Annotated in this window: 107 protein-coding genes and 1 pseudogene (1 of these 108 cut by a window edge); 56 read left to right on the top strand and 52 right to left on the bottom strand. The window is 59.5% G+C overall.

Features of this window, described 5'->3' with window-relative positions; genetic code table 11:
* Window positions 1-764, top strand: partial view of an APC family permease gene (locus NA647_RS10810; protein ID WP_256057685.1) — the 3' portion only. Its footprint begins 562 nt before the window's first position; 764 of the gene's 1,326 nt are visible here — the last part of the coding sequence; the start codon falls outside the window, past its left edge; it ends in the stop codon at window positions 762-764.
* Here the strand turns inward: NA647_RS10810 and NA647_RS10805 are convergent.
* Entirely contained in the window at window positions 751-1,791 is a 1,041-nt protein-coding gene (locus NA647_RS10805; protein ID WP_256057684.1) for a metal-dependent hydrolase, read from the bottom strand. The two genes, NA647_RS10810 and NA647_RS10805, sit on opposite strands and share 14 nt — an antisense overlap.
* Window positions 1,792-1,927: 136 nt before the next feature.
* On the opposite strand from NA647_RS10805, the gene arfB reads away from it, so the two are divergent.
* Entirely contained in the window at window positions 1,928-2,341 is a 414-nt protein-coding gene (arfB, locus tag NA647_RS10800; protein WP_256057683.1) for an alternative ribosome rescue aminoacyl-tRNA hydrolase ArfB, read from the top strand.
* Window positions 2,342-2,504: 163 nt separating this feature from the next.
* Here the strand turns inward: arfB and NA647_RS10795 are convergent, their stop codons facing one another.
* Window positions 2,505-3,815 (bottom strand): MFS transporter, encoded by a 1,311-nt coding sequence (locus tag NA647_RS10795; protein WP_256057682.1) that lies wholly within the window; start codon window positions 3,813-3,815, stop codon window positions 2,505-2,507.
* 254 nt (window positions 3,816-4,069) lie between these two features.
* A complete protein-coding gene (locus NA647_RS10790; protein WP_256057681.1) occupies window positions 4,070-4,978 on the bottom strand; it encodes a LysR substrate-binding domain-containing protein in 909 nt (302 codons plus the stop codon).
* A 122-nt stretch (window positions 4,979-5,100) separates the two neighbouring features.
* Here NA647_RS10790 and NA647_RS10785 point away from each other — a divergent pair, with 122 nt between their 5' ends.
* The 7 genes from NA647_RS10785 (at window position 5,101) to NA647_RS10755 (ending at window position 12,489) form a co-directional block, all read left to right on the top strand.
* On the top strand, window positions 5,101-5,922 hold the full coding sequence (locus tag NA647_RS10785) for an FAS1-like dehydratase domain-containing protein (protein WP_256057680.1): 822 nt from the start codon (window positions 5,101-5,103) through the stop codon (window positions 5,920-5,922).
* Between the two features lie 233 nt (window positions 5,923-6,155).
* Window positions 6,156-7,319: an acyl-CoA dehydrogenase family protein gene (locus NA647_RS10780; protein ID WP_256057679.1), complete on the top strand. Its 1,164-nt coding sequence runs from the start codon at window positions 6,156-6,158 to the stop codon at window positions 7,317-7,319.
* A gap of 73 nt (window positions 7,320-7,392) precedes the next feature.
* The gene (locus NA647_RS10775) at window positions 7,393-7,785 is read left to right on the top strand and encodes a VOC family protein (RefSeq protein ID WP_256050300.1); all 393 of its coding nucleotides are present in this window, start codon (window positions 7,393-7,395) and stop codon (window positions 7,783-7,785) included.
* Window positions 7,782-9,134: an MmgE/PrpD family protein gene (locus NA647_RS10770; protein ID WP_256057678.1), complete on the top strand. Its 1,353-nt coding sequence runs from the start codon at window positions 7,782-7,784 to the stop codon at window positions 9,132-9,134. Before NA647_RS10775 ends, NA647_RS10770 begins: the two co-directional genes overlap by 4 nt.
* A gap of 245 nt (window positions 9,135-9,379) precedes the next feature.
* Window positions 9,380-10,585, top strand: a complete 1,206-nt coding sequence (locus NA647_RS10765; RefSeq protein ID WP_256057677.1) for a CaiB/BaiF CoA transferase family protein — start codon at window positions 9,380-9,382, stop codon at window positions 10,583-10,585.
* Between the two features lie 34 nt (window positions 10,586-10,619).
* Window positions 10,620-11,447: an HpcH/HpaI aldolase/citrate lyase family protein gene (locus NA647_RS10760; protein ID WP_256057676.1), complete on the top strand. Its 828-nt coding sequence runs from the start codon at window positions 10,620-10,622 to the stop codon at window positions 11,445-11,447.
* A gap of 55 nt (window positions 11,448-11,502) precedes the next feature.
* Window positions 11,503-12,489: a TRAP transporter substrate-binding protein gene (locus NA647_RS10755; RefSeq protein WP_256050296.1), complete on the top strand. Its 987-nt coding sequence runs from the start codon at window positions 11,503-11,505 to the stop codon at window positions 12,487-12,489.
* A gap of 240 nt (window positions 12,490-12,729) precedes the next feature.
* Here NA647_RS10755 and NA647_RS10750 read toward each other — a convergent pair whose 3' ends face one another.
* From NA647_RS10750 to NA647_RS10735, 4 genes are all read right to left on the bottom strand, one after another.
* Window positions 12,730-12,861, bottom strand: coding sequence for a putative transporter small subunit (locus NA647_RS10750; RefSeq protein ID WP_256050019.1), 132 nt, complete (start codon window positions 12,859-12,861; stop codon window positions 12,730-12,732).
* On the bottom strand, window positions 12,843-14,516 hold the full coding sequence (locus NA647_RS10745; protein ID WP_256057675.1) for a sodium:solute symporter family protein: 1,674 nt from the start codon (window positions 14,514-14,516) through the stop codon (window positions 12,843-12,845). The genes NA647_RS10750 and NA647_RS10745 overlap by 19 nt, the downstream gene beginning before the upstream one ends.
* A gap of 713 nt (window positions 14,517-15,229) precedes the next feature.
* Entirely contained in the window at window positions 15,230-15,637 is a 408-nt protein-coding gene (locus NA647_RS10740) for a PA2817 family protein (RefSeq protein WP_256050021.1), read from the bottom strand.
* 168 nt (window positions 15,638-15,805) lie between these two features.
* Window positions 15,806-18,253, bottom strand: a complete 2,448-nt coding sequence (locus NA647_RS10735) for an acyl-CoA dehydrogenase (protein WP_256057674.1) — start codon at window positions 18,251-18,253, stop codon at window positions 15,806-15,808.
* Window positions 18,254-18,509: 256 nt separating this feature from the next.
* On the opposite strand from NA647_RS10735, the gene NA647_RS10730 reads away from it, so the two are divergent.
* From NA647_RS10730 to queF, 3 genes are all read left to right on the top strand, one after another.
* A complete protein-coding gene (locus tag NA647_RS10730; RefSeq protein WP_256057673.1) occupies window positions 18,510-19,442 on the top strand; it encodes an ABC transporter ATP-binding protein in 933 nt (310 codons plus the stop codon).
* Window positions 19,439-20,218 (top strand): ABC transporter permease, encoded by a 780-nt coding sequence (locus tag NA647_RS10725; protein ID WP_256057672.1) that lies wholly within the window; start codon window positions 19,439-19,441, stop codon window positions 20,216-20,218. The genes NA647_RS10730 and NA647_RS10725 overlap by 4 nt, the downstream gene beginning before the upstream one ends.
* A gap of 104 nt (window positions 20,219-20,322) precedes the next feature.
* Complete coding sequence (queF, locus tag NA647_RS10720; RefSeq protein WP_256057671.1) at window positions 20,323-21,153, top strand: NADPH-dependent 7-cyano-7-deazaguanine reductase QueF; 831 nt, start codon at window positions 20,323-20,325, stop codon at window positions 21,151-21,153.
* Between the two features lie 63 nt (window positions 21,154-21,216).
* Here queF and NA647_RS10715 read toward each other — a convergent pair whose 3' ends face one another.
* A complete protein-coding gene (locus tag NA647_RS10715) occupies window positions 21,217-21,483 on the bottom strand; it encodes a DUF4404 family protein (protein WP_256057670.1) in 267 nt (88 codons plus the stop codon).
* 210 nt (window positions 21,484-21,693) lie between these two features.
* Between NA647_RS10715 and NA647_RS10710 the strand changes: the two genes are divergently transcribed.
* A complete protein-coding gene (locus NA647_RS10710) occupies window positions 21,694-22,395 on the top strand; it encodes an MlaA family lipoprotein (RefSeq protein ID WP_256057669.1) in 702 nt (233 codons plus the stop codon).
* 72 nt (window positions 22,396-22,467) lie between these two features.
* Here NA647_RS10710 and NA647_RS10705 read toward each other — a convergent pair whose 3' ends face one another.
* Window positions 22,468-22,767, bottom strand: a complete 300-nt coding sequence (locus NA647_RS10705) for a PilZ domain-containing protein (RefSeq protein WP_256057668.1) — start codon at window positions 22,765-22,767, stop codon at window positions 22,468-22,470.
* 203 nt (window positions 22,768-22,970) lie between these two features.
* On the opposite strand from NA647_RS10705, the gene rssB reads away from it, so the two are divergent.
* Window positions 22,971-24,158, top strand: coding sequence for a two-component system response regulator RssB (rssB, locus tag NA647_RS10700; protein WP_256057667.1), 1,188 nt, complete (start codon window positions 22,971-22,973; stop codon window positions 24,156-24,158).
* Window positions 24,155-24,637, top strand: coding sequence for an anti-sigma factor antagonist RssC (gene rssC, locus NA647_RS10695; protein WP_256057666.1), 483 nt, complete (start codon window positions 24,155-24,157; stop codon window positions 24,635-24,637). Before rssB ends, rssC begins: the two co-directional genes overlap by 4 nt.
* Window position 24,638: 1 nt before the next feature.
* Here the strand turns inward: rssC and tal are convergent, their stop codons facing one another.
* Window positions 24,639-25,565, bottom strand: coding sequence for a transaldolase (gene tal / locus NA647_RS10690; protein WP_256057665.1), 927 nt, complete (start codon window positions 25,563-25,565; stop codon window positions 24,639-24,641).
* 124 nt (window positions 25,566-25,689) lie between these two features.
* Window positions 25,690-26,715, bottom strand: a complete 1,026-nt coding sequence (gene dusA, locus NA647_RS10685; RefSeq protein ID WP_256057664.1) for a tRNA dihydrouridine(20/20a) synthase DusA — start codon at window positions 26,713-26,715, stop codon at window positions 25,690-25,692.
* Window positions 26,716-27,737: 1,022 nt separating this feature from the next.
* Between dusA and NA647_RS10675 the strand changes: the two genes are divergently transcribed.
* On the top strand, window positions 27,738-29,603 hold the full coding sequence (locus NA647_RS10675; RefSeq protein WP_272889642.1) for a TonB-dependent receptor: 1,866 nt from the start codon (window positions 27,738-27,740) through the stop codon (window positions 29,601-29,603).
* 263 nt (window positions 29,604-29,866) lie between these two features.
* On the opposite strand, the gene NA647_RS10670 is transcribed toward NA647_RS10675, so the two are convergent.
* From NA647_RS10670 to NA647_RS10620, 11 genes are all read right to left on the bottom strand, one after another.
* Window positions 29,867-30,910, bottom strand: a complete 1,044-nt coding sequence (locus tag NA647_RS10670; protein ID WP_336604952.1) for a hypothetical protein — start codon at window positions 30,908-30,910, stop codon at window positions 29,867-29,869.
* Window positions 30,911-31,607: 697 nt separating this feature from the next.
* On the bottom strand, window positions 31,608-32,696 hold the full coding sequence (locus NA647_RS10665; RefSeq protein WP_256057662.1) for a polysaccharide biosynthesis/export family protein: 1,089 nt from the start codon (window positions 32,694-32,696) through the stop codon (window positions 31,608-31,610).
* Window positions 32,697-33,224: 528 nt separating this feature from the next.
* The gene (locus NA647_RS10660; RefSeq protein WP_256057733.1) at window positions 33,225-34,145 is read right to left on the bottom strand and encodes a GDP-mannose 4,6-dehydratase; all 921 of its coding nucleotides are present in this window, start codon (window positions 34,143-34,145) and stop codon (window positions 33,225-33,227) included.
* Window positions 34,146-34,445: 300 nt separating this feature from the next.
* On the bottom strand, window positions 34,446-35,477 hold the full coding sequence (gene gmd, locus NA647_RS10655; RefSeq protein WP_256057661.1) for a GDP-mannose 4,6-dehydratase: 1,032 nt from the start codon (window positions 35,475-35,477) through the stop codon (window positions 34,446-34,448).
* A gap of 149 nt (window positions 35,478-35,626) precedes the next feature.
* The gene (locus NA647_RS10650; RefSeq protein WP_256057660.1) at window positions 35,627-36,388 is read right to left on the bottom strand and encodes a WecB/TagA/CpsF family glycosyltransferase; all 762 of its coding nucleotides are present in this window, start codon (window positions 36,386-36,388) and stop codon (window positions 35,627-35,629) included.
* Window positions 36,378-37,262: a glycosyltransferase family 2 protein gene (locus NA647_RS10645; RefSeq protein WP_256057659.1), complete on the bottom strand. Its 885-nt coding sequence runs from the start codon at window positions 37,260-37,262 to the stop codon at window positions 36,378-36,380. The genes NA647_RS10650 and NA647_RS10645 overlap by 11 nt, the downstream gene beginning before the upstream one ends.
* On the bottom strand, window positions 37,222-38,478 hold the full coding sequence (locus NA647_RS10640; RefSeq protein ID WP_256057658.1) for a hypothetical protein: 1,257 nt from the start codon (window positions 38,476-38,478) through the stop codon (window positions 37,222-37,224). Before NA647_RS10640 ends, NA647_RS10645 begins: the two co-directional genes overlap by 41 nt.
* Window positions 38,479-38,742: 264 nt before the next feature.
* A complete protein-coding gene (locus NA647_RS10635) occupies window positions 38,743-39,792 on the bottom strand; it encodes a glycoside hydrolase family 5 protein (protein WP_423836467.1) in 1,050 nt (349 codons plus the stop codon).
* Window positions 39,793-39,957: 165 nt separating this feature from the next.
* Entirely contained in the window at window positions 39,958-42,171 is a 2,214-nt protein-coding gene (locus tag NA647_RS10630) for a polysaccharide biosynthesis tyrosine autokinase (RefSeq protein ID WP_256057655.1), read from the bottom strand.
* Between the two features lie 15 nt (window positions 42,172-42,186).
* Window positions 42,187-42,624 carry a low molecular weight protein-tyrosine-phosphatase gene (locus NA647_RS10625; RefSeq protein WP_256057654.1) on the bottom strand — a complete coding sequence of 146 codons (438 nt, stop codon included), beginning with the start codon at window positions 42,622-42,624 and terminating at the stop codon, window positions 42,187-42,189.
* 157 nt (window positions 42,625-42,781) lie between these two features.
* On the bottom strand, window positions 42,782-44,218 hold the full coding sequence (locus NA647_RS10620) for an undecaprenyl-phosphate glucose phosphotransferase (protein ID WP_256050044.1): 1,437 nt from the start codon (window positions 44,216-44,218) through the stop codon (window positions 42,782-42,784).
* Between the two features lie 373 nt (window positions 44,219-44,591).
* Between NA647_RS10620 and yegS the strand changes: the two genes are divergently transcribed.
* The 3 genes from yegS to NA647_RS10605 all read left to right on the top strand — a co-directional run bounded on the left by yegS (window position 44,592) and on the right by NA647_RS10605 (window position 47,381).
* On the top strand, window positions 44,592-45,521 hold the full coding sequence (yegS, locus tag NA647_RS10615) for a lipid kinase YegS (protein WP_256057653.1): 930 nt from the start codon (window positions 44,592-44,594) through the stop codon (window positions 45,519-45,521).
* A gap of 112 nt (window positions 45,522-45,633) precedes the next feature.
* Complete coding sequence (locus tag NA647_RS10610) at window positions 45,634-46,566, top strand: chemotaxis protein CheV (protein ID WP_256057652.1); 933 nt, start codon at window positions 45,634-45,636, stop codon at window positions 46,564-46,566.
* Between the two features lie 26 nt (window positions 46,567-46,592).
* Window positions 46,593-47,381 carry an MOSC domain-containing protein gene (locus tag NA647_RS10605; RefSeq protein WP_256057651.1) on the top strand — a complete coding sequence of 263 codons (789 nt, stop codon included), beginning with the start codon at window positions 46,593-46,595 and terminating at the stop codon, window positions 47,379-47,381.
* Window positions 47,382-47,468: 87 nt separating this feature from the next.
* Here NA647_RS10605 and NA647_RS10600 read toward each other — a convergent pair whose 3' ends face one another.
* Entirely contained in the window at window positions 47,469-49,397 is a 1,929-nt protein-coding gene (locus NA647_RS10600) for a transglycosylase SLT domain-containing protein (RefSeq protein WP_256057650.1), read from the bottom strand.
* A 281-nt stretch (window positions 49,398-49,678) separates the two neighbouring features.
* On the opposite strand from NA647_RS10600, the gene NA647_RS10595 reads away from it, so the two are divergent.
* Window positions 49,679-51,583: an ATP-binding cassette domain-containing protein gene (locus tag NA647_RS10595; protein WP_256057649.1), complete on the top strand. Its 1,905-nt coding sequence runs from the start codon at window positions 49,679-49,681 to the stop codon at window positions 51,581-51,583.
* Between the two features lie 86 nt (window positions 51,584-51,669).
* On the top strand, window positions 51,670-52,362 hold the full coding sequence (locus NA647_RS10590; protein WP_256057648.1) for a DUF6901 family protein: 693 nt from the start codon (window positions 51,670-51,672) through the stop codon (window positions 52,360-52,362).
* Window positions 52,363-52,396: 34 nt separating this feature from the next.
* Here the strand turns inward: NA647_RS10590 and NA647_RS10585 are convergent, their stop codons facing one another.
* Window positions 52,397-52,837, bottom strand: a complete 441-nt coding sequence (locus NA647_RS10585) for a universal stress protein (protein ID WP_256057647.1) — start codon at window positions 52,835-52,837, stop codon at window positions 52,397-52,399.
* Between the two features lie 213 nt (window positions 52,838-53,050).
* Between NA647_RS10585 and NA647_RS10580 the strand changes: the two genes are divergently transcribed.
* The 3 genes from NA647_RS10580 to NA647_RS10570 are packed head-to-tail and all read left to right on the top strand — an operon-like array spanning window position 53,051 to window position 54,852.
* Window positions 53,051-53,515 (top strand): MFS transporter, encoded by a 465-nt coding sequence (locus tag NA647_RS10580; RefSeq protein WP_256057646.1) that lies wholly within the window; start codon window positions 53,051-53,053, stop codon window positions 53,513-53,515.
* Between the two features lie 42 nt (window positions 53,516-53,557).
* Window positions 53,558-54,340, top strand: a complete 783-nt coding sequence (locus tag NA647_RS10575) for a class II glutamine amidotransferase (protein WP_256057645.1) — start codon at window positions 53,558-53,560, stop codon at window positions 54,338-54,340.
* Entirely contained in the window at window positions 54,334-54,852 is a 519-nt protein-coding gene (locus NA647_RS10570; protein ID WP_256057644.1) for a DUF2937 family protein, read from the top strand. Before NA647_RS10575 ends, NA647_RS10570 begins: the two co-directional genes overlap by 7 nt.
* On the opposite strand, the gene NA647_RS10565 is transcribed toward NA647_RS10570, so the two are convergent.
* From NA647_RS10565 to NA647_RS10545, 5 genes are all read right to left on the bottom strand, one after another.
* Window positions 54,834-55,376 (bottom strand): hypothetical protein, encoded by a 543-nt coding sequence (locus NA647_RS10565; RefSeq protein WP_256057643.1) that lies wholly within the window; start codon window positions 55,374-55,376, stop codon window positions 54,834-54,836. The two genes, NA647_RS10570 and NA647_RS10565, sit on opposite strands and share 19 nt — an antisense overlap.
* Before the next feature lie 29 nt (window positions 55,377-55,405).
* Window positions 55,406-56,584, bottom strand: coding sequence for a vWA domain-containing protein (locus NA647_RS10560; protein ID WP_256057642.1), 1,179 nt, complete (start codon window positions 56,582-56,584; stop codon window positions 55,406-55,408).
* Between the two features lie 50 nt (window positions 56,585-56,634).
* Window positions 56,635-57,033, bottom strand: coding sequence for a GFA family protein (locus tag NA647_RS10555; protein WP_256057641.1), 399 nt, complete (start codon window positions 57,031-57,033; stop codon window positions 56,635-56,637).
* Window positions 57,034-57,084: 51 nt separating this feature from the next.
* The gene (locus tag NA647_RS10550) at window positions 57,085-57,930 is read right to left on the bottom strand and encodes an AAA family ATPase (protein WP_021208613.1); all 846 of its coding nucleotides are present in this window, start codon (window positions 57,928-57,930) and stop codon (window positions 57,085-57,087) included.
* 142 nt (window positions 57,931-58,072) lie between these two features.
* Entirely contained in the window at window positions 58,073-59,149 is a 1,077-nt protein-coding gene (locus tag NA647_RS10545) for a DUF748 domain-containing protein (RefSeq protein WP_256057640.1), read from the bottom strand.
* 141 nt (window positions 59,150-59,290) lie between these two features.
* Here NA647_RS10545 and cysK point away from each other — a divergent pair, with 141 nt between their 5' ends.
* The 3 genes from cysK to NA647_RS19650 all read left to right on the top strand — a co-directional run bounded on the left by cysK (window position 59,291) and on the right by NA647_RS19650 (window position 62,405).
* Window positions 59,291-60,265 (top strand): cysteine synthase A, encoded by a 975-nt coding sequence (cysK, locus tag NA647_RS10540; protein ID WP_256057639.1) that lies wholly within the window; start codon window positions 59,291-59,293, stop codon window positions 60,263-60,265.
* 111 nt (window positions 60,266-60,376) lie between these two features.
* Complete coding sequence (aceK, locus tag NA647_RS10535; protein ID WP_256057638.1) at window positions 60,377-62,101, top strand: bifunctional isocitrate dehydrogenase kinase/phosphatase; 1,725 nt, start codon at window positions 60,377-60,379, stop codon at window positions 62,099-62,101.
* 178 nt (window positions 62,102-62,279) lie between these two features.
* Window positions 62,280-62,405 (top strand): PA1414 family protein, encoded by a 126-nt coding sequence (locus tag NA647_RS19650; RefSeq protein ID WP_305955868.1) that lies wholly within the window; start codon window positions 62,280-62,282, stop codon window positions 62,403-62,405.
* A 21-nt stretch (window positions 62,406-62,426) separates the two neighbouring features.
* On the opposite strand, the gene NA647_RS10530 is transcribed toward NA647_RS19650, so the two are convergent.
* Entirely contained in the window at window positions 62,427-63,098 is a 672-nt protein-coding gene (locus NA647_RS10530) for a glutathione S-transferase (RefSeq protein ID WP_256057637.1), read from the bottom strand.
* 97 nt (window positions 63,099-63,195) lie between these two features.
* Here NA647_RS10530 and NA647_RS10525 point away from each other — a divergent pair, with 97 nt between their 5' ends.
* A complete protein-coding gene (locus tag NA647_RS10525) occupies window positions 63,196-63,786 on the top strand; it encodes a tRNA-uridine aminocarboxypropyltransferase (protein ID WP_256057636.1) in 591 nt (196 codons plus the stop codon).
* Between the two features lie 24 nt (window positions 63,787-63,810).
* Here the strand turns inward: NA647_RS10525 and NA647_RS10520 are convergent, their stop codons facing one another.
* Window positions 63,811-64,212, bottom strand: a complete 402-nt coding sequence (locus NA647_RS10520; RefSeq protein WP_256057635.1) for a YbaN family protein — start codon at window positions 64,210-64,212, stop codon at window positions 63,811-63,813.
* Window positions 64,213-64,227: 15 nt separating this feature from the next.
* Window positions 64,228-64,815, bottom strand: coding sequence for a YecA family protein (locus tag NA647_RS10515; RefSeq protein ID WP_256057634.1), 588 nt, complete (start codon window positions 64,813-64,815; stop codon window positions 64,228-64,230).
* A gap of 241 nt (window positions 64,816-65,056) precedes the next feature.
* Between NA647_RS10515 and recQ the strand changes: the two genes are divergently transcribed.
* From recQ to NA647_RS10500, 3 genes are all read left to right on the top strand, one after another.
* Entirely contained in the window at window positions 65,057-67,180 is a 2,124-nt protein-coding gene (gene recQ / locus NA647_RS10510; RefSeq protein ID WP_256057633.1) for a DNA helicase RecQ, read from the top strand.
* Window positions 67,181-67,334: 154 nt separating this feature from the next.
* A complete protein-coding gene (locus NA647_RS10505; RefSeq protein ID WP_256057632.1) occupies window positions 67,335-67,772 on the top strand; it encodes a MarR family transcriptional regulator in 438 nt (145 codons plus the stop codon).
* Between the two features lie 299 nt (window positions 67,773-68,071).
* Entirely contained in the window at window positions 68,072-70,009 is a 1,938-nt protein-coding gene (locus NA647_RS10500; RefSeq protein ID WP_256057631.1) for a FimV/HubP family polar landmark protein, read from the top strand.
* A 22-nt stretch (window positions 70,010-70,031) separates the two neighbouring features.
* Here the strand turns inward: NA647_RS10500 and NA647_RS10495 are convergent, their stop codons facing one another.
* Window positions 70,032-72,212, bottom strand: a complete 2,181-nt coding sequence (locus NA647_RS10495) for a patatin-like phospholipase family protein (RefSeq protein WP_256057630.1) — start codon at window positions 72,210-72,212, stop codon at window positions 70,032-70,034.
* A gap of 73 nt (window positions 72,213-72,285) precedes the next feature.
* Between NA647_RS10495 and NA647_RS10490 the strand changes: the two genes are divergently transcribed.
* The gene (locus NA647_RS10490; protein WP_256057629.1) at window positions 72,286-72,570 is read left to right on the top strand and encodes a SelT/SelW/SelH family protein; all 285 of its coding nucleotides are present in this window, start codon (window positions 72,286-72,288) and stop codon (window positions 72,568-72,570) included.
* A gap of 19 nt (window positions 72,571-72,589) precedes the next feature.
* On the opposite strand, the gene NA647_RS10485 is transcribed toward NA647_RS10490, so the two are convergent.
* The 4 genes from NA647_RS10485 to NA647_RS10470 form a co-directional block, all read right to left on the bottom strand.
* Complete coding sequence (locus tag NA647_RS10485) at window positions 72,590-73,483, bottom strand: DMT family transporter (RefSeq protein WP_256057628.1); 894 nt, start codon at window positions 73,481-73,483, stop codon at window positions 72,590-72,592.
* Window positions 73,484-73,621: 138 nt separating this feature from the next.
* Window positions 73,622-74,383, bottom strand: coding sequence for a helix-turn-helix domain-containing protein (locus NA647_RS10480; protein WP_256057627.1), 762 nt, complete (start codon window positions 74,381-74,383; stop codon window positions 73,622-73,624).
* A gap of 72 nt (window positions 74,384-74,455) precedes the next feature.
* Entirely contained in the window at window positions 74,456-75,841 is a 1,386-nt protein-coding gene (locus NA647_RS10475) for an adenylate/guanylate cyclase domain-containing protein (RefSeq protein WP_256057626.1), read from the bottom strand.
* A gap of 223 nt (window positions 75,842-76,064) precedes the next feature.
* The gene (locus NA647_RS10470) at window positions 76,065-76,382 is read right to left on the bottom strand and encodes an Mpo1-like protein (RefSeq protein ID WP_131650471.1); all 318 of its coding nucleotides are present in this window, start codon (window positions 76,380-76,382) and stop codon (window positions 76,065-76,067) included.
* Between the two features lie 170 nt (window positions 76,383-76,552).
* On the opposite strand from NA647_RS10470, the gene NA647_RS10465 reads away from it, so the two are divergent.
* From NA647_RS10465 to NA647_RS10455, 3 genes are all read left to right on the top strand, one after another.
* Window positions 76,553-77,554, top strand: a complete 1,002-nt coding sequence (locus NA647_RS10465) for an AraC family transcriptional regulator (protein ID WP_256057732.1) — start codon at window positions 76,553-76,555, stop codon at window positions 77,552-77,554.
* 89 nt (window positions 77,555-77,643) lie between these two features.
* Window positions 77,644-78,570, top strand: coding sequence for a DUF808 domain-containing protein (locus NA647_RS10460; RefSeq protein ID WP_256057625.1), 927 nt, complete (start codon window positions 77,644-77,646; stop codon window positions 78,568-78,570).
* A 64-nt stretch (window positions 78,571-78,634) separates the two neighbouring features.
* Window positions 78,635-79,075, top strand: coding sequence for a nucleoside deaminase (locus NA647_RS10455; protein ID WP_131650473.1), 441 nt, complete (start codon window positions 78,635-78,637; stop codon window positions 79,073-79,075).
* 6 nt (window positions 79,076-79,081) lie between these two features.
* Here the strand turns inward: NA647_RS10455 and NA647_RS10450 are convergent, their stop codons facing one another.
* Window positions 79,082-80,536, bottom strand: a complete 1,455-nt coding sequence (locus NA647_RS10450) for a TrkH family potassium uptake protein (protein WP_256057624.1) — start codon at window positions 80,534-80,536, stop codon at window positions 79,082-79,084.
* A gap of 189 nt (window positions 80,537-80,725) precedes the next feature.
* Here NA647_RS10450 and NA647_RS10445 point away from each other — a divergent pair, with 189 nt between their 5' ends.
* Together NA647_RS10445 and NA647_RS10440 are read left to right on the top strand one after the other, a co-directional pair.
* Window positions 80,726-81,097, top strand: coding sequence for a YkgJ family cysteine cluster protein (locus NA647_RS10445; RefSeq protein WP_256057623.1), 372 nt, complete (start codon window positions 80,726-80,728; stop codon window positions 81,095-81,097).
* Between the two features lie 127 nt (window positions 81,098-81,224).
* Window positions 81,225-81,791: a nitroreductase family protein gene (locus NA647_RS10440; RefSeq protein ID WP_256057621.1), complete on the top strand. Its 567-nt coding sequence runs from the start codon at window positions 81,225-81,227 to the stop codon at window positions 81,789-81,791.
* A gap of 2 nt (window positions 81,792-81,793) precedes the next feature.
* On the opposite strand, the gene NA647_RS10435 is transcribed toward NA647_RS10440, so the two are convergent.
* From NA647_RS10435 to NA647_RS10415, 5 genes are all read right to left on the bottom strand, one after another.
* Window positions 81,794-83,143: a sensor histidine kinase gene (locus NA647_RS10435; RefSeq protein ID WP_256057620.1), complete on the bottom strand. Its 1,350-nt coding sequence runs from the start codon at window positions 83,141-83,143 to the stop codon at window positions 81,794-81,796.
* Between the two features lie 72 nt (window positions 83,144-83,215).
* Complete coding sequence (locus tag NA647_RS10430) at window positions 83,216-83,620, bottom strand: Spy/CpxP family protein refolding chaperone (protein WP_256057731.1); 405 nt, start codon at window positions 83,618-83,620, stop codon at window positions 83,216-83,218.
* A 133-nt stretch (window positions 83,621-83,753) separates the two neighbouring features.
* Window positions 83,754-84,431 carry a response regulator transcription factor gene (locus NA647_RS10425; protein WP_256057619.1) on the bottom strand — a complete coding sequence of 226 codons (678 nt, stop codon included), beginning with the start codon at window positions 84,429-84,431 and terminating at the stop codon, window positions 83,754-83,756.
* 18 nt (window positions 84,432-84,449) lie between these two features.
* Entirely contained in the window at window positions 84,450-84,830 is a 381-nt protein-coding gene (locus tag NA647_RS10420; protein ID WP_256057618.1) for a hypothetical protein, read from the bottom strand.
* A 64-nt stretch (window positions 84,831-84,894) separates the two neighbouring features.
* Window positions 84,895-85,194: a YciI family protein gene (locus NA647_RS10415; RefSeq protein ID WP_256057617.1), complete on the bottom strand. Its 300-nt coding sequence runs from the start codon at window positions 85,192-85,194 to the stop codon at window positions 84,895-84,897.
* A gap of 303 nt (window positions 85,195-85,497) precedes the next feature.
* On the opposite strand from NA647_RS10415, the gene NA647_RS10410 reads away from it, so the two are divergent.
* The 5 genes from NA647_RS10410 (at window position 85,498) to scpB (ending at window position 89,965) form a co-directional block, all read left to right on the top strand.
* Window positions 85,498-86,364: a PHP domain-containing protein gene (locus NA647_RS10410; RefSeq protein ID WP_256057616.1), complete on the top strand. Its 867-nt coding sequence runs from the start codon at window positions 85,498-85,500 to the stop codon at window positions 86,362-86,364.
* A 13-nt stretch (window positions 86,365-86,377) separates the two neighbouring features.
* Window positions 86,378-87,001, top strand: coding sequence for an L-threonylcarbamoyladenylate synthase (locus tag NA647_RS10405; RefSeq protein ID WP_256057615.1), 624 nt, complete (start codon window positions 86,378-86,380; stop codon window positions 86,999-87,001).
* A gap of 72 nt (window positions 87,002-87,073) precedes the next feature.
* Window positions 87,074-88,249, top strand: a complete 1,176-nt coding sequence (locus tag NA647_RS10400; RefSeq protein ID WP_256057730.1) for a tryptophan--tRNA ligase — start codon at window positions 87,074-87,076, stop codon at window positions 88,247-88,249.
* 102 nt (window positions 88,250-88,351) lie between these two features.
* Window positions 88,352-89,170, top strand: coding sequence for a segregation and condensation protein A (locus tag NA647_RS10395; protein WP_272889639.1), 819 nt, complete (start codon window positions 88,352-88,354; stop codon window positions 89,168-89,170).
* A gap of 33 nt (window positions 89,171-89,203) precedes the next feature.
* Window positions 89,204-89,965 carry an SMC-Scp complex subunit ScpB gene (gene scpB, locus NA647_RS10390; protein WP_256057614.1) on the top strand — a complete coding sequence of 254 codons (762 nt, stop codon included), beginning with the start codon at window positions 89,204-89,206 and terminating at the stop codon, window positions 89,963-89,965.
* 11 nt (window positions 89,966-89,976) lie between these two features.
* Here scpB and NA647_RS10385 read toward each other — a convergent pair whose 3' ends face one another.
* The gene (locus NA647_RS10385) at window positions 89,977-90,444 is read right to left on the bottom strand and encodes a methylglyoxal synthase (protein ID WP_181101418.1); all 468 of its coding nucleotides are present in this window, start codon (window positions 90,442-90,444) and stop codon (window positions 89,977-89,979) included.
* A 45-nt stretch (window positions 90,445-90,489) separates the two neighbouring features.
* Window positions 90,490-91,491, bottom strand: coding sequence for a type I glyceraldehyde-3-phosphate dehydrogenase (gap, locus tag NA647_RS10380; RefSeq protein WP_256057613.1), 1,002 nt, complete (start codon window positions 91,489-91,491; stop codon window positions 90,490-90,492).
* Between the two features lie 123 nt (window positions 91,492-91,614).
* Here gap and edd point away from each other — a divergent pair, with 123 nt between their 5' ends.
* The 10 genes from edd (at window position 91,615) to NA647_RS10330 (ending at window position 102,840) form a co-directional block, all read left to right on the top strand.
* The gene (edd, locus tag NA647_RS10375) at window positions 91,615-93,444 is read left to right on the top strand and encodes a phosphogluconate dehydratase (RefSeq protein ID WP_256057612.1); all 1,830 of its coding nucleotides are present in this window, start codon (window positions 91,615-91,617) and stop codon (window positions 93,442-93,444) included.
* Window positions 93,441-94,412 (top strand): glucokinase, encoded by a 972-nt coding sequence (locus tag NA647_RS10370; protein WP_256057611.1) that lies wholly within the window; start codon window positions 93,441-93,443, stop codon window positions 94,410-94,412. Before edd ends, NA647_RS10370 begins: the two co-directional genes overlap by 4 nt.
* A 29-nt stretch (window positions 94,413-94,441) precedes the next feature.
* On the top strand, window positions 94,442-95,182 hold the full coding sequence (locus NA647_RS10365; protein WP_272889638.1) for a response regulator: 741 nt from the start codon (window positions 94,442-94,444) through the stop codon (window positions 95,180-95,182).
* On the top strand, window positions 95,166-96,626 hold the full coding sequence (locus NA647_RS10360; RefSeq protein WP_272889637.1) for an ATP-binding protein: 1,461 nt from the start codon (window positions 95,166-95,168) through the stop codon (window positions 96,624-96,626). Before NA647_RS10365 ends, NA647_RS10360 begins: the two co-directional genes overlap by 17 nt.
* Before the next feature lie 170 nt (window positions 96,627-96,796).
* The gene (locus NA647_RS10355) at window positions 96,797-98,047 is read left to right on the top strand and encodes an ABC transporter substrate-binding protein (RefSeq protein WP_256057610.1); all 1,251 of its coding nucleotides are present in this window, start codon (window positions 96,797-96,799) and stop codon (window positions 98,045-98,047) included.
* Window positions 98,048-98,189: 142 nt separating this feature from the next.
* A complete protein-coding gene (locus NA647_RS10350) occupies window positions 98,190-99,098 on the top strand; it encodes a carbohydrate ABC transporter permease (RefSeq protein WP_131650493.1) in 909 nt (302 codons plus the stop codon).
* Window positions 99,091-99,936 (top strand): carbohydrate ABC transporter permease, encoded by an 846-nt coding sequence (locus NA647_RS10345; RefSeq protein WP_256050088.1) that lies wholly within the window; start codon window positions 99,091-99,093, stop codon window positions 99,934-99,936. The genes NA647_RS10350 and NA647_RS10345 overlap by 8 nt, the downstream gene beginning before the upstream one ends.
* 13 nt (window positions 99,937-99,949) lie before the next feature.
* On the top strand, window positions 99,950-101,107 hold the full coding sequence (locus NA647_RS10340) for an ABC transporter ATP-binding protein (protein WP_256057609.1): 1,158 nt from the start codon (window positions 99,950-99,952) through the stop codon (window positions 101,105-101,107).
* Between the two features lie 227 nt (window positions 101,108-101,334).
* A complete protein-coding gene (locus NA647_RS10335) occupies window positions 101,335-102,558 on the top strand; it encodes a maltoporin (protein WP_256057608.1) in 1,224 nt (407 codons plus the stop codon).
* An 87-nt stretch (window positions 102,559-102,645) separates the two neighbouring features.
* On the top strand, window positions 102,646-102,840 hold the full coding sequence (locus NA647_RS10330; RefSeq protein WP_336604951.1) for a DUF1289 domain-containing protein: 195 nt from the start codon (window positions 102,646-102,648) through the stop codon (window positions 102,838-102,840).
* Here NA647_RS10330 and NA647_RS10325 read toward each other — a convergent pair whose 3' ends face one another.
* Window positions 102,841-103,704: a MurR/RpiR family transcriptional regulator gene (locus tag NA647_RS10325; RefSeq protein ID WP_272889636.1), complete on the bottom strand. Its 864-nt coding sequence runs from the start codon at window positions 103,702-103,704 to the stop codon at window positions 102,841-102,843.
* Window positions 103,705-103,858: 154 nt separating this feature from the next.
* Between NA647_RS10325 and zwf the strand changes: the two genes are divergently transcribed.
* From zwf to rluB, 4 genes are all read left to right on the top strand, one after another.
* Window positions 103,859-105,328: a glucose-6-phosphate dehydrogenase gene (gene zwf / locus NA647_RS10320; RefSeq protein WP_256057606.1), complete on the top strand. Its 1,470-nt coding sequence runs from the start codon at window positions 103,859-103,861 to the stop codon at window positions 105,326-105,328.
* Complete coding sequence (pgl, locus tag NA647_RS10315; protein WP_256057605.1) at window positions 105,315-106,028, top strand: 6-phosphogluconolactonase; 714 nt, start codon at window positions 105,315-105,317, stop codon at window positions 106,026-106,028. The genes zwf and pgl overlap by 14 nt, the downstream gene beginning before the upstream one ends.
* Window positions 106,029-106,044: 16 nt before the next feature.
* A complete protein-coding gene (locus NA647_RS10310) occupies window positions 106,045-106,695 on the top strand; it encodes a bifunctional 4-hydroxy-2-oxoglutarate aldolase/2-dehydro-3-deoxy-phosphogluconate aldolase (protein ID WP_256057604.1) in 651 nt (216 codons plus the stop codon).
* Window positions 106,696-106,830: 135 nt separating this feature from the next.
* Complete coding sequence (rluB, locus tag NA647_RS10305) at window positions 106,831-107,964, top strand: 23S rRNA pseudouridine(2605) synthase RluB (protein ID WP_256057603.1); 1,134 nt, start codon at window positions 106,831-106,833, stop codon at window positions 107,962-107,964.
* 76 nt (window positions 107,965-108,040) lie between these two features.
* Here rluB and NA647_RS10300 read toward each other — a convergent pair whose 3' ends face one another.
* The 6 genes and pseudogenes from NA647_RS10300 to NA647_RS10275 form a co-directional block, all read right to left on the bottom strand.
* Window positions 108,041-108,970, bottom strand: coding sequence for a GGDEF domain-containing protein (locus NA647_RS10300; RefSeq protein WP_256057602.1), 930 nt, complete (start codon window positions 108,968-108,970; stop codon window positions 108,041-108,043).
* 202 nt (window positions 108,971-109,172) lie between these two features.
* Window positions 109,173-109,913: a YciK family oxidoreductase gene (locus tag NA647_RS10295; RefSeq protein ID WP_256057601.1), complete on the bottom strand. Its 741-nt coding sequence runs from the start codon at window positions 109,911-109,913 to the stop codon at window positions 109,173-109,175.
* Between the two features lie 74 nt (window positions 109,914-109,987).
* Complete coding sequence (gene mupP, locus NA647_RS10290) at window positions 109,988-110,659, bottom strand: N-acetylmuramic acid 6-phosphate phosphatase MupP (RefSeq protein ID WP_256057725.1); 672 nt, start codon at window positions 110,657-110,659, stop codon at window positions 109,988-109,990.
* A complete protein-coding gene (gene ubiG, locus NA647_RS10285) occupies window positions 110,659-111,357 on the bottom strand; it encodes a bifunctional 2-polyprenyl-6-hydroxyphenol methylase/3-demethylubiquinol 3-O-methyltransferase UbiG (protein WP_256050099.1) in 699 nt (232 codons plus the stop codon). The genes mupP and ubiG overlap by 1 nt, the downstream gene beginning before the upstream one ends.
* 136 nt (window positions 111,358-111,493) lie before the next feature.
* The gene (locus tag NA647_RS10280; RefSeq protein ID WP_423836466.1) at window positions 111,494-112,834 is read right to left on the bottom strand and encodes a TRZ/ATZ family hydrolase; all 1,341 of its coding nucleotides are present in this window, start codon (window positions 112,832-112,834) and stop codon (window positions 111,494-111,496) included.
* Window positions 112,835-113,211: 377 nt separating this feature from the next.
* Window positions 113,212-113,512, bottom strand: a pseudogene (locus tag NA647_RS10275) (hypothetical protein); the annotation flags it as partial.

Genomic DNA, 113,512 nt, shown 5'->3' with positions numbered 1-113,512 from the left:
TGATGGAATTCACGCCGGGCGTGTCGCCGGCCATCGCCGTGCTGGGAGCGGCGCTGATTGCCTTCTATTCCTTCGTCGGCTTCGAGGTTTCGGCCAACGTCGCCGAGGAGGTCAAGGATGTCCGGCGCAACTACCCGCGCGCCTTGTTCGGTGCGCTGCTGGTGGCCGGGCTGGTCTATATGGGCGTCGGCGTCGCGGCAACAGCCATCCTTTCCCCAGCGACGCTGGCCGAATCTTCCGCGCCCTTGCTGGAAGTCGTACGCGCGACCGGCTATGCCATACCGGATTGGCTGTTCGCTGCCGTGGCGCTGGTGGCGGTGGCCAATGGCGCACTGCTGACCATGATCATGTCTAGCCGCCTGGCCTACGGCATGGCCGACGAGGGGCTGTTGCCGTCAGTGTTGACTCGCGTGCTGCCCGAGCGGCGTACGCCCTGGCTGGCGATCATCGTCACCACCTTGCTGGCGATGATTCTCACCGTGACCGGTACGCTGTCGGCGCTGGCCGAAACCGTGGTGCTGTTGCTGTTGTTCGTGTTCATGAGCACCAACGTGGCGGTCCTGGTGCTGCGCAAGGATCATGTGGCCGCGCCGCACTTCCGTACGCCGACTCTCCTGCCGATACTGGCGATCGGCTCCTGTCTGGTACTGCTTTCGCAGCAGGACGCGGGCACCTGGCTGCGAGCAGGATTGTTGATGGCGCTTGGCGCCTTGCTCTACGGTTTTGGCCGTTGGCACAAGAATCGTCGGGCTAGCGCGCGTTGAGATCAGCCGCCCACTCGGCGAGTGGCAGTCCCGGCTCCTGTTGCCAGATACGCTGCCAGATCTGCTTCAGACGATCCATGTCACCACGCTCGGCGGGCAGCCGCTCGACATGCGTGATCAGCTGCCAGTCATCGCCGTTGTGCTCGGCCAGGGCAAAACGGAAGGGGTGGAAACCGGTCATGCCAAGGCGCAGGTCGGTAACCAGAATCTGGCCGTCGATCTCGTCATAACGCAGCACGCCTCCGGTAAACCACTGCAAGCGGGTGTGTTGCGGCGAGTTCGTGAGATGCGCGGCGAGGCGTTCTCCGCGCTGGATGCGCACCAGTTGCGGCGGCGTCTCGTCGAACCAACTGACCAGCGTCTCGTAGTAGACGTCGCCGTCCACCAGAATGACCCGCCACAGGAGGCTGTTGAAGGGCGTGGGCGTGGTGAATACCCGTGCGTTTTCGATGCCGTTGCTGGCCATCGCAGCCTCGACTTGTCGCTCGGCCATCTGCTTGCCCGCCAGGGTGAACCCCAGATACAGCGATGACACGATCAGTGCGAGCGCCGGCCCGCGGACGTTGCGCCCCTGCAAGCCGAATATGGCTCCGGCAAGCACAGCAAGCAGCAAAGGCACGCTGTACAAAGGGTCAATGATGAAGACGCTGGACCAGGCCGCCGGTGGCGGAGTTAGGGGCCAGAACAGCTGAGTGCCGTAGCTGGTGAACGCATCCAGCAGGACGTGGGTTATCAGCACCAGCCAGATCGCAAAAAACAGCCGTATGCCGGTGTAATTCGGATTCGGCCGTATTCGTCGAGCCAGCCAGGCCAGCGCTACGGCAAGCAGGCTGAGCACGAACAGCGAATGGCTGAAGCCGCGGTGATAGGTCATGTCGGCGACTGCGTCACCGTAGTCGATTACCACGTCGAGGTCGGGTAGCGTGCCGAGTACCGCGCCGTACAGCAGGGCTTTACGTCCTTGCCAGCGACCGAGCAGGGATGCGTGAACGGTAGCGCCGAGAAGGGCCTGGGTAATCGAGTCCATGCAGAAATCCATCTGTTGCGAGCGGGCTACAGTAGCCGAACCGACTCGCCTGTAGCGGCTCGAAATCATATAAAAACGTGTCCACGTCGCCCGGCTCGTGGACAATGCTTGTTCATTTTTGATTTATGAAGGGCCGATGCTCGACATATCCAATAGCGTGCAGCTACCTGACAGCGAGATCGAGCTGACCGCTATTCGCGCTCAAGGTGCTGGCGGCCAGAACGTCAACAAGGTTTCCAGCGCGCTGCATCTGCGCTTCGACATCAACGCGTCTTCCTTGCCGTCGTTCTATAAGGAGCGCCTGCTGGCGCTGCGTGACAGCCGCATCACCAGCGACGGCGTGATCGTGATCAAGGCCCAGCAATACCGCACTCAGGAACAGAACCGCGCCGATGCGCTCGAGCGGTTGGCCGAGCTGATTCGCAGCGTGGCGAAAGTCGAAAAGACGCGGCGCCCGACACGACCGACACTGGGATCGAAAAAGCGCCGTCTCGAAGGCAAGAGCAAACGCGCGGCGATCAAGGCTGGGCGTGGCAAGGTGGATTTCTAGCAGGCTGTTGAAAACTACCTGCGTTGGCAAAACTGCTCGCTGCGCTCCCCCTTCGGGCCAGCCTACGGCTGTTACTCCCGTTGGTCGTTGCGCCTTGTCTTGCCTGCCTCGCCTACGTTTTTCAACGGCCTGCTAGGCGGCGATCAGACGCCGCTCAAGCGTGTCAGTGCGTGCCCGTGCGCTGCTCGTCGATCGTATCGTTGGGCACGCCGTCGTCGGCTTCCTGCTCGGTGGCGGGTGTCTCCGTACTATCGCCTTCAGGCGTATCGGGCATCAACTCCAGCACCGTATGGCTGGTACGCAGCATCGGCGTGAAGTGGCCATGCGGCTCGGTGACCAGATCGATTACCCGGCGAGAGCGGAAGTAGGAATAGATGGCGAGAAACGCCAGCGTGACGGCGAAGAACACCGGCAGAGCTTTGGGGCCGAGAAAACTCATCAGGCCGCCTGCGACTACCGGACCGAAGGCGGCGCCGAAGCCGTTGGCCAACAGCAGGCCGCTGGAGCCGGACAGAATTTCGTCCGGGTGCAACTGGTCGACCATCTGCGCGACGGCGATGGAGTAGATCGAGAAGGCCAGACCGCCCCAGAGAAACATCATGCCCAACAACAACGGGCCGGATGTCAGCGGTGTAATCAGGCCGCCAAGGACCGCCGCGATTGCGACGACCCAGAGCATCACCAGACGACGGTCGTGCTTGTCGGAAAACAGCCCGATGGGCCACTGCAGAACGGCGCCGCCGAGAATGGTGATGCTCATCAGCAGACCCACGCCGGACGCATCGAAGCCGCTCTGCGAGGCGTAGACAGGCGCCAGCCCCCAGAAGCCGCCAAGGGTCAGGCCCGAAATCCCCGCAGCCATCAAGGGGAGCGGGGCGATTCGAGCCAGTTGCAGCAAGTCGGTCGCCGGCATGTCGGGCTGTGCGGGCTGCGCCTGGCGGGTCAGCGTGATCGGCATCAGTGCGGCGCAGATCAGAATGGCGGCCAGCGCGAACAGGGTGAAATTCATCGGGCTATCGAGGCTCAGCAATTGCTGAGCAGCCGCCAGCGAGCCGAGGTTCACAGCCATGTATAGGGCGAATACCTGGCCGCGTTTTTCACCGCTGACCTGGGCGTTGAGCCAGCTCTCGATGACCATGTAAAGCGTGACCAGCGCGACGCCATAAAGCACACGCAACACCAGCCACACCCAGGGGTTGACGATCATCACGTGCAGCAACACGGCGATCGCTGCCAGTGCGGCGTAAAAAGCGAAGGTGCGGATATGGCCGACACGCCGGATCAATGACGGAGCGAGCCAGGTGCCGACGAGAAAGCCAGCGAAGTAACCCGACATCAGCAGGCCGATCATTCCGGTGGAATAGCCCTCGGCGATGCCGCGAAGCGTTAGCAGCGTATTCAGCAAGCCGTGGCCGAGCAGTAGTAATGCGACGCCACCCAGCAGTGAGCTGATGGGGGCTAATAACGACGTCATGGCGAACAACCTTATGCAAATGATCTGGGGTGACGAGCCGATCGACTAGAAGCGGCTAACCGTTAAAGCATCCAGAACGGGTGACAACCTGCCTCACCGTTGCGTTCAGCGTATGCGGTTTGGGCAGCAGTTTGCGCCGAGGATTCAAAACGCCCGGCAATCTCAGTGAAGCGTATCAGCGCGGCTCGCTGCCTTAACGTGCCGACCAGACCAGAAAAGCCGTCACGGCTGAGCGGCTCCGTCCACACAAGCGTTCAGCTTGGCTCAAGCTTTCCGTTTTGTCCCGGTAGGAGTGTTGCGATCAGGGCGCGAACGCTACCCGGCAACGCCTCCAGATCGCGCACCAGAATGCTGCGTTCGCGCACCGCCCAGGGCTCGTCCAGCTCTACAGTCGCCAGCTGCATCGTCCGACTGTGCCGGATCGCGGCGGACTCGGGAATTATGCCGATGCCGACGTCGGCCTCGATCATCCGGCACACCGCCTCGAAGCTGGACACCTGGATGCGCAGCGACAGGCTGGCGCCGAGCTTTTCCACCTGATCGCGCAGAAAGGTCAGCAGGGTGCTGCCCTCGTGCAGACCGATGTGCTGGTAGGCCAGCGTCTGGCGCAGGCTGACGCGCTTTTCGGTCGCCAGCGGATGGCCGACTGGCACTGCCAACAGTAGGCGGTCGGTGCTGAAGTGCAGCACCTGCAGGCCTTGTGCACGCACCGGGCCGGCGATGATACCCATGTCCGTGCTGCCATCGAGCACGCCACGGACGATGTCACGACTGAGGCGTTCCTGCAGATCGACGGTGACGCCGGGGCGCTGGGCCAGAAAGCCCGCCAGCACCTCGGGCAGGAATTCGGTTACCGCCGTGGTGTTGGCGAAGATGCGGATGTGCCCGGCATTGTCCGCGCCGTATTCGGTGAATTCACTTTTCAGGTAATCGACCTGGCGCATGATCAGCCGCGCGTGTTGCAGCAACCGGTTGCCTGCCGGTGTCAGCTCCACGCCGCGGCTGTCACGGTACAGCAGGCGGCTGTCGAGCTGGCTTTCCAGGGCCTTGATCCGTGCGCTGGCGGCCGCTGGCGAGAGATGCGCACGGCGTGCACCCTGGGTCAGGCTGGGGGATTCGGCGATATGAATGAACAGGCGCAGATCGGCCAGATCGAAGTGCATGAGGGCGCTCGCTGGGAGAAACGGCGTTCAGGATAGCCGAACGCCGGTGTCGGTAAATACAAATTCTCGGAACGCCGGCTTCGGAGCATGCTGCGGCAAAACAACACAGCCGGAAGCTCGCGATGACCGACCTATCAGCCTGGATTGGCCGCACCGAAGAAACCCATGACCAGCTCAGCCGCAATATGCTCAAGCGCATCGCGGCGACGCTCGGCGAACCGACGCCGGCCCATGGCGAGCCGCTGCCGCCGCTCTGGCAGTGGTGCTTCTTTCAGGATGCGGTCGCCGAAAGCGGGCTGGGTGAAGACGGCCATCCGGCGCGCGGAGGCTTCCTGCCGCCGGCTGACAATCGCAACCGCATGTGGGCCGGTGGCCGCGTGGAATTCTTCGAGCCTTTGCGGGCCGGCGGTGAGGCGACTCGCGTTTCGACCATCAAGCACATCGAGGAGAAGCACGGCCGCACCGGCGAGCTGCTGTTCGTCACCGTGCAGCACGATTACCTGCAGGACGACCGCCTGGCCATCCGCGAAGAACAGGACATCGTTTATCGCGAGCCCAGCCCGCCGAAAACCGTCAGCGGCGAACCGATGGTCGCCGGCGACTGGCGCGAAGCGGTAACGCCGACCCCGACGCTGCTGTTCCGTTATTCCGCCGTCACCTTCAACGGCCACCGCATCCACTACGACTGGCCTTACGTCACCGAAACCGAAGGCTATTCGGGGCTGGTGGTGCACGGCCCGCTGATCGCCACCCTCAATTTGCGCGCCTTCTGCCGCGCGAATCCCGATATGCGTCCCCGGCGCTTCGCCTATCGCGGCCTGCGCCCGCTGATCGCGCCGCAGCCATTCGAGGTTGGCGGTCGCACCGTCGCGCCGGGCAAGGCCGAACTCTGGGCCGGGGACCACAACGGACTGGCGCAGAAAGCCGAAGTGGAATTTGAGTGAGGCGGGTGGCGTCGGCCCCTCACCCTAGCGCTCTCCTGGGGAGAGGGAACAGATCGATGGGCTGCTACCGCCGCTGAGCCCTTTGACTACGCAGTTCGAGCCCTCCCTTGAAGAGAGTCGCCGGGCTGCGTAACCGAAGAGCAAGCACAGACCAACCCCCTCTCCCCTCAGGGGAGAGGGTAGGGGTGAGGGGAAAACCGCACCCGTACATGAAGATTCGAGGAACCAGAAACATGAACCCGTACCTGAACGACGAATACAACGCCATCCGCGAAGGCGTGCGCGCCCTCTGCGCCGAGTTCCCGGCCGAATACTGGCGCAAGATCGACGAAGAGAAAGGCTTCCCCGAAGCCTTCGTCACCGCGCTGACCGAAGCCGGCTGGCTGTCAGCGATGATCCCGGAAGAGTACGGCGGATCGGGTCTGGGCCTGGCCGAAGCCTCGATCATCCTTGAAGAAGTGAACCGTTGCGGCGGCAACTCCGGCACCGTGCATGGCCAGATGTACAACATGTTCACCTTGCTGCGTAACGGCAGTGAGGAGCAGAAGCGCTACTACCTGCCGAAGCTGGCCAGTGGCGAGCTGCGTTTGCAGTCCATGGGCGTGACCGAGCCGACCACCGGTACCGACACCACCAAGATCAAGACCACCGCGGTCAAAAAGGGCGACAAGTACGTCATCAATGGCCAGAAGGTGTGGATCTCGCGCATCCAGCATTCGGACCTGATGATCCTGCTGGCGCGCACCACGCCGCTGGCCGAAGTGCAGCGCAAGGCTGACGGCATGTCGATCTTCCTGGTCGATCTGCGCGAAGCCATCGGCAACGGCCTGACCGTGCAGCCGATTGCCAACATGGTCAACCACGAGACCAACGAGCTGTTCTTCGACAACCTGGAAATCCCGGCCAGCAGCCTGATCGGCGAAGAGGGCAAGGGCTTCCGCTACATCCTCGACGGCCTCAACGCCGAGCGCACGCTGATCGCCGCCGAGTGCATCGGCGACGGTCGCTGGTTCACCGAAAAATCCGCCCAGTACGCCCGCGACCGCGTGGTGTTCGGTCGGCCCATCGGGCAGAACCAGGGTGTGCAGTTTCCCATCGCCGAGTCACACATCGAGCTGGAAGCGGCGGATCTCATGCGCTGGCGCGCCTGCGAGGAATACGACGCCGGCCGCAACGCGGGTGCCGCGGCCAACATGGCCAAGTACCTGGCGGCCAAGGCGAGCTGGGAAGCGGCCAACGCCTGCCTGCAGACCCACGGCGGTTTCGGCTTCGCCAACGAATACGACGTCGAGCGCAAGTTCCGCGAGACCCGGCTGTATCAGGTGGCGCCGATCTCCACCAACCTGATCCTGTCGTACGTGGCCGAGCACTTGCTCGAGCTGCCGCGCTCTTTTTAACGCTCCCAGCCCACCCTACCGCTGGACTGTAGGGTGGGCTTCAGCCCACCAAAGGAGCGAAAGGAGAGACGCCATGCACATCGACCACCTTGACCACTTGGTGCTAACCGTTGCCGACCTCGACGTCACGACGGATTTCTACAGCCGCGTGCTCGGCATGCAGGCGGTGACCTTCGGCGAAGGACGCAAGGCGCTGGCGTTTGGTGGGCAGAAGATCAACCTGCACCAGGCCGGGCGTGAATTCGAGCCCAAGGCCGAGCGCCCGATGCCGGGTTCGGCGGACCTCTGCTTCATCGTCGCCACGCCGCTGGAGGAAGTCATCGCGCACCTCGGGCGGCAAGGCGTCGCCATTCTCGAAGGCCCGGTCCAGCGTACCGGCGCCACCGGGCCGATCCGCTCCGTCTATCTGCGCGACCCTGACCTGAACCTGATCGAACTATCCAATTCACTGGAGCCGACCGCATGAGCCAGCACACCCAAGCGCTGACCGAATTTCTCGCCGGGCTGCACTACGAGCAGATTCCCGATGCGGTGCTTGCCCGCACCGAAGACCTTTTCCTCGACTGGCTCGGCTCCGCTTTGGCCAGCGCCGGTTCGCACCCGATCCCTCTGTTCGAGCGCTATGCGCAGACAATGGGTCCGGCGTCCGGTACATCGCACATCTTCGTCAATCGCAGCAGCAGCTCCGCCTATTTTGCCGCGCTGGTGAACGGCGCCAGCTCGCACCTGGTGGAGCAGGACGACCTGCACAACAGCTCGGTACTGCACCCGGCCACCGTGGTGTTCCCGGCTGCACTCGCAGCGGCGCAGGACTTGGGCAAGTCTGGTCGCGACCTGCTGGTTGCCTCGGTCGCTGGCTACGAGGCGGGCATTCGCATCGGCGAATTCCTCGGCCGTTCGCACTACCGCATTTTCCACACCACCGCGACCGTCGGCACCCTCGCTGCCGCGGTGGCGGTGGGCAAGTTGATGGATTTCGACCAGAAGCAGTTCACCAATCTGCTGGGCAGTGCCGGCACTCAGGCCGCTGGCTTGTGGGAATTCCTCCGTGATGCCGCCGACTCCAAGCAGCTGCACACCGCCAAGGCTGCCGCCGATGGTCTGCTTGCGGCCTACCTGACCGCTGAAGGATTGACGGGCGCGCAGAACATTCTCGAAGGCGAGCAGGGCATGGCCGCCGGGATGTCGAAGGACGCCAATCCGAGTGCGCTCTCCGATCGCCTCGGCAGCCGTTGGGCGCTGGCGGAAACCTCGTTCAAGTTCCATGCCTCGTGCCGCCATACCCATCCGGCCGCCGATGCGCTACTGGACCTGATGCAGCGCGAAGGGCTCAGCGCCGATGACATCGCTAGCGTCACCACCCACGTGCATCAGGGCGCCATCGACGTGCTGGGCCGCGTGGTCGTTCCGCAGACCGTGCACCAGGCCAAGTTCTCCATGGGCACGGTGCTGGGCCTGATCGCTCTGTATGGCAAGGCCGGGCTGACCGAATTCCATACCCACGCCCTTACCGACCCGCGTGTCGGCCAGTTCCGCGAGAAGGTCTCGATGACGCTCGATTCTGAGGTGGATGGCGCCTATCCGGCGCGCTGGCTGGGCCGCGTCGAGGTGACCACCACCAACGGTCGCACCCTGCGCGGCGCCATTGACGAGCCCAAGGGCGATCCGGGCAATACCCTGAGCCGCGCGGAGCTGGAGGACAAGTTCCGCCGCCTGGTGGAGTTCTCCCGTGCGCGTAGCGCGGACGAGGCGGGTGCCTTGATCGAGCAGGTGTGGCGGCTGCGTGAGATCGACGATCTGAACGTTTTCCGCTGATTGCGATAGCTGGTGGGCTGAAGCCCACCCTACGGGCTGGATCAATGTGCTGAAGGCAACTCGTAGGGTGGGCCGGGTGGCGTTCCGCTTCAGCCCACCAGGACGGCGAAAGACGAAAAGGGAAACAACCCGTAGGAGCGACGTTGGTCGCGAATTATCGCCGAAGCGTTCGCGAGCAAGCTCGCTCCTACAAGCATGGCCCGCGAACGCACCGTCTGGCCTGAACCGAATTGCAGGAAAACGAAATGAACGACATAACCACCAAACCCCGGCCCCTCGACGGCATCACCGTGGTCAGCCTCGAACATGCCATCGCCGCGCCGTTCTGTACGCGCCAGCTGGCCGATCTCGGTGCCCGCGTGATCAAGGTCGAGCGGCCCGGCTCTGGCGATTTTGCCCGGGGCTATGACGAGCGCGTCGACGGTCTGGCTTCACATTTCGTCTGGACCAACCGTTCCAAGGAAAGCCTGACCCTGGACGTCAAACAGGACGCCGCCTCGCAGGTGCTGGACCAGTTACTGGCCAAGGCCGACGTGCTGGTGCAGAACCTCGCGCCCGGTGCCGCCGCGCGCATGGGGTTGTCCTTCGAGGCGCTGCACGAACGCTTCCCGCGCCTGATCGTCTGCGACATTTCCGGCTACGGCGAAGGAGGGCCCTACGAACAGAAGAAGGCCTACGACCTGCTGATCCAATCCGAGGGGGGCTTCCTCTCCGTCACCGGCGGGCCGGGTGAGACCGAGATGGCCAAGGCCGGTTGCTCCATCGCCGACATCGCCGCCGGTATGTATGCCTACACCGGCGTGCTCTCGGCGTTGATGCTGCGCGACAAGACCGGCGAGGGCAGCCGCGTGGACGTCTCCATGCTGGAAAGCCTCGTCGAGTGGATGGGCTACCCGCTGTACTACGCTTATCAGGGTGCCACACCGCCGCCGCGCGCTGGCGCCGCCCACGCCACCATTTACCCCTACGGACCGTTCCCCACCGGCGACGGCGGCACCGTGATGCTCGGCCTGCAGAACGAGCGCGAATGGCTGCTGTTCTGCGAGAAGGTCCTGCTGCAGCCGGAACTGGCCCAGGACGAGCGCTTCTCGGCGAATTTCAAACGCTCGGAAAACCGTGCCGAGCTGCGCGCCATCATCGTCGAGGCGTTCTCCAGGCTAACCGCCGAAGAGGTGATCGCTCGTCTGGACAACGCACCGATCGCCAACGCCCACGTCAACGACATGGCCGGCGTCTGGGCGCACCCGCAGCTTCAGGCCCGCCAGCGGTGGAGCGAGGTGGACAGCCCGTCCGGCAAGCTGCCCGCGTTGCTGCCCCCTGGTCGCAATACCGCCTTTGAGCCGCGCATGGATCCGATTCCCGCGCTGGGCCAGCACACCGACACGTTGCTCGCCGAGCTGGGCTATGCGGCCGGCGATATCCAGCGCCTGCATGAGCAGGGCGCGGTGTGACCGTCCTACGAAACCAATTCGAGAAGGAAGCAGCATGACATCTGCCATCATCCGCACCGCTCTGTTCGTCCCGGCGACCCGCCCCGAGCGCATTCCCAAGGCGCTGGCGACCGGTGCCGACACGGTGATCGTCGACCTCGAAGACGCGGTCGCCGAGAGCCAGAAAAGCGAGGCGCGCGCCAATCTCGACGAGTTTCTCCATACCCATCCGCAGGCCCGCGTGCTGGTTCGCATCAATGCGCCGACCCACGCCGAACAGGCCGCAGACCTAGCCCTCTGCGCGCGGCACGCCGGTGTGATCGGCGTCCTGCTGCCGAAGGTGGAAAGTGCGGTGCAAGTGGCGCTGGCGGTTGGCTGCGGCAAACCGGTGTGGCCGATCATCGAGAGCGCCCGCGGGCTTGCTCATCTAGCGGAAATCGCCCATGCAAAGGGTGTCGAGCGTCTGTCGTTCGGCGCCCTGGACCTGGGATTGGATCTGGGGCTCGCGAGCGGCACCGCAGGCGCCGAGCGCATCCTTGACCAGGCCCGCTATGCAGTGCTGTTGCAGTCCCGGCTGGCTGACCTGGCGCCGCCGCTGGACAGCGTTTTCCCCGACATTAAGGACCTGCACGGCCTCGCCCAGGCAGTTACCGATGCCCGCGACATGGGCTTCGGCGGGCTGCTGTGCATTCACCCCAGCCAAGTGGCTGTGGTGCACGAAACGCTGATGCCCAGTGTTGAAGAACTCGACTGGGCACAACGCATCCTCGCCGCCGGCGCGTCCGGCGATGGGGTCTTCGTAGTGGACGGACAGATGGTCGATGCGCCCGTCATCGGTCGCGCCCGTCGTCTGCTGCAGCGTGCCGGGCAAGGAGTGTCCTGACGGCAATCCACCCGGCACTCGTACCAAATCTGACAAAAACAACAGAGGTACCACCATGCTGAAAACCACCGTAAAAGCACTCGCTTGCGCGCTTTCCCTCACCGCCGGCCTGGCCTTCGCCGATCCGATCACCATCAAGTTCGCCCATGTGGTGGCGGACAACACGCCGAAAGGACAGGGCGCCCTGATGTTCAAGAAGCTTGCCGAGGAACGGCTGCCGGGCAAGGTGAAGGTCGAGGTCTATCCGAACTCTTCGCTGTTCGGCGACGGCAAGGAAATGGAAGCCCTGCTGCTGGGCGACGTTCACATGCTGGCGCCGTCGCTGGCCAAGTTCGAGCATTACGCCAAGCCCATCCAGATCTTCGATCTACCGTTCCTGTTCGACGATATCGCCGCGGTCGACCGCTTTCAGGCGAGCCCGCATGGCCAGGGGCTGCTGAGCAGCATGGAAGACAAGGGCATCACCGGGTTGGCTTACTGGCACAACGGCATGAAGCAGCTGTCATCCAACAAGGCGATGCACGAGCCCAGGGACGCGCGTGGCCTGAAGTTCCGTGTCCAAGCCTCCAACGTGCTAGACGAGCAGTTCAAGGCGCTACGCGCCAACCCGCGCAAGATGAGCTTCGCCGAGGTTTATCAAGGGCTGCAGACCGGTGTGGTCAACGGTACCGAGAACACTTGGTCCAACTACTTCAGCCAGAAGGTGCATGAAGTGCAGCCGTACTTCACCAACTCCGAGCACGGTGTGATCGACTACATGGTGATCACCAATACCAAGTTCTGGAAAGGGCTGCCGGAGGACGTTCGTAGCGAGCTGAAAGCGATCATGGATGAGGTCACCGTCGAAGTGAACCGCCAGGCCGACGACCTGAACCGCGAAGCGCGTGATGCCATCGCCAAGGCAGGTACCAGTGAAATCATCGAACTGACCCCCGAACAGCGCGCCAAGTGGCGCGAGGCGATGCAGCCGGTTTGGAAGAAGTTCGAGAATGAGATCGGCAAGGATCTGATTGAAGCCGCCATGGCAACCAACGAGTCCTGATAGTCGCTGACGCCCAATGAGAAAGGCCCGCGTAACCAGACTGTGTGAAAACTACTGCGCTCGGTTATGCCGCGTTAAAAACAGGCTCGGATGCGAGCCCAGTCCGCTTCCTCGCCTGTTTTTGTGGGGACGCCTAGTTCTTGCCTGGGCGGCCCCGCCTAACCTTCGCTCGCTACGTTTTCACACGGTCTGTAACTGCGGGCCTTTTCGTTGATGGTAGGGAGTCCCACCTGGGCGTGATCAGACCAGATCCGTTCCCTTGCGCTTGGCCTCGCGCATGTCGTGTAGGAGGCCGGCGCAGAGCAGGCCGAGGACAAGGGTGGCCAGGGCGGGCCAGATGAGGACATAGGCGGTCAGAGCGATACTGGACATGGGATGTTCTCCTTCTCGTTGGTCTTGGGTTCGGGTTGTACGGTCTGGAAAGCGATGACCTGCTCGCCGATCCGGTCGAAATCGAAGCGTTCCCGGTTGCGCAGGCTGATGGCCACGCAAACCACCATGCTGACCCCATAGGCGGTCAACGAGCTGAGCAAAACCGTGTAATCACGCAGGAAGCCCACGGCGAACGGCGCCAGCGCCAGCGTTGCAACTACGCCGAGCAGGATGCCGGCTCGGCGACCAAAGAAGCCGAAGGTCATGAGGCCGATCACCACGCCGCCGCCGACGGAGGCGCAGAGTTCAAAGAACACCGCCAATACGCCGTCCAGCGGCACCAGTTCGAAGCGGCAGACAATGAACATGGCGAAGGCCGCGATCACCGCGCTGGTGAAGGCCTTGTTGGTAACACGATCCCAGAACAGGCTGGCGATCACCGGAAAGACGATGGAGCCCCAGAGCGCACCGACGAAGATCAGCATGGTGAGGATGTCGAGCTTGAGGCTGGCGAAGGCGACGCCGACCATGGTCGCGACGATCATGGTCAGGCGTCCGACCCAGAGCATCACGGTCGGGTTGGGTTTGTTCTTGGCCAGCGTCTTGCCGTAAATGTCTGTCATGACGATGGACGACAGGGCGGAGAGGTCAGAGTCGGCTGTGGACGAGAGCGAGCCGATCACCATGATGAACAGCAGCCCGATCATGAACGGTGGCAGGTAGTTGGAGGCCATCTGCGGGATCAGGTTGTTCAGATCACCGTCGATGGGCTCGATGCCGGCCAGCAGCGCTAGCAGGCCGAGCATGCCGAGGCCGATGACAATGGCGCCGTAACCGACGGTCGCGGTGAGGAAGGTTGGCTTGATCAGGTCTTCGCGCACGGCGAATAGGCGCTGGGCGATGGTCTGATTGCCGATGGCATAGGCCAGCACCGCGACGAAGAAGGGTGCGCCCTGCTCGAGGATCGCCATAGGCGAGTAGAAACTCGCTTGTTCCGGCGCCAGACGCGGCATGCCTGCCTCGAACAGTTCCGGCCCGCCCAGTTGAAAGAAGATCATCGGAATGATGATGACCGCCGCGAGGATCATGGCCACCAGCTGGCCGAAGTCGGTCAGCACCGAAGAACGGAAGCCCGACCACAGCGTGTAGGACAGCACGCCAAGGCCGGCGAACAGGACGCCATGCACGAAACTCAGCGGCGAGAGCACTTCGACCAGCGCGCCAGCGGCGGTGAAGTTGACCGTCAGGCTGATGCAGCTACCGAGGATGTTGGAGCCTGCAAGGATCATCTGGCTGGAGCGACCGTGGCGCGCCTGCATGATCTCGCCGAGGGTGTGGGCCTTAGGCGCCAGCTGCCGGAAGCGCTTGCCGAAGGGGTAGATGAACAGAATCATCAGCGCGCCCCAGAATCCGTAATGCAGCGCACCGGAGAGGCCGTACTTGTAACCCGCGCTTGCTGCGGCGTAGAACGAGGCGGCCCAGATCCAGGTGGCGGTCATGCTGGCGGCAGACATGCCGAAACCCACCGAGTTGTTGGAAACCATGTAGCTGTCTACGTTCTCTTCCTTCTGGCCGATGCGGGTCGACAGAAAAAACGTCAATCCATAGAAGCCCAGCAACAGAAGCAGAACGGTGGGTAGGGCGAGTTGGTACACAACGTCTCCTTTTTATGAGCCTCAAGCATCGCTGGCACGACGCAGGGCCGTATTCACGGCATGGCGTTATGGCACCCGAATCACTGCGCGAGGCAGGCATGATCGAACCGGTGTTCGAGGGGTGCAGACTGGAAGCTGACAGGAGAGAGACCGACAAGCGCGATCCGAAAGCGTCACAAGCGGCACGCACATGGGCGGCGATCGCTGTGATCCTGCAGCGGCGGTGCCGGGTGCGTTCCCGGCAGAATGAGGTTGCGTCTTTGCTGAACGGCGACGCAACGGCGCGCAGTCTACCATCATCAGGCGGTTAGCGGGGGCTTCGCTTCTATTCTTGCGATAAATGCAATAGGTGACGACGAAAATAATTCGGCTTGCCGAACGCCTGAGCCGCCCGCTCAGAGAGCCGGAAAGAGATCGGTTTCGAGCGGATCGAGGCGGCAAAAGCGACTCGCCTGCTGACATCCGAACGAGTCATGACATGGCGCGCCGCGCCGATCTTGCAATGGCAAGCGGTCAGGTGCGCCTTGCCAACAGCTGTGTCGCAATCGTCCCGCTCAGCCGAGGCGCCAAGTCCGCTGCCGAGCAGAGACAAAAATTAGCAGTGCGTCAGCCGTTCAGATAAGCGCTAAAAGCTCTGTAGGAGCGCACCATGCGCGTGAATCGCAGGCGCGGCCCGCTCCTACAAAGCCCTGCATCAGCACTAAGGTGGTTAGTCAGTGCCGAGGGCTTTCTTCCGGCAGGGTCAGCAGCTGCCTTTCCATGTTCCAGTCGAAGGGCTCTTCGTTTTGCTCGGCTTCGTAGCGGCGCTCTTCCAGACGCTGGAAAATTTCGATCTCTTCGTCCGGCATGAAGTGCAGGCAGTCACCACCGAAGAACCACAGCAGATCCCGTGGGACCAGATGAGCGATCTGCGGATAGCGGTGGAAGACCTGACAGATCATGTCCTGACCTATATGCCGCTCTTCCGGCACGTCTTTGAGGTTCATGATCAGCTCATCGAAGCGCTCGAGAAACAGTGCATGACTTTCTTCCGATACCTGTCCAGTTTCACCCATGGCAAGCAGAATGCCACGCAGATGGGCCAGAAGAGCCAGGTTGTGATCGTGATAAGCGTTGGCCATTGGTTCACCTGTGTCGGATTGGGCGCGCGATTATAGGGCGGCGCGCAGTCATTGGGTCGTATCCAGTGGACTCATGACCCAAGCATGGGTTCGATTGAACCGCCAGAGGGCTAGATAGACGGCTCGCCTCGGCGTGAAGCGTTTGCGTTGCCGAGGCGGGCCGAGCTGCTATCGAATTCGTCCTGGCTCCAATGCAAGCGCCTCTTTGCTGAAGTCGTCCACGTCGATGACTTTACGTCTGGCGGCTTCGGCGCTGCGCAGTTGTGCCGCTTCGCCCTCGTCGAGCACGCCCGCTGCCACAGCCGCAGTGATGGGGTCTTGCGCCGCGGTCGGTTTGAACTCTCCATGCTTGAGAGCTTTATTCAGCTTCTTCTGCAGCGGCTGAGCAGCGGCCAGCGTGTCGAACGCATCGCGCAGCGCGCCAAAGGCTTCCTCGCTGCCGAGCGGGCGATAAACGCCATCAAGAATCTGCTCCAGCGCCGCGTCGCCTTCCGGCCGTCCGAGGATGGCGGCGACTTCCGCGTCGAGTTCATCTGACGGCCCCCGGTGACGCGCGCCGAAGGGGAACACCAGCACCTGCAGCACGCCGCCAAGGAGCCGGTTGGGGAAGTTGGCCAGTGTGCCGGCCAACGCTTGCTCGGCTTTGCATAGGCAATCCTCCAAAGCCCAGCGCAGCAGCGGCGCCTGCTCCACGGGATGACCCAGGTCGTGGTAGCGCTTGAGTGCGGCGGACGCCAGATACAGATGGCTGAGCACATCGCCGAGCCGGGCCGACAGGCGTTCGCGGCGCTTCAATTCACCACCAAGCAGCATCATGGACACATCGGCGAGCATGGCGAATGCCGCTGCGATACGGTTCAGTGCGCGGAAATAGGGGCGGGTGAGGTCATTGCCGGGGGCGCTGCCGAGCAGGCCGAAGGTCAGCCCGAGCACCAGCGTGCTGGCGGTGTTGCTAACAGCGAAGCCGATGTGCTGCATTAGCAGTTTGTCGAACTTCTTCACCGCGGCATCGCGGTCCGGCTCATGGACCAGTTCCATCTCGCGCAATACGAACGGATGGCAGCGAATCGCGCCTTGGCCGAAGATCATCAGGTTGCGCGACAGAATGTTCGCGCCTTCGACGGTGATGGATATCGGCGCCGACAGCCACAGGCGGCCCAGATAGTTGTTCGGACCCATGATGATGCCCTTGCCGCCGTGGATATCCATGGCGTCGGTGACGCATTCGCGGCCGCGTTCAGTCAGGTGATATTTGAGGATGGCCGAAAGCACCGAGGGCTTTTCGCCCAGATCGACCGCATTGGCCGTCAGGATTCGCGCGCTGTCCATCAACCAGGCGTTGCCACCGATGCGGGCGAGGGGCTCCTGGATGCCTTCGAAAGCGGCCAGCGGCACGTTGAATTGCTCACGAATCTGCGCGTAGCGGCCGGTGACATAGCTGCATGCCTTGGCGGCACTGACGCCAGTTGCCGGTAGCGAGATGGAACGACCGACGGACAGGCAGTTCATCAGCATCATCCAACCTTTGCCGATCATGTCGCGTCCGCCAATGATGGCTTCCAGCGGGACGAATACGTCCTTGCCCCAGTTCGGCCCGTTCATGAACGCGGCGCCCAGCGGCAGGTGGCGACGACCGATCTCGACGCCGGCAGTGTCGGTGGGAATCAAGGCCAGGCTGATACCGAGTTCTTCCTCGTCACCCAGCAGGTGATCGGGATCGTAGGTCTTGAAGGCGACACCCAGCAGCGTCGCGACCGGGCCGAGGGTGATATAGCGCTTCTCCCAATTCAGGCGTAGACCGATAACTTCTTCGCCTTGCCACTGGCCCTTGCAAATCACGCCGCTGTCGTTCATCGCACCGGCGTCGGAGCCGGCATAGGGCCCGGTCAGGGCGAAGCAGGGGATATCCGTACCGTTGGCCAGGCGCGGCAGGTAGTGGTTGCGTTGCTCATCCGTGCCGTAGTGCATCAGCAGCTCGGCCGGCCCGAGCGAGTTGGGCACCATGACAGTGCTGGCGAGGTCGCCGCTGCGAGTGGCCAGCTTCATCACGATCTGCGAGTGCGCATAGGCAGAGAAGCCTTTGCCGCCGTATTCCTTGGGAATGATCAGGGCGAAGAAGCCTTCGGCCTTGATGTAGTCCCAGGCTTCTTGCGGGAGGTCCAGACGCTGGCCGACGTCCCAATCGTTGACCATGGCGCACAGCGTTTCAGTGGGTCCATCGATGAATGCCTGTTCTTCGCCAGTGAGCGTGGCTTTGGGATAGCCGAGCAGGGTGTCCCAGTTCGGCCGTCCGCTGAACAGCTCGCCATCCCACCAGACGCTACCAGCGTCTATGGCATCGCGTTCGGTGTCGGAGATGGGCGGCAAGACCTTCTTGAACCAGTCGAACATCGGCCCGCTGAAATGCTTTATGCGCAAATCCTCGACCAGCAGGAAGACGGCAACGCCAACGAGCAGAAGCCAGAGGATGACCATCAACCAGGCCGGCGTTTCATCGGCGACTCCCATGAACACCAGGTACGCGGCCACGATGGCCAGCGCGGGCACGGGCGAAACCCGTAGATGGGCGATCACGGCGATGCCGAGCAGTAACACGAGCAGCCAGAGCAGGGTCATGAGGTTTCCTTGTTGAGCGAAGGGCGTCCTACTTGAGCATAGGTCCTGGATGTGCATCGAGATCAGAAACAGGCGATGCGTTTGGTTTCAAGTAATGACCGGGCCGGGGAGGATGAGTTCTGAAATGACCGTAGAGAGGCGCGGTGAAGCGCTTTAGCGCGGGTGAGCGTTGTGGGTGCGATCAGGCAGCGCGGTTGCAATCGCACGACGGCGCCCTTATCTAGTCTGAATCTCTCCGCGTTGTGTGCATGTTTATATGAGTACCGCTCTGTCCATTCGGCAGTTGACCAAGGTTTACGGAAACGGATTCGAGGCCCTCAAAGGGATCGATCTGGACGTGGCCGAAGGCGACTTCTTCGCGTTGCTGGGCCCCAACGGCGCTGGCAAATCCACCACCATCGGCATTCTCTCGACGCTGGTGAACAAAACAGACGGCGCGGTCAATGTGTTCGGCCATGATCTGGACCGCGACCCCGCCAGGCTCAAGCGTTGCCTGGGCGTGGTGCCTCAGGAGTTCAACTTCAACCAGTTCGAGAAGGCCTTCGATATTCTCGTCACGCAAGCCGGGTACTACGGCATCCCGGCCAAGGTGGCCAAGGAGCGCGCCGAGCAGTACTTGAACCAGTTGGGTTTGTGGGACAAGCGTGACGTGTCCTCGCGGATGCTCTCTGGCGGCATGAAGCGGCGACTGATGATTGCTCGCGCACTGATCCATCGCCCGCGCCTGCTGATTCTCGACGAGCCAACGGCTGGCGTGGACATCGAGCTTCGCCGCTCGATGTGGTCGTTCCTCACCGAACTCAACCGTGAGGGCATCACCATCATCCTTACCACGCATTATCTGGAAGAGGCCGAGCAGCTGTGTCGCAACATCGGCATCATCGACCACGGACGGATCGTCAAGAACACCAGCATGCGCGAACTGCTCAAGCAGCTGCATGTTGAAACCTTCCTGCTCGATCTGAAGGAATCGCAGCTGGTGCCGCCAGAGCTGGGCAACTACCCGGCGAGGCTGGTCGATCACCACACGCTCGAGGTGCAGGTGGAAAAGAGCCAGGGTATTACCGACCTGTTTCGTCTGCTGGCAGCGCAGGGCATCGAAGTGCTGAGCCTGCGCAACAAGACCAATCGACTGGAGGAGCTGTTCGTTTCGATGGTGGAGAACAATCTGCCCAAGGTGGCCAAATGAACGCGGAATTTCGGCCCAATCTGGTTGCGCTGCAAACCATCGTTCATCGCGAGATCCGCCGCTACACGCGCATTTGGCCGCAAACCCTGCTGCCACCAGCGATCACCATGGTGCTGTACTTCGTCATCTTCGGAAATCTGATCGGCGCGCGAATCGGCGAGATGGGCGGCTTCAGCTACATGGAGTACATCGTGCCGGGGCTGATCATGATGTCGGTGATCACCAACTCCTACAGCAATGTGGTGTCGAGTTTTTTCAGCAGCAAATTCCAGCGTTCCATCGAAGAGCTACTGGTCTCGCCAGTTTCTCCGCACGTCATTCTCATCGGTTTCGCGTTGGGCGGCATCACGCGAGGCTTGGCCGTTGCACTGATCGTCACCGTGCTGTCGATGTTTTTTACCGATCTGCAGGTTCATCACTTGGGCGTCACGCTGCTGGTCATCACCCTGACCTCGACGATCTTCGCGCTGGGCGGCTTCATCAATGCGGTGTTTGCGCGAAATTTCGACGATATCTCGATCATCCCGACCTTCGTGCTGACGCCGCTGACCTACCTGGGTGGCGTGTTCTATTCGATCACCTTGCTGTCGCCGTTCTGGCAGACGCTGTCACTGGCTAACCCCATCCTGCACATGGTCAATGCGTTCCGCTACGGCATCCTCGGGGTGTCTGATATCCGCATCGGCATTGCCATCAGCTTCATGGCGGTGGCGGCCGTGCTGATGTATCTATGGTGTATCCGGCTGCTCAATAGCGGCCGCGGAATGCGCCAGTGAGAAGTTGAGAGCGAGCCCAGCGGTAGGACGGTGGGGCAATTTCGCGATGATAAACACGGGGGGAACCGATACAATTGCGGTCATTTTTCGTACAGGTTCCCGCCATGCAACATCCCGCCGAACGCTCACCGCTGGGTAAAACCAGCGCCTACGTCGCGACCTACAGCCCCGAGCAACTGTTTCCGATCCCACGCGCGCCAAAGTGGGCCGAGCTGGGGCTGACGGCCGACACCCTGCCTTATCGAGGCGTGGACATTTGGAACTGTTACGAGCTGTCCTGGCTGCTGCCGTCCGGCAAGCCGGTGGTTGCCATCGGTGAGTTCAGCATCCCGGCGGATTCGCCGCACATCATCGAATCCAAGTCGTTCAAGCTCTATCTGAATTCGCTGAACCAGTCGGTGTTCGAAAGCCGCGAAGCGCTGGTTGATGTCATGGTCAGGGACCTGTCGACCGCAGCGGGCAAGCCGGTCGGTGTTCGTCTACGGACGCTGGACGAAGTTGCTCAGGATGGTGTTGCACCACTGGCGGGACGCTGCATCGATGAGCTGGACGTGGCCATCGAGCACTACGATTCACCACGCGCGGATCTGCTGAGTTGTGATCCGAGTCGTCAGGTCGAAGAATGCGTCTATAGCCATTTGCTCAAATCCAACTGCCCCGTCACCGGCCAGCCGGATTGGGGCACGGTGGTCATCGAGTACCGTGGTGCTGCGCTGGATCACAGCAGTCTGCTCACCTATCTGGTGAGCTTCCGTCAGCACGCCGACTTCCATGAACAATGCGTGGAGCGCATTTTTCTCGACCTGCAGCGGCTGCTGAAGCCGGAGTGGCTAACGGTATACGCGCGGTACGTACGTCGCGGCGGGCTGGATATCAATCCCTACCGCAGTACCGAGGCCGTTACCGTAGACAACGGGCGTCTCGTCAGACAGTGAGTGCAGCCGGCGGGCCGGAGGCGTTTTCGTCCGGCCCCCAGCAGTTTTATCAGCTTTCGCTCTTCATATGCCCATGTTCGCCAGCGTCTGCATGATGTTACGCAACGTCATGGCGGTATTGGGATGGCTGACCTCGAAACGCTCTACCGCCAGGTTGACGCCATCGACCAGCGAATCGTTCTGATCAACTACGCCCTGGTTCGCCAGGCGAAGCTCGATGTCCTGCGCAATGGCCTGTAGCGATGCGCGCTCCTCTTCGGTCAGCGGCGTGTCCTGGGCCAGCTGACTACGCAACTCTGCTAGCTGCGTCTGCAGATCATGTTCCGGCATATTGCTTCCCTCTTATTTCAGACTACGAATTCGCCAGCTCGGTGAAGATGGAGTAAGCCAGCGGCCCGGGCTTGTCCCCCTTGGAGGGCGAGTCGTGCAGCGAAGTTCGCTGGTAGCCGCATGTCTGTTCGCTGCCGCAATCTTCAGAATGGATTTATACTGTTGCGCTTTGTTGGGCACGCCACCATTCGGGATAAGAGGAAGGCCGCGATGCAAATGATCGGCAAGGATTGGATCGGATATGTCAGGGTCACGCTCGTCGCAGCGCTGACGGTATTTGGCGCGTCTTCGTTGCAGGCTGCCGAGGAGGATCCTTGGGAAGGCGTGAACAGAGTGGTGTTCAATTTCAACGACAAGCTCGACACCTACACGCTCAAGCCGCTCGCGCAGGGTTACCAGAAGGTCACTCCGAATTTCCTCGAAGACGGCATCGGTAACGTGTTCAGCAACTTGGGCGATGTCGTGGTGCTGACGAACGATCTGCTGCAGGGCAAGGTTCGCGATGCCGGCATCGACACGAGCCGCATCCTGTTCAATACCACCTTTGGCGTGCTGGGCTTCTTCGATGTGGCGACCCGCATGGGCCTGCAGAAGAACGACGAAGATTTCGGCCAGACGCTGGGTGCCTGGGGACTTGGCAGCGGACCTTATGTGGTGTTGCCGTTGCTCGGACCGAGTACCGTACGCGATGCGGCGGGACGTGTGCCTGATGCCTTCCTGCAGCCTTATCCCCACATGGACCATGTGCCGACTCGCAACGTGACGCGCGCGGTGAATGTGGTCGACTTGCGCGCCGGTCTGCTCTCGGCTGAGAAGATGGTCACCGGTGACAAGTACATCTTCGTCCGCAATGCCTATCTGCAGAACCGCGAGTTCCGCACTCAGGACGGGCAGGTCGAAGACGACTTCTGATGGCTGTCCGCGACGCCACGCGGCTGACGTGGCGTTCGCAGCCCTCCGGCGCTCATCAGCGCCGAACGCCTCTTAGCTCATCAACAGAATGGCGAGACCAAGGCTCTGCCGACCATCTTCGTGCGTGCCGACTCGCACCACTTCGGTATCCGCTTCCAGTCCCTTCAACTGATCGTGCTCCGAAGGGATATTCACTCGTACCTTGTCGCCCATCTGCAGGCTAGTTCCGGCCAGCACCTGCATGCCTGTGCTCGAAAGATCCATGCAGATCGCGTCGTAGCGCTGACCGTTATGGATGAGGGTGATCGCCGTCTCTATCTGCATGCGGATGAAGTCGCGCTTTTCGCTGTAGTCCCGATCACTCTGGCTCATTTTTCGTCCTCTGGGTTTGGTTGCACCCGGTTCTTATAACGCCCGTTAATTAAGCCTGTAAAGCACAGGCGGGGCGGCAGCGCCTGGCTTGAAACGCAGATCGTATGGGAGTACCGTCTGCGCCTTGAAAAGATCCCTTGCCCAGCGTTCGCGCGGGGCCGATGCTTTCGCCAATCATCCTGGCGATACCGCCTGGTAGGAACATGCACAACCCAAGCGCGACGCTGCTGATCATAGATGACGACGATGTGGTACGAGCCAGCCTGGCCGCCTATCTGGATGACAGCGGTTTCAAAGTCCTGCAGGCGCCTAGCGGGCCGGTGGGCATGGAGCTGTTCGAGGCCGAACAGCCGGACCTGGTGATCTCCGATCTGCGCATGCCGCAGATGGACGGTCTGGAGTTGATCCGCCAGATCAGCGAACGCCAGGCCGATCTTCCGGTTATCGTAGTGTCCGGCGCCGGCGTGATGAGCGATGCCGTGGAAGCCCTGCGTCTGGGGGCGGCCGATTACCTGATCAAGCCCCTTGAAGACCTGGCGATGCTCGAACATTCGGTTCGCCGGGCGCTCGACCGGTCACGGTTGCGGATGGAAAACCGGCGCTACCGCGAGCAACTGGAAACCGCCAACCGCGATCTACAAGCCAGCCTGCATCTGTTGCAGGAAGATCAGAATGCCGGTCGCCAGGTGCAGATGAACATGCTGCCTGTTACGCCCTACAGCATCGATGATTTCCAGTTCGCTCACCAAATCATTCCCTCTCTTTATCTGTCCGGGGATTTCGTCGATTACTTCCGCGTGGACGAGCATCGGATCGGTTTCTATCTGGCTGATGTATCGGGGCATGGCGCGTCTTCGGCGTTCGTCACGGCCTTGCTGAAGTTCATGACCACTCGCCTACTGTACGAGTCTCGACGGGGAAGGGGAGCACCGCGTGCGTTCAAACCGTCCGAAGTGCTCGACCACATCAACCGAGGGCTGATCAATTGCAAGCTTGGCAAGCATGTCACCATGCTGGGCGGGGTGATCGATCAGGAGCGCAACGTGCTGCATTACAGCATCGGTGGGCACCTGCCGATGCCGGTGCTGTACGCCGACGGGGCTGCGACCTATCTGGAGGGACGGGGTTTGCCGGTTGGCCTGTTCGTCGAAGCGACCTACGATAACTATGAAATCGAGCTGCCAGAGGCCTTCAGCCTCACGCTACTTTCCGATGGCATTCTGGACCTTTTGCCGGGTGATACGCTCAAAGAAAAGGAAGCAGGACTGCCCGGACTGGTTTCCGAAGCAGGGGGTACGCTGAATGGTCTTCAGCAAGTGTTCGGTCTTGCCGATCTCGAGGATATGCCCGATGACATCGCGTTGCTGGTATTGAGCAGGAACCTTGCATGAGCACTGGTAAGATCCAGTTCGCCGAGCAGGACGGCACGTTCGTTCTCAAGTTCGTAGGCGAAATCCGGCTGACGCTTTGCTCGGCATTGGACGCAACGATCGAAAAAATCTTTTCGTCGCTGAATTTCTCGGCGATCGTCATCGACCTCACCGAAAGCCGCAGCGTCGACAGCACGACATTGGGGCTGCTGGCCAAGCTGTCGATTCTGTCCAGCCAGAAGATCGGCATGTTGCCTACGCTGGTTACGACGCATGCCGATATCACGCGTCTGTTGCAGTCGATGGGCTTCGATCAGGTATTCAATATCGTCGATCAGCCGTTGCCGTCGCCAGAGCAGCTTGCCGACCTGCCTAGCCAGGATCAGTCGGAAGAAGTGGTGAAGAACAAAGTGCTCGAGGCCCACCGTATTCTGATGAGCCTCAATGACTCCAATCGCGAGGCCTTTCGCGACCTCGTGACGGCGCTCGAGCGCTCCTGATCTAGCGCTTAGCTTCCAGCAGAGCCTCGAGTTTCTCCTGATCACGAGCGAACTGGCGGATGCCTTCGGCCAGCTTTTCGGTCGCCATTGGGTCTTCGTTCAACCCCCAGCGGAAACTGCTCTCATCCAGCGTGACGCGCGGCTCGGATGCGCGGCCTGGCGACAGCTTACGTTCTAGCGAACCTTCTTCCTGTGCCAGCTGGCTGAGCAACTCGGGACTTATTGTCAGACGGTCACAGCCCGCCAGGGCTTCGATCTGGCCCGTATTGCGGAAGCTCGCTCCCATTACCACCGTGTCGTAGCCGTGGGCCTTGTAGTAGTCGTAGATCCGGCTGACCGACAGCACGCCTGGGTCTTCGCTGCCGGTGTAATCACGGCTTTTATGTTTCTTATACCAGTCGTAGATTCGGCCCACGAATGGCGAAATGAGGAACACACCGGCTTCAGCGCAGGCGACCGCCTGGGTGAAGGAAAACAGCAGCGTAAGATTGGTCTGGATGCCTGATTTTTCCAATTGCTCGGCGGCGCGGATGCCTTCCCAGGTGGAGGCTAGTTTGATTAGAACGCGATCCCGCGAGATGCCGGCGTGCTCGTACAGGCCGATTAGGCGTTCGCCGCGCTGTACCATCGCCTGGGTATCGAACGAAAGACGTGCATCGACCTCGGTGGAAATCCGTCCGGGGATCAGCTTGAGCACTTCCTGACCGACCGCGACGGCAAATAGATCGCAGCCCAGCCCGATATCACCGCCACAACGGGACATAGCTGCCTGCAGATGTTCGGCGTAGCGGGGCAGGGCGGCGGCCTTGAGCAACAGCGACGGATTGGTGGTGGCATCGACCGGCTGCAAACGGGCGATAGCATCAAGATCGCCGGTATCAGCGACGACAGTGGTGAATTGCTTGAGTTGTTCCAGCTTGGATGTCATGGGGGCGCTCTATCCTCTGAGTTGGCATGACTGAACCCGAGGCCACCGAGCCACTTGACGAGTGGATGGTCCGGGCGGACAGCACTTGGATTGAAAATGATCCCGCGTGTTCCGCAAGACTATATCAACGTCCTTCGAGCAGGCCGATCGCTTGTTCGAGCAGGGCTAAAGGCTCCTTCGTCTTGTGAATATCGACCGAAAGCAACTGACGAAAACGCCGCGCACCTGAAAAGCCCAAGCCAAGTCCCAGCACATGGCGCGTGATGTGATGCATCGAGCCGCCCGCTTCGAGATGCCGCTGGATATAAGGCCGCATCCGCGCTAGTGCCTCGGCGCGGCTGATGACTGGGTCATGACTGCCGAACAGCAGGGCATCCACCTGCGCGAGCAAATAAGGATAGTGATAGGCCTCGCGTCCAAGCATCACACCATCGAAGCGTTGAAGGTGCGCCTCGCATTCGTCCAGCGTCTTGATGCCGCCGTTGAGGATGATTTCCAGGTCCGGAAAATCGTCTTTGAGCTGCGCGGCAATGTCATAACGCAAGGGTGGAATCTCGCGATTTTCTTTGGGCGACAGCCCCTCGAGAATGGCAATGCGCGCGTGCACAGTAAAACTGCGGCAGCCCGCTTCGCGAACCTGACCGACGAAATCGCAGAGTTCGGCGTAGCTGTCGCGCCCGTTGATGCCGATTCGATGTTTGACCGTCACGTCGATGCCGACGGCGTCCCGCATCGCTTTCACGCAATCGGCCACCAGCGCCGGATGGGCCATCAGACAGGCGCCGATCATGTTGTTCTGCACGCGATCACTGGGGCAGCCGACGTTGAGATTTACCTCGTCGTAGCCCGCCGCTTCGGCCAACTTTGCGCAAGCTGCCAGCTCCGCCGGCACACTACCGCCGAGTTGCAAGGCAAGGGGATGTTCCGCTTCGTCATGGCGAAGGAAACGCTCCGAATCGCCATTGATCAGCGCACCGGTCGTGACCATCTCGGTATAGAGCAAGGCGTGTCGGGACAGCTGACGTAGGAAGTATCGGCAATGGCGGTCAGTCCAATCCATCATCGGTGCGACAGAAAACCTTCTATCTACCGTGTCGCCTGGGTTTGCTTGTGTAGTGCCCTGTTTTGAGGGGTTTGTCGCTACGCTCATTAACTACTATTTCCTGCCGTTTTTGCTTGTTTCTGAACTGCGTTGCCTCACGTGGCAAGCCGTTCAGGTCAGGTAGCGAAATCAATGGGAACCATCGCAACACGCTAGCGCAAGGACGGGACGACCCGGTATACCGCGCAAATACGCATCATGCAGAAGGGCGTGACAGTTTACCGAGAGTTAGACCTTTGAGCGCAAGGCAACCGCGCAGGCGTGGATAAAGAAGCGCGAGATAAAACTGGCCGAGCCGGCGGGAAAGCAAAACGCGGCGGTGTTTCGGTCAAGAACACGTCGTTCCGGTGAACTGGGCGATCCATGTCGACCATAGACCGGTCGGCCTGTACTGGAGGCCTCTGCTGCAACTGCAAATCCCGTGAGCTACAACTTCACGCCAGCCACCTACGGTCCCATCAGTCATCGTCTTGCGTGGGGCGCGCGCGGTCGCAGACGAGGTCCTTAGGCCAGAGGTCGAACCAGGCCACGAGGGACTAATCGTTGACCGGGCGGCTGCGTGCGGGTACTGATGACTCGGTCGCTACGTGGCAGGCAGGTCTGCAGCGAACCTTGGGTTCAACCGAGTAGGCCGAACAGGCGTGTAGCGCGCTAAAGCCATCGCCGCAGTGGTCTTCGAAATAAACAGCATGATTGCTCAGATCGCGGCGGCTGCCGAAAGCAGAGCGCGTTATCCGATGCGCTTACCTACAAGGTAGTTGCCATCAGCACGGTTGGTGATGAAGTGGCTTCCGCGCCAGAGTTATCTTCATGCATGAGCGATGCGCTGGCTCAACTGGCGGAACGACAGCACCGTCTGGCTAGTCAGTATCCGTACCTGATAGACATGAGCGACGTCGCAGCATCACGCGACACCAGATGAGGTTTTTTCGCCAATGTATCGAATGTTCATCGCGGGATCGCTTGCTTTGACGATTGGGCCAGCGTTCGCCCAGACAAATGATCCTCTTGTTCTTGACCCGTTGCTGGTCAACTCGCCCCGAGCGGAGTCCGATTGGCTTACGTTGCCAATGGCCGTGTCTGCAATAACGTCGCATGAGCGGCCTGGCGAGCAATTGCTGACGCTTGACAGCTTGTTGGCAGGGGTGCCGGGCACGGTTTCGCAGAGCCGCTACAACCTGGCTCAGGGCATGCGCCTGTCGATTCGCGGCTTTGGTACCCGGTCGAGCTTCGGCGTGCGGGGCGTTCGCGTGCTGGTCGACGGCGTGCCATTGACCATGCCCGACGGCCAGACCGAGATGGACGGCCTCGATTCGTCGTTGATCGAGCGTATCGAGGTGATTCGGGGGCCGTCTTCGACCATCCACGGCAACGCGGCAGGCGGGGTGCTGTCGGTCGAAACCAGGCAGCCAAGCGATACACCGCGCACGCAACTGGAAATCAGCGGTGGTGAGCTGGGCTATCGTCAGATGCGTGCGGAGACCAGTGGTACCGCTGGGTCGCTCGGCGCATTGCTGGCGGTCAGCAGCACCCGACTCGATGGCTATCGTACCCATGGGACAGCCGAGACCAATCACCTCACCGGCAAGCTGAGTTGGCAGGCTGAGGGCGGCAGGCTCGGCGTGACACTGCATGCGATCGATAACCGTGCCGAGGATCCGGGCGCCCTGACGCTTGCACAGGTGCGTGAAGACCGCTCGCAGGCACGGCCACAAAGCCTGCAATATGATTCCGACGAGGACATCAGGCAGCAACGTCTCTCCATCGTTTGGAACGGCCAAGCCGCAGGCGACGACACCTATCAGCTGCGTAGTTACTATGGCCAGCGTGAGTTCAGTAACCGGCTTCCGCTGCTAAACAATGGGCAGACGGCTTACGACCGCTGGTTCGCGGGCGTGGGTGCCCAGCGGACATATCGCCGCGAGTGGGCAGGACTGCCCAATCAGCTGACCATCGGCGTGGATCTGGAAAGCCAGCGCGACGAGCGCACTCGAAACGACAACCTGAGCGGTGGCATTACAGGCGCGCTGACCCAGCGGCAGCGAGAATCAGCGGACAGTCGTGGGTTGTTTATCGAGAATCAGCTGAGCCTAGGTGAATCCTGGCTGCTAACGGCCGGGCTGCGTCACGACAGTGTTCGTCTGGAGGCTAAGGATCGCTATCTTTCTGACGGTGATGCATCGGGTAGCCGAACGCTGGAGGACTGGAATTACAGCCTTGGGCTGAGTCGACAGCTCGATCCCCACCATGTGGTCTATGCCCGTTACGCTACATCCTTCGAGACACCCACGATCAACGAGCTGGCCAACCCGGCAGGTGGTGGCTTCAACCCCTCGCTTGGCCCGGCGCATGCGACTAACCGGGAGATTGGCTTCAAGGGTGAATACCCTGGTCTACGCTACGAAGCGGTGATTTACAGCATGCGCATCGAGGATGAGCTGGTGCCTGTTGTCGACGGCCGCACCTTCTACACCAATGCCGGGCGGTCCAGTCGCGACGGCATAGAACTCAGTGCGCAGTGGTTTGCTGGCCAATATTGGCGCCTGACCGGTGCCTGGAGCTACAACGAGTACCAATACGACGATTTCGATACGTATAACGGCAACCGCGTCCCTGGCGTTCCAAAGCAGAGCCTGTTTGCCGAGGCCAGTTACGACCGCGACGATTGGTACGCGCGAGTCAATCTGAGCGCTCATGGGCATCAATACGCGGACAACGCCAACGACAGCCGGGTTGCCGGCTATACGGTAACCAACGCCCGCATCGGCTGGCGATTGGGGCAGGGCGGTCAGTTGTGGGAGCCCTATGTCGGCGTGGACAACCTCTTTGACCGCGACTACTACGACAACTTGCGGATCAATGACAACTTCGGTCGTTATTACGAGCCCGCGCCGGGTCGTACGCTATATGCGGGTGTGAAGCTGTCGTTCGAGTGATGGATGCTGACACAGCAAGGCATCAATAGCGGCAGGTCTGCCAGGACATTTTTGTCGTCTAGGGGCGTTCGACCAACAAGCTATTCAGCTAAAAGGGTGATGAGCGGCTAGAAAAGTCGCTGCTATCAGCGGAGCAGTGCGCAAGGGCGGCTCAGCGTGGAATTGTCCGCGTGAGGGGATATGGCAGGCTTCAAGACATTTTCGCGTCTGCCCATACGCGTCTGTGGCGCATGGGCAGGATCGGCTGGCCGTTGGGGATGTGTCTATCGCTGGGTGACGTTGGCGATGTTGCCATTTCCGTTCTGGATAATGCTGGCGGAATTGGTGGTATATGACAGCGTATCCTGCCAAAGAGACGCTTGGTTTCCGTGTCCCGTCTGGTTGATCAACGCTTCGTGAGCATGGAACCCTTGGTAGGCTTCGATCCGGTTGTCAGAGCCAAGTTGAGCAATCTCAATGCTATTGTCGTCGCCCGCTTGGGCAATATCGACAAGGTTATAGTCGCCCTCCGAGTAGCCAGTGATGCTCGAACCGTGGCCGGCGAAGGAGGCATCCAGTTCATTCCCAATGCCCTGCTGCCGATAATCCAGAAAGCTGTCCCCGTCTCTGGACCTGATCTGTGCACTGTTGGCGTCGCCGATCTGCTGAAGAAAAACGTCTCCAGCGGGGTAGCGACCAGAAACTTGGTAGATGTCTGCCTGGTTGGCGCTACCGTCCTGAGCAACCACGGCTAAACCACCACCAATGCCGAAGCTCACTTGTTGTAGCTGCACCAGGTTATCGCTTCCCTGCTGTTGCAGGTCTGCCGTGCTGAAGCCTGATTGCTCCACATGGATGACGTTGTCCTGTCCCACCGAGACCGCGTCGAGTTGGTTGCCAACCCAGGACTGCGTTGCGTCGAGACGATTGCCAGTGCCCTCTTGGTCAACCGCTGCGGTCGATGACAACTCGCCGAGGTATTCACTTTGCTCCACCTGAGCGCTGTTTGAGTCGCCTGTTTGATGGATCTCGATGCTGGCCATGCCCGACCGGTCGCCATGTATCTGATAGACAGTGGCCGAGTTCAGCGAGCCCAGCTGGTCGATGCTCGCCTCGCTTTCTTGATCATTAATACCGGTCTGCTCGGTGAGTGCGCTGTTCTCGGCGCCGTTTTGCATGATGTATGAGCGTTGTAGCCCGCCGCTCTGTTGCTGCTCTGCGATATTGTTAATACCGGTCTGGCTTATTTCGGCGATGTGTTCGCTGGCGATTACGCTACTGCTTGCCGCCAGCAGCAATGCTGCTGCGAGAGGTGTCATACGAGTCACTGGAATCTCTCCTGTTCATGATGGATGGGCTCCGTACATCACAGGCGAAGCAATGAGATTGTTGTCGGTTCGTTTATCTGCCGGTATAGATCGAAGGGTTCAAATTCTGATGGCCCGGAATTAGTACTTGGATTCGCTCCCTTTGCTGTGCTGCCGAACCATTGGGCGGAGCGAACGTTTGTCAGTCATGCTTTAAACCTGTGTCATCGGCAAGCCTGTGCGGCTTGCGTGTATCGAAAGGGGAGCAGCGCAGTAAACGGCCACGCCACGGAGAAGCACCAGGCTTCGGCAGCGCCGCGCTCAGCCAACGTGTCGGGTAGAAGACGATTCGCCCATAGCAATGCGAGCGAAGCGATAGGCATGCCGAAGAACACCGCGACGTTGAGCGCAGGCACGATTTGATCGTCTCGAATCTGCCGTTCCTCGCGCTTGCGCAGCCATACACCAGCGCCAGCACTCGGCATGGCGCAGCCGCTAGCCCGAGCGGGCTGTACAACAGCCGCACAATATGCCCGCCGAATTGCGCTATGGGCATTCCTACCAACCATATGTAACGCGATAGTCGGTTGCATCGGGCTACGGATGTTGGGCATCAATCTGCGGAGCCTGGTAGTAGTGCGAAAAAAAACCGCAGCCGCCCAACGGGCTGACTGCGGTTTGTGCTCAGGCTGTTTCCAGCCTGGTATTTGTCACGTCATTAACGGTTGAACGCTGCGCCAGTCCCAACGACCGATGCTGACCCCAGCAACTGGGTGATGAAGCGGTTCCAACGAGTGATACCGGCCGGACCGACGAATACCACGTCCTGCGGCTGGAGCGGGAAGCTCTTGGCCAAGGCAAAGGCGGTCGGCGATTTGGCGTTCAGCTGGAAGACCTTGGCCTGCTCGGTGGCGATGTTTTCCGCGCCGCGGATGACATATACCGCTTCGCCGTCTGCGGTTTCCTGACGGATGCCGCCAGCAGTACCGATGGCATCCATCAGGTTGTAGCTCGTCGTCTTGAAGCTGAGCGCCTGCGGTTGAGTAACCTCACCCAACACGTAGATCTTCTTCTGATCGTTGTAAGGCAGGTGCAGCTGGTCGCCGTCCTTCAGATAGACCTGATGCAACCAGGAATCCGGGCGGTTCAGGTCGTCGAGGTTCAGCAGGTACTCACGGCCGTCGCGCTTGAGCATCAGGCTGGACAGGTCTGCGTTCTCGGTGTCGATGCTCGCCTGGCCGATCGCCTGAACGATGGTCATCGGCGCGGTGGTGACCGGAACTTCACCGGCGGTGTTGAATGCGCCCGAGAGTACGATGCGCTGGCTGCCATAGCGCAGCAGGCTGACGTCGACCTGTGGACTGTCAATGTAGTTGGCGAGGCGGCGTGCGATTTCGGACCGCAGTTCTTCGATGGTGCGGCCCGCGGCATTGACGTTGCCAATGTAAGGGTAAAAGAGCGTGCCATCCGGACGAACCAGGCGACCGTTGGCATCGAGCTGCTGCTGCGGGCCGGACGGCGCGGTCAGTTCAGGGTGATCCCATACGGTGATGTAGAGAAGGTCGTTGGCGCCGATGCGATATGCCTCGGGTTTGAAGCCGAGCAGCTCTTGTTTGCTGGATGTGCCCCTGTCGGAAGACAGTTCGCCCTTGAGAATGTCGGGCGTGATGCGAATGAGCTGTACCGTACCATCCTCCGATTTTGCGCCAGCCTTGAACTCATCTGGATCAAGGTATTGGCCGGGCGAAAACACACATCCTTGGAGCGTCAGCACGGAAGTGAAAGCGAGAGCAAATAATGGTTTCATGATTCTTCATCCTTGACGGAGTAGTTGTTTTTACGAAGTGAAACTGCGGGTTCACTTTTTCTTAAGGGAGCGAGCGAAAATTGATTCGTCTGCTGTTCGTCGAGGTTATCTCCTCGAAAAACGCGTAGAAACGTATTCAATAACTGCTTCTCTTGGTGTCGTTACCGCAAAAGCTTCTGATGCAATTCCTCGGCTCCAAGTGGAGAAGCCAGTGATAGGTTCCGCTTAACCGCTAGCGCATCTCACCACGCCGAGAACAGCTGCTTTGCCGCTCACAGTAGCCATAGACCGCTCCGTTTACGCGGGGTTCAAGACGATGCGCATAAATGAAGCCCTGGCAAAAAGAGACAGAGCGCGCGCCACACAGGAGACTGTCTAGAACCGGCAATCATTCAACTGGGCGGGCTGCTGCAGATTTCTGCTGCGAGGCGTATCGGCATCGATGCCGGTTGTGAATCCCATCTGCATCGCTTAGTAGCGTCGCGAATTATCGAAACTGGCAGCTGTTTCGCTGCGAGATTGCTTGCGTCAAGTATTAATTGCAGAGGGGTATTCGATCATCCAACGTAGCGTGTCTTTCAGCTCAAGCTGAGGCAGATCACCAATAAGGGAATCCAACTTGGCTCTGCTGCCGAACAGGTTCTTTACATCAGCGCTGCGAACGAAGGCTGGGTTTACTCTGACGTCCAGGCGATGACCCGAAATGGCCGCCGCCTGCTCCAGAACATATTGAAGCGTGTACGCGGAACCTGAGCAGATATTCACGGTTTCACCAATCGCGGTGGGCGTTTCGAGCAGCCGTCGATAGGCTTGTACAACCTGGCGAACATCACAGAAGTCGCGCGCGATATCCAGGTTACCCAGTTCGATGACCTCGGCGCGGCGACGTATATGCGCGACTATCTTGGGGATGAGAAATTGCTCGGCTTGGCCGACGCCTGTGTAATTGAATGGTCGGCTGATAATCAACGGCAAACGGCCGCGATAGAGCCCGGCCAGGAACTCCATCGCTGCCTTGCTCACGGCGTAATCATTAGCTGGCGCGAAGGGGGCGGATTCGGGCAGAACGCCCTCGGTAGCGTTTCCGTAGACGTTGGCGCTGCTGGCAAGAAGTACGCCTTCGAGGTTCGTCGCTGAGGTGCGTAGCGCTTCGAGCAAGTGACGAGTGCCGAGCAGATTGGCGTTGTAGATTGCGTCAGCATCGGTATGCGCGACGAAAGAGACTGCTGCTAGGTGCACGACATAGGTCGGTCGTATCTCCAACAGCAAGGTCCGCAGCGTCTCGCCATCGTTCAGCGAGCAACAGTGGATGGCTGAAACTGCCGTAGGCAGCTCTCCCACGGGTTGGCGGTAGCTGAGGCCATGGACCTCATAACCCTGGGCTGCAAGCTCTTCTGCCATATAGCGGCCGGTAAAACCGGTGACGCCGGTAATCAGCACTTTGCGCATGATCTTTCCGGGATGAATTCCAAGTTCTGCGGAGCGCTTTATCCCTGTATAGAGATGGGATGTTGCGTCCCGATTACGGTTGATCGAGTGACCACACGACGTGCTGTGGAACTGGCTATGCGGGTGGTTGGCTCGGTAGACCACAATCGATTGTATGTACCGCCTTATCGACCGGGTGGCTATTTGGACGTGGGTGCACAGGGCAGGGCCGGTTGCCCTGTGCAGTTTGCCGGATCGAACATTCTCGTATCGCCGCATACGGCTTCCGGCATAGCTTCCCGCCAATCGGGTCGAATGGCTTCAGAATGAAAAGCCTTGCTGATTACGGCGCATGTCGGCGTCAACCATCATGCGGCACAGTTGCTCCAGTGAAGTCTTGGGTTCCCAACCCAGTACATCTTTGGCCTTCTGCGGATCGCCGATCAGCAGGTCCACTTCCGCAGGGCGGTAGAACTTCGGATTGACCCGCATGACAACTTTGCCGGTTGCCATGTCAATGGCCTGTTCCTGCTCGCCGGAACCTTCCCACTGAAGTTCTACGTCCACTGCTTTGAATGCCAGCGTCACGAAGTCGCGTACGGTTTCGGTACGGTTGGTTGCCAGTACGAAAACATCCGGCTCATCGGCCTGCAGCATGCGCCACATACCCTCGACATACTCTTTGGCATAACCCCAATCGCGTTTCGCGTCGATGTTGCCCAGTTCCAACACATCCAGTTGGCCCAGTTTGATCTTGGCCACCGAGTCGGTGATTTTCCGGGTCACGAATTCACGGCCCCGCAGAGGTGATTCATGATTGAACAGTATGCCGCTGCAACCGAAGATATCGTACGACTCCCGGTAGTTGATGGTCATCCAGTGTGCGTAAAGCTTGGCAACGCCATAGGGGCTACGAGGATAGAACGGGGTCGTTTCCGCTTGAGGAATGGCCTGGACCTTGCCGAACATTTCGGAAGTCGACGCCTGGTAAAAACGAATCTTCGGGTTAACGATACGAATGGCTTCCAGCAAGTTCACAGCGCCCGCGCCGGTGATGTCCAGCGTCGTCAGGGGCTGCTCGAAGGATACTCCGACGAAGCTCTGCGCGGCGAGGTTGTAGACCTCGGTTGCGCCGGTGCTCTCCAGTAACCGAATGCTGGAGGACAAGTCGGTAAGATCATATTCGACAAGATGCAAATTCGGGTGCTTGTCGATGCCCAACTCTTCGATTCGCCAGAAGTTCACCGAGCTGGTGCGGCGAAACGTGCCGTATACGGTATAGCCTTTTTCCAAGAGAAGCTCTGCCAGATAGGCGCCGTCTTGTCCTGTAATACCCGTGATGATCGCTTTCATTGTCTTCCCTGTGTGAGGTCAAGGTTTAACGTACATTCACTTCACTCTACCTGGCATATAGCGCTGGGAAAGTAGCGAAGCACTATTAGATAGGCTTGTTTCCAGTTGAACAGCGTCACCGTGACCGAAATAGTCAGCACTAATTTCAATTAAGACTGCTGTTTCGCGGGACTGCCTTTTTGTCTGGAGTTTCTCTCTCGTAGATAAGCGGGCACGATATATATCGCGTCGATGAAATAACGTTTGGCCAGTCGACGAGGCTCCAAACACATGCGATGGAGCCACTCGAGCTTGTACTCACGCATCCATTTTGGGGCTCGCTTGATGGTGCCTGTGGCGAAGGAAATGGATGCGCCAATGCAAAAGCCCATGCCCGAACGCTCATGCGCTTGAGTCGCCGCGGCTAGGACCTCGCCGCGAGGCGTCCCGACGGCATAGAGGACCAAGTCCGATGGGTTCTCACGTACGAACTGCAGGCAGCGCTGCACTTCTTCCGGTTTTTTGATGAAGCCCATTGGCGGGTTGTAGTGATAAAGCTCGATGCCGGGGTATATCGATCGAAGTTTGTCGGCTTCCGATTGCAGCGAGCCGATCAGAACCACGCGCAGACGTTCCTCGTCGGCCCAATTGAGCAGATCCAGCGTCAAGTCGCTGCCAGGAATGGCTTCGTCGAGATGTACGCCCAAGCGGTCGAGCAGCGAGAGCAGAATGCGGCTATCACAGAGCCTCCAGCGTGCCTTGGCATAAGCATCCCGTAACTGCGCGTCATGTTCCAATTGAACGAGGTGGTCAACGTTCGGCGTTACCACAAACGAATAGGGCTGCTTGATGCCCTCGCGGATGCAGGACAATAAAGTTCTCTTATTGCCGGAATAGAAGTCTATTCCGAACGCATTAGTATCACTTGACACTCATTGCTACTCCCTTGAAGGCGCCCTTGATACCCGACCAGGCGAGGGTGGGGTTCCTGTATTCCTTGATCGTCGTAACGGCCGAAAGGAGAAATGCGGAAACGACCGCAAACATCGAACCATAGAAGCGCTTGTTGAATCGTGTGGCAGCGCGGTTGCGGTAATAGTGATAGAACGCGGAACGGCTGCCCAGACTAAGTGACCCGTAATGAAACAGGCGGCTTTCCGGGATGACCTTTATCGATACTCCAAAGCGCCTGGCGCGATACTGCCAATCCACTTCTTCGAAGTACATGAAGTAATCTTCATCCATCAACCCGATTTCTTCTGTCAGCGCAGCTGAAAATGCCAGACTGCAGCCCATTATGTAATCTGGATCGTGTTGAAGATTCTGTTGTTGCAGGGCCTCGATGCTTTGATTTTTGCCGAGCAGGCGAGCCTTGCCGAGGATCGGATACATTTTTCCGCCGCCATAACATTCCAGACGCCCGGTTTCGGCGCTCAAGACGAGCGAACCAACGAATTGCCGATCGTTACGCTGCAATGCTTCGAGAAGAGGCGAGAAGGCATCGCTCTCGACATAGGTGTCATTGTTGACGACCCAGAAATGCGTCGGTTGCAGATTTGCCATTGCCCAGCGAAGGCCATAGTTATTGCCGCCGGCATACCCGTTATTCTCAGGATTGCAGAGCAGCGTCACCTGTGGGTACGCCTTTTCATCCAGCCACTGCTGAAAAGCAAGAGCCGATCCATCCTGAGAGTCATTGTCGACAATAACGATATGGTCGATGGTCGAGCAATGAGCGAGCAAGCTTTCAGCGCAGCTGATGGTTTCAGTAGCAGCTTTGTAGTTGAGAATAAGTGCGACGTTCATGAACTCGTTCCTTGCTGCGTAGATGGCGTGCTCTTAGAGCGTGAATAACGAAAAGCATGCAAATAACTGGCTGCACATATTCGAACAAGCCGTTTAGCGGCCATATCACGAAAAACGCAAGGATTACCGAATAGGTGAACCCCATCTCCGCGTTGATATTCCGAGCGATGCGCTGATAAACGAAAAGTGTCAGCGGAACCACCAGAAAGGTAAGGAAGCCGAAGCGGAACAGTGTGCCGATGATTCCAATATCGGAGAGAAAGAAATGCTCGCCGAAGTAGGGAATAAAACCGTCCTGCCACATGAGCGATAGCGAACCGCTTGGGAGCCAGCTGACCAGTTCTAGATGGTTGAACACGGATGCGATCGTGTAAGGGCGCACGCCGTCTTCCACGTTGCCGTCCAGGCTGCTCCCATAGAACTCCATGTTCAATCCGAGAATTTCGAGTAATTCAGGATAGAAGTAGAACGGCGATAGCAGAACGCAGAGCGACGCCGCCCAGGCGACAGCTTTGACCCTCAATGAAAAAAGGGTAAACGCCAGACATAGAACGATAAGTTGGCGAGTTTGCGTGGCAAATACCAAGGTGAGCAGCAAGATCGCAGCGATGATCAAATAGAAGATTTTTTGGCGTTGCTCACCGTTGATTGGTGACTTGCCTTTTGCCCAGATTTGAATGCAGTAGAAATAGGCAAAGCAAATCAGAAAGGGGCCGATAGAAGACCGATCTGGGCGATCCCACGCCGTTTGTTCTTCGCGCAGATCAGGGACTAGTCCGAACTTGAAACACCAAGACAGAAACGCTGCGATGAGCGCGGCATAAATGATTGCGCGCTCGAACTGTAGCGTGCTGATGTGCTTGGCAAGCAGCAATAGGGGTACGAACCCGAACGCGAACAGCATCCGGCGTTCCTCGATCAGACCATAAGCGATCGGTTGGCCGAACGTAAAAAACGAGAATATCGCAGGCAATACGGTAAATACGAAAACGCTGTAAAACGCGTAGTACATGAGAACGCGGAATTCTCTTGAGGCATCTTCCGTGCTGGCCAGAATCAACAGAAACGCCGCACCCAGGCAAGCCGCCAGGTAGGCTTCGTTGAGAAACTTGAAGCCGAGTGGGTTATGCGTACTGTCGCCGAACACAGAAAAATGCAGAACGAGCGCCAGAATAGTCAGTGGCAAATAAAAGAATTTTGAGCTGATGCTTGTCATCACCTGGGTCCTTAGGTGCGTTTCCATTTTCCAGATAACTACGCCGCAACAAACTCAAGCTTTAACATTGCGATGTTGATGCTTTGATGACGCGGAATACACCCGCATGGCATCGGTTACCAAACGCTTTTGATAGACAGAAGGCTCATCAAGTTCCCTTGGATTAGCTCCCCTGTGCTCGGTCGAAACGTTTGACAACCGCGCTAACGGTTGTGTTGCGTAGAAATCTCAGATTTCGCCAAAATTTTATGGCGGAGCTATCCCTCAGCCTGGCGCTGGCCCGTATTCCGAGCAATCGTTTGCGATGTTCTTCTGCAGGACCGCCATTTGCGGCCTGTCCTTGCCGTCGATGGGCTCAACTGCCAGAACGTACTTGCCCCACCCCGGTCCGCCTGCCCAATAGGCGCTTGGCATGCAGTTGTCATTGAGATAGGCGAGCATATTGTCCATGGCGACGAGCATCGATTCGGAATGGCCGGGAACGCCATATTCCCCCAGGAAACCTTTCAGGTTGTTTTCTTTCAGCCACTCCACGAACGGGCGGGCACGCTCGACGCCCAGCATGGGGTCAACCGTTTCGTCGTCTGCATAGCGTCCAGAGAAGTCCTTGTCCAGATACAGGTGGGCTTCGTAGATGATCTTGTCTGCAGGGTCATCAATCAGGAAATTCTCGTTGACCTTTCGCCAATGAAACGAACTCGCCCAGCGGTCGCCTTCGACGAATATCAAGGTTTTCATGTCGACCTGGCGAATCGCATCGACCGCCGCCTGGGCCGCCGCAGGCCACAAACCATCGGTCGAATGGGGCTCGTTCATGATGTCGTAGCCCAACAGGGCGGGGTGATCTTTGAATTCTTCAGCGAGCTTGCGCCAGACATTGGCGTACGCTTCGTATGGCACCTCGGGTGAGCCAATCAGCTTGCCCTTGTATCGGGCGTAGTTGTGCATATCCAGAATGATTTTCTGGTCATGCTGTGCAGCAAAATCAAGTGTTCTTTTCAGTAGGCGTATCTGATCAAAGTTGACGCCCTTGTTCAGATCGTGTTGTACGCGTTCCCAGATGAAGGGGAAGCGAATCAAGCGAATGTTCTTGTCTGCATAATACTTGAAGTACTTCTTCTCGGGATAAAAATAGTTGGTGCCAACTTTGCCCGGTGTTATATGCGGTGCAAAATTGGCGCCGGACATATTGATGCCGATCAGGTCGATACCTACACGATCAGTGGCGTGTACAAGCGATACGCAGCCGACCAGGGTCAGGCCGGCGATCAAACGTTTCGCGTTGTGCAAAGCCGAAAAAGAACGACGCTCCATATTCTTGAGCTCCAATAAGCATGTCGCGATGACTGCCTTTGAACGCACGACGTAACGATTCATCGTAGGCCCGTTGCGAAATGATCAACGGTTCAGATGCGTGCAGGTCAATTGGCGGTGATAATTGAACGCCCGATGCATATCTAATCATCGGGCGCCCATCGCTTATTTGCTGTGTTGGTATTCGTACTGGTAGTAGCCGTAATCGCTGTAATTCGACACTTTGCGGATGACGGCGTTGAATATCACGCCTTTGACCATCAGGCCGTTCTGTTCGAGGCGGCGCTTGGCGAATTCGATTTCCTTGACCCCGTTCAGACCATACCGGGTCACCATCAGCGTCGTGCCGGCCTGGCTACCAACCAGCGCAGCGTCAGTAACCGCGAGAATCGGCGGTGTATCGAAGATCACCAGATCGTACATGCCGCTGATTTCCTTGACGAAACGAGAAAAGTTCTCGTGCATCAACAGCTCGGAAGGGTTCGGCGGCAGCTGACCATGAGTGATTACGTGAAGGTTGTTGAGTTGGGTCTTCTGGATCGCATCGAACAGCGTGACACGGCCGGACAAAATGTCCGAGAGGCCTTTTTCGCCCTGGCAACGCATGACCTTGTGCAAATAACCCTTACGCATGTCCGCGTCGATCAACAGCACTTTCTTCCCGGATTGCGCAATCACCGCTGCCAGGTTACTTGTGACGAACGACTTACCAACTCCCGGGCTAGGACCGGTAATCATCAGGATGTTGTTCTTGGCCTCGATCATGGCGAAGTGCAGGCTGGTGCGCAGGCTGCGCATGGCTTCGGTGGCCAGATCAGCCGGATCGTTGATCGTTAGCAGATATGAAGCGCTACTCTTGTCACGCTTGAAGTTGACCAGACGCTTTTCTAGCAACTCCTGCTTCTCGCTGAAGGGAATCGTGGCATATACCGGGATACCTACGCGCTCGATTTCTTCGGGGTTTTCTACACCCCGCTTGAGCGCTTCGCGGACATAGACGAAGGCGATCGCGAGGATACCGCCGAGCAGGATCGCTGCAATGACGATCAAGGGCTTGTTTGGCTTGATCGGTTGATCGATGTCCGCAGCGGCATGGTCGACGATGCGCACGTTACCAACGGTACCTGCACGGATGATGTCCAGTTCCTGCGTCTTGTTCAGCAGCATCGAATAGGTTTCGGACGAAACCTCGACATCGCGGTTCAGACGGAGCAGTTCCTGCTGGGTCGAGGGCAGGGTGCCGATTTGCTTTTCAAGTTCGGTCTTCTGCACCTGGAGTTGGTTGGTCTGGTTGATCAGCGCCTGGAAATTAGGATGCTGACGGGTAAAGCGACGTTCCATCTCGGTGCGCTTGAGGTTCTGCTCGGAAATCTGCTTCTCGAGGTCAACGATGCGATCTAGTACCGACTGGGTTTCCGCCGAGATGTCCACCGAGCGATTACCGGTCTGGAACTTGTTCAACGCAGTTTGAGCGGCGTCGAGCTTCTTGCGGACTTCCGGCACTTGCTCGCTCAGGAACTCGAGGCTCTGTGTTGCTTCGGCCGCGTTGCGCGCGATGTTCTGGTCTACGTAGCGCTGGGCCACTTCTTCCAGCACTCGAACGGCTTTCTCTGGATCGGCATCCTCGAGCGTCACGTTGAGGATGCCTGATTGCTTGCCGCGCTCACCCGCCGACAGACGATTCTGATAGTCCTCGGTGGTGGCGTAAGTGCGGTTTTTGATTACGCTGAAGGTAGTGCCCGGACGCGCGTTCAGCTCTGCGACGGTAATGCCGTATTCAGGCGTTTCTATGGGCTCGCCAACTACGCCTTGCACAACCACTTCACCGTCGGTGTCGCGCAGGATGAAGCCGTTGTTTTCTGCGGCTTCGAGCGTCAACTCTTCGCCATGCATGTTGTCCGGAACGATCAGCCGAGTGACTCGCAGCGACTCGCCACCCCAGGCATATGATTCGAAACCTTCCGGGTACCAGCCAAGCTCACCTTCTTCGGTGGGTTCGAAGCTACGGAATATGTAGCCACCGAACACAGGAAAGTGATGGGGCTCGATGATGATGTCGAGGTTCAGTGCTTCGACAGCGCCACCGACAACGGTGCGTGATTTGAGCAGTGCGATCTCGGTCTGTGCTGGCGAGACTGCCGGCGCGGCGCCCACGACGTCGGTAAGACTGGGGAGCCCACCTTTCGGTTGGATCTGAATCATTGCGCTGGCGAGATAGATCGGCGTGGCAAGCAGCGCATAGGCGATACCAAGCGCCGCGAAGAAGCCGGTTATGGTGAGGATAAGAGCCCGATTGTTGAGCAATGTGTCAAAGAGGTGGGCCAGATCAATATCCTTCTCCTCTTTGGTTTCGTAGATGGGGCGGGGCATGGTGGTCATTGAAGTTCCTTCTTCTTATTTCAGGTAAGGAATCCAGCTTTCGACGGACTGCGTCAGAAGGCTGTGAACGTGCTCGAATGCGGGTTTGGATTGACGAAAGGGATCCGGGATTTCCGTATCGTCTAGCCATTTACCCATCAGGAAGGTTTTGCCATGTACTTCGGGGGCTATCTGGCGAATGTGCTGGATGTGGCTCTGCTCCATGGCGAGGATGAGGTCCGCCTGGTGCAACATCTCACTATCGACCTGTCGAGCACGGTGGGACAGGTGTTCCAGTCCGTGATCGTGAAGCACCTCATGTGCGGTCTTATCCATTGGGTTGCCTACTAATGCGCCTATGCCTGCCGAGCTGATCGTCAGGTTTCTTCCTTGCAGTTTGTGCATCAGCAGCGCTTCAGCCGCCGGGCTTCTGCAGATGTTGCCGACACAGATGATCAAGATGTTCTGGAACATGTCGCTTAGCCTCGCAGCCCTGGATTCATGGGCGGTTGGGCGTACGCATCACAGAACGCAAATCTGATATTGCCTCGCTTCATTAGTTCAATCTTCCTGCTGTTCTGGCGCATGAAATATGGCTGATTGCCGTGATGGGCTGTACTGCCGCGCGCAGTCAGTAAACGTCCTTGTTGAACAGCAGAGCGGGAATGGTCCGAGCGAGGATGTAAATGTCGAACCAGACCGACCAGCGTTCGATGTAATCCAGGTCGAATTCAACGCGTTTTTCAATCTTTTCGAGCGTGTCGGTCTCGCCGCGATAGCCATTGATCTGCGCCCAGCCAGTGATACCAGGCTTGACGCGATGGCGAGCCGAATATTCCGAGACGGCATCTTCGAACAGCACGCCGGCGGCCTTGGTTGCGGTTGCGTGCGGGCGCGGGCCGACCATGGACATGCTGCCCAGGAACACGTTCAGCAGCTGTGGCAGTTCGTCGAGGCTGGTCTTGCGAATGAAGCGGCCCACACGAGTGATGCGATCGTCGTTACGCGTCGTCTGGCGTTCGGCGTTAGCGTCCGATTTGGCGTGGTACATCGAGCGGAACTTGAACACTTCGATCAGACGATTGTTGTAGCCGTAGCGCTTTTGTTTGAACAGCACCGGGCCGGGCGAGTCCAGCTTGATCGCCAGCGCTAGCAGCAACATTACAGGCGCTGCGGCCAGTAGGGCCAGGCTGGAGAGGATGATGTCTTCGATGCGCTTGAACATTGGCGACCAGCCACGCAGCGGCAAGTCGGAGGCGATCAGTGTCGGCAGGCCGCCGACTTCGGTGATGCGCTTGTTGGCATGGCGGAAGGCGACCATGTCGGGCACCAGCAGCACGTTGACCGGCAGCTTGCGCAGCTCGTTGATCACCTGACCGATGCGGCTGTCGGCGAACCAGGGTAGAGCGACCAGCACCTGAGTGACTTTTTCCTCGCGAATCATCTGCTCCAGATCACGCGTATTGCCCAGTAGCGGCAGGTCGGCGAGCGTCTTGGGCAAGCGCTCCAGGCGGTCATCGATGAAGCCGAGCACGCCGGTGCGGATGTCGCGGTGATGAGCAAGATACTCGGCAACGCGCACGCCGTTATCGGTACCGCCGAGAATCACTGCATTCTGCAGATAAACGCCCTTGGCCATCAGGCGGCGAAACAGTGCGAGCATCATCAGGCGCTCTGCGCCGAACAGGATGATGCTGGTGACGAACCAGAACGTCAGGTGCTTGGCTTCCAGATAGCTGAACATGCCCAGCCCCTGGTGCATGAAGATCAGCAGGCTGAACGCAGCGGCCCAGGCGACCAGCATGGTACGGAAGCGGAGCAGGGTGCTGAACACTTCCTCGCTGTAGATGCCAACCGATTGAAAGATAACCACGCTGATCACGCCGAAGAACATCAGGAAGGTGCTGAAGGTGCCACCACCCGCCGGTAGGTCGAGCGGTAGAAAAAGCAGCAGCAGAACGCCCGGCAACACAGCGGTGAGCCCGTGGATCAGGCGAACGCTGGCAAGGAAGTAATCGACGAAACTGGGGTGGGCGTATTCAAGGGTCCCAACGGACTGTAAGCGCATACAAGGCTCCTTCCTTCGGCTATTGCTAGCTCTCAATACTCGTTTTGATAGCCGCGATCCGCGGTTCTGATGGCAGGCCGCTATCGCAACCTTCACCTGGACACCTGCTCGGACCGCCTCCAAAGAAATGAGTTCATCAAACGGGTACAAACTGCCAAGGAAGCGCCAAGGATTAAATTGGTGTGGTAATTATCTGATTAGTAAGAAAAAACCTTGCTAAAGCATCCGCTCTAGATGATTTTTCTCGGTTGCTTCTGACCGATGGTCATCACTTTTTCCGATTCGGCTTAAGCCCATATCGATTCTTGCTGCGTCACAACTTTCCACTTCTGCCACGTGTCTTATCTGCGGTTACCGATCTGGAAGCGAAAGCATGAATGAACCCAAGGCGCTGCTCGTACTTCACGGCAAGCAAGGACTCAACGAGCAGGTGCGTGCGGCTGTCAAGGAATGGCGTGAGCTTGGAAAAGAGTTGGCTGTGCGGGTGACTTGGGAAGCCGGCGACTCGGCTCGGCTGGTGCGCGAAGCCCTCGCCGCTGGTTATCGAACGGTGATCGCCGGCGGGGGCGACGGCACGGTGCGTGAAGTGGCACAGGCACTGCTCGATAGTGGTTCCGATGCGAGCATGGGCGTACTCCCGCTCGGGACTGCCAATGACTTTGCCCAAGCCGCCGAGATTCCACTTGCACCGTTCGACGCGCTGACATTGCTCGATCGTAATCCGGTGCCGATAGATGTCGGCGAGATGAACGGTATCCCTTTCATCAACATGGCGACCGGTGGTTTCGGATCCAAGGTGACCGCAAGCACCTCGGAAGAGTTGAAAAGGGTGCTGGGCGGCGGCGCCTATCTGCTGACCGGCCTATCGCGTTTCAATGAACTGCATGCTGCATGGGGGCGCTTCGTTGGGCCCGGCTTTGCCTGGGAAGGCGACTTCCTCGCGCTAGGCATCGGTAACGGGCGTCAGTCCGGCGGAGGACAACAGCTCTGTCCGCAGGCGTCTATTGATGACGGCTTGCTGGATATCTGTATCGTTCCGGCGCCTGCCGATACGGTGGGTACCCTGGGTACGCTGTTGAGTGGCGGGCTGCTAGGAATCGACACCGTTTCGGTAACCGCCCGTGTGCCCTGGCTCGAAGTCGAGGGGCCGAATGAGATTGCCATCAACCTCGATGGCGAACCCTTCACGGCGGAACGCATGCACTTCACGGTCAGGCGTCAGGCGCTGCGTCTGCATCTTCCAGCGGATAGTCCGCTGCTGCGCGAGGAGCCGTTGCTCCGAAACGATAACGAGGCCACCTGACAGCGCCGTACCGGCAGGGGCAGACTAACCGTCGGGATGGCGACAAATACAGATAAAGCGCGGAAACTTGCTGCCGATAGCCTCCTAACCCTTATCAAGCAAGGAGCCTGCAATGGCCGGCATTCTCGAGTCAGTCGATCAACGCACCCGTCTGGTGGGGCAGAATCGTCTGGAAATTCTCATGTTTCGGCTTTCCGGCCGTCAGCAGTTCGCTATCAACGTGTTCAAGGTGCAGGAGGTCGTACAGCTGCCGAAGATGACGCTCATGCCGCATCGCCACGGTTCCGTATGCGGCGTCGTCAACTTGCGCGGGCAGACGTTGCCGGTGATCGATCTGTCGCGTGCCATAGGCCTGCGTCCGTTGGTACCGGATGAGCGCAGCACTATCATCGTGACCGAGTACAACCGCTCGATTCAGGCTTTTTTAGTCGGCGGCGTGGAGCGCATTCTCAACCTCAACTGGGAAGAAGTATTGCCACCGCCTACCACGGCCGGGCGTCAGCATTACCTGACGGCTATCACCAAGGTCGATGATCGACTGGTCGAAGTTATCGATGTGGAAAAGGTGCTTGCCGAGATCGTCCCCTACAACACCAGCATTTCACCGGAGCGCTTGGCCGATCCGCTGCTCGAGCGCGCCCGGGGCCGTGAAGTGCTCTGTGTCGACGATTCGACCGTGGCGCTGGCGCAGCTGCGTGAGACGCTGACTCAGCTTGGCATCACCGTACATACTGCCAGCGACGGCATGAAGGGCTTGAACAAGCTCAAAGCCTGGGCAGATGCGGGGGAAGTGCTCACCGATCGTCTGCTGATGGTGTTTACCGATGCGGAAATGCCGGAGATGGACGGCTACCGGCTCACCACCGAAATCCGTAACGACCCGCGCCTACGTGATCTGCATGTAGTGCTGCATACCTCGCTTTCAGGCAGCTTCAACCTGGCGATGGTGCAGAAAGTCGGGTGCGACAACTTCCTTTCCAAGTTCCAGCCGGAGAAACTGGTGGACGTTATCCGCGAGCGTCTGTTGCTTGACGAAACTCGCTGATCCGCTCATCCGATCGAGGCACCACGATGCATCTTTGCGCGTTGTATCGCTTTCCGCTCAAGTCCGGCTCGGCTGAATTGGTTGAAGAGGGAGGGTGCGACACGCTCGGCCTGATCGGCGACCGACGCTGGATGGTCGTCGATGCCGCAACCGGGAAATTCCTGACGCAGCGCGTACTGCCTCGGATGGCGTTGCTGAGCGCGCGGTGGCAGGGCGAAACGGCGCTGCTCCTGAGCGCCGCCGGCATGAATGATCTACTGGTGGCGGTTCCCGCTTCGGACAGCGCTGTGCGAGGTGTGCTGATCTGGCGCGAAAGTTTACAGGCGCCTGATGCCGGTGACGCCGCTGCGGCATGGCTGACGCGCCTGCTCGGTCGCCCGTGCAGGCTGGTGTATTTGCCCACCGAGCAAGGCATCCAGATCGACCCCGGCGAGCGGACGGCGTTCACCGATGGGTTTCCGTTTCTGCTGATCGGTCAGCGATCACTCGATGACCTTTCGGCCCGCGTGGGGCAGCCCCTCGAACCGACGCGGTTTCGGCCGAATCTGGTCATCGCCGATGCGGCACCTTACGCCGAGGATGGCTGGCGCCGAATCCGTATCGGCGACATGCAGTTTCGGGTGGTCAAACCTTGCACACGCTGCATCATCCCCACTATCGATCCGCTCAGCGCCGAGCACAGTCCGACACGCGAGCCCTTGGCCACATTGCTTGGTTACCGCAAGGGCGAGGGCGGCGTGTTCTTCGGCCAGAATCTGATCGCAGAGGGCAGGGGTGTGCTGCAGGTGGGTATGTCGGTAGAGGTACTGGAATAGGCCAGCCGCCGCTCGCGACCGCGACCGGGCGAGTATTAAAAGCATCCTTCGCTGACGAAGCGGCGCCAAACCATGGCGCCGCCAGCGTCACTGACTTTCGAAGTAGCGCTCGTGCCACTCGACCAGCGGCTGCGGTGCGTTGAGCTTCTGGCCGTAAATCACCGAATAGGTGAGGACGTTTTGCACGTACTGACGGGTTTCATCGAACGGAATGTTTTCCACCCAGACGTCGAACGGCAGATGTTCCGCATTCCGTAGCCATTGGCGGACCCGGCCGGGGCCAGCGTTGTAGGCAGCGGATGCCAGCACCCGGTTACCCTTGAACTGGCCATAGATCTGGCTGAGATAGGCCGCTCCCAACTGGATGTTGGTGTTGGGGTTGAGCACCTGCTGGTGCGATGACAGCGGGATATCGAAGCGTCTGGCGGTTTCCTTCGCGGTGGCCGGCATCAGCTGCATCAGCCCCGTGGCACCGACGTGCGAGCGCGCGTCGGCCATGAACGCGCTTTCCTGACGCGTGATAGCGAATACCCAGCTTGGATGAATCTCTCGTGCCTTCGCCGCATTCACCAGGCTGCTGCGGTAGGCCATGGGAAAGCGGATGTCCAAATCGTCCCAGTATTTCGCCTGGCTGATGGTACGGATGGCCGGGAAATACCATTCCATGTCGTAGGCCAAGCGTGCTTGAGCAACCAGTTCGTCGCGGCTGAACAGACGGCTGACGTGATACCACTCGCGGCGTCCGTTGACGATTTCGCCACGGGCATGGAATTCCATGGCACGGCGAATGCCCGCAGTATTGCGGACCTTCTGTATCAGCTGCGGATCGAGTGCGAGCGGCTGATGGTTGAGCTTGTAGGGCGCCTGGATACGGTCGGCCGAAAGGAAGCCGTAGAAATCGCGCTCGCTGGCGACCGGCTGGTAGAGCGGGATGGCCTGTTTGCCATTGGGTTGTGCCAGATCCAGGCTGCGAGCGTTCCAGTAGCGCCAGCGGTTGCTGTTGGCGAGTTCCCCAGTGAAGCGCTGGATCAGCGCATGGGCATCATCCCAGCGCCCCAACCGCAATAAGAGCCGGGCCCGCCATTCGCTGACGGTATCGTCACGCAATTCAGGATCGTATTCGGCCATCACCGTCAGTGCACGAGCATCGAAGCGCTTGGCCAGAGTCAGGCCGATCTGGCGTGCAATCGCCACCTTTTCATTGGTCGAAAACGAAAGGCGTCTGGCGTAGCTTTCGAGCAGCCCAAGGGCTTTCTCCGGGTCTTTGCGCGCCAGCCGACGCAGGCCGATCGAGACGATATCGCCCATGGCCTGATTCGGCGACATGAACCGATCAGTCTGGCCCAGCATCTGCGGCTTCTGCACGACCTCGACCAGCAGCTCGCCTTGGCTTTTCATCGTCGGCAGGCTTTTCACCAGAAAGTTGGCCAAGCCGTAGTTACCACTCTCGACCGCCAGCTTGGTGCGCTGCCAGACCAAGTCTTCGCTGAGCTGGCCGCCGTCGCGCCAGCGGTCGAACAGCGCGTCGCAAGCGTTGTGTTGCGACTTGCCCACCAGCCAGAGTCGTTCGGCCGTCTCGTAGCCCTGCTTCGTCTGGCCGCTGGACAGTTGGTACTGACCGAAAAGGCAGTCAAGTTCGGCGAAATTCATCGCTGGATCGTAATGCACAACGAATGGGCGCCAATCGCCACGGGCTGCCAGCAACCGCAGCCAGCGCAGCTTCATCCAGCTGGCTTGCGGCAGGTCACCATGTTCTGCGAGAAACTTTTCCACTTCGTCGTTGCTGGCGGTCTTGAGCCGTGCAGTCAGCTCGTCATAGGCCAGGTAGGGCTCGAGCGGATAGTCTCGAAGCGCGCTGGCGTGACGTCGATATGGGCCGCTGTCGCCCTTGGCCAATGCCCGCTTGGCTTCGTCGTAGTACTGACGTTGCTGCTGGAGGCTGGCGGCTTCAGAGGTTTCGACGATTGCAGCAGTAAACAGAAGGCAGAAACAGATACTGGAGAGTCGACCGCGCATGAGACTTCCGAAGACGGGGTATGAGAAAAACTGGAGCTAGCTTAGCTCGCCCGGTCGGGCAGTTAAACGCGGATTAAGCTCTTGAAACAAACAAAGCAGGAGGTTCCGACGAACGTACGTACGTGCCAGCGAAGCGGCCCTGAATCGCTACCCAGCGTGACGGTAGGTCGCGTTGAGTGTCGGTACAGGCGCTGTGATCGACAAGCGGGCTCGATGCTCGGCGGCATCGGTGTGACAGGCGCCTTCTGCTAGAATGCGCGCCCTGTTTCCCGGAGGTAGTCATGACCCTGCTCAAGTTGACCGATGTGTCCCTCGCCTATGGCAATAATCCATTGCTCGATGGAGTGTCCTGGCAGATTGCGCGGGGTGAGCGGGTTTGCATCATCGGCCGTAACGGGACCGGCAAATCCAGCATGTTAAGCCTGGTCAAAGGTAGCCAGTTGCCGGACGACGGCGAAATCTGGCGCGCGCCAGGTCTGAAGATTGGCGAATTGCCCCAGGAGCTCCCGCTCGCTGACGAGCGCACCGTGTTCGATGTGGTGGCTGAAGGGCTGTCTGGTGTCGGCCAACTGCTGGCCGATTATCACCATCTTAGTCAGAACATCCAGAACGAAGCCGATCTGGACAAGCTGATGCACGTTCAGCAGGAGCTCGAAGCGAAGGACGGTTGGCGCCTGCAGCAGCTGGTCGACAGCACCCTGAGCCGTCTGCAACTGCCGGCCGACAAGACCCTGGCCGAGCTGTCTGGCGGCTGGCGTCGGCGCGTTCTGCTGGCCCAGGCGCTGGTGTCCGAGCCCGATCTGCTATTGCTGGATGAGCCGACCAACCACTTGGACATTGGCGCAATCGCCTGGCTGGAAGAGGCCTTGACCGGCTTCAACGGTGCTGTGCTGTTCATTACCCACGACCGTGCGTTCCTGCAGAATCTGGCGACCCGCATCCTGGAGCTGGATCGGGGCCACATGATCGACTGGAACGGCGACTACGCCAGCTTCCTGGTGCACAAGGAGCAGCAACTGGCGGCAGAAGAGACTGCCAACGCGCTGTTCGATAAGAAGCTTGCTCAGGAAGAGGTCTGGATCCGCCAGGGCATCAAGGCGCGTCGCACCCGCAACGAGGGGCGTGTGCGAGCGCTCAAGGCATTACGTGCCGAGCGCAGTGAGCGTCGTGAACATCAGGGTAAGGCCAATATTCAGATCGACGCGGCGGAGAAGTCCGGCAAGCAGGTCATTGTCGTAGAGCACGCAAGCTTCGCCCATCCGGGCGGCGAGCCGTTGATTCGTGATTTCTCGATGGTGCTGCAGCGCGGTGACCGCATCGGTTTGCTCGGCGCAAACGGAACTGGCAAGACCACGTTGCTCAAGTTGTTGCTCGGCGATCTGCAACCCACCAGCGGCACGGTCGAAGCTGGAACGCGTCTGGAAGTGGCGTATTTCGACCAGTTGCGTCACCAACTTGAGTTGGAAAAAACAGTTATCGACAACGTAGCCGAGGGGCGAGACTTCATCACTATCGATGGCCAGAGCCGCCATGTGCTGAGCTATCTCGGAGACTTTCTGTTCAGCCCGCAGCGCGCCCGCACGCCAGTAAAGGCGTTGTCCGGCGGAGAGCGGGCACGTCTCTTGCTGGCCAAGCTGTTCAGCAAGCCGTCCAACCTTCTGGTACTCGACGAGCCGACCAACGATCTGGACGTTGAAACCCTCGAGCTTTTGGAAGAGGTCCTGCTCGGCTTCCAGGGCACGGTGCTGATGGTCAGTCACGATCGAGCGTTTCTCGATAACGTGGTCACCAGCACGCTGGTATTCGAAGGTAACGGGGGCGTTCGCGAATATGTCGGCGGCTATCAGGACTGGCTGCGTCAGGGCGGCTCGCCCAGGCTGCTTGGTGTGGCCGAGGCGAAAGAGGTGAAGGCCGAAATGCCTCCGAGCAAACCTGCGGCGGCGCCCGTCGCCGAACCCGCTCCGGCAAAGAAGAAGCTCAGCTACAAGGTGCAGCGCGAACTGGAGGCACTGCCCGGAAAAATAGACGCAGTCGAGAAAACTATCGCTGCGTTGCAAGCGGAAATTGCGCAGCCAACGTTCTATCAGCAGACTTCAGAGCGTACTGGCGAAACGATAGCCCGCCTTGAGGCGCAGCAGAAGGAGCTCGACGAGTTGCTCGAGCGTTGGGCCGAGCTGGAAGAATGACTGGGCAGCGTGACGCGATGCATATGGCGGGACCTGGACTGTCATCCAAGACATAACGACATCTGTCAGCAATGGACGGAGCATAGATGGCAATTGATTACCGCATCGTCCTCGATGAAGAGCATGAGTTCAGCTATCGGATCGAACTGGACCGCGCATACGATCACGAGGCAGCGATGCAGGCGCCCAAATGGACACGCCTGGAACATCAGCAGTGCAATAACTGTCCGTTGAGCCGGGACAACTACAGTCACTGCCCTGCCGCGGTGGATCTGCATCGTGTCGTCGAGGATTTTCAGGGTTTGCCTGCGGTCAAGAAAGCCCAGGTGCGGGTACGCACGCCAGAGCGCGAATACAACAAGCTGGTAGGGCTGGAGGAGGGGCTGCGGGCGCTGCTCGGCGTGATCATGGCGACCAGCGCCTGCCCGGTGCTGGGCAAGCTTAAGCCGATGGCACATCAGCATCTACCGTTCGCCAGCAATGAGGAATTTGTGTTGCGCGCGGTTTCGCTGTACCTGGCACGCCAGTATTTCAATCTGCGCGAAGGGCGGCATGCGGACTGGGAGCTGCGTGGTCTGGTGCGGTCATTCCAACAGCTGCAGCTGGTCAACCAAGCGTTCTGGCAACGCATCCACGACACCTGCCACGGCGATTCGAATCTGAAGGCCTTTCTGACCTTCTTCTCGATGGCGTCCAGCCTGACCTATTCGCTGGAAACCCAGCTGAAGAAGATCAGGCCGATGGTGATGAGCGCTGGCGAAAGTGCCGATCTGGCCTGAGCCGACAACGGCTCAGGCGCTGGAGTCGAGAGGGTTAGTCGGTCTTCTTCAACCGTACCGCAAGCACGTCACAAGGTGCTCCATGAAGGATGTCGTTGGCGGTGGAGCCGAGCAATAGCGCCAGACCATGACGACCATGGCTACCGACCACCACTAGGTCGCAGCCTTGTTCTTTGGCCAGACGGTGAATTTCCTGGCGGGGCTGACCATAGGCCAGGTGACGTTGTTCTGCGGTCAGGCCGGGATACCGGTCGGCGAAGCCGGCCAAGCGGTCCCGGGCTTGATCGAATTGCTGTTGCTGGAGCATCGACAAATCCATCGGAACATCGCCGCCGAACGCCATGGCCATGGGTTCGATGACATGGACGAGCGCCAATTTCGCACCGCTGGCTGTCGCCAGCGCCTGAGCGCGCGCTACGACCGGATGGCATTCTTCGTTCAAGTCAGTGGCGACCAGAATATGCTGGTAGGTCATGATGGCTCTCCTGCTATGTCCGTGTGACAAGTATGGCCTCTTGGCTCGCTGTTGAGTGGCCACAGACCCTTTTTGTTTTTCAGCGTTATACGGCGTTACATGCATGATGACCAGCATGTCATTACATCGCTTGATGTCAGTCGCAGGGCTCTTGGCTGTTATCATTCGCGACGTCAAGCGCCGGTGTGCGCGTCCGGCCTACAAGAGACTTTCATGTTCTTACTCGCCAACGAATATTTGCTCGCCTGGGCAGCCTATGGGATTGCCGCGTTTGGATGCCTGCTGGTGTGGTTCCGTATTACACGCTCGATGTGGCGCTGGCTGCGTGAGCCGCTGAGATTGATCGTTGCTGTGTTATTGCTGACACCGACCATCGTCGATCCCGCCAGAGAGCTGTTCGCACCGGCCGTCGCCATTACCGCTCTGGACCTTTTATTCAAAGTGGGAACCAACGCCTGGCGTGCCGTCGCCGATCTGGCGCTCTACGGGCTGGTTGCATTCGTGTTGTATGCGGTGTTTGTCGCTGTGCGCTGGCCGATCGAGCGTCGCTTGCGACAGCGCCGTGCCGAATCGGCAGCTGAGGAAGAGGATCCTCGCACTCTGCGCGAGCGCCTCGAAGACGATGAGGGTTACCGGCCCGCGAACCGCTATCAGACGCGGACCGAGCCCAGACTCTGAGCGAACCTCGCCGCCCTGCAGCGGACCTATCGGAGATGGCCTATGTGTGAACTGCTTGGCATGAGCGCCAACGTACCGACCGACATCCATTTCAGCTTTACCGGGCTGATGCAGCGCGGCGGCCGTACTGGGCCGCATAAGGACGGTTGGGGCATCGCGTTCTATGAAGGCCGCGGTTTGCGCCTGTTTCAGGACCCGGTGGCCAGCTGCGAGTCGGAAGTGGCAAAGATGCTTCAGCACTACCTGATCAAAAGCGAGGTGGTGATCGGCCATATTCGCCATGCCAATGTCGGCAAGGTGGCGCTAGTCAATACCCACCCCTTTGTCCGAGAGCTCTGGGGACAGCATTGGTGCTTCGCTCATAACGGGCAACTTGCCGATTTCAACCCGGAACGTGGGTTTTACCAGCCGGTCGGTGATACCGATAGCGAAGCGGCGTTCTGCGACCTGCTCAACCGGATACGCATCGATTTTTCCGAACGCGTCGCGGCCGAAGATCTGCTGCCTTGCTTGCTCGAAGCCTGCGCCGATTATCGTGCCAAGGGCGTATTCAACTGCCTGCTCAGCAACGGGGAATGGTTATTCAGCTTCTGCACGACGAAGCTCGCGCAAATCACCCGTCGCGCGCCTTTCGGCCCTGCTCAGCTGAAAGACGCTGACCTGACCGTGGATTTCACTGCCGAGACCACACCGGACGACGTGGTCACTGTGCTGGCAACCGAGCCGCTGACCGATAACGAGCAATGGGATGTCCACCAGCCAGGGGAGTGGACGCTCTGGCGGCTGGGCGAATGCGTCGCGCGGGGCCGGGTGGAAGGATGCTGAGAAGTTATTTGCGATTGACCCTGTTTGCCCTTGGCTTGCTGATCGGGGTTCAGGTGCCGGGCTTCATCCACGCATACGGGAACCATGTTGAGGCTCGCCGGCTCGAGGCTCAGCAAGGTCTCGCAGGTTTTCAGGACACCGCCGGGCGTTTCTTCGAAGGCAATCTCAACGCGCTGGTGGAGCATTATCGCGCCAGTGCCGACCCCGTTATACAAAGTGATGCGCGCAGTGTCGCGGCGCTGGTCGAGCGCGCACGACTGCTTGATCGTGAGTGGCGAATCATGCAGGGGCCTTGGTATGCGCGTGCCTGGCATGTGTCGATAGGTGCTGATCAGGATCTGAGGCGCCAGGTCTGGAGCAGTTACCGCTTTCAGGTTCTGCTGGCGCCTGAGGCAATTGCGTGGGGCCTTTGCTGTGCGTTGCTGCTGGCGTGGATTGCCGAAAGCATTTTTGTGCTGCTGCGCCAGGCGGTGTTTCCTCGGCACCGTCGCCGTCAGAGGGTGACCCGCTGAAGTTCATTGGCTGGGGCTCGTTCAGGCCGTTCTCCATTAAGTCGTGTGGCTAGTCGGCATGCCCATTCGCCTAACGCCAGTTGCAGGATTGGAAGGGCGATGAAAAGCATAATCAGCCAGCGTAGCTCAGTATTCCATAGCAGATGCAGCCCGCTCAGGCTGAAGGGTGCGATTGGAATTCCGGCTACCTGTTGCAGTACCGCCGCAACCCCGCTCAAGCTCAATCCGACCTGAAACAACAACCATATGACGAAAGCTCGATTGGCCATTTGAAGCCATGGCCGTGGCGCAGGCTTTCGCAGCGCCGCCAGCCATGAAACTAGCATGAAGGTGGAGAAAGCAAGTTTGCTCAGCGCAAATGTCAGGCCGTGCTGTACCAGTATTAATCCATGAAACGGCGATGTGGCTGTAAGCGCGGAGTAGCGCGAACCATTCTGGATGTAATTCAGCGCAAAACCGGCATCTGGCACAGCTGAAAGCGCTGATAGCGCAACCATTGCGCCGAACATCCATGCGGTTTTCATTTAGTGCGTCCTTGCAACGGTCGGCGGGGTTACTTCGAAAGGAATTTCATCCCTTCTTCCAGCCCGCTCAACGTCAGCGGATACATCCGGTCTTCGACCAGGTCGCGGATGATGCCGGTGGAGGATGTATAACCCCAGGTGTCCTTCGGATAGGGGTTTATCCAGATGAGCTTTTTGTACTTTTCCATGAAGCGCTGCATCCAGACATAGCCGGCTTCTTCGTTCCAATGTTCCACGCTGCCGCCTGGCTGAGTGACTTCATAGGGAGCCATGGCGGCGTCGCCGACGAACACGACTTTGTAATCGGCGCCATATTTGTGCAGCAGATCAAGCGTCGAGGTGCGCTCGGAGGTGCGGCGGAAGTTGTTCTTCCAGACCGACTCGTAGATGAAGTTGTGGAAGTAGAAGTACTCGAGATGCTTGAACTCAGTTTTGCAGGCCGAGAACAGCTCTTCGCAGACCTTCACGTGGGCATCCATCGAGCCGCCGATGTCAAACAGGATCAGGAGCTTCACGGCGTTTCGCCGTTCCGGTCGCATCTGGATGTTGAGTAGACCGCCGTCTCGGGCGGTGTGGTCGATGGTGCCGTCCAGATCCAGCTCGTCCTGAGCACCTTGACGGGCGAACTTGCGCAGGCGGCGCAAGGCCACCTTGATATTGCGCGTGCCCAGCTCGACCTGATCGTCGAGGTTCTTGTACTCGCGCTGATCCCAGACTTTTACCGCCTTGCCCTGGCGTTTGCCCGCGTCACCGATGCGGATGCCTTCAGGGTTGTAGCCGCCCGAGCCGAAGGGGCTGGTGCCACCGGTACCGATCCACTTGTTGCCGCCGGAGTGCTTTTCCTTCTGCTCCTCCAGGCGCTTCTTGAATTCCTCGATCAGCTTGTCCAGCCCGCCGAGCGATTCGATCTTGGCGCGCTCCTCGTCGCTCAACGAGCGTTCGAACTCCTTGCGCAGCCATTCCTCGGGAATCAGCGCCTCGATGTGCCGATCAAGATTTTCCAGCCCATTAAAGTAGGCGCCAAAGGCACGGTCGAACTTGTCGAAGTGGCGCTCATCCTTGACCAGGATGGCTCTCGACAAATAGTAGAACTCGTCCATATCGGCAAAAAACACGTTGTGTTTCAACGCGTTGATCAGATCGAGCAGCTCGCGTACCGATACCGGCACCTTTGCGGCACGCATCTCATTGAACAGGCCAAGCAGCATGGCAATCCTTAGGGAGTGCCGTCGTGGCGGCACCCTTGCGTTGTAATGGGTCAGCGATCTTCGTCGTGTTCCGCGAGCCCGTCGCGGATCGCGTACCAGTCAGCCTTGGAGCCGACATAGATATGCTCCTGCGGCGGAACCGGCAATGGTGAGTCGAGTGTGCCGGCCGCGATTCCGACCTCGTGCTCGCGATTGTCGACGAATTGCAGGTTGGAGCCGCAGCGGATGCAGAACGTCCGCGTCACGTGTTCGGAAGAGTGGTAAACACCCAGCTGGTCCTTGCCGGACATGAAGTGGAAGGTCTCCAGCGGCACGCTCGCGTAGCTCGCGAATGCCGCGCCATGTGCCTTACGACACATCTTGCAGTGGCAGTGGGTCAGCTCGTTGATCGGTGCGTCGATGCGGTACCGCACGACGCCGCAGAGGCAACTACCGGTATGCGTTTGCATGGCTCTTCTCCAGTAATGTGACGCGGCGGCTCCGCCTGGAGCCGTCGCCGTTCAGCGACTGGCGCGACGACTCATGAACGCCAGACGTTCAAGCAATTGCACGTCCTGTTCGTTTTTCACCAGGGCGCCGGCCAGCGGCGGAATCGCGCGGGTCGGATCGCGTTCGCGCAGCACGGCTTCGCCGATGTTGTCGGCCATCAGCAATTTCAGCCAGTCGACCAGTTCGCTGGTGGACGGCTTCTTCTTCAAGCCCGGCACCTTGCGGACATCGAAGAACACATCGAGGGCTTCGGCCACCAAATCCTTCTTGATGTTCGGGTAGTGCACGTCGACGATTTTCTGCAGGGTTTCACGATCAGGAAACGCGATGTAGTGGAAGAAGCAGCGACGCAGGAAGGCGTCCGGTAGCTCCTTTTCGTTGTTTGAGGTGATGATGATGATTGGCCGCTGCTTGGCCTTGATGGTTTCGTTGGTCTCGTAGACGTAGAACTCCATCTTGTCGAGTTCTTGCAGCAGATCATTGGGAAACTCGATGTCGGCCTTGTCGATTTCGTCGATCAGTAGAATGACGCGCTGCTCGGATTCGAAGGCCTCCCACAGCTTGCCCTTCTTGATGTAGTTGCGTACGTCGTGCACTCGGTCGGAGTCCAGCTGCGAATCGCGCAGGCGGCTGACCGCGTCGTACTCATAAAGGCCCTGATGCGCCTTGGTGGTGGACTTGATGTGCCAGGTGATCAGTTTTGCGCCGAAGGACTCGGCCAATTGCTCGGCGAGCATGGTTTTGCCGGTGCCTGGCTCGCCTTTGACCAGAAGAGGGCGCTCCAGCGTGATTGCGGCATTGACGGCAAGTTTCAGGTCGTCGGTGGCGACGTAGGACTGGGTGCCTTCGAACTTCATCGGGGTTTCCTTCGGCGGGCCTGGCACGCAGGCGCTTCATGTTTTAGTTGAAAGACCGACTATAAGGGATGGGCCCTTTACTGTGAACGCAAGCGGATCATTCAGTCACTGAATGGGCGTGGCCTCATCTACTGTTCGGCTTTTACTCGTCCTCTTCGCTGAGTGAGCGCTCGAAGCGAGCCGTGAAGGCTTCGACAAAAGCGTTTCTCAGGATCGCGACAAATGCCTGAAACGGGCTTACGTCGGTGTTCTGAGTACTGCCGGAAAGCTCGACTCGCGTCGCGAACTGGTCCTTGCGCTGGTTCTGCAGCACTTCCTCCCCGCCGCCGACCACGGCTTCCCATATGCCGCGAAAGAAACCCTTGTCTTCGTTCTTCACGTCCTGCTCGAAGTCAAAGACTTCCACATTGCGCAGCAGCGGTTTGACGTAGCCGCTCAATTGGCTGTCGTTGGCCTCGATTTCCATCACCAGGTCACCAGTGCCGGCGGCGAAATCGAAATTTCCGTAGGCATTGCTGAAATCGTTCAGCTTGGTTAGCTCCAGGCCGGTCATCCGCAGGTCGATGTCAAAATCTTCGAAGTCGGTGTAGGGGTCGAAGTGCGCGGTAGCTTCCATCGGGGCCTGATTGAACAGCTTGGCCTTGCCTTCGAACGTGGCAACGCGCCCTTGCTCGCGGTCGCCCGTATTGGTCAGGTTGTACAGGCTCGCATTGATCGCGTTGGCATAGACGTGCACTTGCGGGTCGGTGTCGAAATTGCGAAACGACAGCTGACCATCGACGACGCGTAGCTCGTTCAGCGTGAACGGCACCAGCGCTTCTAGCTGGTCACGCCAGTCGACACCCTCACCGGTTTGCGAGTCATCGGCGGCTTCGCCGTCGACGAAGTTCAGTTGCGGTTGTTCCAGCACCACCTCGCCAACCAGCGCTCGGTCTCTCCAAAGGGCACTCCAGCTCACCCCGATATCGATTGAGCGTGCGGTGAACAGTGGCGTTTGGACTTGCTCGTTCTTCTTCTCAATGAGCAGCCCATCGGCTCGATAAGCGCCACGCCACCAAGCCAGATCGACATCTTCGATATGCCCACGGTACTCGCCCATATCCGCCAGCTTGCCGTTCAGGTAATTGAGCACCAGGTGCGGCAACGCGAGGTGAACGACCAGCAGAAGCAGAATGAGCGACAGGAGGACCCACATAGGGAAGCGGTAGCGTTTTTTCATGATAGGCCTGGTTCGGTCGGGTTCATCATGGATTGCACACTTGTGGGTGGACCTTTGCATGCAGCGGTGAGTTCGGCTGGACGAGCCATGAGACTGGGCTTAGGCTCATGAGTCTGGTTTTTCACTCGCAGGGACACTGTCATGAGCCGCATCTTTGCTGACAACGCGCAGACCATCGGAAATACCCCATTGGTCATGGTCAACCGCCTGGGACCGAAGGGCGTCACCATCATGGCCAAGCTCGAAGGCCGTAACCCCGCTCATTCGGTCAAATGCCGGATCGGTGCTGCCATGATCTGGGATGCCGAGAAAACGGGTCGCCTCAAGCCAGGCATGACGATCGTCGAACCGACTTCCGGAAACACGGGGATTGGCCTGGCGTTCGTAGCGGCGGCGCGGGGCTACAAGTTGGTTTTGACCATGCCGGCATCGATGAGTCTGGAGCGGCGTAAGGTTTTGAAGGCGCTCGGTGCGGAGCTCGTGCTCACCGAGCCGGCGAAGGGCATGAAGGGGGCCATCGAGAAGGCGATGGAAATCGCTGCATCGAATCCCGAGCAGTACTTCCTGCCGCAGCAGTTCGAGAACCCAGCAAACCCGGAAATCCATGAAAAAACCACCGGGCCGGAAATCTGGAATGACACCGAAGGCAATATCGACGTCCTAGTTTCCGGCGTCGGTACGGGTGGCACCATCACAGGGGTTTCGCGCTACATCAAGAACACCAAGGGTAAGAAGATCCTCAGCGTGGCGGTCGAACCCATCAGTTCCCCGGTGATCAGCCAGACGCTCGCCGGAGAGGAGGTCAAACCCAGCCCGCACAAGATTCAAGGCATCGGTGCTGGCTTCGTGCCGAAAAATCTTGATCTATCGGTCGTCGATCATGTCGAGCAGATCGGTGACGAAGAGGCTAAGGCGATGGCGCTGCGTTTGATGCGTGAGGAGGGCATCCTTTGCGGCATATCTTGCGGCGCGGCGATGGCTGCGGCGGTTCGTCTGGCAGAGAAGCCGGAAATGCAGGGCAAGAATATCGTCGTCATCATGCCGGACTCCGGTGAGCGCTACCTGTCCACCATGTTGTTCGCCGATATATTCGGTGAGCAGGAACTGCAACAGTAAGCGTGGTCGCGCCGGACCCTTTGCTGCGTTCGGCGCGCCAGCTCTCAGCTCAACCAATGCAAACAGCCGCTGGATAAGCTCGGGTTCTCACCGCTGCAGGGACAAATCGTAATGATGCCGAAATCGCCGGATGCTGAGATTGCGCGGCAGATTCTGCTGGGCTTCGATGATTACCGTGAGCACTTCCGAATGATCACGACCGGCGCTCGGGCTCGCTTCGAGCAGGCCCAGTGGCAGGACGCCCAGCGCGCCTCGGCGGCACGCATCGCTCTTTACGAGCAGAAGGTCGGCGAAACCGGGAAGGACTTACGGTCTAGGTTCGCCGAAGGCGTACTGCTGGATGTGGAGCGTTGGCCCCAGGTCAAGAGTGATTACATCGTACTGATCAACCCGCGCTTCGACGATGAGTTGTCCGAAACCTGGTACAACTCGATTTTCTGCGTGTTGTTCAGTCACGATTGCATCAGCGACAGCACCATGTTCATCCATTCGACCCGGCCAACGGATCGGGCCCAGGAGCGGATGGCCCAGACCCGTCGCTATCAGCCGGCCGGCGATCTACACGGAGTGTTGGCGCAGATCCTCGCTGATTTTGCTTTCGCCGTGCCCTATGACGATCTCGATGGCGACCTGCGGCGGCTCGAGGCACAACTGCAGGAGTCGTTGCCGGACTGGGTATGCAAGGATCCCGATCTTGCAGTTGAAGTCTTTTCCTCGGCGCTGTATCGCAACAAAGGCGCGTACTTGGTCGGACGAGTTTTCACGCGCGACGAGCAATGGCCTCTGGTCATCCCGCTGCTGCATCCCGAGGGGGCCGGCATAGTCGCCGATGCGCTGATCATCGACGAGGCGGAAGTCTCAATCATCTTTTCATTCACGCGTTCGTATTTCATGGTCGAAGTGCCGATTCCGGCGGAGTTCATCGGTTTTCTCAAACGCATCATGCCGGGCAAGCACATCGCGGAACTCTATACGTCGATCGGCTTTTACAAGCACGGGAAGTCGGAGTTCTATCGTGCACTGATCAACCATCTGACCGTTACGGACGACCGTTTCATCATGGCGCCTGGGGTGCGCGGCATGGTGATGAGCGTATTCACGCTGCCGGGTTTCAATACCGTATTCAAGATCATCAAAGACCGGTTTTCGCACACGAAGAATGTCAGCCGCGCCACGGTTATCGAAAAGTATCGGCTGGTGAAAAACGTCGACCGGGTAGGGCGTATGGCGGATACCCAAGAGTTCGCCGACTTCCGTTTTCCAATATCGAAATTCGACCCGGAATGCCTGGCAGAGCTACTAGAAGTCGCTCCTTCTACGGTCGAGGTCCAGGGCGATACCGTGCTGGTGCGTCACTGCTGGACGGAGCGACGGATGACGCCCCTGAACATATACGTCGAAAGCGCCAGCGAGCAGCAGGTGAAGGAGGCGCTGGAGGACTACGGGCTGGCCATCAAGCAACTCGCTGCTGCCAACATATTCCCCGGTGACATGTTGCTGAAGAACTTTGGCGTGACCCGTCATGGTCGTGTGGTGTTCTACGACTATGACGAGATCTGCTTTCTCACCGAGGTAAATTTTCGCTACATCCCCGAGCCCCGCTATCCAGAAGATGAAATGGCATCTGAGCCTTGGTATTCGGTGGGACCGAACGACGTGTTTCCTGAGGAGTTTCCGCGTTTTCTCTTCGCTGATATCAAGCAGCGTCGATTGTTCGCTAAATTGCATGGCGAGCTGTATGACGCCGATTATTGGATGGGTTTGCAACGCGCGATAAGCGACGGCAAGGTCATTGATGTTTTTCCATACAGACGCAAGGAACGAGCCGTTCAGTAAGAGCCGCGAGGTGAACGCTTGCAGACACGGCAGGTCGCATTTTATAGAGCCGGACGAAAGCACCGCGGCGGAATGATCTGCAACATCTGTCGCAGGCGGCGGCGCACTTCATGGGTTATGCTGACGACGAAGCCCCACGGCTCCACCAAGACCCGTAACGAAGCAGGAGGGTTCAAACATGAAAGCATGGCTCAATCGTGTGTGCTGGAATCTGGCTGTGGCGCTTGGCTTCATTGAGCCGCCTCGCCTGCAACCAATACCGGTTCGCTCCCAGCGGTGCACGTCAAAGGCGCCAAAGCGCTGATTTAGTTTGCTCGGGTTGCCTTCAGCGCCCGGGCATGACTGGGCCTCCCCGTTCTACGGCTCGCTGGTAAGCGGGGCGGTCATGTATCCGTTGCAGAAAAGCGCTCAGCCTCGGATAGCTGGCATCCAGCCCAGCGCGAGCTCGCGCGGCTTCTAAGGGAAAGCTCATCTGAATATCCGCGACGCTGAATTCCTCTCCCGCGAACCATGGGCTTTTGCCTAGCTCGCTTTCCATATAGTCCAGATGAAGCTTCAGCTGAGGGCCGATGAATGCCTTGTGGGCGCCTTTGGCGATGGCTCGTGCCACGGGCCGAATGAAAAATGGCATGGGTCCCGCGGAAATCCGGTCGAACACAAGCTTGAGCAGTAGCGGCGGCATCGCCGAACCTTCGGCGTAGTGCATCCAGTAGCGAAAACGACGGTAATCTGGCGAATTCGCTGCTGGAACCAGGCGACCATCGCCGTATCGATCGATCAGGTATTCCAAAATTGCGGCCGACTCGGCCAGCGTTAGCTCACCCTCAGTGATGACCGGTGACTTGCCGAGCGGGTGCACCTGTTTCAGCTCAGCAGGGGCCAACATCGTCTGTGGGTTTCGAGCATAGCGCTTAATTTCGTAAGGAAGCTGGAGCTCTTCCAGAAGCCAGAGCACGCGTTGGGAGCGGGAATTGTCCAAGTGGTGCAATGTGAGCATCTGCGCTGCCTCGTCCGGTCCAGTGACGGTGACTAGCTTAGTCCACCTTTACAGCTTGATACGATATGGCAGACTTCGCGCCCCTGAAGGAGAAGCCATGCCTCGTCCGCGCTGCCCGCGTTGCCAACGTCCATTAAAGCAATGCCTCTGCGCCCTGATCCCCTCGCTCGTCAGCGAGACCGAGGTGCTAATCCTGCAGCACCCCAGCGAAACCGAGCATGCCTTGAATACGGCACGCCTCGCTGCGTTGGGGCTGACGAGCGCCGAACTGCGAGTGGGAGAGCGGTTCGATGATCTGCCAGCGAGCGATAGTCGAGAAAGCTATCTGCTGTTCCCGGGGGACCACGCCGTTCCGCTCACGAAATTGGCGGCGGAGGACAAGTCGTTGCGGCTCGTCGTTCCGGATGGCACTTGGCGCAAGGCTCGCAAGTTGCTCCATCTCAACCCAGCGCTTGCCAGCCTACCGCGTGTGGCGCTTCCCGAGGGGCTGATGTCCCGCTATCGACTGCGCAAGGCTCGGATGCCCGGTGCATTGTCCACGCTCGAAGCAATCGTGGTCGCCTTGAATGCTCTGGAAGGCGCAGGGCGGTTTGATGCGTTGCTGAGGCCGTTCGAGGCACTGATCGAGACTCAGATCGATGCCATGGGCGCGGAAGTTTTTCAGCGCAATCATGGCGGTCACCGTTGAGGCGGCCAGTAAAGACGCGGTGCCTTAGCGCGGCGGACGAGTTTTCAATTGAAGGATATAAAGTGTTACCAGGGTCGCACTGATCAGCATGCCGATCCGAGCCCAGAGTAGCGGCACCAGCCAACAGGACACGCCGATGCTGAGCCACATGCTGGTGATCGCATAGACTTTGCCCTTGAGCGGGATGCCGTTGCCTTCCAGATAATCCCGAAACCACGGGCCGAGCCTTGGATGCATCACCAGCCAAACGTAGAAACGTTGCGAGCTGCGTACGAAGCAGGCAGCGGCGAGTAGCAGGAAAGGAGTAGTAGGCAGAACCGGTAGGAAGATACCGATGACTCCCAGACCAACGCATATCCAGCCCACCACCAGCAGCGCGTAACGCGCTACCGGGTTGCGATACGTCGGGATATCGCGATGGGCCAAGAGGCTATCCGCGAGTCAATGCCGGCGCGGCTTGAGTAGCGCCGGCTTTTCTTCGGGAGCGTGGCAGATCAGATACAGCGCAGTAAGGATTTCGGGAATCTGAGCGACCATCTCGTCGACCAGATCGCGGTCTTCGGCGATGTCGCTGAACTCGGGTTGCTCATCGAAAAGGCCGGAGCCAACCATGATCGGCAGGAGCAGCTCGCTGACTTCTTCCTCGGATTCTTCAAACCAAACCGACTCGCGCATGAACACGCCTTCCATGAAGCCGATACACCAGCCGCGCAGGTCGGACTCGTCCGGCTCGTCGCCGAGATCGAGTTCGCAAGGCAGATCCATGTCTTCATCGCTGGCCAGTTGCCGGGCGATATGCGCCTTGAGCTGGACTAGCGTCGCTTCGATGGCGTCGCGCTCGGTGTCGTCGGCGTATTTGGGCGGTTCGGAGAACAGCGCGTCGATCCATTCACGCTCCGGCACCTGCTCCGAGCAGATGCACAGGGCGGTCAGGTAGCCATGCGCGGCGATGTAATCCAGTGCCTCTTCGTGCAGATCATCTGCATCCAGAAACACTTGCAGGCGGGCGAGTTGCTCGGCGAATGACATCGATGACTACCTTGGAAAGAGAACAGCGGTGATTCTAGACGAGCCGTGGGCCTCCGGCTACCGCACGCTGTTCGCTGCGGTGCTGAGTCAGCTTTGCCCGTCGTCTTCGAGAGATATGAAAACCGCGTTGGAGTTCCGCTAACCATATTGCCGTCCGACTATCTATCGCGTCGTGGTGGTGTTCGGCCTGAAGGCTGCGTCCGTGTCGCGTATACTTGCGCGTCTTGTTTCGGAGACCGGCATGCTCGATCAGGCACAGCGCATTCTCAAAGATGTTTTCGGCTACGACGCGTTTCGTGGCAACCAGGGTGCGATCATCCAGCGCGTGTCCAGCGGCGAGGATGCGCTGGTGCTGATGCCGACCGGCGGTGGCAAGTCGCTCTGCTATCAGGTCCCGGCGCTGCTTCGTGACGGCCTGGCTGTGGTAGTGTCGCCGCTGATTGCGTTGATGGACGATCAAGTCGCTACGCTCGAGGAACTGGGTGTCGCGGCCGTGGCGCTCAACTCCACACAAAGTCCCGAGCAGCAGCGCGACATCGCCGAGCGCCTGCGACGCAACGAAATCAAGATGCTCTACCTTGCCCCCGAGCGGCTGGTGCAGCCACGCATGCTGGCGTTTCTGCAGCGCTTGCAGATTGGCTTGTTTGCTATCGACGAGGCCCATTGCGTTTCGCAGTGGGGCCACGATTTCCGTCCCGAATACCTGCAACTTGGACAGCTCGCCGAGTTTTTCCCCAGCGTTCCGCGCCTTGCGCTGACCGCCACGGCGGACAAGCGCACGCGCGAGGAAATCGTTCAACGGCTGCATCTGGAAAAGGCCGAACGCTTCCTCTCCAGCTTTGATCGTCCGAATATTTTCTATCGCATAGTGCCCAAGGAGCAGCCGCGCAAGCAGCTGATGGCTTTCCTGGCCGAGCGACGCGGCGATGCCGGCATCATTTACTGCATGTCCCGCAAGAAGGTTGACGATACTGCCGCGTTCCTTAGCGAACAGGGTTTTCCCGCGTTGCCCTACCATGCGGGGCTGCCGAATGACCTGCGGGCCTTCCATCAGAAGCGCTTCCTCAACGAGGAAGGGTTGATCATGGTCGCGACCATCGCCTTCGGCATGGGCATCGACAAGCCTAACGTGCGTTTCGTCGCGCATCTGGACTTGCCTAAATCGCTGGAAGCCTACTATCAGGAAACCGGTCGCGCAGGTCGTGATGGCTTACCCGCCGATGCCTGGATGGCGTACGGTCTGCAGGACGTCATCTTCCTCAAGCAGATGCTCAATAACTCTGAAGGCGACGACCGGCACAAGCGCATCGAGCAACACAAGCTCGACGCCATGCTCTCGCTTTGCGAGGAAACCCGCTGCCGCCGTCAGGTCCTGCTGGCGTACTTCGATGAGCAGATGCCTGAGCCCTGTGGGCATTGCGACAATTGCATGGATGGCGTGCAGACCTGGAATGCTACCGAACCTGCACGCCAGGCGTTGTCGGCCATCTATCGCAGCGGGCAGCGTTACGGTGTTGGGCATCTAGTCGACATCCTGCTGGGGCGCGATAACGAAAAGGTTCGCAGCCTCGGTCATCAGCAGCTATCGGTGTTTGGCGTTGGCAAGGCGTTATCGGAAGGCGAGTGGCGCTCGCTACTCCGCCAACTGGTTGCGCGAGGGCTGGTCGACGTCGATCTCGATGGTTTTGGCGGGCTGCGACTCAGCGATAGCTGTCGCCCTCTGTTGCGCGGTGAAGTGACCCTGGAGCTGCGTCGCGAACTGGCTGTCAAGACGACGAAGCCCTCCGCCAGCGCGGCGAGTCAGCTGGTGCGCAGTGAAGAGCGAGAAACCTGGGAAGCGCTGCGCGCCCTGCGTCGCAAGCTGGCCGAGGAACATGGCGTGCCGCCTTATGTGATATTTCCGGATGCGACGCTGCTGGAAATGCTTCGCAGCCAACCAGCGTCGCTAGCGGATATGGCACGTATCAGCGGCGTCGGCGCGCGCAAGCTGGAGCGTTACGGCCAGGCGTTTCTGGAGGTCCTGCAAGGCACGGCGAACACCGTCAGGTCAGCCGCCGATATCCGTCATGAGCTCATCACGCTGGCCCGAGCCGGCATGACGCCGGCCCAGATCGCGCGACAGCTCGAATGCAGTGAAAAGAATGTTTACGCCATGTTGGCCGAAGCGATAGGCCAGCAGCAGCTCAGTCTGGAACAGGCGCTGGACCTTCCGGAGGACTTGTTAGGCGAGATCCAGGAAGCTTTCCTCGATGGTGAAGGCGAGCTGCCTCCCGTTGCTGCCGTGGCCGAGCATTTTGCAGGGCGGGTGCCAGAAGCCGTGCTGTTCTGCGTCCGGGCTTCACTGCAAGCTGAGTTCGAGCTTTGATCGCGTCTGGAGCGCGCCTGTAACCGCTACCATCCTGTGGTCTCGGCAGGTGGGCTGTAATGCAGCGTTACGTTCTTGCGCCGATGGTAGCCTTGCCAGCATTCCGATGCTGTGGTTAGCTCGCTAATAATTAGTTTTTACCGGAATGCGCTCCATGTACCCTGACCAACACCGCTTCGCCATGCAGCTGGCGCAACTTTCGCGTGGCTGGCGCGCCGAGCTGGATCGGCGTTTAGCGGATCTTGGCCTGTCTCAGGCCCGATGGCTGGTTTTATTGCATTTGGCCCGGTTTGATCATGACCCTACCCAGCGCGAGCTCGCGCAGAGCGTTGCGGTCGAGGGACCAACTCTGGCCAGACTGCTGGACAGTCTGGAAGCGCAGGGGCTGGTTCACCGCAAGCCAGCACCGGGTGACCGTCGGGCCAAGCTCATCACACTTGGCGCTCCCGCACATCCCTTGATTCAGAAGATCGAGGCGATTTCTACTCAGGTGCGGGAGGAGCTCTTCAACGGCATCGATGAAGAGGACCTGCGTAAATGCCAGCAGGTGCATGAGCGCATCCTCGCTAACCTGGTTACGGTCAAGCGTTAACGACCCTCTCGACACTCTCTCTTCCCGCTAATCCCAGCGGATTGTGGTACCGGTGCCATTCGCGTCGGTGGCCGCTGCGTTGGATTAACTCATTCCGGCCATTTCTTTGGCACAAGGGCCGGGCATCGTTTGTCTTTTGGCGCTAGGCTAGTATTTACCAATGATGGCATAATGCCTTATCACGTTAGCTGACGAACTGCCTCAATCTTTCCCGTTTCCGTCGATAACCACTTCACAGTTCAACAATCGAACAGTAGGCCAGCGCCTCTTTTGTGCGCTGAGTCATTGCCGGAGATGTTATGACGCTAGACCGTCGTGTCTTGTTATTCACTGCCTTATCGATCTTTTCTGGCATGGCATCAGCGCTGGGAATGGGCGATATAAGGCTTCATTCCGCGCTGAACCAACCACTGAGCGCAGACATCGATCTGCTCGATGTGGGCGAGTTGTCGGCTGGAGATATCCGTGTCGTGCTGGCTTCCAGCAGCGATTTCGCCCGCGTAGGGGTCGATCGCGTGGGCTTCTTGCAGAACCTCAGCTTTACACCAGTGATCGACGGCAACCGTAGCCGTATTCGAGTCGCATCCAGCCAACCCGTTCGTGAGCCTTACCTTAATTTTCTGGTAGAGATCACTCGCGCCAAAAGTCGGATGCTGCGCGAATACACGGTTCTGCTCGATCCGATGCCCAGTACGCCGGAGGCTGACAGCAGGGCGGCGGTCGTCGTCTCGCAAGCCGTGGCTTCGCCGGTGCGCGCCGAACCGGCGCATTCCGTGCTCCCCGCAGAGCTACCGGAAGCGTCGGAGGGCAAGCGTCATCGGGTGGCGAGCGGCGAGAGTCTTTGGACGATTGCGGGTCAGTACGTCGCTGGCAGTGCGCAGGGTGCCCAGTCGCAGTTCATGCGAGACGTTTTGGCGCTGAATCCGGACGCCTTTGCAGGCGGTGATCCTGCGCGTCTTAGCGCCGGGGCGTTCTTGTTGCTGCCAGATACGGCCGAGACGGTTGCGGCTGAGAATATTGCGCCTGCCGAGGCGGAGCCGGCGGTGGAAGCCATCGCTCAGAATCAATCTACGTTCGAATCTCGAGTGACCGATCCGGTGCTGCCCGACGATAACGACGCGATTTTGCGCCAGCAGTTGCTAGACGAGCTGGCAGCCGGGCGTGCGGAAAATCTGCAACTCAAGCAGATGTTGAACGATATGCGGCTTCAGCTCGAAGCGGTCAGCGCTCAACTGGCCGAGCAGGAGAGCGCCCAGGCTGCTGTCTTGTTGCAGGCTGAGCGGGCGGAGCCGGTAGCGGACGTCGCGCCTCAGATGGTCACTGAGCCCATTGCTACCGAACAGGCCGTAGCCGAACCTGTTGTGTCGTTCAGGTGGCAGGACTGGGCGCTGCCGGGTGGTGCGGTACTGACGTCACTGCTGCTTGGCGGTCTCTGGTTCGCACGTCGCAACAAGCTGCAGGCCGTGTTGCCGCAAGCCGCGTCCGTGGTGGTTGCTCCCGCGGCTGTGCCCCTTGAAGTGTCCGCAGTCGCGGCGGAGATGCCGCTTCAGCCAGCACACGCTTCAGTCAGCGAAACAGAAGTGCTCGAAGCTGCGGATATTTACCTCACCTATGGCCGCCGTGATGAGGCGCTCGATGTGCTGCTGCGCGGAATCGAACGAGCACCCAAACAGCTGGATCTTCGCTTGCGTCACATGGCGCTTCTAGCGGAACTCGGCGATGTCGAAGGGTACGGCGCCGCCGCCGTGAACTACCTCCAGGCCGGCGGCAGCCAAGCTCAACTGCAGCAGCTACTTGCGCAGCATCCTGCTTTGTCCGCAGTTACGCCGGTACTGTCACAACCGGTTCTGGACGTAACATTTGTGCTGAACGAGACATCGGTAGCGCCGTTGGATAATCTGGCGTCCGTACCCGCTGAGCAACATCATGCGATCGAGGCAAATCAGGTGCTCTCCATTGATTCGCAGTCCTGGCTGGATGACTTCGACGAGACTGTTGCGCTCAGCAAGCTGCCGTCGCTCGTCGATGATGCCGGTAACCTCGCCTCAACGCCGTCAGCTGAGGAAATACATGCGCTGATGGCGAATCCAGAGCATCTCGTTCGCCTCAATCAAGCTGTTGCTTATATCAAGCAGGGCGATATGGAAAGCGCCTGCATCATCCTCGAAAACCTGGCGACTGACGGCGACGAACACCAGCGGCGCCGGGTCAGCGAGTTGCTCGCGCAAATCGGCTGATCGAGTTCGAAGGACGCAGCGATCAGAAACTGCGTCCCAGATTCATGTAAAGCGCGTGCTCGGATTCATCGTTCAGACCGTAGCTGAAATTCAGCGGGCCGAGCGGGGTTTCGTAACCGATGAAAACACTGCCGGCGTTGATATAGCCGCTATCGAACTCGTTGTCGTTGTTCCATGCGCGGCCACGCTCCAGCGACGCGCCCAGATACAGCGGGAAATCAAGCGGCAGAAACGAGCGTGGCGTCATCTGGCGGAAATAGATCATGCGAGCCAGGCTGATGTTCTGACCGGACAGGGCGTCTTGGCGGAAGCCCGACAGTTGACGCGCGCCACCGAGCAGGAAGCTCGAGGTGACGATCTCCGCGTCATCCAACGTGCGTCCGTAGCGGCCACCAAAAACCAGGGTGTCGAGACCGAAGCTGACGGCCTTGTCGAGGTTGAATTCCCACTGCCGGTAGCGATCGTCCGAGCCGAGACTGCGGTCGTATTGGCGCAACGTCAGTCCGATGTCTTCGCCTTCACGGGGGAAGTCGACGTTATCTACCGTGTCGAAAGAATATTGCAGCTGATAGTAGCCTTCCTCGAAGGTGAAATCCGGCAGCTGCTGATCGCCAACCCGAACATCCGCTTCGCCCCATGCCTGGCCGACACCAAAGCGGATTTCGCCGTTATTGGCAATTTGTCGCCCCAGGTTGAGACCATAGCCATACCGCTGCAGGCGGTATTCGGCGATGGGGTCGTTATCCATTATCGACTCGACGTTCTGCGTCTCGGCGAACAGGTTGGGCGCGACGAACCAGCGCGAACCGGCATCGAGTGGCTGATAGAACTCACTGAACAGTTCCTGGCGATCCCCGAGCTGCAAACGTGTCAGCCATTCGGCACCCAGTTCATTAATGCCGTTCTTGCGGTAGCTGGCACCAATGTTGAACGCGCTGTCGCCGCGAAAGTCATCCGAGAGGTTAATGCCCAGGCGCAGATAATCGGTGCCGGAACGCTTTTCACGGGCAGTGATGACCAGCGTGTTGCCTGGATTGCCATGTACCACGCGGTATTCGACCTGCTCGAAGTAATCCAGTCCATACAGCGTGCCCATGTCCTTCTGCAGATCTTGCAGGTCCAGCCGCTTGCCGACCTGTTGACGGATATGTCGACGTATCACCGCGTCGCCGACTTTAGAGTCGTTCTCGATCCGCACCGCCGTGATCATCGGCGTGCGCGGCTCGGCCGAGCGTGCGAGGCTCAGCGCGAGGTTGCCGCCGCTCTCGCTGCGCATGCCGGCCAGGCGGCCATCCAGCGCGCTGGCGGCTCGGTAGCCGGCATCGATCAACTGCCGCGCGCGACCGAAATCGGTGGACCCGAAGCCCGCCAGCATTGGTTGAACCAACAGATCTTCCGAGCGCAGCGTTGCGAGCTGCGCTTCCGAATTGCGCCGCGTCATCATGGTGATCGATTGGTTGAGCACATCGACAACGGTGAGCAACTCTTCGCGAGACTGCAGCGGTGAGCCGATATCCACCACGATCAGCCGATCCACGCCCATGTCACGGGCGACATCCATCGGGATGTTGTCGACCATGCCGCCATCGACGAGCAACCGGCCTTCGATCTCGACCGGAGCGAACACCGCCGGGATCGACATGCTGGCGCGAATCGCCTGGGGCAGATGGCCGCTGCGGAAGATGACTTTCTTATCGTTGGCGATATCGGTTGCCACTGCCCGAAAGGGGATCGGCAAACGGTCGAAGTCGCGGGTGTCGCTGGTGTGTACCAGGAGACGCTCGAGCAGCAGGGCGAGGTTCTGGCCCTGGATGACGCCGAGCGGCAACCCGAGGCTGCCATCGTCGCGGAAACTCAGTTTGCGCTTGACCAGAAAATCGCGGTCGTCCTGCTTGCGCCGGAAGGGCACATCCTGACGCGGTGGATCGTCCGAAAGCACTTGTTGCCAGTCGAGACTGAGTGCCAGTTTTTCCAGCTCTTCAACACTGTAACCCGCCGCATAGAGCCCGCCGATGACCGCACCCATGCTGGTGCCGGCAATCGCGTCGATGCGCACGCCGTGCTCTTCTAAGGCTTTCAGAACGCCGATATGTGCCAACCCGCGTGCAGCGCCACCGGAAAGCACCAGGCCGGTTTTGGGTTGGGTATCGGCAAATCCACTTAGCGGTATCAAGAGGATCAGCAGAAGCAGGAGGCGGGACATGGCAACACCGAAACGGGAGGTCTGCGAAAGGGCCGTTATTATAGGCGTCCACATCTGCTACCGAGCGCCTCTTATGTCCGCGACAAAGCCGGAGATCGTCATAGCCTATTGCACGCAATGCCAGTGGTTACTGCGTGCGGCCTGGCTGGCACAGGAGCTCTTGTCCACCTTCGCCGACGACCTGGGCAAGGTTTCGCTGGTGCCAGCCACCGGAGGCACTTTTCACATCAGCTGCGACGGTGAACAGATCTGGGAGCGCAAGCTCGATGGCGGCTTCCCTGAGGCCAAGGTACTGAAGCAGCGGGTGCGCGACTGTATCGATCCGCAGCGGAATCTGGGGCATAACGACCGGGCATGAGCGCCGCGACGGTGCCATGTCAGAGCCGGCGAGGCGCTACGGATATTTCCGCGGGTGGCGCGGCCGGCGCTTTCAGGCGGCTGGAAATGACCGTGGCGAGGATGATCAGCGTGCCGCCGGCCAGCATGCGCAGCGTCGGTTGCTCATTGAACAACCACCACGCGAACGCGATTCCGTAGACCGGTTCGAGGGCAAAAATCACAGCGGTGGTCCGTGCCTTCAGTACCTTGAGACTCGCCACGAACAGGCTGTGCGCCAACCCCGTGCAGAATACGCCGAGCAGCGCCAGCCATAGCCAATCCAGCGCCGGGACGGTCGGCAGCGAAGTCCAGCTGAAGGGCAGCAGGCAGAGCAGGATGGTCCCGTTCTGCCAGAGCGCGGCCTGTACCGGATCGATGCCACGGGTGACGGCGCGGTTGAGCAGTGAGAGCAGCGCAAACATCAGGCCTGAAAGCACGCCGTAGAGCAGCCCGACGGTGCTCTCGCTGGCGAGATCGAAATCCGGTGTGACCAGCAATAGCCCCAGGCAAACCAGGCCCACCATGGCAAACTCGATCGGTCGCGTGCGCTCGCGAAACAGCACGCCCTCCAGCAATACGGTGAAGGCCGGAAAGCTGGCGAAGCCCAGGGTGGCGATGCCGACGCCAGCGATCTTCACCGCCATGAAGAAAGTGAGCCAGTGCCCACCCAGCAGCAAACCGCCCAGCAACAGGCCGCCCGCTTGACGCAAGCTCGGCCGATTGCCGCCGGCACGCAATACACAAGCTGCGATTGATAGGGCGATGACGGCAAACATCGCCCGGCCAAAGGTGATCACCAGCGGCTGACTTTCGGCCAGCTTGCCGAATACGCCGGAGAGGCCAAACATCAGCGCGCCGAAGTGAATGGCCAGCAAGGCGTTGCGATGCGTCATGGATTGCTGCTCGGGCGAGAAGGTCTGGCCGAACAAAAATGGCGGTCTTTCATGAGGCCTCGTGATGCTGGCGCTGTCGGAATCTGCATACGTCGGCATGGTAAGGCCGGGGCGAGCGAGCGGTCTGTCGCGTCACTATTAGGAATTGTCGCGCGACTCGCGGCGTAGTGCCTTCGGGGTAGTTCCGAACGCGCGGCTGAGCGCGGCGGTGAAGGCGCTTTGCGAGGCATATCCGACCCGGGCGGCAATATCGCCTACTGCCAGCCGAGTGCTAACTAGCAATTCTCGGCCCCGCTCCAAGCGGCGGAGTCGGACAAATTCCATGGGCGTCACGCCCGTCTCGCTGACGAAGCGCGCATGAAAGCGTGGGACGGAAAGACCGGCCAGACGCGCAAGATCTCGTACCTCCAGGGGATACGCCAAATGGCGATCTATATGGGCGTAGAGCGCTGCGAGGGGTAGCGGGCCGTGCTGAACGACTGGCTCACAACCGCTGGCGAGGCTGGCCAACAGAAGCGCGGCGCCCTGTTCACCGATGATCGGATCATTGATCGGACTGGCCGCCAGCCAGCTGACCAGCTGGCTTTGCGCCGGGCTCAGGTGCAGCGCGGCGGGTTGTTCCAGCAAACGCCGTCCGGGCTCGGAGTGGTGCCCAAGCCGCTGCTGCAACCAGCCGTCGCCAGGAACGTCGAGTATCAGGCAATGGCTACCAGCCGCGCTGCCGCAGGCATGGCGGATATCACTCGGCACCACGGCCAGCCGTTGCGCTTGAATACGGCTCCCGCGCCCGTTGATTTCGAAATCCAGCTGTCCACGCAGACCGAACACCAGCTGGGTGTGCTGATGGCTGTGGACGATCTGGTCGCAGTTGTAGTGGCGCAGGGAAAGGATAGGTGGCATCGATGGCCTCGACTGCATCCAGTGAAGGGCGGCGGCTCTGCGGTCTCGACCGCAACCACCGCACCGTCGATGCTACATGATGATCTTGTCGCGCAGCTTGTCGGCGGCCTGGTTGAGGGCCTGAATCACGCGTTCCTTGTCGAAGTTCTGGACGCCATTGGTGTCCAGATACATGGAAAAGCCCGGCAATTCATGTTCGACGAAGCTGTTGGTCGCACCGAGATCGCGGCGGAAATCCACTACCTGATAGATCTGCACGGGGCGCGAGAAACCCTTGACGGCGATCTGCCCGTTGTCACGACACATGATCACGTCTTTGACCAGTGAATAGGTCTCGTGAGAGATCAGAATTTCTCCGGCTTCAGCTGAACTCTCCAAGCGGCTGGCCAGGTTCACTTCACGTCCGATGATGGTGTAGTCCATGCGGGTGTCGGCGCCGAAGTTGCCCACCGTGCAATAACCGGTGTTGATACCCATGCGGATTTCCAGCGGCTTGGTAATGCCCTGAGCGCGCCACTGCTGGCGTAGCACTTTCATGTGCTTGCGCATGGCGATGGCCATCGATACGGCGGCAACCGCATCCTTTTTTGCACCCTGGCTGGTCGGGTCGCCGAAGAACACCATCACGCAGTCACCGACGAACTTGTCGATGGTGCCACCGTACTTGAGGGTGATCTTCGACATTTCGTTGAGGTAGTTGTTGAGCAGGTCGGTAAGGGCTTCGGCTTCCAGTTCTTCGGAGAGTTCGGTGAAACCCTTGATATCCGAGAAGAAGACGGTGAGCTTCTTGCGCTGCGTTTCCAACCGTACGCTGCGCTTGCCGGAGAAGATCGACTCCCAAACCTGAGGCGACAGGTACTTGGCCAAACTGCGGGCCAGGCGCGCAGCCTTAGCCTGTTCGGCTTCGATCTCCCTGCGCGCCTGCGCCAGGCGGACCCCTTGCTGGTGCACGTAATAAGCCGTGATGCACACATACAGCGTGGTGAACAGAATGCTGACCGTCGTTACCAGAATGGTAGGCGTGCCACCGAAGCGCAGAGGTATCAGCAGGCTCGTCAACCCGAAACCGATGGCGACCATCAGAAGAGTCATCAGGAAATGGCGCAGGCTACCGATCACCAGCGCGCTGAAACCCAGCGTCAGCAGGATCATCAGGCTCGGCACCAGCGCGCCAAGGAGCACGATTCCCGCGCCCGCATTCAACGCGTCGAGGCCCAGAAGGGTCTGCGACGTTTGCTCGGGGTATTGGCGTTTGAAGCGATAGCTCAGGTGGTAAGCGAAGTGTGGATAGAGGAGGGTGTAGGGCACCATCCACAACAGACCGACCGCAAACTGCTGAGTATAGACACCGGCGGCGAGGGTAGCAGCGCAAGCCAGATAGGCGAGAACCCGGGCGTAATACTCACGCAATGGGCGAGTCGCGAGGCCGTTACGCCGTTCACCGGTCACGGTTGACATTGGTTACTGTCCCTGAGAGATGCCGGCGCTCTAACGTGCGCCATTGAGCTACAGCGCATCGACCGGCGCTGGCCCGGCGATCATAACCAAGTCGCCACCATTGCGCCAAACCGCCTGTCCAATCCGTGACGGACGGCAGTTGTTGGCCGGGTCTGAGCCGTGGCCGTCACTAGCAGGCCGAGGAAACGCAGTATTGCCAACGCAGGTAGCTTTCCACAGCCAGCTAGAATCGAATCTTGCCAGTGAGCATGTCCTTGAGCATCACCCAATCGCCAAGAAAGCTGTACAGCGGGTACTGGAATGTCGCTGGCCGGTTTTTCTCGAAGATGAAATGCCCGATCCAGGCGAATCCGTACCCAGCCACTGGCATTGCTAGCAGCCATAGCCATTGCTGACTGAGCAACGCGTAGGCAAGAATCGCCAGCACCAACAGGCTGCCCACATAGTGCAGGCGTCGGCAGGTTCGGTTGTTGTGTTCGGCTAGGTAGAACGGATAGAAATCGGCAAAGCGGGTAAAGCGTTCGGCGGTTTGCGTGCTCATGCCGCACCTCCTGTCGTTGTGGTCATCGCAGTGTAGATCGCTGTAGCTTCTCGACCACTGACCATGAGTGCCAGTTTAGTACCCTTGTGCGCCGCGAGTCGGCGGTTGAAACTGCCCGGCATCATCCGCATAGCAACTTTCATTGCAGGCCAGGTCGGGGCAGTCGCTTGATCACGGAACGTACCACTTCATCAAACTGGGCTCTGAGTATCGTCCAGGCTCTGGAACTGGATGGCGTCGATTGCCGCGCGCTATTCGACGAACTGGACCTGGACTACGCGGCTCTGAGCGATGCGGACGCCCGCTTCGCCCAGGATGGTATGACCCGACTCTGGCAGCGCGCGGTTGAGGAGACGGGCAATCCCGCGATCGGCCTCAATCTGGCGAAGGTGATGCGCCCCGGCGCGATGCACGTGGTCGGCTACGCGCTGATGTCCAGCAGCACCTTGAAGGAAAGCATCCTGCGTCTGGTGCGCTATCAGCGGATCATTGCTGAAGGCGCTGATCTGCGCTTCTTTCCGACCGAAAGGGGGCACATGCTGACGCTGGCGATTCACGGCGACCAATTGCCGCCGGCACGGCAAAGTGCCGAAGGTTCGCTGGCAAGCATGCTTGCGTTCTGTCGTTGGCTTACAGGCAAGCCGTTGATACCCGTGGAAGTGTATTTTCAGGGGCCGCCGCCTCAGGCCATCGAGCCCTATCGCGACGTCTTTCATGCGCCGTTGCGCTTCGACGCCGGCTGTTATGGGCTGCTGATGCGTCACGAGGACCTGGACATCGCGTTGCCGACAGCCAATGCCGAACTCGCGCAATTGCATGACCGTTTCGCCGGCGAATACCTGGCGCGATTCAATGACAGTCGGGTAACTCATCAGGTACGCCAGGTTCTGTGTCGCCAGTTGCCTCAGGGCGAACCTCGGCGTGAGGCCGTCGCGCACTTGTTGCATCTGTCCGAGCGCACCTTGCAGCGGCGCCTGGGTGATGAAGGCACGAGCTTCCAACAGTTGCTGGACGACACTCGACGGGTACTGGCGGAGCAATACCTCGCGCAGCCGGATCTGGCTCTACTGGAGATCGCCTATCTGCTGGGCTTCGCCGATCCAAGCAACTTTTTTCGGGCGTTCAAACGCTGGTTCGCCATGACTCCGGGCGAATACCGGGCGCGGCGTTGACCTCGTGACACTGGAACTTGTGCGGCGACGCGATGGCCTTAATTTCCAGACCTGCAAACGCCGCATGACTCCAAAAGGATGCCTGTACATTGGCCAGTAGCCTGCTTGCTCTCATAGACGATATCGCGTCGGTTCTGGATGACGTTTCCGTCATGACGAAAGTCGCCGCAAAGAAAACCGCGGGTGTGCTTGGCGATGACCTAGCGCTCAACGCTCAGCAGGTCACGGGAGTCAAAGCCGACCGCGAGTTACCGGTTGTCTGGGCCGTGGCCAAGGGGTCGATGCGAAACAAGCTCATCCTCGTACCGGCTGCGCTGTTGATCAGTGCATTCATTCCCTGGGCGATAACGCCTTTGCTGATGCTGGGCGGCGCGTTTCTCTGTTACGAAGGCTTCGAGAAGCTTGCGCACCGCTTTCTGCATCGGGACGACAATCATCATGCGCAGCAGATCGAGGCGCTGGCCAACCCGAGTGTCGACATGGTCGCCTTCGAACGGGACAAGATCAGCGGCGCGGTGCGCACCGACTTCATTCTCTCGGCCGAAATCATCGCCATTACCCTCGGCACGGTGGCAGCCGCGACCTTTACCGAACAGGTGGCAGTACTTATAGGCATTGCGGCCATCATGACCGTTGGCGTGTACGGGCTGGTGGCCGGCATCGTGAAGCTGGACGATGCCGGGCTGGCATTGAGCAAACGGAGCGGTGTCGCTCAGACGATTGGTCGGGGCATCCTGATGATGGCGCCGTGGTTGATGAAATCGCTGTCGGTGATCGGTACTGCAGCCATGTTCATGGTCGGTGGCGGCATCCTGACCCATGGCATCAATGCGATTCATCACTTCATCGAGAACAGCGCCGAGCACACGGTGGCGCTGCCCTATATCGGTTCGGTACTGGCCGGACTGCTGCCGACGTTGTTGGATGCGGCCTTCGGCATCCTGGTCGGCGGGCTGGTATTCGTTGCGGTGACGTTCGGCAGCCGGCTGTTCAAGGGGAAGGGCGACGCGGCCTGACCGTAGATCAAGTGACTGGTGCGAGCTTGCGCCAGGTAAAGTTTTCAAGCACAGGAGCAAGTGAATGGACGCGTTCATGCAAGCGGCAATCGACGAAGCGAGAAAGGGACTGGCCGAGGGTGGCATTCCCATCGGTTCGGTGATCGTCCATAAAGGGCAGATCATAGGGCGCGGGCATAACCGCCGGGTTCAGCAGGGCAGTGCCGTATTGCATGGCGAGATGGATGCATTCGAGAACGCCGGACGACAAGCGGCGAGCGTCTATGCCGAATCGATCCTCTACACCACGCTGTCGCCTTGCTCGATGTGTAGCGGGGCAATCCTGCTGTACGGCATTCCGAAAGTAATCATTGGCGAGAATCAGACCTTCATCGGCGAGGAGCTGCTGTTGCGCGGTCGCGGCGTTGAGGTCCAGGTGCTGCAGGACGAAAGCTGCGTCGAGATGATGCGCAACTTCATCGCCACCAGTCCTGAGCTGTGGAACGAGGACATCGGCGAGACGTGATGTGTCTTAGTGGCGCCAGAATGACGGAGTCAGCATTACCAGCACGGTGATGATTTCCAGACGACCGAGCAGCATGCCGCCTGACAGCAGCCATTTGGCAGCGTCCGGCAAGGTCGAGAAATTGCCGGCCGGCCCGATTATAGGTCCCAGACCTGGCCCCACGTTACAGACGGCGGTTGCCGCAGCGGTGAGCGCCGTCAACATATCCAGGCCGAGCAGAGCGAGCGCCAAAGCCAGAGCGCCGATGGTAATGGTGAAAAAGAATGAGAACGTCAGGATCGATCGGACGATTTCCTCGTCGAGGGTGTGCCTGTTGTACTGCTGCCTGATAACGGCGCGAGGGTGCACGAGCTGCGCCAGGTTGGCGCGTAATAAGGAATAGGCAACTTGGAATCTGAAGATCTTCAGGCCACCAGACGTCGAGCCGGAGCAGCCGCCAATAAAGGTCAGATAGAAGAAGGCCAGCACCGCGAAATCGCCCCATAGCGTGTAATCGCCCAGCGCGAAGCCTGTGGTGGTGACCACCGAAACCACGTTCAGCGAGACGATGCGCAGTGCGTCGAGGAACGGGTGGTCAGAATTGAGCGTCAGCCAGATCGCAAACGCCAGGCACATGATCAGCAATATGCCGACGAAGCCTTGCACCTGCTGATCCCGGATCAGGGCGTAGCGGTTTCCACGTATGGTCGAGACCATCAGGATGAAAGGGAGCCCACCTAATATCATGAAAACCACGGCTACCCAGTGCGCCGCAGGCGTGAACTTGGCCATGGAGCTATCAGAGGTGGAAAAGCCAGCGGTGGAAATAGTGGTCATCGAATGGTTGATGGCTTCGAACGGCGTCATTCCACTCAGCCAATAGGCGGTGCCGCAAAGTAACGTGAGTGTGAGGTAAACGATCAGAATCCACTTGACCATGACGTGCGAGCGCGGCATCGCTTTTTGCGACGACCAGTCGGAAGACTCGGTCTGGAACAACCTCATGCCCCCGATTCGCAGCAATGGCAGAACGGCAACCGCCATACCGATGAAGCCAATGCCTCCAAGCCACTGCAACATGGAGCGCCACATCAACAGGCCGGGTGAAGCCGAGTCCAGCCCCGAGAGCACGGTTGAGCCCGTAGTAGTGATGCCCGACATCGTTTCGAAGAATGCGTCGGTGTAGCTCATATGCTGAATCAGCATCATTGGCAGCGCGGCGAAGCAGCAGACCACCAGCCAGCTGACTGTAGTAAGAAAATACATGTCTCGCGGGCGCATCTGAGCCGTTTTCGGGCGCCCGGGGGCGGTCAGCCCAATGCCGGAGCCGAAGGTGATCAGGCTGGCCCAAAGAAATGCCTGCAGATCATCGGTACGATCGAACGCCAGCAGCGTGATCATCGGAACGACCATGCTGACTGCAAGTGTGATCAGGAAAATGCCGAGGATGAAACCGATGATGCGCAGTGTCGGCAGGGCCATGTGTAATGCTGCTCGGCTCGAAAACAAGACCCGCCATTCTACGCGGCTCACATCGCCAGTAAACCGGCTATCGGCCTGCTGATAAATCTTTCACGGTGCTTGTTGGGAAGCCCTTCCCAAGTCCGTTGCGATGAATAGAATAGCTGCCCGGGCGCCGGCCCTTTCCCGGTTTCTGGGTGTTCACCTTCCATGTCAATCGACAATCCCTGCCTTACGTGTGGCGCCTGCTGCGCGCATTTTCGTGTGTCTTTCTTCTGGGGCGAATGCGCTTCGTCCGGCGGTACCGTTCCTGATGGCGCGACGGTGCAGGTCAGCCCGTTTCTCGTTGCGATGCTCGGCACCGAATCCAGGCCCACGCGGTGCGTGGGGCTGATGGGCGATGTCGGTTGTGGGGTGCGCTGCACGATGTATGAGCAACGCTCTAGCACCTGCCGCGAATTCGAGGCGTCCTGGGTTGATGGTCAGCATAACGCCCATTGCGACGCGGCACGGGCAGCCCATGGCCTGCCTCCGTTGACACCGCCACTGGAGCCGCATCTGTCGCCCGATCGCGTGGCCTGACGCTAACGCGATCACAGTCGAATCCTACATTCGGCTGTTCTCCCACTGTCACGGCAATACGACAGCGCGGCTCGCAGCGAAACGGAAACAGCCTCTAGAATGTCCGACTCTTTTTTGGAGATGATCAATGGATGCTCTCGACCTGCTGCTCAACCGCGTTTCCGTTACGCGACTTGTCGATCCGGCGCCGACCGATGCCCAGCTGGATTTGCTTTTCCGTGCCGCGCTACGTGCCCCGGATCATGGCCAGCTTCGCCCGTGGCGTTTCCTGACCATTCAAGGAGAGGCGCGCGAGCGCCTGGGTGAGCTATACGCCGAGGCGCTTGGCTTGCGCCATCCGGACGCTGCCGAAGAGGCGTTACGTAAGGCGCGTAAGATGCCGCTCCGGGCGCCGATGATGGTGGTGGTGGTTGCCCGTGTTCTCTCCCATGCGAAGGTCCCCGACTCCGAACAGCTACTTGCAGCCAGCTGCGCGGCGCACGGTTTGTTGTTGGCGGCGCATGCCCAGGGCCTGGGCGCGGTCTGGCGTACCGGCGAACTTGCCTACGACCGGCACGTGGCTCGGCAATTGGGTCTGACGGAGAACGAGCAGGTGCTCGGCTTCATCTACTTGGGAACGCCGGAAGGCGGTACGCGAACCCCGCCCGAGCTGGCCCCGCGAGATTTCGTTAGCCAGTGGAGCGGGGCGAAATAGCGTCAATCGGGACGCGGTAGCTTTGGTCCTGGCGCGTCCAGCGGAAGCTTCAGGCTGGCGATGAAACCACCATCGGGGTGATTGTCCAGCAGGAGCTCGCCACCATGCCGTTCGGCGGCGCGGCGGGCAATTGCCAGGCCCAGCCCGTGGCCGGCGGTGGTCTGTCCCGGAGCGCGGAAGAACGGTTCGCTCAAGCGCGCCAGATGCGCCTTGTCGACGCCCGGGCCGTGATCGCGAACGCTCAGCAGCAGGCAGTCGCCCTCGATGCGGGCGCGTAGCTCGATCGGTGAGCCCTCTGGATTGAAGCGCAGCGCATTGCGCAGCAGATTATCCAGCGCACGTTCGAGCATGCTCGGCCAGCCGTGCAGCTCCTTATCGGTTTCCATCAAGGTCTCGATGCGCTGGGCTGGCGATACGATGCGTGCGTTTTCTTCCAGTTGTTCGAATACCAGCGGCAGATCGATGGCCGACGTCATGCCCGGTTCGGCGTCCAGACGTGCCAGTTCGAGAATTTCGCTGATCAGCGCTTCCAGCCGGTCACATTCCTTGGTCAGCCGTGGCCAGATGACTTCCCGTTCCGCCGGGGTTGCCCGTTCAGCGAGCGCCAGGGCGATGCGCAGGCGTGCGAGCGGTGAACGCAATTCATGGGAGACGTCACGCAGCAGCTGTCGCTGGCTGCCGATCAGGCTCTGCAGCCGAGCGCCCATGCGGTTGAAGTCCTTGGCCAGCACACCAAGCTCATCGCGCCGAGTGGCTAAGCGAGCAAGCGAGTTCTGTTGATAGGCGGTCTGTCCGAGATCGTGCACGGCGCCGCGCAGACGATCGAGCGGGCGGGTGATCGACAGCGTGAGCAACAGGCTGAAGCCAGTCAGCACGACCAGCGCGATGGCTATCGCACTCAACGGCCAGAACAGGCTGCCGCGATGCCAGGCCTGCAATTCCGAGTTGGGAATGCGGTAAATGAACAGGTAGGTTTCGCCGCTGAGCGGGCTGGTGTAGTCGGTCGTCAGCCTGCGCCATGGCAAACGCCCCGAGCGATGTTCCTGACGGGCTTCGAACGCTGCGGCACGCGCCGGAAACGTCCCACGGATGACTGGCTGACCATTCTCGGCCAGCACTTGTATGTCGATATGGAAGCGTTGCCGATGGCGTTCGAGGAGAAATTGCGCGTGAAGCGGGCCCTGGCGCTCATAGACTTTCGTCCACAGCTCGGCGAGCCCCGTCACGCCCGGATGTCGATTGACGATCCAAGTGTCCTGATTCAGCGCATGGCCCAGCAGCATGGCGAGGCCCGCCACCAGCGCGATGGCCAGCCAGAATGTTGCAAGAATGCGCCAGAACAGTGATCGCACCGGTCAGTCTCCACGACGAAGCCCGGCTAGCGACTAATAACGCGAGCCGGACGGGTTGGTTTCAGCTAAGAGTCAGTTGTTCTTTTCGCGCTCGGCTTTCCACTGCTTGAACTCGGCGCGTTCGGCACGCTTGGCTTCCATTTTCTCGTGCATTTCATCGAACTGTTTCTGCTGCTCCGGCTTGAGCAGGTTGCGGATTTGCTTGTGCGTGTTCTCTTTGCTGGCCTTCAGCTCGTCCTGCATGGCTTTGCGCTCGGCTTCAGGCAGCTTGTCGAGGTAGCGCTGGGTGATCTCGCGATGATTCTTCATCTGTTGGCCCATCAGCTCGCGCATTTCCCGCTTCTGCTCCTTGGTCAGGTCCAGTTGTTCGAAGGGGGCATGCTTGCCGCCGTGGTGGCGATGGTTACCGTCGGGCATCGCCATGGCAATGGCGGGCAGGGTAGAGGCGAAAAGCACGGCGATTAGAGTCTTGCGCATCATGAGGTCTCTCCTGGTTAAGGGAACCGATCGCCGTGGAGCTTGTGCTCGTCGGGCTTCGACCGGATGAGCTCAGTCTAGGGCGCGCAAGGTCAAGAGCGGTCAGGGCAGGGTAAAGGCTCGGTAAAGCCGATCAGGAAGCGTAAAGGTAGCCACGGCTGCGCAACGCGACGATACGCGGACGTCCGTCAGGGTGAGGGCCGAGTTTGCGGCGCAGATTGCTGACGTGCATGTCGAGGCTGCGGTCATACAGGGTCAGTTTGCGACCGAGGGCGAGTTGCGCCAGCGCCTGCTTGTCCAGGGGTTCGCCAGGTTGGCTGAGTAGCGCTTCGAGAATCCGTCCTTCGGAAAGGGTGAGCGTCACTTCATGTTCGCCGACATTGGCAATGCCCCGGGCGGGGCTGTAACAAAGGTCGCCCAGTTCCAATTGGGTCGGCGCGCTCGCCGGCTGGGTGCGGCGCAGCACGGCGCGTAGCCGGGCGGTGAGTTCGCGCGGGTCACAGGGTTTGGCCAGATAGTCATCGGCACCCAGCTCCAGGCCAAGGATACGGTCCAGCGGCTCGCCGCGGCCCGAAAGCATCAGCACAGGAAGATCGCGGTGTTCGCTGCGCAACTGTTTGAGCAATTCCAGGCCGCTGCCGTCGGGCAGCATCACGTCGAGCACCACTGCCGCGGGCTGGTGTTCGGCCAAGGCCGCACGGGCGCTCTGGCCATCATGGCAGGCGCGGGTGACGAATCCTTCCTGGGCCAGCCAACTCACGAGGAGCTCGCAGAGCTCTTCGTCGTCATCGATCAGCAGCAGTTCACTCATGTTTCGTTCGCATCCGTTTCAATTGAGCCATTGCCGACGGCGACGACCCCGGGTGGTCAGCACGCCGAGCAGGAAGCCCAGCACACCGACGCCTCCCCCAATGGCGAACCACTGTTGCTGGTCGTTCAGCCATCGCGTCTGCTGCGGCTGCACGCGCTGCAGTTGCGTGCGCAGTTGCTGGTTTTGCCGGCGCAGCTGCGCCAGCTGTGCCCGTTCGGCATCGGTAAAGGTTATACCTGAGTCATCACTCGCTTCTCCGCGCTGTAGGTCATCCTCGGGCAGGCGTTGCTCCAGCCCGGCTGGCCTTGCGGCGGCTGGATCGGACGAGCCTTCATCGGCATGCACGTACGACATGGCGAAACTCAGGGCAAGCAGCAGGAACGGCAAACCTTGGCGCATCGGAACTCCTTTTCTTCAACGGGCCGCGGAAATCCTGCGGCTTACAGATATTGCACCGAACGTTTCAGGGGAAGACTTGCTTGAAAGGCTTGACGACCACATCGCCGTACACGCCGGCAGCCTTGTACGGATCGGCCGCGGCCCATTCCTCGGCGGCTTGCAGCGATTCGAACTCGGCGACTACAAGACTTCCGCTGAAGCCGGCAGCGCCCGGGTCATTGCTGTCGATTGCCGGATGGGGGCCGGCCAGGACCATGCGGCCTTCGGATTTCAGCTGTTCGAGACGCGCCAGATGAGCCGGGCGTGAAGCCAGACGATTTTCCAGCGAGCCGGGTACGTCGGTAGCGATGATGGCGTAAAGCATGTTGACTCCAGGATTGTTCAGGTTCGGGTTGCATGCGGCGGGGTAGACCACCTGAGTGCCGGCAGCGTCAGACCCAAACTGCGGTCTGACCTCGACGATATGTTCTGCGGAGCGAGCCAGAAGCGGCAAGTGGGCGGCATAATAACAAACCGCGCTTTTGGCGAAATGCTGCCCGCAGGTCATTTCCTGGACGCGGCGCAAGCTTTTGCCAAACTCGATAACGGCACGAGCACCGAGCATGGCGGTCAGAACAGAGAGCCGCCAAGCGCTGACTGACAGCCCTGACTGACATATAGGTTCCGAATGATTGTTGATCTGCATTGCCACAGCACCGCGTCGGATGGCGCGCTGGCGCCTGCTGCGCTGGTAGAGCGGGCACATGCACGCGGTATCGAGCTGCTTGCGCTGACCGATCACGACACGTTGGAAGGGCTCGATGCGGCTCGTGCGGTGGCGGATTCGCTGGGCGTGCGGCTGGTCAATGGTATCGAGCTTTCATGCCAGTGGGGTGGCGCGACCATCCATGTGCTCGGCTACGCCTTTCGCCGGGATGCGGTCGCGTTGCAGCAGGCCATTGCGCAATTGCACAGCGGGCGCTGGCAGCGGGCGGAACTCATTGCCCAGCGCCTGGAAGCCAAAGGCATGCCCGGGGCGATGGAAGGTGCGCGGGCGTTTCAGCAAGAGCTAGGCGATAGCGACAACGCCCCGGCACGCCCTCATTTCGCTGAATTCCTGGTGCGCGCCGGTCATGTGCGTGACCGTGCCGAAGCGTTCCGCAAGTGGCTGGGCTCCGGCAAGCTCGGCGACGTCAAACAGCACTGGCCGAGCCTCGAGCAAACCGTGGCGACGCTGCGTGACGCCAGGGCCTGGATCAGCCTGGCGCATCCCTGGCAATACGACTTCACTCGGAGCAAGCGCCGACGTCTGGTGAGCGAGTTCGCCCAGGCTGGCGGCCACGCGCTGGAGGTCGTCAATGGCATGCAGCCACTCGAACAGGTTGGCGGGCTGTCGATACTGGCTCGCGAATTCGGCTTGATGGCCAGCATCGGCAGCGATTTTCATGCGCCCGGCGACTGGTCAGAGCTGGGGCTGTATCGAACCTTGCCGGAAGATCTGCAACCACTTTGGAGGCATTTCGATCATGAGCCAGGCGAATCTGTTGCCAGCTGAGCATGGAGTATTCATGAGCCAGTTCTTTCAGATACATCCCGAAAATCCCCAGACTAGGCTGATCAAGCAGGCCGTGGAGATCATTCGCGGTGGCGGGGTGGTGATCTATCCCACCGACTCGTCCTACGCCATCGGCTGTTCGATGGGCAACAAGGCCGGGATCGAGCGCATTCGCCGCTTGCGCCAGCTGGATGACAAGCACAATTTCACGCTGGTCTGCCGCGATCTGTCCCAGCTAGGGCTATTCGCCAAGGTCGATACGTCGGCGTTCCGTCTGCTGAAGACGCATCTTCCCGGCCCCTACACCATCATTCTCAACGCGACGCGCGAGGTGCCGCGCATGTTGCTGCATCCCAAGCGCCGCACAATCGGGCTGCGGGTCCCCGCGCAGCCGATCGCTCGGGCATTGCTCGCTGAGCTGGGTGAGCCACTGATGAGCGTCAGTCTTATTCTGCCGGGGGAAACCGAGCCGATGAGCGATCCTTATGAAATGCGTGATGCGTTGGAGCATCAGGTGGACCTGATCATCGACGGCGGTTACGGTGGCATCGAAGCTTCAACGGTGATCAGTCTGGTAGATGGTGATCCAGAAGTGCTGCGTGTCGGTTGCGGCGATCCCGCACCCTTTACCGTCTGACCCGCTTTTTCGAAATCAACGAAGGAAACCCTTTTGAGTTCCATGGAATCGCAGCGACGTGTGGTGTCCGGCATGCGGCCCAGCGGCCGTCTTCATCTCGGTCATTACCACGGCGTACTGAAGAACTGGGTAAGGATGCAGCATGAATATCAGTGTTTCTTCTGCATCGTCGATTGGCATGCGCTGACCACCGATCATGCGGCGGGTAGCGATATCGCGCGCAATGTGCAGGAAATGGCTGTCGACTGGCTGGCGGCTGGGGTCAGCCCAAGCTCGGCAACCATGTTCATCCAGTCCCAGGTGATCGAGCACGCCGAGTTGCATCTGCTGTTGTCGATGATCTGCCCGTTGCCCTGGCTGGAGCGTATACCGTCTTACAAGGAGCAGCAGCTCGATTCGCAGCACAAGGATGGCGATACGTACGGCTTCCTCGGTTACCCGCTGCTCCAGGCTGCGGACATTCTTGCCTATCGCGCCGGAGTCGTGCCGGTGGGGGCGGACCAGTTGCCGCATATCGAATTCGCCCGCGAAGTCGCGCGGCGGTTCAATCACCTCTACGGCAGCGAAGAAGATTTCGAGGCAAAGGCCGAAGCGGCCATTCGCAAGCTCGGCAAAAAGAGCTCCAAACTCTACGCCAGCCTGCGCAGAAACTATCAGGAGCAGGGCGATCTCGACGCGCTGAATACCGCCCGCGCGCTGCTCAAGGACCAGCAGACCATCACCATCGGCGACCAGGAACGTCTGTTCGGCTATCTGGAAGGAAGCGGCCGACTGTTGTTACCCGAGCCCCAGGCGTTATTGAGCGACTCTCCGAAACTGTCGGGACTGGATGGCGGCAAGATGGCCAAATCGGCCAGTAACTCCATCTTTCTGCGCGACACGCCTGTCGAGATCGAGGAAAAGATCAAGCGCATGCCCACCGATCCGGCGCGAGTGCATCGTCACGATCCCGGTGAACCGACGCGTTGCCCAGTGTGGTCGATGCATCTTTCGCATTCGGCGGAGGATGTCTGCCAGTGGGCAGAACAGGGCTGCCGCAGTGCGGGTATCGGCTGCCTGGAGTGCAAAGCGCCGCTGATCGAAGCGATCAAGCTCGAGCTAGCACCGCTACAGGAACGGGCTCAGGACTACGAGCAGAATCCGGATCTGGTGCGGAGCATCCTTGCCGAGGGTGCCGAGCAGGCCCGCGATGAAGCCCGCGAAACCTTGGTGGTCGTGCGTCAGGCGATGGGTCTGAATTACCGCTGAAATCTGGCGCGGCGACTATGTCGTTAACGGCCTCGCAGCGCCCGGGCGACCGGCATAAGCTGTCGCCGCTTCCGATATCCCCCTTCGTTTCGTGGAGAAAGCATGCAGGAAACCCAGGCCGAAGCGACGATCGACCCGCCCGGCGAGCAGCTGCGGTTGGCGCTTGTCTACGGCGAGGCTTTCAACGATCTGCCACAGGACCTCTATATTCCGCCGGATGCGCTGGAGGTCTTTCTCGAGGCGTTCGAAGGGCCGCTGGATTTGCTGCTCTACCTGATCCGCAAGCAGAACATCGACATTCTCGATATCCCGGTGGCGGAAATTACCCGCCAGTACATGGGCTACGTCGAGCTGATGAAAGCCGTGCGCCTGGAGCTGGCGGCTGAGTATCTGGTGATGGCGGCGATGCTGGCCGAGATCAAATCACGCATGCTGCTGCCGCGTTCGGCCGAAGTGGAGGAGGATGAACTCGATCCTCGTGCTGAGCTGATACGCCGCTTGCAGGAGTACGAACGCTTTAAGTCTGCTTCGGAGGATCTCGACGAGCTACCGCGGGTTGGTCGCGAGCTGCACGTGCCACAGCTGGACGCGCCGGATGCACGGGCGCGCAAACTGTTGCCCGAGGTCAGTCTGGAGGAGCTGCTGATTTCCATGGCCGAGGTGCTACGTCGTGCCGACATGTTCGAAAGCCATCAGGTAACGCGCGAGACGCTGTCGACTCGCGAGCGTATGAGCGATGTACTGGAGCGCCTCAAGGGCGGGGCATTCGTGCCTTTCGTCGCGTTGTTCACATTGGACGAGGGCCGGCTCGGCGTGGTGGTGACTTTCATGGCGGTGCTTGAGCTGGTCAAGGAGTCGCTGGTTGAGCTGGTGCAGAATGAACCCTTTGCAGCCATTCACGTTCGGGCTCGGGTCGAATAATCTGCGCGCACGGATAAGTCGAGGTAATTCAGGTTGAATCTTTCCGATCCCAAGGATCTCGCTTCGCTGCTCGAAGCCTTTCTGCTGGCCTCGGGCAAGCCGATGTCCATCGAGCGAATGGCGGAGCTGTTCGATGAAGCCGAACGCCCGTCGCCATCATTGCTGCGCAAGGCGCTGGGCGTGCTGGAAAAATCCTGCAAGGACCGCGCCTTCGAACTCAAGGAAGTCGCCAGTGGCTATCGTCTTCAGGTCCGCGAGCGTTTTTCGCCCTGGGTGGGTCGGCTCTGGGAGGAGCGGCCGCAGCGCTATTCGCGCGCGCTGCTGGAAACTCTAGTGTTGATCGCGTACCGCCAGCCAATCACGCGTGGCGAGATCGAAGACGTTCGTGGCGTCGCGGTCAACAGCCAGATCGTGAAGACGCTGCTGGAACGCGAATGGGTGCGCGTCGTTGGGCATCGCGACGTGCCGGGGAGGCCGGCGATGTTTGCCACTACCAGGCAGTTTCTCGACCACTTCAATCTGAAGAGCCTCGACGAGCTGCCGCCGTTAGCGGTGCTGCGCGAAATGGAACCCGCCCCGCTGCCGGTCGACGTCGAAGAGGCGCCCGTGCCTGATGCGTTGCAGGCGCGCGCCGACGTGGAACTGCAAGCTGAAGCGCCGCGCGAGCAGACCAGCTTCCGCAGCCTGCTGGCAGAGCTCGACAGCATGGAGACTGGCCTAAAGACGGACTTCGACGACCTGCGCGACGCTGCCGAAGTCGATGAAGATCAGCGCATTCCAGACGGCAATCTGTAGGGTTAATGGGCCTATAACTGGCGCCCTGCCAGGTAGCTGCCGTAGTCAGGAATACTCAGGCTGTGGGCCTGATCGAGCAGCGGGCTGGAGAGCAGATAGTCGGCACTGCTTTCGTTGGCCGCCAGCGGAATGTTCCACACCGCGGCGACCCGCAGCAGCGCTTTGACGTCCGGGTCATGCGGCTGCGGCTCGAAGGGGTCCCAGAAGAACACCAGCACATCGATTCGTCGTTCAGCAATGCGTGCGCCGATCTGCTGGTCGCCGCCTAGCGGACCGCTGATCATGCACTCCACCGGCAGGCCCAAGCGGTGCCCGAGCAGCAGTCCGGTGGTGCCGGTGGCGAGCAACTCGTGCTTTGCCAGCTGCTCTTTCTGCCGCTTCGCCCAGTCCAGCAAGCGCTCCTTGCAGTGGTCGTGGGCGACCAGCGCGATGCGCTTACGGGCGGGCAGTGTCGCGGTAACGAAATCGATGCGATTCATTTTCTTCTCTGGTCTACCGAGTCGATGCTGAGGTCTGGTCGTTGATCATGCTGCTTCGTAGAGCGCTCGGCAGGTGTCCAGCATCCGGTTGGAGAATCCCCATTCGTTGTCGTACCAGGCCATCACTTTCAGCAGGCGTCCGCTAACCTTGGTGTGGTTGGTGTCGAAGATAGAGGACATCGGGTTGTGGTTGAAGTCGCAGGAAACCAGCGGCAGCGAATTACAGGCCAGTATCGGCGAGTGCTGACTGGCATCCAGCATCAGTGCATTGACCTCGTCCGCACTGGTTTCGCGGCTGAGCTCCAGCGTCAGATCCACCAACGAGACGTTGATTACCGGTACGCGCACCGCCATGCCGGTCAGCTTGCCAGCCAGCTCCGGCAGCACCAGGCCAACGGCTTCGGCGGCACCGGTCTTGGTTGGAATCATCGACTGCGTAGCCGACCGGGCACGGTAGGGGTCGCTGTGGTAAACGTCGGACAGATTCTGATCGTTGGTGTAGGCATGGATGGTGGTCATCAGGCCATGCTCGATGCCCAGTTCCCGTGACAGTACCTGGGCGACCGGGGCCAGGCAGTTTGTGGTGCACGATGCGTTGGAAATGATCTGGTGCGACTGACGCAGAATGTCGTGGTTGACGCCATAGACGATGGTGGCATCGGCGCCGGAAGCCGGAGCGGAAATGATGACCTTGGCGGCGCCGGCTTCGAGGTGAGCGCTTGCCTTTTCGCGAGAGGTGAAGAGACCGGTACACTCGAACACTACATCGACCCCGTGCTGGCGCCAGGGAAGCTCGGCCGGGTTACGGATCGCAGATACGGCAATCGGATCGCCATTGACCACTAGACGGTCATCGCCGACCTCAATTTTTGCGTCGAAATAGCCGTGAACGCTGTCGTACTGCAAAAGGTGGGCATTCATCGCCGAGCTGCCGAGGTCATTGATCGCCACGACCTGCATATGTTCGCGGTAGCTCGAGCTGTAAAGAGCGCGAAGAACATTGCGTCCGATACGACCGAAGCCGTTGATGGCGATGCGAATAGTCATAAATGGGTCCTGATTGGATTTTGTTGTGGGAATGACAAGATTATTCCTGTCAGAATAGAAATCAAGCCCGTACCCATGTTGTTTTGTTGATAAAACCAAAGATTAATATGCAGGAGTGATGGCATGCACCCGCGGATTCAAGAGGTTACCGAACGTTTGATCGAGCGCAGCCGGCCAACCCGGCAGCGCTATCTTGCCCAGATGGCCGGCGCGGCGAGCGATGGGCCTCAACGTGGAAGGCTCCAGTGCGCCAACTTCGCCCATGGTGTGGCGGGTTGTGCGTCCGCTGGCGACAAGCAGAAGCTGCGTCTGATGGATGAGGCCAACGTGGCCATCGTCTCGGCCTACAACGACATGCTGTCAGCGCACCAGCCGTACGAGCACTTTCCCGAAATCATCAAGCAGGCGTTGCGTGACGTCGGTTCGGTCGGGCAGTTCGCCGGCGGTGTGCCGGCCATGTGCGACGGCGTCACCCAGGGCGAGGCGGGGATGGAGCTGAGCCTGGCCAGTCGTGAAGTGATCGCTATGGCCACCGCCATCGCGCTGTCACACAACATGTTCGATGCGGCGCTCTACCTGGGTATTTGCGACAAGATCATTCCGGGCCTGATGATCGGCGCCTTGCGCTTCGGTCATCTACCGGCGGTATTCGTACCGGGCGGGCCGATGCCGTCGGGCATTCCCAACAAGCAGAAGGCCGAGGTTCGTCAGCGTTACGCCGAAGGCAAGGCCAGCCGCGAGGAGCTGCTGGAGTCGGAAATGCTCTCCTACCACAGCCCCGGCACCTGTACCTTCTACGGCACGGCGAACACCAATCAGGTGGTGATGGAGATCATGGGCCTGCACTTGCCGGGCTCGTCCTTCGTCAATCCCTACACGCCGCTGCGTGACGAACTGACCCGCGAGGCGGCGCGCCAGGTGACTCGCCTGACACCTCAGTCTGGTAACTACTTGCCGCTGTGCAAGATCGTCGACGAGAAGGCGATCATCAATTCGGTGGTGGCACTCAATGCCACCGGTGGCTCAACCAACCACACGCTGCATATTCCCGCATTTGCCCAGGCCGCTGGCATTCAACTGACCTGGCAGGACATGGCTGACATTTCTGCGGTGACGCCGACATTAGCGAAGGTCTATCCCAATGGGCAGGCCGACGTGAACCATTTCCATGCCTGCGGTGGCGTGCCGTTCATGGTTCGCACGTTGCTCGACGCCGGCTTGCTGCATGAGGACGTTTACACCGTCGTGGGTCAGGGGTTGAAGCGCTACACCCAAGAACCTTTCCTTGAAGGCGATGCGCTGGTTTGGAAGGAGGGTCCGGCTAATAGCCTCGACGAAGCGATCCTGCGTCCGGTTGAACGTGCCTTCTCTCCTGAAGGTGGCCTACGTGTGCTGGAAGGCAACCTCGGCCGTAGCGTGACCAAGATATCGGCGGTCGCACCGGAGCATCGTGTGGTCGAGGCGCCGGCACGAGTGTTCAGCGACCAGAGCGAATTGGCCCAGGCGTTCATGAACGGCGAGCTGGAGAAAGACTTCGTTGCCGTGGTGCGTTTCCAGGGACCGAAGGCCAACGGCATGCCCGAACTGCACAAGCTGACACCATTCCTCGGCGTTTTGCAGGATCGTGGTCACAAGGTGGCGCTGGTCACCGACGGTCGCATGTCTGGCGCGTCGGGCAAGGTGCCGGCAGCCATTCACGTCAGTCCCGAGGCGCTCGATGGTGGACCGCTGTGCCGCCTGCGTGACGGCGACGTCATCCGCGTCGATGGCGAGACGGGCGAATTGCGCGTACTGGTCGATCAGGCCGAATTCGACAGCCGTGAACCTGTGAGTGCGCCCAGCGATCTGGGGATCGGTTGCGGCCGCGAGCTGTTCGGTTTCATGCGGGCGGCCTTCAGTCCGGCTGAGAAAGGCGCGAGTGCGTTTACCGAAGGGCTGGAGGTGCTCAAGTGACGGCACTGGTAGGCGATATTGGCGGCACTAATGCCCGCTTCGCACTTTGGCGCGACCAGCGAGTCGAGTCGGTGCGGGTGCTGCCGACCGTTGAGTATCCGCGTCCGGAAGACGCCATCCGAGCCTATCTACATGGTGTCGGTCAGAGCGTCGAGGCGCTTCAAGCAGTCTGCCTGGCCTGTGCCGGTCCGGTTTCCGGCGATGAGTTCGCATTCACGAACAATCACTGGCGCCTGAGTCGCAAGGCTTTTTGCGAAGATCTTGGGCTGAGTGATCTGCTGCTCATCAACGATTTCACAGCCATGGCGCTGGGCATGACCCGCCTGCGCGACGGCGAACTGATCGAGGTGTGCCCCGGTCAATCCGAGGCAGGCCGCACACGTCTAGTCATCGGGCCCGGCACCGGGCTCGGCGTTGCCACTCTGCTGCCATTGGCCGACGGAGATTGGCGAGCGTTGCCGGGTGAAGGCGGGCACGTCTGCTTGCCGATCGGCACGAGCCGAGAGGCCGCTTTGTGGGCGCATCTGCACGAGAAGCTCGGCCATGTGAATGCCGAGGCGATCCTCAGCGGGGGCGGGTTGTTGGAGCTCTATCGAGCCAGTTGCGCGCTCGATGGTGAGGCGCCTCGTCTGACTACGCCCGCCGAGGTTACCGCCGCTGCGCTGGCGGGCGATGCGTACGCCGAGGCGGTGCTGGAACAATTCTGTGTCTGGCTGGGTCGGATCGCCGGCGACAATGTGCTTACGACTGGTGCGCGCGGTGGTGTCTATATCGCTGGGGGCATCGTGCCGCGCTTCGTCGAGTTCTTTGCGCGTAGCGGCTTTAGCCAAAGTTTTCGCGACAAGGGCTGTATGAGCCGGTATTTTGACGACGTCCCGGTCTGGGTGGTGACAGCTGAATACCCGGGACTGGAAGGCGCAGGCGTTGCCTTGCAGCAATTGCTGGGGGGCACGCCCGGCGAGCGCTGAGCCGCATCGAAACGAGAACAAGAGAAGGGATGCCAGTGAACCAGGCCGGAAGATCCATTTTGCTGGTCGATGATGATCAGGAAATTCGCGAACTGTTGGAAACCTACCTCAGCCGATCGGGCTTTCAGGTACGCACCGTGGCAGACGGTGCGCAGTTTCGAGAAGCGATGGCCGACGATCCGGCCGATCTGGTCATTCTCGACGTGATGCTGCCGGATGAAGATGGCTTCAGCCTCTGCCGCTGGGTTCGGGGGCATCAACGTCTGGCCCAGATGCCGATCATCATGCTAACCGCCAGTTCCGATGAGGCTGATCGGGTCATCGGGCTGGAGCTGGGGGCCGACGATTACTTGGGCAAACCCTTCAGTCCTCGTGAGCTGCTGGCGCGAATCAAGGCGCTGCTTCGCCGCGTCAACTTCGGCCAGGAACGCACCGGCGACGTGCTGGCGTTCGATGAGTGGCGGCTGGATATGGTCAGCCACCGGCTGTTTCATCAGGACGGGGAAGAGGTGCTGCTGTCCGGTGCCGATTTCGCGTTGTTGAAGCTCTTTCTCGATCACCCACAGCAGATTCTCGACCGCGACACCATTGCCAATGCCACGCGCGGTCGTGAAGTGCTGCCGCTCGAGCGCATCGTCGACATGGCAGTCAGCCGCCTACGCCAGCGACTGCGCGACACCGGTAAGTGCCCTCGATTGATCCGCACCGTTCGCGGCAGTGGTTATCTGCTCGCCGCCCAGGTCGCGCCGCATCATGACTCGCTCGGCTAAGCGCCGATGGTTGCCGGTGCCGCGCTCGCTGCTCGGCCGGATGCTCTTTTTGACGCTGCTGGTGGTGCTGGTGGCGCAGGCGTTGTCGAGCTTCATCTGGGTGTCGCAGCTGCGTGCAAGCCAGATGGAAGGCCTGCTGACCAGCGCTCGGAGCCTGGCGCATTCCATGTCCGCCAGCGTCAGCTATTTCCGCTCGCTGCCGCTGGGCTATCGACCGCTGGTGCTCGATCAACTGCGCAGCATGGGCGGTACGCGCTTCTTCGTATCGCTGAATGACAAACCTTTGGATATGCAAATTCTGCCGCCAACCGAGCGCAAGCAGGCGGTGCTGGCAGAAGTGGACGCGGTACTTCGCGAGCGCCTCGGAAACGACGCGGACATGTCGGTCAATTTCGTCAGCCCCGACGATCTGCGCATTTTCAATGGCGGGCTGAAGCTCGACGAGTTGCCGCGATCCTGGGCGCACTACGCGCTGAGCCTGGAGCCCCTGAACCCGCCCGTGCTGGTGACGCAGATTCAAATCGCACCTGGCGAGTGGCTGTATCTTGCGTCGCTGATGCCGGCGCCCTACGTCAGCCTTGAGGACGAGGGCATCCCTAAACAACAGCTCTGGTTCATCGTTCTCACCACCAGCTTTTTGCTGTTGTTCATCGGCATCCTCGTGCATTGGCAGAGCCGCCCGCTCAAACGGTTGGCCCAGGCGGCGCGGGAAATGTCGCTGGGCAGCGAAGTGGAACTGTTGCCCGAGGCGGGCGGCAGCGAGGTGGTCGAGGTCAGCCGGGCATTCAACAGCATGCGCGAGCGCATCGGGCGCTACTTGACCGAGCGCGCCCAGCTGTTCAGTGCCATCTCGCATGATCTGCGCACGCCAATCACCCGGTTGCGTCTGCGGGTGGAGCTGCTGGAGAACCAAGCCCTGCAGGACAAGTTCAGCCGTGATCTCGATGAGCTTGAATTGCTCGTCAAGGGTGCGCTGCAATGCGTCAAGGACACCGACATACACGAAAATATCGAGCCGCTGGATCTGAATCTGCTGCTCGATTGCGTCACCGAACCTTACCTCGCACCCGCTGGCAACGGCCGTGTCACGGTGCAAGGCCAGGCGGTCTCGGCTTATGCGGGCAAGCCGTTGGCGCTCAAGCGCTGTATCGGCAACTTGCTGGATAACGCGCTGAAATATGGCGAGCGAGCGCACTTGCATATTGACGATGACGGCGAGACCTTCGTGCTGCATGTCGACGATGAGGGGCCTGGCGTTCCGCAGGCATGGCTGCAGCAGGTCTTCGAGCCGAATTTTCGGCTGGCGGCCAAGCAGCCCGGGTATGGCCTCGGTCTCGGCATCGCCCGAAATATCGCACACGCCCATGGGGGCGAAATCAGCTTGCGCAACCTTCCCGAGGGTGGGCTGCGGGTGACCCTGAGCCTGCCGCGACATGCCGAGTGAGCGCACCTGCCAGCCAACGGTTGCCGGTGCCGTTACAGAGCTGCTCGCTTTGTAACGAATCGGTGACCATTCACTATCCCTTCGTTACCTGCTGCACGCTCTGGCGCGCCTAGAATCGGTGCAGCGCAAGCAGAGACTTGCACCGAAAACAAAAAGAAAAAGGAACACAAATGAACACGATCCATCGTCTGGTTACTGCTGTTTCCCTCGCTTCTCTCGTTCCCTTCGCTCACGCCGGTGAGGTCGAAGTCCTGCACTGGTGGACCTCCGGCGGTGAAAAACGCGCCGCTGATACGCTGCAGCGACTCGTCGAAGAGCAGGGCCATACCTGGAAGGACTTTGCTGTCGCCGGTGGTGGTGGTGAGGCCGCCATGACAGTCCTGAAGACCCGCGCCGTCTCTGGCAACGCACCCGCAGCCGCTCAGATCAAGGGACCTGATATCCAGGAATGGGGCGAGCTGGGGCTGCTGACCGATCTCAACGACGTAGCCGAACAGGCCAAGTGGGACGAGCTGCTCCCCAAGCAAGTCTCGACTGCAATGAAGTACGATGGCGACTACGTGGCGGTGCCGGTCAATGTGCACCGGGTCAACTGGCTGTGGATCAATCCGGACGTCTTCGAGAAAGCCGGTGCGAAGCCTCCAAAGAGTCTCGACGAATTTTTTGCGGCCGCCGACAAGCTCAAGGCAGCAGGTTTCATGCCGCTGGCCCATGGCGGCCAGCCCTGGCAGGACGGCACGGTCTTCGAAGATCTGGCGTTGGCCGTCCTCGGTCCAGAGGATTTCCGTAAAGCATTCGTCGATCTTGATCGTGATGTACTGACCGGCGACAAGATGGTCGAGGCCTTTGCCGCTCTGAGAAAGCTGCGCGGCTACGTCGACAACAACGCCGCGGGTCGCGACTGGAACAGCGCCACCGCGATGGTCATGAACGGCAAGGCCGGCATGCAGATCATGGGCGACTGGGCCAAGAGCGAGTGGAGCGCGGCGAACAAAATAGCCGGTGACGACTATCAATGCCTGCCGTTCCCCGGTACCGAGGGCAGCTTCACCTACAACATCGACTCGCTGGCGATGTTCAAGCTCAGCAAGGACGAGGACCGCAAGGCGCAGAAGGACCTGGCTCGGACGGTTCTGGAGCCTGAGTTCCAACAGTTCTTCAACCAGAACAAAGGCTCCATCCCCGTGCGTCTGGACCAGGACATGAGCGAATTCGACGTCTGCGCCCAACAGTCGATGAAAGACTTCAAGGCCTCTGCGCAAGGTCCGGGTCTGGTACCGAGCCTGGCGCATGGCATGGCTGCCTCCAGCTATGTGCAGGGTGCGGTATTCGACGTGGTCACCAACTTCTTCAACGATCCGTCTGCCGATCCGAAGAAAGCGGCGCAGCAACTGGCTGCGGCGATTCAAGCAGTTCAATAGCGTATTGGCCGCTTCGGCGGCCCTTTTTTACTGACGCATCGAACCTAACGGCCAAGCTCTCGACTGGTCGTGACGGGCAAGTCGTGCCCATGAACAACGATTGGAGCCGCTTTATGGATCCTGTACCCCCACGGAGCCAGACATGAGCTCAACTGCTGTCTTCACCAAAGCCTCACCGCTGGACGCCTTGCAGAACTGGCTGCCCAAACTGGTGTTGGCGCCGAGCATGCTGATCGTGCTGGTCGGGTTCTACGGTTACATCTTCTGGACGTTCCTGCTCTCGTTTACCAACTCGCGCTTCATGCCCAGCTACAAATGGGTTGGGCTGGCGCAATACGAACGTCTCTGGAACAACGATCGCTGGTGGGTGGCCAGTAAAAACCTGCTGGTGTTCGGCGGGTTGTTCATCACTATTAGCCTAGTCATCGGCGTGCTACTGGCAGTGCTGCTAGATCAGCGCATTCGCCGCGAAGGCTTCATTCGCACCGTCTACCTGTACCCAATGGCTTTGTCGATGATCGTCACCGGTACGGCCTGGAAATGGCTGCTCAACCCCGGGCTCGGGATCGACAAGATGCTGCGCGACTGGGGCTGGGAAGGGTTTCGCTTCGACTGGCTGGTCGATCCAGACCGCGTCGTGTATTGCCTGGTAATCGCCGCGGTCTGGCAAGCTTCCGGCTTCGTCATGGCGTTGTTCCTGGCGGGGCTGCGCGGTGTCGATCAATCCATCGTGCGGGCGGCGCAGATCGACGGAGCGAGCCTGCCAAGTATTTATCTACGAATCATTCTGCCGAGTCTGAGACCGGTGTTCTTCAGCGCCCTGATGATCCTCGCGCATATTGCGATCAAGGCTTTTGATTTGGTGGCCGCAATGACGGCGGGCGGGCCGGGATACGCCTCGGACCTACCGGCCATGTTCATGTATGCCCATACCTTTACCCGCGGGCAGATGGGGCTGGGCGCGGCCAGTGCGATTCTCATGCTCGGTGCGGTGATGGCGATCGTCGTGCCCTATCTCTATTCGGAACTGAGGAACAAGCGCCATGACTAGCCTCGTAGGGCGAAAGCGCCTGACATTCAGCCGGGTGGCGATCTACGCGACGCTGCTGGTGGCGGTCGCGATGTACTTGGTGCCGCTGGTGGTGATGCTGCTGACCAGCTTCAAGACGCCCGACGACATCCGTACCGGCAATCTGCTGTCCTGGCCGGACGTGATGACGGTCATCGGCTGGGTCAAGGCCTGGGATGCGGTTGGGGGCTATTTCTGGAACTCGGTAAAGATCACGGTGCCCGCCGTCATCATCTCCACGCTGCTTGGTGCCCTCAACGGCTACGTGCTGGCGATGTGGCGCTTCCGCGGTTCGCAGCTGTTCTTCGGCCTTCTGCTGTTCGGATGCTTTCTGCCGTTTCAGGTGATTCTGCTGCCGGCGTCCTTCACGCTGGGCCAACTCGGCCTGGCCAACACGACGCCGGGGTTGGTGTTGGTGCACTTGGTCTACGGCTTGGCCTTCACGACGCTGTTCTTCCGCAACTTCTACGTCAGCGTGCCGGATGCCCTGATTCGCGCCGCGCGGCTGGACGGGGCGGGGTTCTTCACGATCTTCGGCAGGATTCTGCTGCCCATGTCCATCCCGACCATCATGGTCTGCCTGATCTGGCAGTTCACCCAAATTTGGAACGACTTCCTGTTCGGCGTGGTGTTTGCCAGTGGCGATACCCAGCCGATTACCGTGGCGCTGAACAACCTGGTCAACACCAGTACGGGCGCCAAGGAATACAACGTCGATATGGCTGCGGCGATGATCGCCGGGCTGCCAACGCTGGTGGTGTACATCCTCGCCGGCAAGTATTTCCTGCGCGGGCTTACGGCCGGCGCGGTCAAGGGTTAGGAGACGAACAACCATGGCTGCACTCGAACTCAGCAACGTCCGCAAGAGCTATCCGGGGAGTTCACATGACACCCTGAAAGACATCGACCTGAAGATCGGTGACGGGGAATTTCTGATCCTCGTCGGGCCTTCGGGTTGCGGTAAATCCACTCTGATGAATTGCATTGCCGGGCTGGAGGACATCACGGGGGGCGAGATTCGCGTCGATGGCGCTGACATCAGTACCGCCAGTCCGAAGGACCGGGACATCGCTATGGTGTTCCAGTCCTATGCGCTGTACCCGACCATGACGGTGCGGGACAACATCGCCTTTGGCCTGAAGATGCGCAAGGTACCGGCGGCCAAGATCGAAGAGGAAGTGTCCCGCGTTGCCCAGTTGCTACAGATCGAGCACCTTCTTGAGCGTAAACCCTCGCAACTGTCCGGCGGCCAGCAGCAGCGTGTGGCCATGGGACGCGCGCTGGCGCGGCGGCCAAAGATCTATCTGTTCGATGAACCCTTGTCCAACCTCGACGCAAAACTGCGGGTCGAGATGCGCACGGAAATCAAGTTGATGCATCAGCGATTGAAGACGACGACGGTCTATGTCACTCACGATCAGATCGAGGCGATGACGCTCGGCGACAAGGTCGCGGTGATGAAAGACGGCGTCGTCCAGCAGTTCGGTACGCCGAAGGACATCTATAACAACCCGGCCAACCTATTCGTGGCGAGTTTCATCGGTTCGCCACCGATGAACTTCGTGCCGCTGCGTCTGAGCAAGCAGGGCGGTGGCTGGAGTGCGCTGCTGGAAAGCGGTCAGGATCGCTGCGAACTGCCGCTGAAGCTCGCCGACGGCGAATCGTTGGAAGGGCGGGATGTGATTCTGGGTATCCGGCCCGAGCAAATAGGTATTGGTGCCGCAGGTGATTTGCCTTCGCTGCGTGCAGAAGTACAGGTGATCGAGCCGACCGGGCCGGACACCATGATCTTCGTAAGCCTCAATCAGACGAAAGTATGTTGCCGCCTCGCACCGGACGCAGCGCCAAACCCCGGCGAAACATTGACGCTGCAGTTCGAGCCGGACAAGGTCCTGCTGTTCGATGCGCAGACGGGGGAGCGATTGGGTGTCGCGCCGGGGAATGGAGCGGCGGGGCGCAACGGAACGGTTACACGGCTGGCTGCCCGCTGAGTGGCACTTCGCTCGGATGAAAAAAGCTCGGTGGCGGGGTGTCTGCGTACCGGCGCCGAACGCGTTCAGATGTTATTTATGCATCGCTCCAGCGGTTGCAGCGAACACCGCTGGGCATGACGACTCGAACCGCAGTGAGCATGAAGCTGAAATGCGGGTCGGAAAGGAGAGCCTTCACCGGCTCAATCCAACGGCAGTAACAACAATAAGAGCTAATTGGAGCGGATATGAAAAAAACCACACGCCTGGGTCTCGCGGTAGCGCTGGGCAGTCTCACCATTTCGTTTACCGTTCAGGCACTGGATTTCAATGGTTACGTGCGCAGCGGCATCGGAGAGTCGAGCGGTAGCGATTCGCAAGCCTGTTTCCAGTTGCCTGGAGCCCCGTCCAAGTATCGCCTCGGCAACGAGTGCGAACAGTATGCAGAGCTTGGATTAAGGCAGGACTTGTTCACGCTCGACGATGGTTCGGTGCTGAGCGTGGAAGGCATGGCTGCGCTCTATAACGAATATGACCATACGCCGAAATTCACCGGCGATCATGGTTGGGCAAGGTTGGTGCAGGCGTATGCCGAGTGGAGCAAAGTGCCGGCACTCAACGGCGGTTCGCTGTGGGCAGGGCGTCGTTTCTACAAGCGAAATGACATCCACATCTCCGATTTCTACTACTGGAATCAGAGCGCCACTGGTGCCGGCATCGAGGATATGGAAATCGGCGGGCTGAAATACAGCTACGCCTTCTCACGCAAGGACAGCGTGTTCCAGGACAACTACATCAATCGCCACGATTTCAACGTCGGCGGCTTCGACAGCAATCCGGGCGGCGAATTGGAGTTCGGCGTCAGCTACATCGACGAGCCTGACCGTGACGAGGCCAATAGTGGCTGGGCCGTTACCGTGCAGCACAAGCAGATCGGGTTCCTGGGAGGCAGCAATACCTTCGCTGTTCAATACGGGGAAGGGCCGGGCACCGGTCTTGGGTATACCGGCGACGTGACGCTGGGCAGCAGCGACACGAGCTGGCGAGTGGTTGAGTTCTTCGACTGGCAAATGACGCCGCGTTTCGGTGGGCAGTTCCAGGCGGTGTACCAGAAGGACAAGCGCCAGAACGGCGGCGATCAAGACTGGATATCGGTTGGCGTGCGCCCGGTCTATGCCTTGACTGAGCAATTCAAGCTGGTCGCCGAAGTCGGACATGATCAAATCGACGCACCGGAAGGCACCCGAAAGCTAACCAAATTCACCGTGGCTCCGACCTGGTCACCGGCAGGCCCTGAGTTCTGGGCTCGTCCGGAGGTGCGCCTGTATTACACCTATGCCCAGTGGAACGACGCGGCGCAGGATGCGGCCAATCTGATGGCTGCTGGCTCCGCGCTGTCGGACACCGGAGCCTTTGGTGGCGACCAGCATGGTTCGAACTTCGGTGTGCAGGTCGAATACTGGTGGAATTGATCACGGCTATAGTTTGATTCCGTTAGAACCTTCGGGCGAAGAGGGCTTCTACTGGCAGGAGCGGTAGAGTCCTCGACTGACCCGGAGGTGGATTTGGGCGATAAGGCGAAGAACCCTTGCATCAGTATCTGCAAACTTAAGGAAGACATCTGCATCGGCTGTGGACGCAGCCGAGACGAGATGAAGGCCTGGAAGGGCATGAAGAACAAGGAACGCAAGGCGGTCAACGTGTTGGCCGCCGAGCGGCTGAAAGCGCTGGGCAAGGTAAGGAAGAAGAAGTGATCAGCTTTCTTCAGATGGATAACGGGTCGCCATCAGACTTTCCTTGATCTTTCGCAGGTGCGGCTGGAAGTCGACACCCCGGCGCAAGGTCACGCCGGCGGCCAGCGCGTCGAGTACGGTCAGTTGAATGATCCGTGAGGTCATCGGCATATAGATGTCGGTGTCTTCAGGTAGCGGTATGTCGAGGCTCAGCGTGCAGACCCTGGCCAGCGGGGAATCAGCCGCGGTCATTCCCAGCACAGAAGCACCGTTGTCGCGGGCGATGGTTGCAGCTTCCACCAGTTCGCGAGTGCGCCCGGTATAGGAAATGATCACGAAGAGATCCCCGGTATGCGCCACCGACGCCAGCATACGTTGCATGAGCACGTCGCTGTGGGCGGTCACCGGCAGATTGAAACGGAAGAATTTGTGCTGCGCATCCAGCGCGACGGATGCAGACGCACCGAGTCCGAAGAAATGAATCTGGCGCGCCTGAATCATTAGATCCACAGCGTGGCTGATCGCTTGCGGATCGATGGCCTGACAGGCGCTGTCGAGCGAAGCGATGGTGCTACCGAAGATTTTCCGCGTATAGGCTTCGGGGCCGTCGTCAGCCTCTACTGCGCGACTGACATAGGCGGCGCCGCTCGCCAGGCTCTGAGCCAGTTGGATCTTGAGTGCGGGATAACCTGCGGCGCCGAAGGAACGGCAGAAGCGGTTTACCGTAGGCTCACTGACCTTGGCCGTTTGGGCCAGTGCCGCAATGCTGTAACGAGTGGCCTGCTGCGGATCGCTCAGTATCACCTCCGCGACTTTCCGCTCCGCTTTGTTCAGCTCGTCGAGCTGATTTTTTATCTGTTCCAAGAGATTTTTCATGCGATCCATGTCTCTTCTTTCAAGGGCGCGCGCCTGCAACTCTTCGAAAAGCTGATGCGAAGCGCGAAAAAATTCGGGTTATGTTGTTTTAATGACAACATTATCTGCTTAAACTGCGCTTACAAAACCTGTAACGCAGCCTAATTTGGTTAATACAAAAAACATGCCTGCTATTACCGTTGACGCAACTACCTTTGCTTTGTTCGGCGCCTTGGGCGACCTGGCGCTGCGCAAGCTGTTCCCGGCACTTTACCAGCTCGATCGAGCGGGACTCCTCAACAGCGATACGCGCATATTGGCGCTTTCTCGCGATAAAGGAGAGCCTTCGGCTCATCTGGAGCGGATCGATCAGGCGTTACGCCGATACATTCCTGCTGCGCAGCTGGACGAAACGGCGCTGGCACGGTTTCAAGCACGGCTGGAGTACATCACGATGGACTTCCGCAGCGCCGAGGATTACGCAGCGCTGGCCGAAACGGTGTCGCGCGACATGCCGCTGATTGCCTATTTTGCTACGCCGGCGGCGGTTTATGGCGCGATCTGCGAGCACCTCGCGGCGGTCGGGCTGGCTGAGCAAACCCGTGTGGTGCTGGAAAAGCCGATCGGCCATGATCTCGAATCATCTCGGGTGGTTAACGACGCGGTTGCGCAGTATTTTCCCGAAACGCGTATCTACCGGATCGACCACTATCTCGGCAAGGAGACGGTGCAGAACCTGATTGCGCTGCGCTTCGCCAACAGCCTGTTCGAGACGCAGTGGAACCAGCATCACATCTCGCACGTCGAGATCACTGTCGCGGAAACTGTTGGTATCGAAGGGCGTTGGGGCTATTTCGATCAGGCCGGACAGCTACGCGACATGATCCAGAACCATCTATTGCAGCTGCTGTGCCTGATTGCGATGGATCCGCCGAGCGACCTCACCGCCGACAGCATTCGCGATGAAAAAGTGAAGGTGCTCAAGGCGTTGGCGCCGATCACGCCGGAGCGTCTGGGTAAACAAGTGGTGCGCGGTCAGTATGTGGCTGGCTCGGTCGGCGGCAAGGCTGTGCCGGGCTATCTGGAAGAGGAAAACTCCAACGCCGAAAGCAGCACCGAAACCTTCGTCGCGCTGCGTGCCGATATCTGCAACTGGCGCTGGTCCGGTGTGCCGTTCTATCTGCGGACCGGCAAGCGCATGGGCGAAAAGGTTTCGCAGATCGTCATCCATTTCAAGGAGCCGCCGTTCTACATCTTCGCGCCTGAGCAACGTTCGCTGATCAGCAACCGCTTGATCATCCGCCTGCAGCCGGATGAAGGCATCTCGCTGCAGGTCATGACCAAAGAGCAGGGGCTCGATAAGGGCATGCACCTTCGTAGCGGGCCGTTGCAGCTGAATTTCTCCGAGACCTACAAGAGTTCGCGGATTCCGGATGCATACGAGCGCCTGTTGCTCGAAGTGATGCAAGGCAATCAGAACCTGTTCGTTCGCAAGGATGAGATCGAGTACGCCTGGAAATGGTGCGATCAACTGATCGACGGCTGGTCGCGCCTTGGCGATGCGCCGAAGGCTTATCCTGCTGGGTCCTGGGGCCCGGTAGCGTCCGTTGCCCTGATTACACGTGATGGGAGGTCCTGGTATGGCGATCTCTGAACTGGAACTGCCGTCGGGGGTGGTTGCCCATAGCCTGCCCGATCCCGACCAGTTGGCGCAGGTATTGGCTGACCGCGTTGCCGGGGCGCTGAGCTACGCTGTCGATACTCACGGCAGCGCTAGCCTAGTGGTATCCGGCGGGCGTAGCCCGATTGCTTTCTTCGAAGCACTGTCGACGCGTCGGCTGGACTGGGCAAAGGTGCAGGTCAGTCTCGCTGACGAACGCTGGGTCGACGTCGACGATCCCGACAGTAACGAAGGCTTGGTGCGGCGCCATCTATTGCAGAGCGCCGCGGCCGATGCGCAGTTGCTTGGCCTTTATCAGCCGGCCGAGACGCTGGAGCAGGCCGCGCAGTTGGCGAATCATCGTTTGGCTGACCTCGGCCAGCCTATTGATGTGCTGGTGCTAGGCATGGGTAACGATGGGCACACCGCTTCGTTGTTTCCTAACAGTCCATTGTTGGAACAAGGGCTTGAGCCCAGCGGCAGTGATCGTTGCCTGCCGATGCTCGCGCCCACTCCGCCGATGCAGCGCCTCAGCATGACCTACCCGTTGCTGGCATCCGCTCGGGTTCAGTGTCTGGCGATCCAGGGCTCGTCCAAGCTGGAGACGCTGCGTCAGGCAATGCGCCTCGAAACCATGCAAATGCCCATCCGTGCATTCCTGCATTCCCCTCTAGAGATCTATTGGTGCCCCTGAGGCCCGAGGACTTTCCATGACCATGGACCAGAAAAACGCACTGATCGAAAAGATCTGTACCGAAGCGCGCATCCTTCCGGTAATCACCATCGGCAGCGAAGAGCAGATCCTGCCACTGGCCGACGCGCTCGCTGCAGGCGGACTGACCGCGCTGGAAATCACCTTGCGCTCGAAACATGGGCTCACCGCCATACGCCGGTTGCGCGAGGAGCGGCCCGACCTCTGCGTAGGGGCTGGCACGGTACTCGACAAGCGCATGATGGATGACGTCGAAGCCGCGGGAGCGCAGTTCATCGTCTCGCCGGGCTGCACGGACGAACTGCTTCAAGCAGGCGTCAACTGTTCCGTACCGCTGCTGGCCGGAATCAGCAACGCATCGGACATCATGCGTGGTTATGCACTTGGTTATCGCCGCTTCAAATTGTTTCCAGCTGAAATATGCGGTGGCGTAGCTGCCATCAAGGCGCTTGGTGGTCCCTTCGCTGATGTGCGCTTTTGCCCGACTGGAGGCGTCAACGCTGCCAACGCCCCCCAGTATCTAGCACTTCCCAACGTAATGTGCGTGGGCGGCACCTGGATGATCGACGGCACGGCGCTGAAGAACGGCGACTGGGGCCTCATTCAGCAAGCCACGGCTGACGCGCTAGCTGCGCTAGACAAACGCTAAGCCGCCTGACCGCTCGGCGCGCCACGCTCTGTGCGCGCCTGATTCTGGCTGCTAAGCTTCCTAGTGCTTTGGCGAATCGGTACGCGTATAGTGCGCGGCCTTTCAATCGGAACTGCCACACCGGGAGGTGCCTAGATGACCGAGCACGAAGATACGACCCCTCATATTGCCCACGGCGAAAAACTACAGAAGGTTCTGGCCCGCCTTGGCCTGGCCTCGCGCCGTGACGTGGAAAGCTGGATTGCCGCTGGCCGAGTCAAGGTTAACGGCACGATCGCAACCCTCGGTCAGCGTGTCGATCTGCATGATGCGATCGCCGTGGATGGCCGTCTGCTCAAGCGCGAAGAAGCCACCGAGGTGGTCCGCCGCGTCCTGATTTACAACAAGCCGGACGGCGAGATTTGCACCCGCGACGATCCGGAAGGGCGTCCGACTGTGTTCGATCGCTTGCCCCGTCCGAAAGAGGGGCGCTGGATCAATATCGGACGCCTCGATATCAATACGACCGGTCTGCTGCTATTCACCACGGATGGCGAGTTGGCCAACCGTCTGATGCATCCTTCCTACGAGATGGACCGCGAGTACGCGGTTCGGGTACGCGGTGAGGTCGACGAGGAAATGATTGAGCGCCTGAAAACAGGCGTCATGCTCGAAGACGGCCCGGCGCGTTTCACCGATATCCAGCAGGCACCCGGTGGTGAGGGTTTCAATCACTGGTACCACTGCGTGGTGATGGAGGGCCGGAACCGCGAGGTGCGCCGTCTGTGGGAATCGCAGGGGCTCGTTGTCAGCAGACTAAAGCGTGTACGGTTCGGGCCGGTGTTCATGACTTCGGATCTCCCTATGGGTCGCTGGCGGGAGATGACTCAGAGCGAAGTCGACATCCTCAGCGAAGAGGTCGGTCTCAAGCCGGTGGCGTTGCCGGGCATGAAGGCCAAGACCAAGGATAAGCTCGACCGCATGCAGCGCAAGGTGGCCAAGCCTCTTGGTCGCGGCGAGCGTCGTCCACGAGTCTTGCGTTCGGCCCATGACGCTGATGTGCCGAGTAGCGGCGACAAAGGACGCCGCTTGCGTGATGACCAGCCTGCACGCAAGCCGCGTGATGCAGACGAGCGCAGCAAACCTGGCCGCGGTACCCCCGTGGCGGAGCGCCCAAGCGCTGTGGGTCGCAATCGCGGCAAGCCATCGCCAGCCAAGCGCAATGGCCCGCCCAATACCGAGGGACAACGTCCTGGTTTTGGACGCGGTGACCGTCCCAAGCGTCCGTGACGAATAGAGCGTGACGCAATGAAGGGGTGAGATCGTAATGACTCACCCTTTTTGTTTGGCCAATCCTATGTCTTTGTTAGACAGCAGCGGCTCTGATCCGGTTGCGACCGTCGCGTTTGGCCTGGTAAAGCGCCTGGTCGGCTCGCAATAGCAAGTCTTCCTGAGATTCGTACGGACGATAGGTTGCGCAACCAAGGCTGGCCGATAGTCGAACCTGTTTTTCTCCAATGAGAAAAAGCAGGTTTTGGATTGCGGCTCGGATGCGTTCGGCTACGATGGCAGCTGCTTCGAGGCCAGTATTGGATAGCACGAGCACGAACTCCTCGCCACCAAACCGGAAAACCATATCGACGTTACGCAACTGCTCCTTGAGCAACAGCGCAGCTGCCCTGAGCGCGGCGTCCCCGGCCTGGTGTCCGTAGCGGTCGTTAAGATCCTTGAAATGGTCCATGTCCAGCATGACGACCGACAGGGCTTGGCCATGGCGCCGGGACAGTTCGGCTTCCCGTGTCAGGCTTTGCTCCAGTGCCGCACGATTTCCCGTACCCGTCAACGGATCCCTGAGTGATGCTTGAATGGCGCGTCGATACAGCAGCGCATTACGTACCGGGAACAGCATGCAGCCAATGGCGCGTTCCAACTCGCTCAGCGTCCACTCACAAAAGGGGGCATGGTTGAACACGCGCAGTTCGCCGAGGCAATCCTCTTGATTGGAGAGTGAGTAGCTCATATCGAAACCCGCCGTCTCACCAAGCTGAAGATGGCAATCGGTGTCAGCGTGGTGGTAGGCAAGGGCACACGACGGGATCAGGTGGCGGATTTCATCCAGAAAGAATCCCCACAACCGATCGATCTCCAGGCTGGTCTGCAGGCGTGCCGCCAGATTGTCCAGGCTGGAAAAGTTGGGTCGCGGTATGGAAAAGGCTTCGTTGAAGCTGATTTCCAGACGTCTTGCACGGGCAGTCCCGATATCGACGGTGGTGTTGTTCTGTTTGTCTGCCAGCATGGAAGAAACCTCGGACGCAAACTGCGCTGATAGAGGTGCTATGCGAATTCAATGCCAAAGAAAAAAGATGATGTTTATCAAGAGCTTATAAAAATGAGGGGTATGCGGGAGGCGGTAGCTGTCAGCGAAACGGCAGGATGATGCCAATTTGGCATGCCTGCCGTTGTCATTGCGACGGGAAACAGGCGTTTCTGGCTAGTTATTACTGCGCGTCGAGCGCTTGCCCGTTGATGCCAGCGCTATCTGGCCCCATGAGGTAGAGATAGACCGGCATGATGTCGGCCGGTAAGGGATTGACGGCCGGATTCTCGCCGGGATAGGCCTTGGCACGCATGTCGGTGCGTGTCGCTCCCGGATTGATGCTGTTGCTGCGGATTGAGCCAGTGCCGTCGAGCTCGTCCGCCAAGACCTGCATCAATCCTTCGGTCGCGAACTTCGATACGGCGTAACCGCCCCAGTAAGCCCGACCTTTACGCCCGACGCTACTCGATGTGAATATCACCGAGGCGTCATTTGCCAGTTTCAACAGCGGCAACAGCGTGCTGGTGAGCATGAAGGCGGCGTTGACGTTTACTTGCATGACTCGCATGAAGTTATCGCCGGACAGCTGTTCGATCGGTGTACGCGGACCAACGATGCTCGCGTTATGCAGCAGGCCGTCCAATCGTCCGAACTCTCGTTCGACCGTTGCCGCGAGCTCGTCGTACTGATGCGGTAATGCAATTTCCAGATTAAAAGGGATTACTGCTGGTTGCGGCCAGCCGGCGGCTTCGACCTCGTCGTATACCCGGTTGAGGTTTTCCTCGCTTTTACCCAGCAGCAGAACGGTTGCACCATGCGCTGCGTAGGCTTTGGCTGCAGCTTCGCCTATTCCGCGTCCGGCACCAGTGACCATGATGATCCGATCCTTGAGCAGGTCGGGGCGGGCTGAGTACTCGAACATCTGAAGCCTCATATAAAGGATGTGGGCAGTTGCCCATCGATAGTGATCGAAAGAAAATAGCCAGGCTAGCGCTGTCAGCTGGTCCAAGTCGTGCGATTCAGCAAGGCGCGCAGTTCCAGAGGGTGATCGACAACCACGTCCGCGCCCCATGTGTCGGGATCGTCATCAGGATGGATGTAGCCATAACGCACTGCGGCTGTGCGGCTACCCGCTGCACGCCCGGATTCGATGTCGCGCAGGTCATCGCCAACGAACAGCACGGTGGAAGGATCCAGATCTAGCTGACTACATGCCAGAAGCATCGGCTCCGGGTCGGGCTTGCTCTTGCTGACGTGGTCAGGGCAGACAAGCACGGCAGAGCGCGATGCAAGACCTAGTTGATGCATGATCGGCTCAGCGAAACGCACCGGCTTATTGGTGACGACTCCCCAGATTAGGTTCGCTTGCTCGATATCAGTCAGAAGTTCCGACATGCCGTCGTAGAGCTGACTTTCGACCGCGCAATGGTGCTGATAGCGATCCAGAAACTCCAGTCGCAGAGTTTCGAATTCATCCGATAGCGGATCAACGTCGAAGGCGCTGAGCACCATCGCCCGTGCTCCACCGGAAACGACATCGCGCACGTCTTGGTCCGGAACCCGAGCGAGGCCTCGTGCCAGACGCATCGCTTGTGCAACCGCGATGAAGTCCGGAGCGGTATCGAGCAGCGTACCGTCCATGTCGAATAACACCGCGCGCAGACGCATCATGCCTCCCGGAGTGTCTGGATCATATAGTTCACATCTACATCTGGTGACAGCTTGTAGTGTTTCGTCAGCGGGTTGTAGGTCAGGCCGATGATGTCCTTGACGGCGAGCCCGACGTCGCGGCTCCAAGCTCCTAGTTCCGATGGACGAATGAACTTGCGATAGTCGTGGGTGCCACGCGGCAACAATTGGAGCATGTATTCGGCGCCGATGATGGCAAATGCGTAGGCCTTCGGGTTGCGGTTGATGGTCGAAAAGAATACCTGTCCGCCAGGTTTCACCATTTTGTAGCAGGCCCGGATGACCGAAGCGGGGTCGGGTACATGTTCGAGCATTTCCAAGCATGTCACGACATCGAATTGCTCCGGCATCTCCTCGGCCAACGCCTCGGCGGTGATCTGCCGGTAGTCAACTTCCAGGCCTGATTCGAGTAGGTGCAGTCTGGCAACGGAAAGTGGAGCCTCGCCCATGTCGATTCCCATCACCGTGGCGCCGCGCAGGGCCATGGCCTCGCTGAGAATCCCTCCGCCGCAGCCAACGTCCAGAACACGCTTGCCAGCCAGCGAAATGTGCTCGTCGATCCAGTTGACCCGAAGTGGATTGATTTCATGCAGCGGCTTGAACTCGCTTTCGCGGTCCCACCAGCGGTGGGCGAGTGCTTCGAATTTAGCGATTTCGGCGTGGTCGACGTTGCTCATGATCTGTTCCGTTTGAAAGCTTGGATGAGAGGCTTGTCCGAGTTGCTGATGTCGCCAGCTTCGGTCAGCAAAAAGCTCTGATGGCGCGCTTCGTATACGTAAGTTTGTCGCGGCGAGCGGTGGGAGCGTACCCGGCTCAATGTTTGGAACGGATTTTCTCCCCCCATTCCTTGGCGGTGGTGATTAGACGTTCTTCGTCCATACGCACCAGCCGACGATCATCGAGTAGCTGTTTGCCGCCCACCCATACATGGCGTACGCAGTCGCGACTGCTGGAATAGATTAGCTGAGACACTGGATCGTAGACGGGCTGCTGCGCAAGGCGGGACAAATCGAATGCGACCATATCTGCAAACTTTCCAATCTCCAGCGATCCGGTGTGATCATCGAGCCCAAGTGCACGAGCACCATTGAGCGTGGCCATGCGCAGTGCACGGTGGGCATCGAGGGCGGTAGCCGAATTCGCGACCGCTTTTGCAAGCAGGGCGGCAGTGCGAGTTTCGCCCAACAAATCGAGGTCATTGTTACTGGCTGCGCCATCGGTACCTATCCCGACATTAACCCCTGCTTCCCATAGACGTTCGACCGGGCAAAAACCGCTGGCCAATTTCAGGTTCGATTCAGGGCAATGAATTACACTGCAGTTGTGCTCAACCAGCAGGGCAATATCATCATCATCTATCTGAGTCATGTGAACGGCCTGGAAGCGTGGCCCCAGGAGCTGAAGGCGAGCCAGGCGGGCAAAGGGACGCTCGCCATGCTGCTTCAGCGCCTCTTCTACTTCATGTGCGGTTTCATGGACGTGCATATGAATGCCGATATCCATCTCAGCCACCAATGTCCGAATGCTTTCCAGCTTGTCGTCTGATACCGAATAAGGCGCATGCGGTCCGAAAGCGATGCTCAGGCGCGGGTGGTGCTTGAGGTCATCGAACAGTGCCACCCCCTTGCGAAGCGCCTCATCAGCGTCGCGCGCTCCGGGGATAGCGAAATCCATCACTGGAATCGTTATCTGCGCTCTAATTCCGTGCTTATGCACAAGTTGGCTGACCACTTCGGGAAAGAAATACATATCGGAAAAACAGGTGATGCCGCTCTGCAACTGCTCCGCGATTGCCAACTCGCTGCCTGCCGTCACAAACGCTTCGTTGACCCATCTGCTTTCCGCCGGCCAGATGTGCTCGCGTAGCCAGGTCATCAGCGGCAGGTCATCTGCCAGCCCTCGAAACAATGTCATCGCAGCGTGGCCGTGCGCATTGACCAATCCGGGCGCTAGCAACATTCCGGAAAGATCGCGTGTTTCCTTAGCGGTATATTTGGCGGCGTCCTCACGGGGGGCTATTAGGACGATTCGTCCGTCGCGGACACCTAGCGCATGGTTTGTCAACACAACACCCGCTGGCTCGACTGGAACGAGCCAAGTAGGAAGCAGCATCAAGTCGAGCTGGTCAGCGGGCGTATAAGACATATCTTCCATCTGATGGACTGAGAGGAGCGCCAGTGTAAAGCCTGTCGAACTTGGTTTGAAGAATGAAGAGAACCCCGAAGCCGACTGTATATATAAGCACTTCGCAGCGAGGGTGCTAAGGCTAAATACCCGTTGACATGAATTTCTGAGTGCCTATAATGCGCACCTTCTCCGGCGCAGGCCTTAGGCGAAACCTCTTGTAAATCAAGAAGTTAGCAAAAATTAAGGCTTGCACGGACGGCGAATTCAAGTAGAATGCGCCGGGCTGACAGGGTGGCGATTGAGTCCTGTTGGTGGCTTCGGTCAGGTTGATCGAAAGCGGATTTGCGAGGCGGTTGACAGTGAGTTTGAACGCTGTATGATTCGCCTCCCGCTGACGAGAGACGCTAGGTTGATCGGAAGCGCAAGCGGTTGAGAAGAAAGAAAAACTTCTTCAAAAACAGCTTGACGAGACACAGGGCTGCTGTAGAATGCGCGGCCTCGGTTGAGACGAAAGACTTGATCGAAACGCTCTTTAACAACTGAATCAAGCAATTCGTGTGGGTGCTTGTGAGGTAAGACTGGTAGTCAGCAAGATTATCAGCATCACAAATACTCAACGAGAAATCATTGAGTGCTCTTCTTGAGTTTACTTGGGAAGAGATTTGCGATTGCTGAGCCAAGTTTAGGGTTTTCTCAAAACCCAAG

This window comes from Stutzerimonas stutzeri, assembly GCF_024448985.1.
Taxonomy (GTDB): domain Bacteria; phylum Pseudomonadota; class Gammaproteobacteria; order Pseudomonadales; family Pseudomonadaceae; genus Stutzerimonas; species Stutzerimonas stutzeri_AP.
The sequence above is the reverse complement of the archived record's forward strand: the minus strand, read 5'-3'. Positions and strand labels throughout refer to the sequence as shown.

What these genes read in the sequence shown, in the direction of transcription:
- NA647_RS10490 (WP_256057629.1), top strand. Translation starts at nt 72,286, where the DNA reads ATGTCCGCGACAAAGCCGGAGATCGTCATAGCCTATTGCACGCAATGC.
- NA647_RS10470 (WP_131650471.1), bottom strand. Translation starts at nt 76,382, where the DNA reads ATGAGCACGCAAACCGCCGAACGCTTTACCCGCTTTGCCGATTTCTAT.
- NA647_RS10385 (WP_181101418.1), bottom strand. Translation starts at nt 90,444, where the DNA reads ATGAATCGCATCGATTTCGTTACCGCGACACTGCCCGCCCGTAAGCGC.
- NA647_RS10675 (WP_272889642.1), top strand. Translation starts at nt 27,738, where the DNA reads ATGGCCGTGTCTGCAATAACGTCGCATGAGCGGCCTGGCGAGCAATTG.
- cysK (WP_256057639.1), top strand. Translation starts at nt 59,291, where the DNA reads ATGAGCCGCATCTTTGCTGACAACGCGCAGACCATCGGAAATACCCCA.
- NA647_RS10765 (WP_256057677.1), top strand. Translation starts at nt 9,380, where the DNA reads ATGAACGACATAACCACCAAACCCCGGCCCCTCGACGGCATCACCGTG.
- rluB (WP_256057603.1), top strand. Translation starts at nt 106,831, where the DNA reads ATGACCGAGCACGAAGATACGACCCCTCATATTGCCCACGGCGAAAAA.
- rssB (WP_256057667.1), top strand. Translation starts at nt 22,971, where the DNA reads ATGCACAACCCAAGCGCGACGCTGCTGATCATAGATGACGACGATGTG.
- NA647_RS10515 (WP_256057634.1), bottom strand. Translation starts at nt 64,815, where the DNA reads ATGTCATTCGCCGAGCAACTCGCCCGCCTGCAAGTGTTTCTGGATGCA.
- NA647_RS10740 (WP_256050021.1), bottom strand. Translation starts at nt 15,637, where the DNA reads ATGGCCAACGCTTATCACGATCACAACCTGGCTCTTCTGGCCCATCTG.
- NA647_RS10570 (WP_256057644.1), top strand. Translation starts at nt 54,334, where the DNA reads ATGCTGAGAAGTTATTTGCGATTGACCCTGTTTGCCCTTGGCTTGCTG.
- queF (WP_256057671.1), top strand. Translation starts at nt 20,323, where the DNA reads ATGCAACATCCCGCCGAACGCTCACCGCTGGGTAAAACCAGCGCCTAC.
- rssC (WP_256057666.1), top strand. Translation starts at nt 24,155, where the DNA reads ATGAGCACTGGTAAGATCCAGTTCGCCGAGCAGGACGGCACGTTCGTT.
- NA647_RS10455 (WP_131650473.1), top strand. Translation starts at nt 78,635, where the DNA reads ATGGACGCGTTCATGCAAGCGGCAATCGACGAAGCGAGAAAGGGACTG.
- NA647_RS10500 (WP_256057631.1), top strand. Translation starts at nt 68,072, where the DNA reads ATGACGCTAGACCGTCGTGTCTTGTTATTCACTGCCTTATCGATCTTT.
- tal (WP_256057665.1), bottom strand. Translation starts at nt 25,565, where the DNA reads ATGACATCCAAGCTGGAACAACTCAAGCAATTCACCACTGTCGTCGCT.
- NA647_RS10780 (WP_256057679.1), top strand. Translation starts at nt 6,156, where the DNA reads ATGAACCCGTACCTGAACGACGAATACAACGCCATCCGCGAAGGCGTG.
- ubiG (WP_256050099.1), bottom strand. Translation starts at nt 111,357, where the DNA reads ATGAGCAACGTCGACCACGCCGAAATCGCTAAATTCGAAGCACTCGCC.
- arfB (WP_256057683.1), top strand. Translation starts at nt 1,928, where the DNA reads ATGCTCGACATATCCAATAGCGTGCAGCTACCTGACAGCGAGATCGAG.
- gmd (WP_256057661.1), bottom strand. Translation starts at nt 35,477, where the DNA reads ATGAAAGCGATCATCACGGGTATTACAGGACAAGACGGCGCCTATCTG.
- NA647_RS10400 (WP_256057730.1), top strand. Translation starts at nt 87,074, where the DNA reads ATGCGGCCCAGCGGCCGTCTTCATCTCGGTCATTACCACGGCGTACTG.
- NA647_RS10360 (WP_272889637.1), top strand. Translation starts at nt 95,166, where the DNA reads ATGACTCGCTCGGCTAAGCGCCGATGGTTGCCGGTGCCGCGCTCGCTG.
- NA647_RS10805 (WP_256057684.1), bottom strand. Translation starts at nt 1,791, where the DNA reads ATGGACTCGATTACCCAGGCCCTTCTCGGCGCTACCGTTCACGCATCC.
- NA647_RS10355 (WP_256057610.1), top strand. Translation starts at nt 96,797, where the DNA reads ATGAACACGATCCATCGTCTGGTTACTGCTGTTTCCCTCGCTTCTCTC.
- NA647_RS10450 (WP_256057624.1), bottom strand. Translation starts at nt 80,536, where the DNA reads ATGGCCCTGCCGACACTGCGCATCATCGGTTTCATCCTCGGCATTTTC.
- NA647_RS10660 (WP_256057733.1), bottom strand. Translation starts at nt 34,145, where the DNA reads ATGCGCAAAGTGCTGATTACCGGCGTCACCGGTTTTACCGGCCGCTAT.
- edd (WP_256057612.1), top strand. Translation starts at nt 91,615, where the DNA reads ATGCACCCGCGGATTCAAGAGGTTACCGAACGTTTGATCGAGCGCAGC.
- yegS (WP_256057653.1), top strand. Translation starts at nt 44,592, where the DNA reads ATGAATGAACCCAAGGCGCTGCTCGTACTTCACGGCAAGCAAGGACTC.
- NA647_RS10730 (WP_256057673.1), top strand. Translation starts at nt 18,510, where the DNA reads ATGAGTACCGCTCTGTCCATTCGGCAGTTGACCAAGGTTTACGGAAAC.
- zwf (WP_256057606.1), top strand. Translation starts at nt 103,859, where the DNA reads ATGCCTGCTATTACCGTTGACGCAACTACCTTTGCTTTGTTCGGCGCC.
- NA647_RS10310 (WP_256057604.1), top strand. Translation starts at nt 106,045, where the DNA reads ATGACCATGGACCAGAAAAACGCACTGATCGAAAAGATCTGTACCGAA.
- NA647_RS10755 (WP_256050296.1), top strand. Translation starts at nt 11,503, where the DNA reads ATGCTGAAAACCACCGTAAAAGCACTCGCTTGCGCGCTTTCCCTCACC.
- NA647_RS10475 (WP_256057626.1), bottom strand. Translation starts at nt 75,841, where the DNA reads ATGTCAACCGTGACCGGTGAACGGCGTAACGGCCTCGCGACTCGCCCA.
- NA647_RS10340 (WP_256057609.1), top strand. Translation starts at nt 99,950, where the DNA reads ATGGCTGCACTCGAACTCAGCAACGTCCGCAAGAGCTATCCGGGGAGT.
- NA647_RS10405 (WP_256057615.1), top strand. Translation starts at nt 86,378, where the DNA reads ATGAGCCAGTTCTTTCAGATACATCCCGAAAATCCCCAGACTAGGCTG.
- NA647_RS10605 (WP_256057651.1), top strand. Translation starts at nt 46,593, where the DNA reads ATGCATCTTTGCGCGTTGTATCGCTTTCCGCTCAAGTCCGGCTCGGCT.
- NA647_RS19650 (WP_305955868.1), top strand. Translation starts at nt 62,280, where the DNA reads ATGAAAGCATGGCTCAATCGTGTGTGCTGGAATCTGGCTGTGGCGCTT.
- NA647_RS10590 (WP_256057648.1), top strand. Translation starts at nt 51,670, where the DNA reads ATGGCAATTGATTACCGCATCGTCCTCGATGAAGAGCATGAGTTCAGC.
- NA647_RS10295 (WP_256057601.1), bottom strand. Translation starts at nt 109,913, where the DNA reads ATGTTCGAGTACTCAGCCCGCCCCGACCTGCTCAAGGATCGGATCATC.
- NA647_RS10410 (WP_256057616.1), top strand. Translation starts at nt 85,498, where the DNA reads ATGATTGTTGATCTGCATTGCCACAGCACCGCGTCGGATGGCGCGCTG.
- NA647_RS10425 (WP_256057619.1), bottom strand. Translation starts at nt 84,431, where the DNA reads ATGAGTGAACTGCTGCTGATCGATGACGACGAAGAGCTCTGCGAGCTC.
- NA647_RS10635 (WP_423836467.1), bottom strand. Translation starts at nt 39,792, where the DNA reads ATGGAGCGTCGTTCTTTTTCGGCTTTGCACAACGCGAAACGTTTGATC.
- NA647_RS10750 (WP_256050019.1), bottom strand. Translation starts at nt 12,861, where the DNA reads ATGTCCAGTATCGCTCTGACCGCCTATGTCCTCATCTGGCCCGCCCTG.
- NA647_RS10445 (WP_256057623.1), top strand. Translation starts at nt 80,726, where the DNA reads ATGTCAATCGACAATCCCTGCCTTACGTGTGGCGCCTGCTGCGCGCAT.
- NA647_RS10335 (WP_256057608.1), top strand. Translation starts at nt 101,335, where the DNA reads ATGAAAAAAACCACACGCCTGGGTCTCGCGGTAGCGCTGGGCAGTCTC.
- NA647_RS10595 (WP_256057649.1), top strand. Translation starts at nt 49,679, where the DNA reads ATGACCCTGCTCAAGTTGACCGATGTGTCCCTCGCCTATGGCAATAAT.
- mupP (WP_256057725.1), bottom strand. Translation starts at nt 110,659, where the DNA reads ATGCGTCTGCGCGCGGTGTTATTCGACATGGACGGTACGCTGCTCGAT.
- NA647_RS10665 (WP_256057662.1), bottom strand. Translation starts at nt 32,696, where the DNA reads ATGAAACCATTATTTGCTCTCGCTTTCACTTCCGTGCTGACGCTCCAA.
- NA647_RS10645 (WP_256057659.1), bottom strand. Translation starts at nt 37,262, where the DNA reads ATGAACGTCGCACTTATTCTCAACTACAAAGCTGCTACTGAAACCATC.
- NA647_RS10430 (WP_256057731.1), bottom strand. Translation starts at nt 83,620, where the DNA reads ATGCGCAAGACTCTAATCGCCGTGCTTTTCGCCTCTACCCTGCCCGCC.
- NA647_RS10725 (WP_256057672.1), top strand. Translation starts at nt 19,439, where the DNA reads ATGAACGCGGAATTTCGGCCCAATCTGGTTGCGCTGCAAACCATCGTT.
- NA647_RS10495 (WP_256057630.1), bottom strand. Translation starts at nt 72,212, where the DNA reads ATGTCCCGCCTCCTGCTTCTGCTGATCCTCTTGATACCGCTAAGTGGA.
- NA647_RS10585 (WP_256057647.1), bottom strand. Translation starts at nt 52,837, where the DNA reads ATGACCTACCAGCATATTCTGGTCGCCACTGACTTGAACGAAGAATGC.
- NA647_RS10775 (WP_256050300.1), top strand. Translation starts at nt 7,393, where the DNA reads ATGCACATCGACCACCTTGACCACTTGGTGCTAACCGTTGCCGACCTC.
- NA647_RS10785 (WP_256057680.1), top strand. Translation starts at nt 5,101, where the DNA reads ATGACCGACCTATCAGCCTGGATTGGCCGCACCGAAGAAACCCATGAC.
- NA647_RS10440 (WP_256057621.1), top strand. Translation starts at nt 81,225, where the DNA reads ATGGATGCTCTCGACCTGCTGCTCAACCGCGTTTCCGTTACGCGACTT.
- NA647_RS10575 (WP_256057645.1), top strand. Translation starts at nt 53,558, where the DNA reads ATGTGTGAACTGCTTGGCATGAGCGCCAACGTACCGACCGACATCCAT.
- NA647_RS10280 (WP_423836466.1), bottom strand. Translation starts at nt 112,834, where the DNA reads ATGGAAGATATGTCTTATACGCCCGCTGACCAGCTCGACTTGATGCTG.
- NA647_RS10345 (WP_256050088.1), top strand. Translation starts at nt 99,091, where the DNA reads ATGACTAGCCTCGTAGGGCGAAAGCGCCTGACATTCAGCCGGGTGGCG.
- NA647_RS10710 (WP_256057669.1), top strand. Translation starts at nt 21,694, where the DNA reads ATGCAAATGATCGGCAAGGATTGGATCGGATATGTCAGGGTCACGCTC.
- pgl (WP_256057605.1), top strand. Translation starts at nt 105,315, where the DNA reads ATGGCGATCTCTGAACTGGAACTGCCGTCGGGGGTGGTTGCCCATAGC.
- NA647_RS10555 (WP_256057641.1), bottom strand. Translation starts at nt 57,033, where the DNA reads ATGCAAACGCATACCGGTAGTTGCCTCTGCGGCGTCGTGCGGTACCGC.
- NA647_RS10760 (WP_256057676.1), top strand. Translation starts at nt 10,620, where the DNA reads ATGACATCTGCCATCATCCGCACCGCTCTGTTCGTCCCGGCGACCCGC.
- recQ (WP_256057633.1), top strand. Translation starts at nt 65,057, where the DNA reads ATGCTCGATCAGGCACAGCGCATTCTCAAAGATGTTTTCGGCTACGAC.
- NA647_RS10420 (WP_256057618.1), bottom strand. Translation starts at nt 84,830, where the DNA reads ATGCGCCAAGGTTTGCCGTTCCTGCTGCTTGCCCTGAGTTTCGCCATG.
- NA647_RS10525 (WP_256057636.1), top strand. Translation starts at nt 63,196, where the DNA reads ATGCCTCGTCCGCGCTGCCCGCGTTGCCAACGTCCATTAAAGCAATGC.
- NA647_RS10600 (WP_256057650.1), bottom strand. Translation starts at nt 49,397, where the DNA reads ATGCGCGGTCGACTCTCCAGTATCTGTTTCTGCCTTCTGTTTACTGCT.
- NA647_RS10395 (WP_272889639.1), top strand. Translation starts at nt 88,352, where the DNA reads ATGCAGGAAACCCAGGCCGAAGCGACGATCGACCCGCCCGGCGAGCAG.
- NA647_RS10325 (WP_272889636.1), bottom strand. Translation starts at nt 103,704, where the DNA reads ATGGATCGCATGAAAAATCTCTTGGAACAGATAAAAAATCAGCTCGAC.
- NA647_RS10580 (WP_256057646.1), top strand. Translation starts at nt 53,051, where the DNA reads ATGTTCTTACTCGCCAACGAATATTTGCTCGCCTGGGCAGCCTATGGG.
- NA647_RS10620 (WP_256050044.1), bottom strand. Translation starts at nt 44,218, where the DNA reads ATGCGCTTACAGTCCGTTGGGACCCTTGAATACGCCCACCCCAGTTTC.
- aceK (WP_256057638.1), top strand. Translation starts at nt 60,377, where the DNA reads ATGATGCCGAAATCGCCGGATGCTGAGATTGCGCGGCAGATTCTGCTG.
- NA647_RS10545 (WP_256057640.1), bottom strand. Translation starts at nt 59,149, where the DNA reads ATGAAAAAACGCTACCGCTTCCCTATGTGGGTCCTCCTGTCGCTCATT.
- NA647_RS10640 (WP_256057658.1), bottom strand. Translation starts at nt 38,478, where the DNA reads ATGACAAGCATCAGCTCAAAATTCTTTTATTTGCCACTGACTATTCTG.
- NA647_RS10365 (WP_272889638.1), top strand. Translation starts at nt 94,442, where the DNA reads ATGCCAGTGAACCAGGCCGGAAGATCCATTTTGCTGGTCGATGATGAT.
- NA647_RS10705 (WP_256057668.1), bottom strand. Translation starts at nt 22,767, where the DNA reads ATGAGCCAGAGTGATCGGGACTACAGCGAAAAGCGCGACTTCATCCGC.
- NA647_RS10485 (WP_256057628.1), bottom strand. Translation starts at nt 73,483, where the DNA reads ATGACGCATCGCAACGCCTTGCTGGCCATTCACTTCGGCGCGCTGATG.
- NA647_RS10790 (WP_256057681.1), bottom strand. Translation starts at nt 4,978, where the DNA reads ATGCACTTCGATCTGGCCGATCTGCGCCTGTTCATTCATATCGCCGAA.
- NA647_RS10715 (WP_256057670.1), bottom strand. Translation starts at nt 21,483, where the DNA reads ATGCCGGAACATGATCTGCAGACGCAGCTAGCAGAGTTGCGTAGTCAG.
- NA647_RS10795 (WP_256057682.1), bottom strand. Translation starts at nt 3,815, where the DNA reads ATGACGTCGTTATTAGCCCCCATCAGCTCACTGCTGGGTGGCGTCGCA.
- NA647_RS10530 (WP_256057637.1), bottom strand. Translation starts at nt 63,098, where the DNA reads ATGCTCACATTGCACCACTTGGACAATTCCCGCTCCCAACGCGTGCTC.
- NA647_RS10735 (WP_256057674.1), bottom strand. Translation starts at nt 18,253, where the DNA reads ATGACCCTGCTCTGGCTGCTCGTGTTACTGCTCGGCATCGCCGTGATC.
- gap (WP_256057613.1), bottom strand. Translation starts at nt 91,491, where the DNA reads ATGACTATTCGCATCGCCATCAACGGCTTCGGTCGTATCGGACGCAAT.
- NA647_RS10505 (WP_256057632.1), top strand. Translation starts at nt 67,335, where the DNA reads ATGTACCCTGACCAACACCGCTTCGCCATGCAGCTGGCGCAACTTTCG.
- NA647_RS10480 (WP_256057627.1), bottom strand. Translation starts at nt 74,383, where the DNA reads ATGCCACCTATCCTTTCCCTGCGCCACTACAACTGCGACCAGATCGTC.
- dusA (WP_256057664.1), bottom strand. Translation starts at nt 26,715, where the DNA reads ATGAGCGTAGCGACAAACCCCTCAAAACAGGGCACTACACAAGCAAAC.
- NA647_RS10630 (WP_256057655.1), bottom strand. Translation starts at nt 42,171, where the DNA reads ATGACCACCATGCCCCGCCCCATCTACGAAACCAAAGAGGAGAAGGAT.
- NA647_RS10350 (WP_131650493.1), top strand. Translation starts at nt 98,190, where the DNA reads ATGAGCTCAACTGCTGTCTTCACCAAAGCCTCACCGCTGGACGCCTTG.
- NA647_RS10415 (WP_256057617.1), bottom strand. Translation starts at nt 85,194, where the DNA reads ATGCTTTACGCCATCATCGCTACCGACGTACCCGGCTCGCTGGAAAAT.
- NA647_RS10565 (WP_256057643.1), bottom strand. Translation starts at nt 55,376, where the DNA reads ATGAAAACCGCATGGATGTTCGGCGCAATGGTTGCGCTATCAGCGCTT.
- NA647_RS10610 (WP_256057652.1), top strand. Translation starts at nt 45,634, where the DNA reads ATGGCCGGCATTCTCGAGTCAGTCGATCAACGCACCCGTCTGGTGGGG.
- NA647_RS10625 (WP_256057654.1), bottom strand. Translation starts at nt 42,624, where the DNA reads ATGTTCCAGAACATCTTGATCATCTGTGTCGGCAACATCTGCAGAAGC.
- NA647_RS10550 (WP_021208613.1), bottom strand. Translation starts at nt 57,930, where the DNA reads ATGAAGTTCGAAGGCACCCAGTCCTACGTCGCCACCGACGACCTGAAA.
- NA647_RS10300 (WP_256057602.1), bottom strand. Translation starts at nt 108,970, where the DNA reads ATGCTGGCAGACAAACAGAACAACACCACCGTCGATATCGGGACTGCC.
- NA647_RS10770 (WP_256057678.1), top strand. Translation starts at nt 7,782, where the DNA reads ATGAGCCAGCACACCCAAGCGCTGACCGAATTTCTCGCCGGGCTGCAC.
- NA647_RS10560 (WP_256057642.1), bottom strand. Translation starts at nt 56,584, where the DNA reads ATGCTGCTTGGCCTGTTCAATGAGATGCGTGCCGCAAAGGTGCCGGTA.